The organism is Myxococcus sp. MH1, from assembly GCF_059738865.1.
Genome location: NZ_AP026947.1, coordinates 7,402,380 through 7,512,243 on the forward strand (window position 1 = coordinate 7,402,380; position 109,864 = coordinate 7,512,243).

At 69.8% G+C, this 109,864-nt stretch carries 108 protein-coding genes and 1 tRNA gene (2 of these 109 only partly in view); 48 read left to right on the forward strand and 61 right to left on the reverse strand.

All coding sequences use genetic code 11. From position 1 onward, the window contains the following. The 3 genes from pgm to rpoZ all read left to right on the forward strand — a co-directional run. Positions 1-1,170: the 3' portion of a phosphoglucomutase (alpha-D-glucose-1,6-bisphosphate-dependent) gene (gene pgm, locus AC6JA9_RS28820; protein ID WP_141325497.1), read on the forward strand. 468 nt of this gene lie to the left of the window's left edge; the window shows 1,170 of its 1,638 coding nt (coding positions 469-1,638); its start codon lies beyond the left edge, outside the window; its stop codon occupies positions 1,168-1,170. Further along, the gene (locus tag AC6JA9_RS28825; RefSeq protein WP_141325495.1) at positions 1,167-1,517 is read left to right on the forward strand and encodes a DoxX family protein; all 351 of its coding nucleotides are present in this window, start codon (positions 1,167-1,169) and stop codon (positions 1,515-1,517) included. The genes pgm and AC6JA9_RS28825 overlap by 4 nt, the downstream gene beginning before the upstream one ends. A 120-nt stretch (positions 1,518-1,637) precedes the next feature. Continuing rightward, a complete protein-coding gene (gene rpoZ / locus AC6JA9_RS28830) occupies positions 1,638-1,874 on the forward strand; it encodes a DNA-directed RNA polymerase subunit omega (protein WP_141325494.1) in 237 nt (78 codons plus the stop codon). A gap of 12 nt (positions 1,875-1,886) precedes the next feature. Here rpoZ and AC6JA9_RS28835 read toward each other — a convergent pair whose 3' ends face one another. Genes AC6JA9_RS28835 through AC6JA9_RS28845 form a run of 3 tightly spaced genes read right to left on the reverse strand, consistent with a single transcriptional unit; the run spans position 1,887 to position 3,671 of the window. Beyond that, positions 1,887-2,366: an NUDIX hydrolase gene (locus tag AC6JA9_RS28835; RefSeq protein WP_223745711.1), complete on the reverse strand. Its 480-nt coding sequence runs from the start codon at positions 2,364-2,366 to the stop codon at positions 1,887-1,889. A 45-nt stretch (positions 2,367-2,411) separates the two neighbouring features. Continuing rightward, on the reverse strand, positions 2,412-3,053 hold the full coding sequence (locus AC6JA9_RS28840; RefSeq protein ID WP_046714961.1) for a hypothetical protein: 642 nt from the start codon (positions 3,051-3,053) through the stop codon (positions 2,412-2,414). Positions 3,054-3,071: 18 nt separating this feature from the next. After that, entirely contained in the window at positions 3,072-3,671 is a 600-nt protein-coding gene (locus AC6JA9_RS28845) for a hypothetical protein (protein WP_223745710.1), read from the reverse strand. A gap of 415 nt (positions 3,672-4,086) precedes the next feature. Here AC6JA9_RS28845 and groES point away from each other — a divergent pair, with 415 nt between their 5' ends. The 6 genes from groES (at position 4,087) to AC6JA9_RS28875 (ending at position 10,215) form a co-directional block, all read left to right on the forward strand. Then, the gene (gene groES / locus AC6JA9_RS28850; protein ID WP_013941457.1) at positions 4,087-4,377 is read left to right on the forward strand and encodes a co-chaperone GroES; all 291 of its coding nucleotides are present in this window, start codon (positions 4,087-4,089) and stop codon (positions 4,375-4,377) included. 36 nt (positions 4,378-4,413) lie between these two features. Next, on the forward strand, positions 4,414-6,057 hold the full coding sequence (gene groL, locus AC6JA9_RS28855) for a chaperonin GroEL (protein ID WP_223745709.1): 1,644 nt from the start codon (positions 4,414-4,416) through the stop codon (positions 6,055-6,057). Positions 6,058-6,205: 148 nt separating this feature from the next. Beyond that, a complete protein-coding gene (grxC, locus tag AC6JA9_RS28860) occupies positions 6,206-6,463 on the forward strand; it encodes a glutaredoxin 3 (RefSeq protein WP_141325484.1) in 258 nt (85 codons plus the stop codon). 100 nt (positions 6,464-6,563) lie between these two features. Continuing rightward, positions 6,564-6,980 carry a hypothetical protein gene (locus AC6JA9_RS28865; RefSeq protein WP_497958151.1) on the forward strand — a complete coding sequence of 139 codons (417 nt, stop codon included), beginning with the start codon at positions 6,564-6,566 and terminating at the stop codon, positions 6,978-6,980. Between the two features lie 602 nt (positions 6,981-7,582). After that, the gene (locus tag AC6JA9_RS28870; protein ID WP_046718241.1) at positions 7,583-8,968 is read left to right on the forward strand and encodes an FHA and sigma-54 interaction domain-containing protein; all 1,386 of its coding nucleotides are present in this window, start codon (positions 7,583-7,585) and stop codon (positions 8,966-8,968) included. A 38-nt stretch (positions 8,969-9,006) separates the two neighbouring features. Next, positions 9,007-10,215, forward strand: coding sequence for a hypothetical protein (locus tag AC6JA9_RS28875; RefSeq protein WP_223745706.1), 1,209 nt, complete (start codon positions 9,007-9,009; stop codon positions 10,213-10,215). Between the two features lie 132 nt (positions 10,216-10,347). On the opposite strand, the gene smc is transcribed toward AC6JA9_RS28875, so the two are convergent. Continuing rightward, positions 10,348-13,947: a chromosome segregation protein SMC gene (gene smc / locus AC6JA9_RS28880; protein WP_497958152.1), complete on the reverse strand. Its 3,600-nt coding sequence runs from the start codon at positions 13,945-13,947 to the stop codon at positions 10,348-10,350. Between the two features lie 338 nt (positions 13,948-14,285). On the opposite strand from smc, the gene AC6JA9_RS28885 reads away from it, so the two are divergent. After that, positions 14,286-14,996: a TapB family protein gene (locus AC6JA9_RS28885; protein WP_223745704.1), complete on the forward strand. Its 711-nt coding sequence runs from the start codon at positions 14,286-14,288 to the stop codon at positions 14,994-14,996. A gap of 139 nt (positions 14,997-15,135) precedes the next feature. Here AC6JA9_RS28885 and AC6JA9_RS28890 read toward each other — a convergent pair whose 3' ends face one another. Both AC6JA9_RS28890 and AC6JA9_RS28895 read right to left on the reverse strand, forming a co-directional pair. Next, the gene (locus AC6JA9_RS28890) at positions 15,136-16,560 is read right to left on the reverse strand and encodes a hemolysin family protein (RefSeq protein ID WP_497958153.1); all 1,425 of its coding nucleotides are present in this window, start codon (positions 16,558-16,560) and stop codon (positions 15,136-15,138) included. Positions 16,561-16,563: 3 nt separating this feature from the next. Beyond that, on the reverse strand, positions 16,564-17,379 hold the full coding sequence (locus AC6JA9_RS28895; protein ID WP_223745702.1) for a tetratricopeptide repeat protein: 816 nt from the start codon (positions 17,377-17,379) through the stop codon (positions 16,564-16,566). Between the two features lie 64 nt (positions 17,380-17,443). Between AC6JA9_RS28895 and AC6JA9_RS28900 the strand changes: the two genes are divergently transcribed. Further along, positions 17,444-18,643 carry a CapA family protein gene (locus AC6JA9_RS28900; RefSeq protein ID WP_223784095.1) on the forward strand — a complete coding sequence of 400 codons (1,200 nt, stop codon included), beginning with the start codon at positions 17,444-17,446 and terminating at the stop codon, positions 18,641-18,643. Positions 18,644-18,651: 8 nt separating this feature from the next. Here the strand turns inward: AC6JA9_RS28900 and AC6JA9_RS28905 are convergent, their stop codons facing one another. Then, positions 18,652-18,774: a hypothetical protein gene (locus AC6JA9_RS28905; RefSeq protein ID WP_013941470.1), complete on the reverse strand. Its 123-nt coding sequence runs from the start codon at positions 18,772-18,774 to the stop codon at positions 18,652-18,654. 164 nt (positions 18,775-18,938) lie between these two features. On the opposite strand from AC6JA9_RS28905, the gene prfA reads away from it, so the two are divergent. From prfA to AC6JA9_RS28925, 4 genes are all read left to right on the forward strand, one after another. After that, entirely contained in the window at positions 18,939-20,033 is a 1,095-nt protein-coding gene (gene prfA, locus AC6JA9_RS28910) for a peptide chain release factor 1 (protein ID WP_141329943.1), read from the forward strand. Beyond that, the gene (gene prmC, locus AC6JA9_RS28915) at positions 20,030-20,911 is read left to right on the forward strand and encodes a peptide chain release factor N(5)-glutamine methyltransferase (RefSeq protein ID WP_473567844.1); all 882 of its coding nucleotides are present in this window, start codon (positions 20,030-20,032) and stop codon (positions 20,909-20,911) included. The genes prfA and prmC overlap by 4 nt, the downstream gene beginning before the upstream one ends. 14 nt (positions 20,912-20,925) lie before the next feature. Beyond that, positions 20,926-22,197: a UDP-N-acetylglucosamine 1-carboxyvinyltransferase gene (gene murA / locus AC6JA9_RS28920; protein WP_223745699.1), complete on the forward strand. Its 1,272-nt coding sequence runs from the start codon at positions 20,926-20,928 to the stop codon at positions 22,195-22,197. A 141-nt stretch (positions 22,198-22,338) separates the two neighbouring features. Continuing rightward, a complete protein-coding gene (locus AC6JA9_RS28925; protein ID WP_223745698.1) occupies positions 22,339-22,728 on the forward strand; it encodes a zf-TFIIB domain-containing protein in 390 nt (129 codons plus the stop codon). 22 nt (positions 22,729-22,750) lie between these two features. Here AC6JA9_RS28925 and AC6JA9_RS28930 read toward each other — a convergent pair whose 3' ends face one another. Further along, positions 22,751-23,581 (reverse strand): NADase-type glycan-binding domain-containing protein, encoded by an 831-nt coding sequence (locus AC6JA9_RS28930; RefSeq protein ID WP_497958154.1) that lies wholly within the window; start codon positions 23,579-23,581, stop codon positions 22,751-22,753. A gap of 162 nt (positions 23,582-23,743) precedes the next feature. Between AC6JA9_RS28930 and AC6JA9_RS28935 the strand changes: the two genes are divergently transcribed. Together AC6JA9_RS28935 and AC6JA9_RS28940 are read left to right on the forward strand one after the other, a co-directional pair. Next, positions 23,744-25,753, forward strand: coding sequence for an ABC transporter substrate-binding protein (locus AC6JA9_RS28935; protein ID WP_497958155.1), 2,010 nt, complete (start codon positions 23,744-23,746; stop codon positions 25,751-25,753). Continuing rightward, positions 25,750-26,520, forward strand: coding sequence for a DUF695 domain-containing protein (locus AC6JA9_RS28940; RefSeq protein ID WP_223745695.1), 771 nt, complete (start codon positions 25,750-25,752; stop codon positions 26,518-26,520). The genes AC6JA9_RS28935 and AC6JA9_RS28940 overlap by 4 nt, the downstream gene beginning before the upstream one ends. Before the next feature lie 14 nt (positions 26,521-26,534). Here AC6JA9_RS28940 and AC6JA9_RS28945 read toward each other — a convergent pair whose 3' ends face one another. Continuing rightward, positions 26,535-28,070: a hypothetical protein gene (locus AC6JA9_RS28945; protein ID WP_497958156.1), complete on the reverse strand. Its 1,536-nt coding sequence runs from the start codon at positions 28,068-28,070 to the stop codon at positions 26,535-26,537. Positions 28,071-28,306: 236 nt separating this feature from the next. On the opposite strand from AC6JA9_RS28945, the gene AC6JA9_RS28950 reads away from it, so the two are divergent. Continuing rightward, positions 28,307-28,627, forward strand: coding sequence for a hypothetical protein (locus AC6JA9_RS28950; protein WP_497958157.1), 321 nt, complete (start codon positions 28,307-28,309; stop codon positions 28,625-28,627). 22 nt (positions 28,628-28,649) lie between these two features. Here AC6JA9_RS28950 and AC6JA9_RS28955 read toward each other — a convergent pair whose 3' ends face one another. The 7 genes from AC6JA9_RS28955 to AC6JA9_RS28985 form a co-directional block, all read right to left on the reverse strand. Then, positions 28,650-29,435: an endonuclease/exonuclease/phosphatase family protein gene (locus AC6JA9_RS28955; protein WP_497958158.1), complete on the reverse strand. Its 786-nt coding sequence runs from the start codon at positions 29,433-29,435 to the stop codon at positions 28,650-28,652. A gap of 92 nt (positions 29,436-29,527) precedes the next feature. Then, positions 29,528-30,178, reverse strand: coding sequence for a DUF1826 domain-containing protein (locus AC6JA9_RS28960; protein ID WP_267700251.1), 651 nt, complete (start codon positions 30,176-30,178; stop codon positions 29,528-29,530). Then, the gene (gene zigA, locus AC6JA9_RS28965; RefSeq protein WP_223745690.1) at positions 30,178-31,422 is read right to left on the reverse strand and encodes a zinc metallochaperone GTPase ZigA; all 1,245 of its coding nucleotides are present in this window, start codon (positions 31,420-31,422) and stop codon (positions 30,178-30,180) included. Before zigA ends, AC6JA9_RS28960 begins: the two co-directional genes overlap by 1 nt. Further along, positions 31,419-31,583, reverse strand: coding sequence for a 50S ribosomal protein L33 (gene rpmG, locus AC6JA9_RS28970; RefSeq protein WP_046714983.1), 165 nt, complete (start codon positions 31,581-31,583; stop codon positions 31,419-31,421). The genes zigA and rpmG overlap by 4 nt, the downstream gene beginning before the upstream one ends. 97 nt (positions 31,584-31,680) lie before the next feature. After that, positions 31,681-32,076 (reverse strand): hypothetical protein, encoded by a 396-nt coding sequence (locus AC6JA9_RS28975; RefSeq protein ID WP_223745689.1) that lies wholly within the window; start codon positions 32,074-32,076, stop codon positions 31,681-31,683. 74 nt (positions 32,077-32,150) lie between these two features. Continuing rightward, entirely contained in the window at positions 32,151-33,572 is a 1,422-nt protein-coding gene (locus AC6JA9_RS28980) for a sigma-54-dependent transcriptional regulator (RefSeq protein WP_223745688.1), read from the reverse strand. Then, positions 33,569-35,077 (reverse strand): HAMP domain-containing sensor histidine kinase, encoded by a 1,509-nt coding sequence (locus AC6JA9_RS28985; RefSeq protein WP_497958159.1) that lies wholly within the window; start codon positions 35,075-35,077, stop codon positions 33,569-33,571. The genes AC6JA9_RS28980 and AC6JA9_RS28985 overlap by 4 nt, the downstream gene beginning before the upstream one ends. 233 nt (positions 35,078-35,310) lie before the next feature. Between AC6JA9_RS28985 and AC6JA9_RS28990 the strand changes: the two genes are divergently transcribed. Both AC6JA9_RS28990 and AC6JA9_RS28995 read left to right on the forward strand, forming a co-directional pair. After that, on the forward strand, positions 35,311-37,053 hold the full coding sequence (locus AC6JA9_RS28990) for a SulP family inorganic anion transporter (RefSeq protein WP_497958160.1): 1,743 nt from the start codon (positions 35,311-35,313) through the stop codon (positions 37,051-37,053). 159 nt (positions 37,054-37,212) lie between these two features. Beyond that, positions 37,213-39,957, forward strand: a complete 2,745-nt coding sequence (locus tag AC6JA9_RS28995) for a YncE family protein (protein ID WP_497958161.1) — start codon at positions 37,213-37,215, stop codon at positions 39,955-39,957. A gap of 3 nt (positions 39,958-39,960) precedes the next feature. Here AC6JA9_RS28995 and AC6JA9_RS29000 read toward each other — a convergent pair whose 3' ends face one another. From AC6JA9_RS29000 to AC6JA9_RS29015, 4 genes are all read right to left on the reverse strand, one after another. Next, a complete protein-coding gene (locus tag AC6JA9_RS29000) occupies positions 39,961-41,382 on the reverse strand; it encodes a hypothetical protein (protein WP_497958162.1) in 1,422 nt (473 codons plus the stop codon). Positions 41,383-41,492: 110 nt separating this feature from the next. Further along, positions 41,493-41,882 carry a hypothetical protein gene (locus AC6JA9_RS29005; protein WP_497958163.1) on the reverse strand — a complete coding sequence of 130 codons (390 nt, stop codon included), beginning with the start codon at positions 41,880-41,882 and terminating at the stop codon, positions 41,493-41,495. 51 nt (positions 41,883-41,933) lie between these two features. Next, a complete protein-coding gene (locus AC6JA9_RS29010; RefSeq protein ID WP_223745682.1) occupies positions 41,934-42,467 on the reverse strand; it encodes an SMI1/KNR4 family protein in 534 nt (177 codons plus the stop codon). 603 nt (positions 42,468-43,070) lie between these two features. Continuing rightward, a complete protein-coding gene (locus AC6JA9_RS29015; RefSeq protein ID WP_223784085.1) occupies positions 43,071-43,421 on the reverse strand; it encodes a hypothetical protein in 351 nt (116 codons plus the stop codon). 407 nt (positions 43,422-43,828) lie between these two features. Between AC6JA9_RS29015 and AC6JA9_RS29020 the strand changes: the two genes are divergently transcribed. After that, positions 43,829-44,074: a hypothetical protein gene (locus tag AC6JA9_RS29020; protein WP_223745680.1), complete on the forward strand. Its 246-nt coding sequence runs from the start codon at positions 43,829-43,831 to the stop codon at positions 44,072-44,074. Between the two features lie 299 nt (positions 44,075-44,373). Here AC6JA9_RS29020 and AC6JA9_RS29025 read toward each other — a convergent pair whose 3' ends face one another. Next, complete coding sequence (locus AC6JA9_RS29025; RefSeq protein WP_497958164.1) at positions 44,374-45,081, reverse strand: DUF899 domain-containing protein; 708 nt, start codon at positions 45,079-45,081, stop codon at positions 44,374-44,376. Between the two features lie 113 nt (positions 45,082-45,194). Here AC6JA9_RS29025 and AC6JA9_RS29030 point away from each other — a divergent pair, with 113 nt between their 5' ends. Beyond that, on the forward strand, positions 45,195-46,529 hold the full coding sequence (locus AC6JA9_RS29030) for a helix-turn-helix domain-containing protein (protein ID WP_497958165.1): 1,335 nt from the start codon (positions 45,195-45,197) through the stop codon (positions 46,527-46,529). Between the two features lie 120 nt (positions 46,530-46,649). Further along, positions 46,650-47,318 (forward strand): Vgb family protein, encoded by a 669-nt coding sequence (locus AC6JA9_RS29035; protein WP_497958166.1) that lies wholly within the window; start codon positions 46,650-46,652, stop codon positions 47,316-47,318. A 9-nt stretch (positions 47,319-47,327) separates the two neighbouring features. Here the strand turns inward: AC6JA9_RS29035 and AC6JA9_RS29040 are convergent, their stop codons facing one another. Continuing rightward, positions 47,328-48,203, reverse strand: a complete 876-nt coding sequence (locus AC6JA9_RS29040; protein ID WP_497958167.1) for a hypothetical protein — start codon at positions 48,201-48,203, stop codon at positions 47,328-47,330. Between the two features lie 135 nt (positions 48,204-48,338). On the opposite strand from AC6JA9_RS29040, the gene AC6JA9_RS29045 reads away from it, so the two are divergent. Together AC6JA9_RS29045 and AC6JA9_RS29050 are read left to right on the forward strand one after the other, a co-directional pair. After that, a complete protein-coding gene (locus tag AC6JA9_RS29045; RefSeq protein ID WP_223745675.1) occupies positions 48,339-48,824 on the forward strand; it encodes a hypothetical protein in 486 nt (161 codons plus the stop codon). An 8-nt stretch (positions 48,825-48,832) separates the two neighbouring features. After that, complete coding sequence (locus tag AC6JA9_RS29050) at positions 48,833-49,267, forward strand: hypothetical protein (RefSeq protein ID WP_223745674.1); 435 nt, start codon at positions 48,833-48,835, stop codon at positions 49,265-49,267. Between the two features lie 26 nt (positions 49,268-49,293). Here the strand turns inward: AC6JA9_RS29050 and AC6JA9_RS29055 are convergent, their stop codons facing one another. Together AC6JA9_RS29055 and AC6JA9_RS29060 are read right to left on the reverse strand one after the other, a co-directional pair. Continuing rightward, entirely contained in the window at positions 49,294-50,142 is an 849-nt protein-coding gene (locus AC6JA9_RS29055; RefSeq protein WP_497958168.1) for an MBL fold metallo-hydrolase, read from the reverse strand. Next, positions 50,139-50,492 carry a cupin domain-containing protein gene (locus AC6JA9_RS29060; protein WP_223784079.1) on the reverse strand — a complete coding sequence of 118 codons (354 nt, stop codon included), beginning with the start codon at positions 50,490-50,492 and terminating at the stop codon, positions 50,139-50,141. Before AC6JA9_RS29060 ends, AC6JA9_RS29055 begins: the two co-directional genes overlap by 4 nt. Positions 50,493-50,604: 112 nt before the next feature. On the opposite strand from AC6JA9_RS29060, the gene AC6JA9_RS29065 reads away from it, so the two are divergent. Next, complete coding sequence (locus tag AC6JA9_RS29065; RefSeq protein ID WP_497958169.1) at positions 50,605-51,576, forward strand: LysR substrate-binding domain-containing protein; 972 nt, start codon at positions 50,605-50,607, stop codon at positions 51,574-51,576. Between the two features lies 1 nt (position 51,577). Here the strand turns inward: AC6JA9_RS29065 and AC6JA9_RS29070 are convergent, their stop codons facing one another. Then, positions 51,578-52,474, reverse strand: a complete 897-nt coding sequence (locus AC6JA9_RS29070) for a hypothetical protein (protein ID WP_223784077.1) — start codon at positions 52,472-52,474, stop codon at positions 51,578-51,580. Between the two features lie 215 nt (positions 52,475-52,689). Here AC6JA9_RS29070 and AC6JA9_RS29075 point away from each other — a divergent pair, with 215 nt between their 5' ends. The 3 genes from AC6JA9_RS29075 to AC6JA9_RS29085 all read left to right on the forward strand — a co-directional run bounded on the left by AC6JA9_RS29075 (position 52,690) and on the right by AC6JA9_RS29085 (position 54,264). Next, positions 52,690-53,442: a tetratricopeptide repeat protein gene (locus tag AC6JA9_RS29075; protein WP_408889794.1), complete on the forward strand. Its 753-nt coding sequence runs from the start codon at positions 52,690-52,692 to the stop codon at positions 53,440-53,442. A gap of 276 nt (positions 53,443-53,718) precedes the next feature. Then, positions 53,719-53,958 (forward strand): hypothetical protein, encoded by a 240-nt coding sequence (locus tag AC6JA9_RS29080; RefSeq protein ID WP_052771173.1) that lies wholly within the window; start codon positions 53,719-53,721, stop codon positions 53,956-53,958. Between the two features lie 30 nt (positions 53,959-53,988). Then, positions 53,989-54,264, forward strand: a complete 276-nt coding sequence (locus AC6JA9_RS29085) for a hypothetical protein (RefSeq protein ID WP_267700237.1) — start codon at positions 53,989-53,991, stop codon at positions 54,262-54,264. 59 nt (positions 54,265-54,323) lie between these two features. Here AC6JA9_RS29085 and AC6JA9_RS29090 read toward each other — a convergent pair. Beyond that, positions 54,324-54,396, reverse strand: a tRNA-Gly gene (locus tag AC6JA9_RS29090). Positions 54,397-54,737: 341 nt separating this feature from the next. Between AC6JA9_RS29090 and AC6JA9_RS29095 the strand changes: the two genes are divergently transcribed. Beyond that, on the forward strand, positions 54,738-56,801 hold the full coding sequence (locus tag AC6JA9_RS29095; protein ID WP_497958170.1) for a M36 family metallopeptidase: 2,064 nt from the start codon (positions 54,738-54,740) through the stop codon (positions 56,799-56,801). 97 nt (positions 56,802-56,898) lie between these two features. Here the strand turns inward: AC6JA9_RS29095 and AC6JA9_RS29100 are convergent, their stop codons facing one another. The 3 genes from AC6JA9_RS29100 to AC6JA9_RS29110 form a co-directional block, all read right to left on the reverse strand. Further along, on the reverse strand, positions 56,899-58,323 hold the full coding sequence (locus tag AC6JA9_RS29100) for a hypothetical protein (protein WP_426745687.1): 1,425 nt from the start codon (positions 58,321-58,323) through the stop codon (positions 56,899-56,901). 9 nt (positions 58,324-58,332) lie between these two features. Next, positions 58,333-59,991 carry a hypothetical protein gene (locus AC6JA9_RS29105; protein WP_497958171.1) on the reverse strand — a complete coding sequence of 553 codons (1,659 nt, stop codon included), beginning with the start codon at positions 59,989-59,991 and terminating at the stop codon, positions 58,333-58,335. Positions 59,992-60,154: 163 nt separating this feature from the next. Further along, complete coding sequence (locus AC6JA9_RS29110) at positions 60,155-60,679, reverse strand: hypothetical protein (RefSeq protein ID WP_497958172.1); 525 nt, start codon at positions 60,677-60,679, stop codon at positions 60,155-60,157. Positions 60,680-60,834: 155 nt separating this feature from the next. On the opposite strand from AC6JA9_RS29110, the gene AC6JA9_RS29115 reads away from it, so the two are divergent. Further along, on the forward strand, positions 60,835-61,299 hold the full coding sequence (locus AC6JA9_RS29115; protein ID WP_497958173.1) for a hypothetical protein: 465 nt from the start codon (positions 60,835-60,837) through the stop codon (positions 61,297-61,299). An 86-nt stretch (positions 61,300-61,385) separates the two neighbouring features. Beyond that, the gene (locus AC6JA9_RS29120; RefSeq protein WP_497958174.1) at positions 61,386-62,423 is read left to right on the forward strand and encodes a PA0069 family radical SAM protein; all 1,038 of its coding nucleotides are present in this window, start codon (positions 61,386-61,388) and stop codon (positions 62,421-62,423) included. A gap of 6 nt (positions 62,424-62,429) precedes the next feature. Here the strand turns inward: AC6JA9_RS29120 and AC6JA9_RS29125 are convergent, their stop codons facing one another. The 3 genes from AC6JA9_RS29125 to serC form a co-directional block, all read right to left on the reverse strand. Beyond that, complete coding sequence (locus AC6JA9_RS29125; protein WP_046715010.1) at positions 62,430-62,678, reverse strand: GlsB/YeaQ/YmgE family stress response membrane protein; 249 nt, start codon at positions 62,676-62,678, stop codon at positions 62,430-62,432. Positions 62,679-62,852: 174 nt separating this feature from the next. Beyond that, complete coding sequence (locus tag AC6JA9_RS29130) at positions 62,853-63,428, reverse strand: chalcone isomerase family protein (protein ID WP_141330232.1); 576 nt, start codon at positions 63,426-63,428, stop codon at positions 62,853-62,855. 41 nt (positions 63,429-63,469) lie between these two features. Continuing rightward, positions 63,470-64,558, reverse strand: a complete 1,089-nt coding sequence (gene serC / locus AC6JA9_RS29135) for a 3-phosphoserine/phosphohydroxythreonine transaminase (protein WP_497958175.1) — start codon at positions 64,556-64,558, stop codon at positions 63,470-63,472. 170 nt (positions 64,559-64,728) lie between these two features. On the opposite strand from serC, the gene AC6JA9_RS29140 reads away from it, so the two are divergent. From AC6JA9_RS29140 to AC6JA9_RS29155, 4 genes are read left to right on the forward strand one after another with little or no spacing between them, the layout of a single operon-like run. Beyond that, positions 64,729-65,304, forward strand: coding sequence for an RNA polymerase sigma factor (locus tag AC6JA9_RS29140; protein ID WP_174816707.1), 576 nt, complete (start codon positions 64,729-64,731; stop codon positions 65,302-65,304). 6 nt (positions 65,305-65,310) lie between these two features. Next, a complete protein-coding gene (locus AC6JA9_RS29145; RefSeq protein WP_223784075.1) occupies positions 65,311-66,126 on the forward strand; it encodes a hypothetical protein in 816 nt (271 codons plus the stop codon). Between the two features lie 10 nt (positions 66,127-66,136). Then, the gene (locus tag AC6JA9_RS29150; protein WP_223745660.1) at positions 66,137-67,783 is read left to right on the forward strand and encodes a caspase family protein; all 1,647 of its coding nucleotides are present in this window, start codon (positions 66,137-66,139) and stop codon (positions 67,781-67,783) included. After that, entirely contained in the window at positions 67,783-68,880 is a 1,098-nt protein-coding gene (locus AC6JA9_RS29155; protein ID WP_497958176.1) for a carboxypeptidase-like regulatory domain-containing protein, read from the forward strand. The genes AC6JA9_RS29150 and AC6JA9_RS29155 overlap by 1 nt, the downstream gene beginning before the upstream one ends. 10 nt (positions 68,881-68,890) lie before the next feature. Here AC6JA9_RS29155 and AC6JA9_RS29160 read toward each other — a convergent pair whose 3' ends face one another. From AC6JA9_RS29160 to AC6JA9_RS29175, 4 genes are all read right to left on the reverse strand, one after another. Further along, positions 68,891-69,616, reverse strand: a complete 726-nt coding sequence (locus AC6JA9_RS29160; protein WP_223784073.1) for an HvfC/BufC N-terminal domain-containing protein — start codon at positions 69,614-69,616, stop codon at positions 68,891-68,893. Continuing rightward, a complete protein-coding gene (gene bufB, locus AC6JA9_RS29165) occupies positions 69,613-70,458 on the reverse strand; it encodes an MNIO family bufferin maturase (RefSeq protein ID WP_426736537.1) in 846 nt (281 codons plus the stop codon). Before bufB ends, AC6JA9_RS29160 begins: the two co-directional genes overlap by 4 nt. A 96-nt stretch (positions 70,459-70,554) precedes the next feature. Beyond that, positions 70,555-70,821 (reverse strand): hypothetical protein, encoded by a 267-nt coding sequence (locus AC6JA9_RS29170; RefSeq protein WP_141330247.1) that lies wholly within the window; start codon positions 70,819-70,821, stop codon positions 70,555-70,557. Positions 70,822-70,929: 108 nt separating this feature from the next. Continuing rightward, positions 70,930-72,390, reverse strand: coding sequence for a M61 metallopeptidase family protein (locus tag AC6JA9_RS29175; RefSeq protein WP_497958177.1), 1,461 nt, complete (start codon positions 72,388-72,390; stop codon positions 70,930-70,932). Between the two features lie 352 nt (positions 72,391-72,742). On the opposite strand from AC6JA9_RS29175, the gene AC6JA9_RS29180 reads away from it, so the two are divergent. After that, positions 72,743-73,573 (forward strand): hypothetical protein, encoded by an 831-nt coding sequence (locus AC6JA9_RS29180; protein WP_223784071.1) that lies wholly within the window; start codon positions 72,743-72,745, stop codon positions 73,571-73,573. Further along, a complete protein-coding gene (locus AC6JA9_RS29185) occupies positions 73,570-74,490 on the forward strand; it encodes a type VI immunity family protein (protein ID WP_223784070.1) in 921 nt (306 codons plus the stop codon). Before AC6JA9_RS29180 ends, AC6JA9_RS29185 begins: the two co-directional genes overlap by 4 nt. A gap of 30 nt (positions 74,491-74,520) precedes the next feature. Here the strand turns inward: AC6JA9_RS29185 and AC6JA9_RS29190 are convergent, their stop codons facing one another. Further along, on the reverse strand, positions 74,521-75,123 hold the full coding sequence (locus tag AC6JA9_RS29190) for a TetR/AcrR family transcriptional regulator (RefSeq protein ID WP_408889791.1): 603 nt from the start codon (positions 75,121-75,123) through the stop codon (positions 74,521-74,523). A 7-nt stretch (positions 75,124-75,130) separates the two neighbouring features. Continuing rightward, complete coding sequence (locus AC6JA9_RS29195) at positions 75,131-75,655, reverse strand: PaaI family thioesterase (RefSeq protein WP_255665944.1); 525 nt, start codon at positions 75,653-75,655, stop codon at positions 75,131-75,133. 193 nt (positions 75,656-75,848) lie between these two features. Between AC6JA9_RS29195 and fabF the strand changes: the two genes are divergently transcribed. The 3 genes from fabF to AC6JA9_RS29210 all read left to right on the forward strand — a co-directional run bounded on the left by fabF (position 75,849) and on the right by AC6JA9_RS29210 (position 79,945). Then, entirely contained in the window at positions 75,849-77,093 is a 1,245-nt protein-coding gene (gene fabF / locus AC6JA9_RS29200; protein WP_408889790.1) for a beta-ketoacyl-ACP synthase II, read from the forward strand. Positions 77,094-77,426: 333 nt separating this feature from the next. Then, entirely contained in the window at positions 77,427-79,070 is a 1,644-nt protein-coding gene (locus AC6JA9_RS29205) for a helix-turn-helix domain-containing protein (RefSeq protein ID WP_141325894.1), read from the forward strand. Between the two features lie 2 nt (positions 79,071-79,072). Then, complete coding sequence (locus tag AC6JA9_RS29210; RefSeq protein ID WP_141325893.1) at positions 79,073-79,945, forward strand: tetratricopeptide repeat protein; 873 nt, start codon at positions 79,073-79,075, stop codon at positions 79,943-79,945. A 31-nt stretch (positions 79,946-79,976) separates the two neighbouring features. Here AC6JA9_RS29210 and AC6JA9_RS29215 read toward each other — a convergent pair whose 3' ends face one another. The 3 genes from AC6JA9_RS29215 to AC6JA9_RS29225 form a co-directional block, all read right to left on the reverse strand. Continuing rightward, the gene (locus AC6JA9_RS29215) at positions 79,977-80,423 is read right to left on the reverse strand and encodes a hypothetical protein (RefSeq protein WP_370640311.1); all 447 of its coding nucleotides are present in this window, start codon (positions 80,421-80,423) and stop codon (positions 79,977-79,979) included. Between the two features lie 44 nt (positions 80,424-80,467). Beyond that, the gene (locus tag AC6JA9_RS29220; RefSeq protein ID WP_046715030.1) at positions 80,468-81,250 is read right to left on the reverse strand and encodes a sulfite exporter TauE/SafE family protein; all 783 of its coding nucleotides are present in this window, start codon (positions 81,248-81,250) and stop codon (positions 80,468-80,470) included. Between the two features lie 126 nt (positions 81,251-81,376). Then, positions 81,377-82,270, reverse strand: coding sequence for a zinc dependent phospholipase C family protein (locus tag AC6JA9_RS29225; protein WP_141325890.1), 894 nt, complete (start codon positions 82,268-82,270; stop codon positions 81,377-81,379). Positions 82,271-82,402: 132 nt separating this feature from the next. Here AC6JA9_RS29225 and AC6JA9_RS29230 point away from each other — a divergent pair, with 132 nt between their 5' ends. Then, positions 82,403-83,995: a leucyl aminopeptidase gene (locus tag AC6JA9_RS29230; protein WP_248544504.1), complete on the forward strand. Its 1,593-nt coding sequence runs from the start codon at positions 82,403-82,405 to the stop codon at positions 83,993-83,995. A gap of 135 nt (positions 83,996-84,130) precedes the next feature. Here the strand turns inward: AC6JA9_RS29230 and AC6JA9_RS29235 are convergent, their stop codons facing one another. The 6 genes from AC6JA9_RS29235 to ruvB all read right to left on the reverse strand — a co-directional run bounded on the left by AC6JA9_RS29235 (position 84,131) and on the right by ruvB (position 91,206). Next, entirely contained in the window at positions 84,131-84,766 is a 636-nt protein-coding gene (locus AC6JA9_RS29235; RefSeq protein WP_497958178.1) for a hypothetical protein, read from the reverse strand. 57 nt (positions 84,767-84,823) lie between these two features. Continuing rightward, positions 84,824-86,059 (reverse strand): DUF4388 domain-containing protein, encoded by a 1,236-nt coding sequence (locus tag AC6JA9_RS29240; protein ID WP_223784067.1) that lies wholly within the window; start codon positions 86,057-86,059, stop codon positions 84,824-84,826. Positions 86,060-86,084: 25 nt separating this feature from the next. After that, positions 86,085-87,173, reverse strand: a complete 1,089-nt coding sequence (locus AC6JA9_RS29245) for a thioredoxin domain-containing protein (RefSeq protein WP_420715361.1) — start codon at positions 87,171-87,173, stop codon at positions 86,085-86,087. Positions 87,174-87,235: 62 nt separating this feature from the next. Next, positions 87,236-88,180, reverse strand: a complete 945-nt coding sequence (gene lpxC / locus AC6JA9_RS29250) for a UDP-3-O-acyl-N-acetylglucosamine deacetylase (protein WP_046715035.1) — start codon at positions 88,178-88,180, stop codon at positions 87,236-87,238. Between the two features lie 484 nt (positions 88,181-88,664). Next, positions 88,665-90,161: a hypothetical protein gene (locus AC6JA9_RS29255; protein ID WP_408889787.1), complete on the reverse strand. Its 1,497-nt coding sequence runs from the start codon at positions 90,159-90,161 to the stop codon at positions 88,665-88,667. Between the two features lie 13 nt (positions 90,162-90,174). Beyond that, positions 90,175-91,206, reverse strand: coding sequence for a Holliday junction branch migration DNA helicase RuvB (gene ruvB / locus AC6JA9_RS29260; protein ID WP_408889786.1), 1,032 nt, complete (start codon positions 91,204-91,206; stop codon positions 90,175-90,177). A 296-nt stretch (positions 91,207-91,502) separates the two neighbouring features. Between ruvB and AC6JA9_RS29265 the strand changes: the two genes are divergently transcribed. Beyond that, positions 91,503-92,582: an MBL fold metallo-hydrolase gene (locus AC6JA9_RS29265; protein WP_408889784.1), complete on the forward strand. Its 1,080-nt coding sequence runs from the start codon at positions 91,503-91,505 to the stop codon at positions 92,580-92,582. A 6-nt stretch (positions 92,583-92,588) separates the two neighbouring features. On the opposite strand, the gene AC6JA9_RS29270 is transcribed toward AC6JA9_RS29265, so the two are convergent. The 5 genes from AC6JA9_RS29270 to AC6JA9_RS29290 all read right to left on the reverse strand — a co-directional run bounded on the left by AC6JA9_RS29270 (position 92,589) and on the right by AC6JA9_RS29290 (position 97,456). Beyond that, the gene (locus AC6JA9_RS29270) at positions 92,589-94,052 is read right to left on the reverse strand and encodes an ELWxxDGT repeat protein (RefSeq protein WP_408889783.1); all 1,464 of its coding nucleotides are present in this window, start codon (positions 94,050-94,052) and stop codon (positions 92,589-92,591) included. A gap of 276 nt (positions 94,053-94,328) precedes the next feature. Then, complete coding sequence (gene ruvA, locus AC6JA9_RS29275) at positions 94,329-94,937, reverse strand: Holliday junction branch migration protein RuvA (protein WP_141325881.1); 609 nt, start codon at positions 94,935-94,937, stop codon at positions 94,329-94,331. Beyond that, on the reverse strand, positions 94,934-95,509 hold the full coding sequence (gene ruvC, locus AC6JA9_RS29280; RefSeq protein ID WP_408889782.1) for a crossover junction endodeoxyribonuclease RuvC: 576 nt from the start codon (positions 95,507-95,509) through the stop codon (positions 94,934-94,936). The genes ruvA and ruvC overlap by 4 nt, the downstream gene beginning before the upstream one ends. Positions 95,510-95,532: 23 nt before the next feature. Beyond that, entirely contained in the window at positions 95,533-96,282 is a 750-nt protein-coding gene (locus AC6JA9_RS29285; protein WP_223745638.1) for a YebC/PmpR family DNA-binding transcriptional regulator, read from the reverse strand. Between the two features lie 49 nt (positions 96,283-96,331). Continuing rightward, complete coding sequence (locus tag AC6JA9_RS29290) at positions 96,332-97,456, reverse strand: response regulator (RefSeq protein WP_408889781.1); 1,125 nt, start codon at positions 97,454-97,456, stop codon at positions 96,332-96,334. A gap of 105 nt (positions 97,457-97,561) precedes the next feature. Here AC6JA9_RS29290 and AC6JA9_RS29295 point away from each other — a divergent pair, with 105 nt between their 5' ends. After that, positions 97,562-98,275 carry a hypothetical protein gene (locus AC6JA9_RS29295; protein ID WP_408889780.1) on the forward strand — a complete coding sequence of 238 codons (714 nt, stop codon included), beginning with the start codon at positions 97,562-97,564 and terminating at the stop codon, positions 98,273-98,275. 1 nt (position 98,276) lies between these two features. On the opposite strand, the gene AC6JA9_RS29300 is transcribed toward AC6JA9_RS29295, so the two are convergent. The 3 genes from AC6JA9_RS29300 to mutM form a co-directional block, all read right to left on the reverse strand. Then, positions 98,277-99,650: a sigma-54-dependent transcriptional regulator gene (locus AC6JA9_RS29300; protein ID WP_223745635.1), complete on the reverse strand. Its 1,374-nt coding sequence runs from the start codon at positions 99,648-99,650 to the stop codon at positions 98,277-98,279. A 9-nt stretch (positions 99,651-99,659) separates the two neighbouring features. Next, the gene (locus AC6JA9_RS29305) at positions 99,660-99,902 is read right to left on the reverse strand and encodes a hypothetical protein (RefSeq protein ID WP_046715044.1); all 243 of its coding nucleotides are present in this window, start codon (positions 99,900-99,902) and stop codon (positions 99,660-99,662) included. A gap of 96 nt (positions 99,903-99,998) precedes the next feature. Beyond that, on the reverse strand, positions 99,999-100,853 hold the full coding sequence (gene mutM, locus AC6JA9_RS29310) for a bifunctional DNA-formamidopyrimidine glycosylase/DNA-(apurinic or apyrimidinic site) lyase (protein ID WP_408889779.1): 855 nt from the start codon (positions 100,851-100,853) through the stop codon (positions 99,999-100,001). A gap of 433 nt (positions 100,854-101,286) precedes the next feature. On the opposite strand from mutM, the gene AC6JA9_RS29315 reads away from it, so the two are divergent. Continuing rightward, entirely contained in the window at positions 101,287-101,553 is a 267-nt protein-coding gene (locus AC6JA9_RS29315) for a S41 family peptidase (protein ID WP_223784063.1), read from the forward strand. 66 nt (positions 101,554-101,619) lie between these two features. Here AC6JA9_RS29315 and rtcA read toward each other — a convergent pair whose 3' ends face one another. Beyond that, positions 101,620-102,636, reverse strand: a complete 1,017-nt coding sequence (gene rtcA, locus AC6JA9_RS29320) for an RNA 3'-terminal phosphate cyclase (RefSeq protein ID WP_248544513.1) — start codon at positions 102,634-102,636, stop codon at positions 101,620-101,622. Positions 102,637-102,869: 233 nt separating this feature from the next. Here rtcA and AC6JA9_RS29325 point away from each other — a divergent pair, with 233 nt between their 5' ends. Beyond that, positions 102,870-103,313, forward strand: coding sequence for a hypothetical protein (locus AC6JA9_RS29325; RefSeq protein WP_223745630.1), 444 nt, complete (start codon positions 102,870-102,872; stop codon positions 103,311-103,313). A 132-nt stretch (positions 103,314-103,445) separates the two neighbouring features. Here AC6JA9_RS29325 and AC6JA9_RS29330 read toward each other — a convergent pair whose 3' ends face one another. Next, positions 103,446-104,681 (reverse strand): RtcB family protein, encoded by a 1,236-nt coding sequence (locus tag AC6JA9_RS29330; protein ID WP_497958179.1) that lies wholly within the window; start codon positions 104,679-104,681, stop codon positions 103,446-103,448. Positions 104,682-104,826: 145 nt separating this feature from the next. On the opposite strand from AC6JA9_RS29330, the gene rtcR reads away from it, so the two are divergent. Both rtcR and AC6JA9_RS29340 read left to right on the forward strand, forming a co-directional pair. Further along, positions 104,827-106,449: an RNA repair transcriptional activator RtcR gene (gene rtcR / locus AC6JA9_RS29335; protein WP_497958180.1), complete on the forward strand. Its 1,623-nt coding sequence runs from the start codon at positions 104,827-104,829 to the stop codon at positions 106,447-106,449. A 164-nt stretch (positions 106,450-106,613) separates the two neighbouring features. Beyond that, positions 106,614-107,516 (forward strand): hypothetical protein, encoded by a 903-nt coding sequence (locus AC6JA9_RS29340; protein ID WP_497958181.1) that lies wholly within the window; start codon positions 106,614-106,616, stop codon positions 107,514-107,516. Between the two features lie 9 nt (positions 107,517-107,525). On the opposite strand, the gene AC6JA9_RS29345 is transcribed toward AC6JA9_RS29340, so the two are convergent. The 4 genes from AC6JA9_RS29345 to AC6JA9_RS29360 form a co-directional block, all read right to left on the reverse strand. Continuing rightward, on the reverse strand, positions 107,526-108,863 hold the full coding sequence (locus AC6JA9_RS29345; RefSeq protein ID WP_223745626.1) for a M24 family metallopeptidase: 1,338 nt from the start codon (positions 108,861-108,863) through the stop codon (positions 107,526-107,528). Positions 108,864-109,149: 286 nt separating this feature from the next. Then, complete coding sequence (locus AC6JA9_RS29350; protein WP_223745625.1) at positions 109,150-109,341, reverse strand: hypothetical protein; 192 nt, start codon at positions 109,339-109,341, stop codon at positions 109,150-109,152. A 239-nt stretch (positions 109,342-109,580) separates the two neighbouring features. Continuing rightward, a complete protein-coding gene (locus AC6JA9_RS29355) occupies positions 109,581-109,754 on the reverse strand; it encodes a hypothetical protein (RefSeq protein WP_153882679.1) in 174 nt (57 codons plus the stop codon). A gap of 106 nt (positions 109,755-109,860) precedes the next feature. After that, positions 109,861-109,864, reverse strand: partial view of a CHAT domain-containing protein gene (locus AC6JA9_RS29360; protein WP_497958182.1) — the 3' portion only. It continues 3,008 nt past the right edge of the window; 4 of the gene's 3,012 nt are visible here — the last part of the coding sequence; its start codon lies off the right edge, out of view; the stop codon is at positions 109,861-109,863.

Consider the following 109,864-nt stretch of genomic DNA (forward strand, 5'->3'; position numbering starts at 1 on the left):
CCGCCCAACGGCGGCCCCGCGGACACGAACGTCACCGCGCTCATCGAGCGCCGCGCCAACGCGCTGCTGGGCGAGGACAACCGCGGCGTCCAGCGCACGCCGTACGAGCGGGCGCGCACGGCGCCCACCGTGAAGCCGCACGACTTCATCACGCCGTACGTCGAGGACCTGGGCTCCGTCGTCGACATGGAGGCCATCCAGGGCGCGAAGCTGAAGATTGGCGCGGACCCGCTCGGCGGCTCCAACGTGGCGTACTGGGAGCCCATCGCCACGCGCTACGGGCTGAATCTGACAGTGGTGAACCCCACCGTGGACCCGACGTTCCGGTTCATGCCGGTGGACCACGACGGCAAGATTCGAATGGACTGCTCGTCGCCGTACGCCATGGCCAACCTGGTGAAGCTCAAGGACCAGTATGACCTGGCCTTCGGCAACGACGCGGACTCGGACCGGCACGGCATCGTCACGCGCTCGCTGGGACTGATGAACCCCAACCACTACCTGGCGGTGGCCATCCACTACCTGTTCCAGAACCGCCCCGGCTGGAAGGCCGGCACCGCGGTGGGCAAGACGCTGGTGTCCAGCGGGCTCATCGACCGGGTGGCGCAAAGCCTCCACCGCCGCGTCGTCGAGGTGCCGGTGGGCTTCAAGTGGTTCGTGGACGGGCTGCTCGCGGGCACGCTGGGCTTCGGCGGCGAGGAGAGCGCGGGCGCGTCCTTCCTGCGCCGCGACGGCACGGTGTGGACCACGGACAAGGACGGCATGCTGCTGGACCTGCTCGCGGTGGAGATATTGGCGCGCACCGGCAAGGACCCGGGCGAGCACTACCAGGACCTGGCCGCGCGCTTCGGCACGCCCTACTACGCGCGCATCGACCAGGCGGCCACGCCCGCGCAGAAGGCGGTGCTCAAGAAGCTCTCCCCGGACGCGGTGAAGGCGCAGAGTCTGGCCGGCGAGCCCATCCTCCAGCGCCTCACCCGCGCGCCCGGCAACGACGCGGACATCGGCGGACTCAAGGTCGTGGCCCAGAACGGCTGGTTCGCCGCGCGGCCCTCGGGCACCGAGGACGTGTACAAGATCTACGCGGAGAGCTTCCGCGACGAGGCCCACCTGAACGCCATCCTCGAGGAGGCCCGCGCCATCGTCGCCCAGGCCTTCGCCGGAGCGTGAAGACCGTCCTGATGTACGTGCTGGCCCTCTTCATGGTGGCCGGCGGCATCAACCACTTCGTCCATCCGCGCGCCTACGTGCGGATGATGCCGCCGTACCTGCCCTGGCACGGCCCGCTCGTCTTCTGGAGCGGGGTGGCGGAGGTGCTCTTGGGGGTGGGGCTGCTCATCCCCGCCACCCGGGTGGTGTCCGCCTGGGGGCTCATCGCGCTGTTCATCGCCGTCTTCCCCGCCAACGTCCAGATGGCGCGCGAGCCGGAGCGCTTCCGGAAGATTCCCAAGGCCGCCCTCTGGGCGAGGCTCCCCTTGCAGGGCGTCCTCATCCTCTGGGCCTGGTGGTACACCTGATCCACGAAGCGCCTGTCCGCCCGGCGGCCCGGGGGGTACGTCCTTCCTTGACTCCCCCCGGGGTGCTCTTTAGGTTTCAGTGTTCTCAGGTAGCCCCACCGAAATTCCGAAGGACGTTCCATGGCTCGCGTCACAGTCGAAGACTGCCTCCCCCTCGTCGACAACCGGTTCGCGCTGGTGCTGCTCGGTGCGAAGCGCGCGCGTCAGCTGATGGCCGGCGCCCGCCCCATCATCGAGCAGTCCAAGAACAAGCCCCCCGTGCTGTCGCTGCGCGAGGTGGCCACCGGCCGCGTGAAGTTCGACCGTGACGTGCGCGAGGCGCTGTCCGGCAAGTACACGGCCGACACCGCCAAGTAGTCCGCCGTCCCTCTAGGTTCCCTTCCCCTCGGGCCCCACGGCCGGGGAAGGGGCCTCGGGCAACAGGCCCTGGGCGCGCATCCACCGCACGGCGCGCGCGGCCACGGCCTTCTCGCCCTTGTAGCCGAGCAGGGGCACCAGCTGTCCCACCGGCACCCATCTCACCTCGTCCACCTCCACGCGCGGCCCCGGCAGCGGCCCCAGCGCGCCTTCCTGGTAGCGGAAGAGGAAGAAGTGGACGCGCTTGAAGATGCGCTGACCCCGGAACTGGTAGACGTAGCGGATCTCCCCCAGCGGCGCGATGAGCGCGGCGGTGAGGCCCGTCTCCTCGTGCACCTCGCGGCTCGCCGTCTGCTCCGGCGTCTCGCCCGGGTCCACGTGCCCCTTGGGCAGCGCCCACAGGGGACGGCCATGCGGACGGATGACGACCACCTCCCAGGTGCCGTCACTCTCCCGGATGACAATCCCGCCTGCGGACGCCTCGCGTGGCATGCCCACCTACCCTAACCGATGGCGGCGGGACGTGGGGGCCCGGACTCAGCCTCCGTGGGCGAAGTGGCTCAGCTTCGCCTCCGCCCCCAGCCGGTAGGCGTACCGCAGGTCCGACAGGAGCCGCTCCAGCCGCCGTCCGGCCACGTGCGTCATCATCCGCGAGCAGAACCGCCGGGACAGCCGGTTGGCCTCCTCGTAGCGCCAGCGCTCCTGGGAGGACAGCCTGTCGCGGTAGGACACCCGGTCGAACAGCCGGGTGAGCAGCTCCTGCGCCCAGGCCCCCACGCCCTCGCCCCAGCGGTGCAGGAGGCACACGGCGAACTTGTCCACCTCCGCCTGGGCCTCCAGCTCCAGCAGCGACACCGTGCGCCCGTGCGCCGCGGTGTGGGCCATGTAGAGGAAGTGGCTGACGCCCTCGGCCACCTGGCAGTAGCCGGCCAGGTCCCCGTCCAGCACGTACCCCAGGGGCCCGGCCTCGTAGGGCTTGAGCCGGTCCAGGAGCGCCGGGGACAGGTACAGCGCCAGCTCCAGCGCGTCGTCGGCTTCGTGGACCAGCAGCTCCTCGTCGCTGCGCCCGGTGGCGCCCAGCCGGGCGGCGGCCTCCGTGTCCACCACGAAGGTCTCCGCCCGTGCCTCGCACGTGAAGCCGTAGATGGCCTCCAGGTGGTCCTGAACGCGGCCAATCATGTGGCGACCTCCCTCGCGTCAGTTGGGGAGCTGGCCCTTGGGCGCCGGCATCATCCCCGCATCCACCAGGACCCGCTCCAGCCGGTCGCTGCCCGTGCGCGCCCACGTCTCGTAGACCTTGAGCGCCCCGCTGGGCCCCGCCTGCACCATGCCCCGCGCGGCGATCTCCTCCAGGACCTCCGCCACCGCGCGGAACTTGTCGCGCAGCTCCCGGTACACCCCCGCGAAGCCCGCACGGGGCGACAGGTCCGCCACCTGACCGTACGCGGTGCCGCCCATCTGGATGTAGTAGTCGGGCCCCACCACCCCGCCCTGCAGCGCGCCGGAGAAGAACCCCACGGTGTAGAGCGAGACGTCGCCCAGCCGCCGCAGCGTCTTGATGCGCGCCTCACGCTCCTGCTGGAGGGCCTGGTGGTAGAGCACCGCCAGGGGCTCCCGCGCGCGGCGGCCGTCCTCCTGGCGGTCGAACAGGTTGTCGGTGCTGGCGAACTCCGCCAGCAGGTTCACCAGGTAGAACTCCGTCACCTCTTCCAGCATCACCCGCTGCCGCGAGGTGACCTCGTCCAGGAGCGATTTGAAGAACTCCTTCAACGACAGGGACGCCACCAGTTGACTCATCGACACTCCCTTCCCCCCGCCCGGCCCGCGTGGCCGGCGGGAATAAGGGAACGGTAGCAATCGACCCTCCGCGTCGCAAAAGCGCCCGTCAATGATTCCAGGCACTTGCGCTAGCACTCGTGACGTCCGAGTGCCAATCCGAGCCGTGCGGGCATGCGGGCGGGCTCTACCTGTCACGGACGCAACGGGAGGGAAAAAAGACAGCAATGCCGGGCAGTTGGCAGCTCACGGCCCGAGCGTCCCGCGTCGCTTGACGGGTCATCTTCCCTGGTTATTATCCGCCGCGCCTAGGCGTTAGCACTCGCGAGGTCGGAGTGCTAATGCCGCGGGTCGTCACGGCCCTTTTTCAACCCCCAGCGGCGCCCCAAGCCGCCCGGAGTCCCCGGACGGAGGGCGCCCCATCAAGGAGCAGACCATGAAGATTCGTCCCCTGCAGGATCGGCTCATCGTCAAGCGGGTCGCCGAGGAGAACAAGACCAAGGGCGGCCTCTTCATCCCGGACACGGCGAAGGAGAAGCCCCTCGAGGGCAAGGTCGTCGCGGTCGGCAACGGCAAGGTGCAGGAGGACGGCAAGGTGCGTCCCCTGGACATCAAGGCCGGCGACACCATCCTCTTCAGCAAGTACGCCGGGACCGAGATCAAGCTCGACGGCGAGGAGCACCTCATCCTCCGTGAGGAGGATGTGCTCGGCGTCATCGAGAAGTAATCCCGCCCCCACCCCTTCACTCAAGGAATCCCCATCATGGCGAAGGACCTGCTTTTCGACGTGCGCGCCCGCGAGGCCATCCTCCGTGGCGTCAACATCCTGGCCGACGCGGTCAAGGTGACCCTGGGCCCCAAGGGCCGCAACGTCGTCATCGAGAAGAGCTTCGGCTCGCCCACCATCACCAAGGACGGTGTGACGGTGGCGAAGGAAATCGAACTGGAGAACAAGTTCGAGAACATGGGCGCGCAGATGGTCAAGGAGGTCGCGTCCAAGACCTCCGACGTGGCCGGTGACGGCACCACGACGGCCACCGTGCTGGCGCAGGCCATCTTCCGCGAGGGCGCGAAGCTGGTGGCCGCGGGCCACAACCCGATGGACATCAAGCGCGGCATCGACAAGGCCGTGTCGGTCATCGTGGGCGAGCTGAAGAAGCTGGCCAAGCCGACGAAGGACAAGAAGGAGATCGCCCAGGTCGGCACCATCTCCGCCAACGGCGATGCCACCATCGGCCAGATCATCGCGGACGCGATGGAGAAGGTCGGCAAGGAGGGCGTCATCACGGTGGAGGAGGCCAAGGGCCTGGAGACCACGCTGGACGTGGTCGAGGGCATGCAGTTCGACCGCGGCTACCTCTCCCCGTACTTCGTGACGGACCCGGAGCGGATGGAGGCGGTGCTGAACGACGCGCTCATCCTCATCCACGAGAAGAAGATCTCCTCCATGAAGGACCTGCTCCCCATCCTGGAGCAGGTGGCGCGCGCGGGTAAGCCGCTGCTCATCATCGCCGAGGAGGTCGAGGGTGAGGCGCTGGCCACGCTGGTGGTCAACAAGATCCGCGGCGTGCTGAACGTGTGCGCGGTGAAGGCGCCGGGCTTCGGCGACCGCCGCAAGGCCATCCTCGAGGACATCGCCACCCTGACGGGCGGCCGGATGATCGCCGAGGACCTGGGCATCAAGCTGGACACCCTGGAGCTCAAGGACCTGGGCCGCGCCAAGCGCATCACCGTCGACAAGGACAACACCACCGTCGTCGACGGCGCGGGCAGCGAGCAGGAGATCAACGCGCGCGTGAAGCAGATCCGCGCGCAGATCGAGGAGACCACCAGCGACTACGACCGCGAGAAGCTCCAGGAGCGCCTGGCGAAGCTCGTGGGCGGCGTGGCCGTCATCAACGTCGGCGCGGCCACCGAGACGGAGATGAAGGAGAAGAAGGCCCGCGTGGAGGACGCGCTCAACGCGACCCGCGCGGCCGTCGAGGAGGGCGTGGTTCCCGGCGGCGGCGTGGCCTACATCCGGTGCCTCAAGGCGCTGGAGGGTCAGACGTTCGCCGAGGGCGAGAAGTTCGGCGTGGACATCATCCGCCGCGCCGTCGAGGAGCCCCTGCGCCAGATCGTCGGCAACGGCGGCCTCGAGGGCAGCGTCATCGTCAACAAGGTCAAGGAAGGCACGGGCGCGTTCGGCTTCAACGCCGCGACGGGCGCGTACGAGGACCTGCTGGCCGCGGGCGTCATCGACCCGGCCAAGGTGAGCCGCACGGCGCTGCAGAACTCCGCGTCCGTGGCCTCCCTGATGCTCACCACCGAGGCGATGGTGGCCGAGCGCCCGAAGGAGGAGAAGGACGCTCCCGCTGGCGCCGGTGGCATGGGCGGCATGGGCGGCATGGGCGGCATGGGGATGTGATGCCCCCACCCCGGCTCCGGCCGGGGTGACTGCTGTCGAAGACGGCCTCCGGTTCCTCTTCAGGGAGCCGGGGGCCGTCGTGCTTTCATGCCCCGGGTGGCGCGGGGCAGGCCACGCCCTTAGGTTTGGGAATGAAGGAGGAGACACCGTGAAGCCCGTGAAGATCTACACCACGAACTACTGTGGCTTTTGCGTCCGCGCGAAGGACCTGCTCAAGCGCAAGGGCGTTGACTTCCAGGAGCTGGACGTCACCGGAGACGACGACACGCGAGCCAGGCTCGTGGAGATGAGCGGCGGCCAGCGCACCGTGCCGCAAATCTTCATCGGCGACACGCATGTCGGCGGCTACTCGGACCTGGCCCAGCTCGACAAGGAAGGCAAGCTGGACCCCATGCTGCAAGCCTGACCGGGTGCGAGCAGGCGGGCGGGCGCCCCACCTGGGGCCGCCCACCGCCCCCGTGGCTAGCTTTCCCCCATGGCACACCACCCTTTCTCGGGAGGCGGACATGGCAGGTGAAGAGCGGCAGACGGGGACCCGGGACGCGCACGACAACGTCATCAGCACGCTGTACCACCTGCTCAAGGGCGCCTCGACGGCCGAGCAGTTCATCCGCGACGCCGAGCAGGCGGGCGACCCGGAGCTGGCGCAGTTCTTCCGCGACTGGCAGGACGAGCAGCGCCACCTGGCCGAGCGGGCGAAGAACCTGCTGGGCTCGCGCCTTTCGTCCGTGGAGAAGCCCGCCGCGGAGCCTGGCAAGAAGCGCGCGGCCGGCTCCAGCAAGTCCAGTGCTTCCAGCAAGACGCCGCGAGCCGGCGCTCCCGTGAATGCGGGCGTGAAGTCCGGAGGCAGCGCGTCCGACGACCTCGTCGACGAGCTGTCGAAGGAGTCCTTCCCGGCCAGCGACTCGCCGGCGACGTACTGAAGTGAAGCACGGCCTCGCGTGAGCACTGGATTCGCGCGAGGCGTTCGCATTGGATGCCGGCCGTGAGTTTCAGGAACGGCCCTTCCCTCCCCGGACGATGCGAGTCGGCGCGCCTGCCCATGTGGCGGCGCGCCGGCCGTGCCGTGTCTTCCGGACGGGGCCCTCGGACCCACGACGTCGAGACCTCTCCTCCCGCAGGCCTTTCCGGGCACGCGCTGGACGAGGCCGCGCGCCGTGAGCCCGACGCGTCCTGGCGCGCGACCGGTGGTGAACGTGTCCTGGTGGACACTCACCGCCGACCCCTGACTGGAGCGTCTGTGGCTCCAGGCGCCGCCCCTCGACGCGTCCTCCCGAAGCCCACCCGCGAGGCCGCGCTCGCGCTGCACACGCGCGCGGAACCCTCCCTCGCCCTGAAGCGTCCCCCCTCGACGTTTCCCATTGTCCCGGGCCGCGATGCCCGGGTTTTCCTTCTCGCAGGAGGCGCGCTTACAGCTGCCTTCCGGGAAGAATCTTCCACTCTTGTTGCCCCCGCGAAGTGGGGGCGCGCAGACGGTGCGTCGGGCTTGCCCGCCCGGTCCCCTCGCACCTAAAGAGGACCCATGATGGAACCCAGGCCCGAGGTCACCCAGACCACCCAGACGGACAAGGACGAAGGCCGCACGACGCGCATCCCCATTCACGAGTGGACCGTGGAGGTGGTGTCGGGCCCCGACAAGGGAAAGAAGGTGACCACCCAGGATGGCCTGGTGCGCGTGGGCTCGGACCCCGCGAGCGACCTGGTGCTGACCGACACCACGGTGAGCCGCCGTCATCTGGAGGTGGAGCGCACGCCCCGGGGCCTCTTGCTGCGCGACACCGGCAGCCGCAACGGCACCTTCCTCGACGGCCGGCAGGTGCTCCAGGCGTACCTGGGGCGCGGCGACAAGGTGGAGCTGGGCAAGACGAAGCTCGCGGTGAAGGTGGCCGCCAAGCCCACGGAGGTGGAGCTGGCCGGGGCGGAGTCCTTCGGCGCGCTGGTGGGCACGTCGGAGAAGATGCGCTGGGTCTTCACCGAGCTGCGCCGCGTGGCGCGCGAGGACATGAGCCTGCTCATCGAGGGTGAGACGGGCACGGGCAAGGAGCTGGCGGCCAGGGCGGTGCACCAGCACTCGTCGCGGCGTCACGGCCCCTTCAAGGTCGTCGACTGCAACCTCATCTCCGAGGAGAAGGCGGAGCGCGAGCTGTTCGGCGGCCTGCGCGCGAGCGACCCGGAGGACAAGGAGGCCCGAGGCGTCTTCGAGGCCGCCCGCGGAGGCACGCTCTTCCTGGACGAGGTGGGCGAGCTGCCGCTGCTGGTGCAGGGCAAGCTCTTGCGCGTGCTGGACGCGCGCGAGGTGCCGTCGCTGGACGGGCAGCCGGTGCCGGTGGACGTGCGCGTCATCGCCTCCACGCACCGCAACCTGGAGGAGGACGTGCGCCAGGGCCGCTTCCGCGCGGACCTCTACTTCCGCCTGGCCGTGGCGCGCGTGCGGCTGCCGCCCCTGCGCACGCGCCGGGAGGATTTGCCGTCGCTCGCGCAGGCCCTGTCCCAGACGCTGCGGGCCAGCGTGTCGCTCACGCCCCAGACGCTGGCGCTCTTCGAGGGCTACGACTGGCCGGGCAACGTGCGCGAGCTGCGCAACGTGCTCGAGCGCGGCGCGCTCATGGAGGAGACGGGCAACACCAGCTGGCTGGACTTCCTGGCCCAGCCCTCGCGCCGCCCGGACGGGCAGCCGCCCAGCACGCAGGTGGCCACGCTCGTCACCGGCATGCCGTACCACGAGGCCAAGGACCGGGTGCTGGCCGACTTCGAGCGTTTGTATTTCGCCGAGGTGATGCGCACGGTGGGCTTCGACATGAAGGCCGCCGAGCAGCGCACCGGGTTGTCGATGCAGAGCCTCTACCGCCTGCTCAAGAAGAATGGGCTTCGCCTCAAGGACCTCAAGAACGCCGAGGGCCTGGAGAAGTGAGTGCCCCCTCGCAGTCCTACCCCAGGGAGAACAACCGCATGTTGCGTCGTCTCGTCGTAGCCTCCGTCGTCTTCACCGCCGCTTGCGCCGGTCAGCAGAAGCCCGCAGAGGATGCGGCGGCCAATGGCAATGGCGGCAAGCCCGTGAGCACCGAGGAGCGCGTGCGCATCGGCAACCAGCCCGCCTTCGACGTGGCCAGCTGCTTCCCGCGCGAGCTGGACCTGCCCCCGTCCAACCAGGGCGTGCTCGTGGGCGCCATGCTCACCACCCGTCCGGAGGTGCTCGAGTGTCTGGTGAGCCCCAGCAACCGGGGCCCCGCCGAGAAGACCGTCGTGACGGTGAAGACCACCGTGACGGACACGAGCGCCACGCACGCCATCAGCGGTGACAACCTCACCCCCACCGGCCAGCAGTGCATCCAGGGCGTGGTGGACAAGCTCGTCAAGCCGAAGCTGCTCGCCAAGGGCGCCGCGGCCGTCGAGTCCACCGCGACCTTCGAGCACGACACCGGCAGCAGCGCGTCGGTGAAGTTCGGAGTGAACGACGGCTCGGACTTCTCCGGCGCGGTGCGCCTGGCCCAGCAGGAGTGGTGTGACTGCTACGCGGGCTACAAGGGCGCGACGCCGCCCGTGCTGACGTCGCACGTGACGCTCGTCAAGGGGCAGCCCACGGCCGAGGTGACGTTCGACGCCTCCGGCAGCACCGAGGGTGACCAGCTGGCCGCGTGCCTCAAGACGAAGGTGCTCGCGGTGCCCGCGAAGGTGTCCACCGACAAGCTCACCTACCCGCACCGCTTCGTGCACTTCAACTCCAACGCCACCGAGGCGACGTCCTCGCTGCCCCCGCAGCTGCGCTTCTTCCAGCTGGAGGTCGTGCGCAACCAGCGCGCGGCGGACGCGGCCATCGCGTTCGGCGCCCGCGCCGCGGCGGCCGAGGCCTTCGAGGCCGTGGTGGCCAAGTACCAGAAGACCAAGGACTACAAGCTCTTCGACGAGCTGTCCGGCAAGTGCAACAGCCTGGTCGAGGCCGCGCAGGGCTGGGTGAAGGCGCTGGAGGCCCAGCAGGTCGTGGACCAGGCCTCCGTGGCGCTGGTGCAGGAGCTGAAGACGACCGACGCCGAGGGTTGGACGCCGGTGGAGACGGCCAGCCAGACGGCCCTCACCAACACCCAGAAGGACCTGAGCACCGCCCAGGCCCGCGTCGAGGCGGACCAGAAGGCCTGCCCGAAGAAGAGCTACAAGAAGTAGCCCCAGGCACCGCCTGAAACGCACGAAGGCGCGGGTTCCCGAAAGTCGGGGCCCGCGCCTTCCGTGTTCCTGGCCTGTGTGCCGCCGCCAGCAGGGAGGCCGGGAGGACTCCCCGGCCCCAGACTCGCGCGACTACGCGCTGATCTTGTCGTCGTTGGCCGCGTTGGCCTCGCGAATCTTCACGCTGACCAGCTTGGAGATGCCCGGCTCCTCCATGGTGACGCCGTAGAGGGTGTTGGAGACCTCCATGGTGCGCTTGTTGTGCGTAATGAGGATGAACTGCGACTGGCGGCTCATCTCCTTCACCATGTCGTTGTAGCGGCCCACGTTGCCCTCATCCAGCGGCGCGTCGACCTCGTCCAGGAGGCAGAAGGGCGTGGGCTTGATGAGGAAGATGCCGAAGATGAGGCCCACGGCGGTGAGGGCCTTCTCGCCACCGGAGAGCAGGTTGACGCTCTGGAGCTTCTTGCCCGGCGGCTGCGCGACGATTTCCACGCCCGGCTCGCCGTTGGGCCCGTCATTGGTGAGCACCAGGCTGGCGCGGCCACCGCCGAACAGGCGGGGGAAGATGGCCTGGAACTTCTCGTTCACCACGTCGAAGGTCTGCTTGAAGCGCTCGCGGCTGGTCGCGTCGATGCGCTGGATGGCCTCCTTGAGCTGCCCCATGGAGGCCTGCAGGTCCGTCTTCTGCGCGGTGAGGAAGTCGAAGCGCTTGGAGAGCTCCGCGTGCTCGTCGATGGCGGTGAGGTTGATCTCCCCCATCTTCTCCACCTGGGCGCGCAGATCCTTCAGCTCCGCCTCCGTCTCCGGCGTCAGCGACGGCAGCAGGTGGTAGCGGTGCAGCTCCAGCGCCAGGTCCACCTGGTGGCGCTCGCGGATGCCGGCCGACAGGTGCTCGAGCTCCAGGGCAATCTCGCGCTCGCGCAGCGAAATCTGGGACAGCCCCTGCATCAGCTCCTCCACCCGGCCGCGCAGCTCGCGGAACTGGGAGTCCTGCTCACGCACCTCGCTGGAGGCGAGCAGGTGCGCGGCGCGCCGGGACTCCAGGCCCTCCGCGGCGACGCGGTGCTCCTCCACGCGCTGGGACAGGCCCGCCTCGGTCTCCGTGGTGCGCTTGCCCAGCTCCTCCGTGCGCGCGCCGCCCTCGGCCAGGGTCGCCTGCAGGCGCGCCACGCGCGTCTCCATCTCCCGGCGCTGGGTGACCAGGCTGTCCAGCTCCTTGCGCGCGGACTCGCCGCGCTCGCTGCCGGCGGCCACCTTGATGCGCAGGCCCGTCAGGTCCGCGTTGGCGGCCTCCGCGCGCTGGCGCAGGGACTCCTGCTCGCCGGCGAGCTGCTTGACGCGCTCCTCGCGGGCCTCGCGGTCCGTCTGGCCGTGGGCCACCTCGCCGCGGCTGGCCTCCTCCTCGTGGGCCAGCGCCATGTGGCTCTGCCCCAGCTGCCCGTCCTCCTGCTCCAGGGAGCGCACCCGCTCGCGCACGCGCGCCAGGTCCTCACCCGCCTTGTGCAGGTCCTTCTCCTGGCTGGCGAGGTTCACCTCCTCGGCGTGCTGGTTCTTGGCCAGCCCCTTGAGGACGCCCTCGGTGTGCCCCATCTGCTTCTGGAGCGTGTAGTGCCGGGTCAGGATTTCGTTGTAGCGCTCCTCCACCCGGGCCACCTCGGTGGCCAGCTCCGCGATCTCGCGCTTCTTCTGGAGCGCGCCCACCGCCGCGCCCTCGCGCTCACCGCCGACGATGGTGCCGTCCTGCCGGAACACCTCGCCGTCCTGCGTGACGAGCGTGCGCGCCGGGCCGCCGGCCTCCGAGTACGCGCGCGCCGCCGCCAGGTCCTGGACGATGACGACGTCTCCGAGGAGCAGCCGCACCACGGGCTGCAGCGCCTCCTCGCACGTCACCTCGCCCAGCGCGTGCGCCAGCACGCCCGGGCGCTCGAAGTCCGGCGCCTCCACGGGCGGCAGGGCGTCCAGCGCGGGCACGGGCAGGAAGCTGCCCCGGCCCTCCGCGTGGCCCTTGAGGTACTCCACCAGCTCCACGCCCTTGTCGCGGCTCTCGACGATGACGTGCTGGAGCCGCTCACCCAGGGCGGCCTCCACCGCGCGCTCGTAGCGCGGCGTCACCGTGAGCACGTCCGCCACGAGGCCGAAGATGCCCTGCTCCCGGGCCACCGTGCCCGCGCGCACCATGACGGCGCGCACGCCGCGGTCGAACCCGTCGTAGTTCTTCTGGATGTCCTCCAGCGACGACAGGCGGCTCCGCTTGTCGCTCAGCTCCTCGCGCAGGGCGATGACCTGGATTTCGTTCTCCGTGAAGGCCGCGCGCGTGCGCGACAGGGCGTCCTCCTCCTGCGCCTTGTGCTCGGCCAGCTCCGCGGCCAGGTGCCGGGTGTCCTCCACCCGCCTCGCCACCTCACCACGCGCCGTCTCCAGCTGCGCCTCCTGCTCGCGCAGCGCCGCCAGCTCCGCCTGCAGCTTGGCGCGGCGGCCCTCCAAATCGGTGCGCTGACGGGCCAGGCCCACCAGGTTGCTCTCGTGGTTGGCCAGCCGCGTGGCCACGGCGACCAGGCCCGCGCGCTCCTGCTCGAGCCGCAGGGCCACTTCCGTCTGCAGCTGGGTGACGCGGCGCAGCTCCTCCTGCGCCACCTGCATCGCCACCTCGTCCTCCTTCCACGAGCCGGCGATGCCGGACAGCTCGGCCTCGCGCGCGGCCATGGCCTCGGACATCTCCGCCTGCTTGGCGAGCAGCCCGTCCAGCTCCGTGCGGGCCTGGGCCACGCGGGCCTGCGTCTCCTCCAGGTCGCGCTTGCCGTAGGACAAGTCCTGCGTGTCGCGCTGCAGCGAGCTCTCCAGCGCGTGCACCTCGGCGGCCAGGGCCTGGAGCGCCGCGGCCTCCGCGTCCAGCTCCGCGCGGCGCCGGGCGATGGTCTCCTCCAGCTCCTTCACGCGGTCCAGGCTGTCGCGCTCCTCGGTGCCCAGGTTGGACAGGCGCGACTGGAGGACCTGCTTCTCCGCGAGCAGCTCCAGGTGACGGTGGCTGGCCGCGTGCAGGTCGATGTCCCGCATGCGCGCCTTGAGCTTCTTGTACTTCTCCGCCTTCTTCGCCTGACGCGACAGCGCGTCCAGCCGCTTCTCCAGCTCGCTGGTGATGTCGGTGACGCGCAGGAGGTTGGCCTCGGTGGCCTCCATCTTCCGCTCGGCGGCCTTGCGGCGCGCCTTGTACTTGGTGACGCCCGCGGCCTCCTCCAAGAGGTGCCGGCGGTCCTCCGGCTTGCTGGAGACGATGAGGCCCACGCGGCCCTGCTCGATGATGGAGTAGGCCTTGGTGCCCACGCCCGTGCCCAGGAACAGCTCGGTGATGTCGAGCAGGCGGCACAGCGTCTTGTTGATGAGGTACTCCGAGTCCCCGTTGCGGAACAGGCGCCGCGTGACGGTGATCTCCGAGAAGCCCTGGTACTGGGGCGCGAGCTGGTCCGTGTCGTCCACCAGGAAGGTCAGCGACACCTCCGCCATGGACAGGGGCGGCTTGTTCTCCGAGCCGTTGAAGATGACGTCCTCCATGCCACGGCCACGGAGGTTCTTCGCGCTCTGCTCACCCATCACCCAGCGGATGGCGTCCACGACGTTCGACTTGCCGCAGCCGTTGGGGCCGACGATGCCGGTGACGCCTTCGTCGAACGTGAAGACGCTGCGCTCCATGAAGGACTTGAAGCCAGTGATGTCCAACCGCTTGATACGCATGCCAGCGGGCTCCCGGGAGACGCGCGAGGTACTGAGTGAAAAGTGAGCGCGAGGCCTAGAAATCGGCCTCGGAACGATTTCTCCGAGGACTACCAGCCGCCTCCCAGGCGATCAAGCGTGACCATGCCACGCGTGGCCATACGTTCGGCTGCTTGCCCTTCGGTCGGACAGGAGTCGGCCAGCAGGGTCCTCTCTCGGACTTGCACCCTGGGCGCCCCACCCTACCTTCCCATTGACTTTTCCGGAGGTTGCATACGTTCCAGCCCTTTCTCGCCGTGACGCTCCTCATGGGAGCGTCTCCTACGCCGGAGGTAGCACCCCGGTCTGACACTCAAGCGGTGGAGGCGGTCTCTGCCTGCCCCAACCCGTATTTCCCCCTCGAGGAGGGGCTGACGCTCACCTACCGGGCGGGCAGGTCCTCGCAGATGGTGCTGAGCACGCACGGCGTGACGCCCACGCCCGAGGGCCTCACCGGCAAGGTCGCCGTGAAGCTCAAGGGCCGACAGGGCGAGACGGATGCAACCTGTAGCAGCCTGGGCATGAGCACGGGCCTGGGTGGCCTGGAGGGTACGCTGCTGTCGGCGTCCGGCATGGATGTCCAGGTGGTGAGCTCCGAGGGCGTGGCCGTGCCCGCGCCGTCGAGCATGGTGCTGGGTGGCACCTGGAAGAACAGCCTGTCGGTGAAGCTCCAGCCTCCCGTGGGCAAGACGGGCGGCATCCGCCCCATCATCGCGACGACGTTCGACAAGGAGTCCACGGTGGTGGGCGAGGAGGAGGTCACCGTCGCGGCCGGGACGTTCAAGGCCCTGAAGGTGAAGAACATCGTCACCGCGCGCGCCAGCCGCCCCGGCTCCGAGGGCCGCTCCATGGAGAGCTACATCTGGTTCGCGCCGGGCGTGGGCATCATCAAGTTCGCCACGCCGGAGAGCACGGATCTGGAGCTGCTCAAGGTTGAAAGGCCCCAGCCCGCACAGGCCAAGTCCTCCGGCAAGGAGAAGCGGCCCGTGAAGAAGGCCGCGGCCGACAAGAAGGGCACGTCCGCGCCCTGAGCGCGCAGCCGAGGGACCGGGAACGTCAACGCAGCGCGGCCCGCGTCACGGATGACCGACGCGGGCTGTCGCGCCGAGGAGTCGACGCCCTCGCCACGCGAGGCCGGACCTCCAGGGCGTCACGAGCGGGCGCCGAGGCTCAGGCGGACTCGCCGCCCGAGCCCGAGGAAGCCGTCGGGGGAGGCTCACCCGGGGAGCCGTCCGTCGACGTCGCCGGCGCGGAGCCATCCGCGGGCGTCCTGGGCGCGGCGCGGGACTGGGGCTCCACCACCACGCGCACCACGCGGGGCCCGTCCACCTCCTCCACGAGGATGCGCCACATGTCGAGCCGCAGCGAGTCGCCCTTTTCCGGCACTCGCCCCAGCTTCGACATCAGGAAGCCGGCAATCGTCGTCACCTCGCCCTCTTCGTCCTCGTCCAGGTCGAAGCTGACGTCCAGCCGCTCCTCCAGGTCGTCCAACTGCGCGGTGCCGGGCAGCTCGAAGCGTCCACCGGGCAGCGAACGCACCTCCTCCACCCGCCGGCCCAGCTCCGCCACGTCGCCCACCACCTCCGCGACCACGTCCGCGATGGTGACCAGGCCCGACGTGCCGCCGTGCTCGTCCACCACCAGCGCCGTCTGACGACGCCGGCGCCGGAACTCCGCGAGCAGCTGCTCCAGCGTCGAGTTCTCCGGGATGAACAGCACCGGCCGCTGCACCTGCGCCAGGCTGCGCAGTTCGCCGCGCGACAACAGGAAGAAGAGGTCCTTGGCGTTCACCACGCCCTCGACCTCGTCCAGGTTGCCCCGACACACCGGCAGCCACGTGTGCCCCGCGGCGCGCGCGTCCGCGATGCACTTCTCCAGCGGCTCCTCCACGTCCAGGAACTTCACCTGGTTGCGCGGCACCATCACCTGCCGCGCCGTCTTCTGCGCCATCTCCAGCGCGCGCTCGAGCAGCTCCGCGCGCGCCGTCGTGATCGCCCCCGCCTGCGCGGAGCTGTGGAGGATGACGAGCAGCTCGTCCTCGCTGTGCGCCTCGTGCGCCTCGCCCACCGTCTGCAGCCCCACCACCCGCAGCACCCACGCCGCCAGCCCGTTGAGCAGGACGATGGCCGGGTAGAACAGCAGGTAGAAGGCCCGCATCGGCAGCGCCACCGCGAGCGTCGTCGCCTCCGCGCGCTGGATGGCCAGGCTCTTGGGCGCCAGTTCCCCCAGCACGATGTGCAGGAACGTGATGATGCTGAAGGCGATGACCACCGACGCGGTGTGCGCCACCGTGGGGCTCGCGCCCTCGGGCACCACCCGCGTCAGCACCGGCTCCAACAGCTTCGCGAAGGCGGGCTCACCCAGCCAGCCCAGCCCCAGCGACGCCAGCGTGATTCCGAACTGGGTGGCGGACAGGTACGCGTCCAACTGCTCCACCATCTTCAGCGCCTGCGTGGAGCCCGGCTGGCCCTCGTCCACCAGCGCCTGCAGCCGCGTGGCGCGAATCTTCACGATGGCGAACTCGGTCGCCACGAAGAAGCCGTTGGCGAAGACCAGGAGGATCGCCAGCCCCAGGAACACCCATTCCATGCCCATGGCTCAGAACAAGGCTTCGAAGTCGGTGTCGCCCTTGAGGGCGTCGAACATGGGGTCCGTCGACAACCACCCCATCACCTTCTGCCGGTCCGCCGTGAGCGCCGACTTCAGGTACGTCACCGCGTCCTTCGGTCGCCCCCACAGGGCGTACAGCGCGGACAGGTTGTAGTTGAGCAGCAGGTCCTCGGCGTTGAGCGCCCGGGCCCGCTCGTACGCGCGCTCGGCCTCCGCGTAGAAGCCCTTCTGCGCGTAGCAGATGCCCAAATCCAACTGGGCCTCGAAGTTGTCCGGCTCCAGCCGCACCACGTCCTTGAGCAAGGTAATCGCCGAGCGGTAGTCGCCCTCGTCCATCATCAGCGCCGCCAGCTCGTGCCGGGGGAACGCGTCCTGGGGGTCCAGCTCGATGGCCGCCTGCAGCTCGCGCATCGCCTCCTCGACCCGGCCCTGGTCCGCGTACGTGAGGCCCAGGTTGAGGTGCGCGTCCGGGTACTCGGGGTCCAGCTCGATGGCCTCCTTGTACTCCTCCACCGCCATCTCCCCCGCGTGCGTGGAGAGGAAGCAGGCCAGGTTGTAGTGCGCCGTGGCGCTCTCCGGCTCCAGCTTCAGGGCGGTGAGGTACTCGGTGAGCGCCTCGCGGAAGAGCTTCTTCTCCGCGTAGACGGTGGCCAGGTTGTCGTGGGCGTGCGCGGAGCTGGGGTCCAGCTCGATGGCCTTCTTGAACTCCTTGATGGCCTCGTCCAGCCAACCCCGGTCCGCCAGCTCGATTCCGCGAGTGTTGTGCTCGTCGGAGAGCGCGATGTTGTCCTTTTCCCGGGCCATGAGAGTCGCGGGGCAATCTACGCGCCGCGCAAACACGGGTGCAAGGTAGAGTTTCCCTCCGTCCATGCGCCACGCCGCCCTGCTGCTCCTCCTGTTCTCCGCCTGTCATCCACGCCCCGTCCCGGTGACGGTGGACCCCACCCCTCCCGCCCCGGCCCGACAAACCGAGGACGCCGGGACGCCCGCCGCCCTGGCGCCCCCCTCCCCGCCCGCCGTCCCCCGCCCCATCACCCTCCTGTTCGGCGGGGACGTGACGCTCGGCCACAACCACCAGAAGTTCTTCGACGACGAGCTGGCCAAGGGCCGCTCCCGGGAGGAGCTCTTCGCCTATGGCTTCAAGGAGGTCCGCGCCCTGGGTGACGCGGCGGACCTCTTCGTCATCAACCTGGAGTGCCCCTTCACCGAAGGGGGCGAGAAGCTGCCCAAGAACTTCAACTTCCGGGCCCGTCCGGAGCTGGTGGGCGCGCTCACCGCGGGCGGCGTGGACGTGGTCAGCCTGGCCAACAACCACCTGATGGACTACGGCGCCCAGGGGTTGCTCGACACCCTGGCGACGCTGGAGGCCGCGCGCATCCCCTACTTCGGCGCCGGGCGCACCCTGGCCGAGGCGCGCCGTCCCGCAGTCCTCACCGTGGGCGGCCTGCGGGTGGCGCTGCTGGGCTACTTCTTCCTGGGCGAGCGCAATATCGAGCCGCCGGAGGTCTACGCCACCGACACCACGCCGGGCGTCGCGGGCCACTTCTCCGACGTGGACGTGATGGAGCGGATGCTGCGCGAGGACATCGCCCTGGCGAAGGCCCAGGCGGACGTCGTGCTGCCCTACTTCCACTGGGGCCGCGAGGGCACCCAGGTGCTGGAGCCCTACCAGGTCCGCCTGGCGCACGCCGCCATCGACGCGGGCGCCTCGGGCGTGCTGGGCAGCCACCCCCACGTGCTCCAGGGCATGGAGCTCTTCCAGGGCAGGCCCGTGGTGTACTCGCTGGGCAACTTCGTCTTCGGGGGGAACTGGAACCCGCGCGACAAGCGCAGCGCGTTGTGGAAGGGGACCTTCGGACCGGAGGGCTACCTCAAGAGCGAGGTGCTGCCGCTGCGCACGGACCGCTTCCCGGAGCTCCCCTTCCAGCCGGTGCCCGTGACGGGGCCGGCGGCCGAGGAGGTGCTGCGCCTGGTGGCCGAAAGCTCACGCTCCCTGGGGAAGATGCTCCCCGAGCTGGAGCCGTGGGCCGGGCCGACTCCCTCCCCCGCGACAGGCGGGAGGGAGTAACCGGCGCGTCAGACCTTGTTGTTGGACTGGCCCTTCTTGGCGCGGCTGCGGCGGCGCTTCAGCTGGGCCTTCCGGCCCTTGGCGCGGTTGGCGACCTTCTTCTTGGAACGATTTCCCTTCTGGGCGGGCATGGAAGGACTCCGTGTAGGTGATGTGAGACCGACCGCTCGGGCACGAGGCTCGGCGGTGAGGGCGGCCCTTCTTTCATGCTACCGCCCGAGCGGCCAAGGAATTTCTTGACTCCGTCCTCCCTTGCCAGCAGCCGGACAAAGGGGCAATACCCCCTGGAACGACGATGATTGACAAACTCGAAGACGTCGAGCGCCGGTTCGAGCGCCTCACCGCGGACCTGTCCAACCCGGACGTGCTCGCCGATTCGGCGAGGCTCCAGAAGGTCTCCAAGGAGCGTGCGGGCCTGGAGAAGCTGGTGGAGACGTTCCGGACGTACCGCCAGGTGCTCGCGGACCTCAAGGAGGTCGAAGCCTGGCTCGACGCCGGCAGCGCCGACGAGAAGACCTACGCGCGCGAGGCCCTGCCCGGCCTGAAGGAACAGCGCGACGCGCTCGAGGCCAGCCTCAAGGTGCTGCTCTTGCCCAAGGACCCCAATGACGACAAGAACGTCATCCTGGAGATTCGCGCGGGCGCGGGCGGCGACGAGGCGGCGCTGTTCGCCGAGGAGGTCATGCAGATGTACCTCCGGTACGCGGACACGCGCGGCTGGAAGTCGGACATCATCGACATGAGCCCCGGCAACGCGGGCGGCGTGAAGGACGCCACCGTGACGCTGTCGGGCGACGCCGTCTTCAGCAGCCTCAAGTACGAGTCCGGCGTGCACCGCGTCCAGCGCGTGCCGGCCACCGAGACGCAGGGCCGCATCCACACCTCCACCATCACGGTGGCCGTCATGCCCGAGGCCGAGGAGGTGGACGTGAAGATCAACGAGGCGGACATCGACCGGCAGGCCATGCGCTCCACGGGCTCCGGCGGCCAGAGCGTCAACACCACGGACTCCGCGGTGCGCCTGACGCACCGGCCCACGGGCATCGTGGTGAAGTGCCAGCAGGAGAAGAGCCAGCTGAAGAACTACAACATGGCCCTTCGCATGCTGCGCGCGAAGATCTACGAAATCGAGCAGGAGCGCATCCGCTCCGAGCGCGACTCCACCCGCCGCTCGCAGGTGGGCACGGGCGACCGCAGCGAGAAGATCCGCACGTACAACTTCCCGCAGGACCGGCTGACGGACCACCGCATCGGTCTGACGGTTCACAACCTGCCGGCCGTGATGATGGGCGACATCGAGGACATCATCACCGCCTGCCGGACCTTCTACCAGGCCGAGGCCCTCAAGGCGCAGACGGGCGGCGGTCCGAGGCCACAGCCCGAAGCATGAGCAGCGAGACCTGGACCATCCGCAAGGTCCTCACCTGGACGACGCAGCACTTCGAGAAGCGGCAGGTGGACGCGCCGCGACTCACCGCGGAAATCCTCCTGTCGCACGTGCTGAAGACCGGGCGCGTGCGGCTGTACGTGGACCTGGACCGCCCGCTCTCCAAGGACGAGCTGGCCACCTACAAGGCGCTCATCGCCCGGCGCCTGTCGGGTGAGCCCACGCAGTACCTCACCGGGACGCGCGAGTTCTACAACCGCGCCTACAAGGTGGACGCGCGCGTGCTCATCCCCCGCCCGGAGACGGAGCTCCTGGTGGAGGCCGCCCTGCGCAAGCTGCCCAAGGACGCGCCCGCGCGCGCGCTGGACGTGTGCACGGGCTCCGGCTGCATCGCCATCAGCCTCGCGGCCGAGCGGCCCCTGCTGTCCGTGACGGCCACGGACCTGTCGCCGGACGCGTGCGCGCTGGCGCGCGAGAACGCGGAGGCGCTCAAGGTCTCCGAGCGCGTGACGGTGCTCCAGGGGGACTTGTTCTCCCCGCTGCCCGCCGACGCCCGCTTCCACGTCGTCGTGTCCAACCCGCCCTACATCGCGTCCGACGAGATTGCCGGGCTGTCCGCCGAGGTGCGGCGCGAGCCCCGGCTGGCGCTGGACGGAGGGCCCGACGGGCTGGTCGCCCTCCAGCGCGTGGTCAGCGAGGCCCGGAAGTGGTTGGAGCCTGGCGGACTGCTTGCACTGGAGATGGGGGAGACGCAGGGCCCCGCCGTCCTGGAGCTCCTGCGCGCGGCCGGTTACGAGGACGCGCGCGTGGAGAAGGACCTCGAGCGGCGGGAGCGCATGGCATTTGGGACACAGCCCGCGGTCAGCGGGCCACAGGGCTGAGGGCCGGAAGCAACATGGACAAGATCGTGATGAAGGGCGGCGCGGAGCTGCACGGCGAGGTCGTCGTCTCGGGCGCGAAGAACGCGGCGCTGCCCATCCTCGCCTCCGCGCTCCTGGCGGACGGCACCTCCACCTTCCGCAACGTGCCGGACCTGGCCGACGTCGCCACCATGCTCAAGGTGCTGCGCACCATGGGCTGCGGCGCGGAGCGGCTCACCGCGCGCAAGAAGGACGTCTGCGAGGTGGGCGTCAACGGCCACATCACCCCGGAGGCGCCGTACGACCTGGTCAAGACGATGCGCGCCAGCGTGCTGGTGCTGGGGCCGCTCGTCGCGCGCTTCGGGCGGGCGCGGGTGTCCATGCCGGGCGGGTGCGCCATCGGCGCGCGCCCCATCGACCAGCACCTCAAGGGCCTCAAGGCGCTGGGCGCGGACATCCACCTGACGGAGGGCTACGTGGAGGCCCGCGCCAAGCAGCTCAAGGGCGGCACCGTCAACTTCGACGTCATCACCGTCACCGGCACGGAGAACGTGCTGATGGCGGCCGTGCTGGCCAAGGGCCGCACCATCATGGAGAACTGCGCGCGCGAGCCCGAAATCGAGGAGCTGGCGCGGGTGCTCAACAAGATGGGCGCGCGCATCGAGGGCGCCGGCACCTCCGTCATCACCGTGGAGGGCGTGGAGGGCCTCAAGCCCGTCGAGCACGCCATCCTCCCGGACCGCATCGAGGCGGGCACCCTGCTCGTCGCCGCGGCCATCTCCGGCGGCAACGTCCTGGTGAAGCACGCCGTCCCCGAGCACCTGGACGCCGTCATGGACAAGCTGCGCGAGGCCGGGTGCACCCTCACGGCCGAGGCCGGCGGCATCCGCTGCAAGGCCCCGCGCACCCTGACTTCCGTCAACATCACGACGACCGAGCACCCGGGCTTCCCCACCGACATGCAGGCCCAGCTCATGGCCCTCATGTGTGTGAGCCAGGGGACATCCGTCATCAGCGAAAACATCTTCGAGAACCGCTTCATGCACGTGCCGGAGCTGCACCGTCTGGGCGCGGACATCACCATCCAGGGGCACACCGCGGTGGTGAAGGGCGTCAAGCACCTGAGCGGCGCGCCCGTCATGGCCACGGACCTGCGGGCGAGCGCCTCGCTCATCCTGGCGGGCCTGCGCGCCGAGGGGCGCACGGACGTCAGCCGCGTCTACCACCTGGACCGCGGCTACGAGCGGCTGGAGCGCAAGCTGCGCGCCCTGGGCGCGGACATCCGCCGGGTCAAGGCGAAGGCCTGAGGAGCACGGGGCCTTTCGACCCCCAGACGGCGCGTTGCCAACAGAAGCGGCAACGTGGGTTGCATCCCAAATTTCGCGCGACCTATCATTCTCGGACCACTGGGGACGTGCGTCCCCCATTGCAGGAGAATGAACCGTCCCATGGATTGCCCCAGCTGCAACGTCGAGATGGCCGATCTCGAGGGGGATGACCAGACGTTGCGAAAGTGTGGAGACTGCGGCGGGCTCTGGATCGACGTCGCGGACCTGAACCGGGTCCTGCTCCACAACAACCTCCAAGGGCTGGAGCATCAGGGAGGCAAGGTGGACGCGGAGGCGTTGACCGGCCAGTGCCCCGAGTGCCATGTCGACCTCGTCCGCGTGGACGGCGGCGACCGCCAGCACCCGCTCCACTACGACACCTGCGAGTCCTGCGGTGGCATCTTCCTGGAGTCGGAATTCCAGGACGCCACCGACGTGAAGGTCGCGGAGAAGGAGATCATCGACTTCTTCCGCCGCTTCAGCGCCAAGAAGAAGGTGGCCGCCCTCTAGACGGGCGGCACGCCGGACGGACCTAGGGCTGGCCGCGGAAACCGCGGCCCCACTCCTCGGCCAGGGCCCCCTCGGGCTCCAGGGTGGCGCCCGCATCGTCCGAGCCGCCCTTCTGCAGCCGCAGCGTCACCTTGCCGCGCTTGGGCACCTCCAGCGTGAGTCGGGAACCGGACAGGGCATACGTGCCCGTCACGGCGCTGGGCTCGCCGCCCTCCAGCGGCTCGTGCGCGAAGCGGTACGTCCCGTCCACGTAGAGCGAGAGGAAGCGGTCCGGAGCGCCCTCCAGGCCGCTGAACCACGTGCCCAACAGGGGCGCCAGCCGCGCGTCGTAGCGCAGCCGGGGCGCAAGCCACGTGCCGTTGAGCGCCTTGCCTCCCGAGTAGAAGATGAGGTCGGTGACGCAGACGGGGCCGTCCTCCGCCGTGCCCGGGAAGCGCTCGGAAACCTCCAGCGTGAAGCGGTTGCCCGTCATGGCGGGGCTGATGGGGACGACCTGGAGCCCGCGCTTGTCCTCCACCTTGAGGCTCTTGGACGTGTCCACGGTGGTGAGGGTGAGCTTCTTCGCCCGCGCGTGGGCCTTGTACGCGGCCTTGTCGGTGCCGTCGCCCGTGTAGACGCGCACCTCGTCGATGGTCACCACGTCCTTGAAGCCGATGGTGACGGCGGCGGGCGGCGTCCCCGTGGCGCACCAGGCCGTCGTGTCGCGTCCATCCAACAGGTGCAGGGGCGAGTAGCGCTCCGGCTGGCGCTTGCGCTCCAGGTAGTCGGAGGCCTGGGCGTAGCCCGGCGGGGCGGTGGACGCGGCGGGCGCGGCGCTCGAGAGCAGCAGCAGGGCGAGGGGGAGGCGGCTCATGGCGCCATCTTGGATCGCCCCGCGTCGACGGCTCCAGTCCCTGGCTGGAAGTCTTCGCGGTGAATCCAGCGACAGCGGATCCCCGGCCCGGGGGGATGAAAGCGCCCGCCGCGATGTTGGGGTGCTTGACACTCGGACGCCGCGAGGAAGTGATGCGGCACGATGCGGAGAATGAACGTGACGCGACGCTGGGGGTGGGTCTGTGTGCTGGCCGCGACGCTGGTCGCCTGCAAGGACGACAAGCCGGCCGAGGTGCCCGACGCGGGGCCCGTGGAGACAGGGCCCGCGGCGCTCACGGAGCAGGAGCCCAATGAGCGGCCCGAGCAGGCGCTCGACATCACCCGCGACAGCACGGTGACGGCGGAGCTGACGGCGCAGCCCAACAAGGCCGACGAGGACTGGTACCGGCTGGCGCCCTCCGCGCCCCGGGTGGTGGACGTCACCGTGTCGGGCCTGCCCGGCGGGGACATCACCCTGGAGGTCCATGACCGGGACAGGAACCGCCTGGCCGCCATCAACAGCGAGGGCGACGGCAAGCCGGAGCGCTTCCCCAACCTCTACGTGGAGAAGGAGCGCTGGGTGCGCGTGGCGCCCGCGCGCAAGGGCGTGGGCGGGGCGTACACGTTGACGGTGAAGATGCGCGCGCCCAACGACGGCGAGGAGCACGAGCCGAATGATCGCGCGGTGGACGCGATTCCCCTGCCGCTGGGGCAGACGGTGACGGCGTTCCTGGGCCACGCGGGCGACGAGGACTGGTACCGGGTGGAGCTGCCCGAGGCCGCCGTCCCCACGCCTCCGCCGGGCGAGGGCGTCCCCGCGCCGGACGACGCGCAGGGGGCCACGCCGACGCAGGGCGTCGCGCCCCAGGGAGCCGAGGCGCTCCAGGGCGCCGTGGCGCAGGGCGCGGCCGCCGCGCAGGGTGAGGCGCCCTCCCCCGCTCCGGGTTCGGAGAGCGGCGCGGCCACGGGCACGCCGGAGGAAGGCGCGGCGCCGCTGGACACGCCGCCCGCCCCCTCGGGCACCTTCGCCGGAGGAGAGCCCCCCGCGGCGCCTCGGCCCCAGGGCGCGGCGGTGGCGCAGGCGATGGACGCGGGCGCCGCCGTGCCGCCCGAGCCTCCCTCGGTGGCGTTGAAGATCGAACTGTCCGCGGTGGAGGGCGTGCGGCCGGAGCTCTCCGTGCTGTCGGCGGCCGAGGCGCCGCTGTTCTCGCTGCGAGGCAAGGAGGGCGAGGCGCTGTCGCTGCGCAACATCGGCGTGCGGGCGACGGACCGGGTGGTCTACGTGGTGGTGAAGGGCGGCTGGACGGGGACGGGCAAGGAGGCGCGCCGCACGTTCAACTCGGGCACGCCGTACACGCTCACCGTGACGCAGGAGGAGGCCGGCGCGAACGCGGAGCTGGAGCCCAACGACGAGCTGTACAAGGCGACGCCGCTGACGGCCGGCGGCTACCGCGAGGGCTTCATCTCGCCCAAGGGCGACGTGGACCACTTCGTGCTGCGCACGACGGAGCCGGTGCTGGCGAAGGTGGAGCTGTCGGGCGTGGAGCGGCTGGACCTGGTGCTCTCCATGGTGGAGCCGCCCCAGGGTGACGGTCAGCAGGAGACGGTGCTGCTGCGGGCCAACGACGGCGCGCTGAAGGAGCCCGAGCGCCTGAACAACGTCGCGTGCAGTGGCTCGTGCTGGTTCCGGGTGGAGGGCGCGTCGCGCAAGGTGGAGGGCAAGTGGGTGAAGGACTTCGAGAACGCGGAGCAGCCCTACCGCATCAGCATCACCACGGTGCCGGACAACGGCGGCGAGGAGCGCGAGCCGAACAACAACCTGGAGCGCGCGCAGGAGCTGACGCTCGGCAAGGCGGTGCGCGGCACGGTGTTCCCGGTGAAGGACACGGACTTCTACCGCCTGGACCTGTCGGACCGTCCGGTGCGCACGCCGCTGAAGGCGACGCTGTTGGGCATCCTCAAGGTGGACGTGGGCCTGTACCTGCACCGCGTGCAGCCGGACGGGAAGCTGTCGCTGGTGCAGACGGCGGACCGGGCCAAGGGCGACCAGCCGGAGAGCATCCGCTTCAGCGCGGAGCCCGGCGTCTACATCTTCGAGGTGCGCGACGCGAAGAACCGCGAGGCCAACTTCCAGGACTCGTACCAGCTCACGGTGGAGGAAGGTGAGCAGTGAGCAGCGCGGTGAAGGCCTGGGAGGAGAACTTCGATACGTATCTGATGGAGCTGGAGGACGGCCCCACGTCGTTCCTCCTGGACATGGAGGCGGCGTCCCAGGCGCCTCTTTCGAGCCATCCGCTCCGGCTCACCGTGCGCGTGGCGATGAAGTCGCCCCGGCCGGACGGCCTGCGCTCGCGTGAGGAGTCGGACGCCCTCTTCGCTTTGGAGGACGCGTTCGTCCCGGCGCTCGGGGCGCTGGGGTTCCTCTTCGTGGGCCGCAGCGTGGGGCAGGGCCTCACGGAGGCGTTCTTCTTCGGCCCGCGCGGCGTCTCGCAGTCCGAGGTCCAGCGCGTGGTGACCCCCGTGCAGGGTGACTACACGCTGGAGCTGGAGCTCGAGGAGGACCCGGAGTGGGCCGTGTACTTCGACTGGCTCTATCCGCCGGAGCTCCACCGCCACCTGATGTCGAACCGGAGCCTGCTCGACCTGCTGGCGAAGCAAGGAGACCGGAGTGAAGTGGCGCGCGAGGTGGACCATCTGGCGCACTTCTCCAGCGAGGAGCAGGCGACCCGCGCCGGGGGGCAGCTCGCGAAGAAGGGGTTCAAGGTCTCCGCCCCGCGCGCGCCCGAGCCTCCCGATACGCGGTGGGCCGTGTCCTTCACCCGAGAGGACTCGCTGGCGGAGGGGCGCGCGGACGAGGTGACGGTGGAGATCCTGGAGGTCCTCCAGGCCCACGAGGGTGACTACGACGGCTGGGGCTGCGTGCTGACGACGATGCAGTAGCCCCCGCCCGCGCGTCATTCCATGGCGCCGTGGCGCCGGTACTCGTCGATGCTCGGCGGGTACTCGGTCCAGAACATCAGGGTTCCGCTGTGCTTCATCAGCGTCTCCTGCTTGCCTCGCGCGTCCGCATCGGAGACCGCGAGCGAGACGCCGAGGGAGATATTCGGCTCCGCCGCGCCGAGGAGGTCCGCCAACGGGAGCGTGAGCGTCATCTCGTATCCCCGAGGACGCTTGCGCCAGGTGCCCTGGATGGCGGGAAGGGGGGTGTTCGCCTCTCCCGTCCAGTCACGCGCCTCGACCTTTCCTCCCGCCGCGAGCAGGAGGCCCAGCTTGAGCTCGGAGAACGCTCCAGGCGTGCGCATCCGGTGCACGGTGAACTCCACATGGTCCGAGTGCACACCGGTACCGGTGCCCAGAGGAACAACCCTGTCATCGTGCACCTCCACGTGGAGGGCGAGCGCCCCACCCACGCGCGCCAGCCGCCAGGCGAAAGCCAGGTCCTCCACGTCCCTCCAACCCGCGAGCCCCCAGGTGATATGGGCGGGCGTATAGGCCTGGGCCGTGGGGGCCAACGCGAGCGCGGCCTCCGTGGACTGCGCCGACCGCACGGGGTACGGCCTGATTCCGTCGACCACCGCGCCCACGGTGTCACTGAACACCATGTAGCCCGGCCGGCTGCGGGAGAGCGTCTCCATGTGCTCCATCGAGCCGCGGGCGCCGACAGGTCCCGACAAGGCGTACGCGGTGGATGACACCTGGACCTCGACCCCGTCCTCGTCGAACCCGAGCGACTGGAGGTCGTCCCCCCTCACCAGGAGGCCACAGAAAGGTCCCTTGAGGCCGGCCTCCGCCGGTGGGGAGGCGTCCTCGGTATCGGCCTCGGACGAGGGCTCGACGCCGGAGAGCAGCAGGAAACAGGTCCCGTCCCGACAGGCATGGTCCACGGGATTGAAGCGCAGGTCCTCGCGGCACAGGGCGCGAGCCCGAGCGAGGAGCGCGTCATCCACGGGCAGGGACCTGGGAGGTTTCGGGTCGACTGGCGCCTTCCCACGCCGCGCCGCGGGCTTCGTCCACTTCGGCGTTCGAAGGGGGGCCGCGATGAATCGCGAGCCATCCGGCGCGACCTTCAGGACCTGGCGGGATACGGCGGTCGGGTCCAATGCATTGGCGGGGATGCTGAAGGGCTCATTCCTGCTCGTGGTGACGACCTCGACATGCCCCGCGTCGATGAAGCGCAGGGTGCTCGGGGACCACGCGTCGAGGTCATGTGCCGCCCCCAGGAATCTCCCCTCCCGGTCCGACATGACCATCTGCTGGCTCGTGCAGAGTCCGTAGAAGCAGGGCCCCATGCTCTGGACCACGCGCCAAAGACAGAGGCGACCTTCGCAGGCGATCCGCTTCTGCGTATCCAACCCGTAGTACGCGCCACCTTCGGGCGTCTCGACCAGGACCGCACCCCTGTCGAACCAAGGCTCGGTGGGAGCGGCCAGGGCCGTCGTGCTCCCGAGCCACAGCCCGAGCGCCAGGGCTCGGCCAGGGTGCCGTCGCATCCGAGGCGCCCGGGACGGAGAGGATGCGGCGCGGTGGACTCGGTCGTTCATGGATTCCTCTTCATGCACCATGGGTTTGCAGACGGCATGCCTCGACTTCCGACTGGAGGGACACACGGGCCCACGACATGGCGCGTCGAGAACGCGGCTCCAGGACCACAAGGAGAGGGCCGCCAGCCACGGGGCGCTCCGCCCCTGACTGAAGGCTTCCCAGCAGTTCCTCTACAATCCCTCACATGAGCCAGATTGCCGTGCACATCGAAGACACCCGGACCGGGCAGGTGGAGACACGCCACGTCGACAACCTGGAAGCGCGCTGCTCCCGGGAGACGGGCATCGTCATCGGCTCCGCCACGGACTGTGACATCGTGCTCGCGTCACCCGAGGTCTGCGCACACCATGCCCGGTGGTATCCCGGCGGCTACCACCGCTTCGTCCTGCTCCTCGACGAGGACGCGGTGATCAACAACTCCCGAGGCGACCCGTACCGCGGCGGGGAGACGCTGCGTGTCGACCATCGCCCCTTCCAGATCGGCCCGTTCATCATCAGCATCTAGCGCGGAACGGACTGGCATTGCCTCACGCCCGCCGCAGCGTCGCGACCAGGGGTAGGTGGTCCGAGGGCTCCTGCTCCGAGGGCAGCGGCGTCAGGTCATCGATGACCGGCGGAGCAACGGGGCGGGCGCTCAGGCCCCGTGAGTGGAAGATGAAGTCGATGGCCTTGGCCTCGCCATTCGCGTTGCACGTGGGCGCGTGCTGGCCCTGGAAGGCGTCTTCCAGCCCCGCCTCGGTGAACGCGCGAACCAGCGGCTCGCCGGGGCGCGCATTGAAGTCACCGCAAGCCACCCACAGCGCGCCTGGGTCCGCCTGGACGACCTCCCCGAGCAGCTCCGTGGCCTGCTGCATCCCCTGGTGCAGCGCCACCGGCCTGTCGGGCCGGTCCCATCGCAGGTGCGTACACGCCACGCGCAAGCGGTCCTGCCCCACCGCGAAGTCGACGACCAGCGCCAGGTGCCCCGAGACGCGCCCGTCCTCCAGCACGTCCTTGAAGTAGTGGGCCCGGTGCCCCACGTAGCGCTCCCCGCGATGGAACACCGCGCAACCGTCGGGCTTGCCTTGCTGCTTCAACGCCAGCACACCGGAGTACCCGTGCGAGGACAGGGACCGCTGGAGCGCGTCGAAGGTGGAGGCCTCCACCTCCTGGAGACAGACGATGTCCGCGTCCAGCGACAGGATGCGTCGGGCCAGGGCCTCCTGTCGCCTTCGCGGCTCGAAGAGGTGCGCGGGCGTGTTCGGAAACCACTCCGGTCGGATGTAGGAATCCGCGAGGAGGTTGTACGAGGCCACCCGAACTCCCCACGCCATCGGCAACTCCTTTGACGCCCCCGCCTCGGGCCGGGTGCAGGTGCCCGCCCCTCGGAGGACAGGGCCCGCCCGTTATCGCAGGCCATGCCCTTTCAGTCGACGGCGTCGATGGAGAGCATGATGCGCCGCTGCCCTGACACGAGCGCCGGGGAGCGGTGGACGACACCGTTCCCCGCGTTCCCGGGCCACGACTCTCCCTTCAACAACGCCACGTCGAAGCGCTCCAATCGCTGCACGCGCCCGCCCGCGCGGAGCACCTCGCCCTTCGGCCCCAGCCCCTCTCGCAGCGCGTCCGCGTTCTCCAGCCACTCGGTGGCGGGGCCCGCGTAGGTGCAGAGCAACCGCACGCCGACCCGGTCCACGTGGAAGCGCGGACACATCTCCCGCTCCAACGTGGTGAGCCGCACGCCCAGCCACCGGCACTCGAGGAGGTCCGCGTACACCTGGCAGAGCTGGCGCAGGTCCTCACACCAGGCCTCGCGCTCCTCCACCCCCGACAGCTCCGCGAGTGTCCCTCGGAAGTCCAGGCGTCTTGCATCCACGCGCTCGACGACGTGGAGGGTGTGCCGGGCACAGACAGTCCCCAACCACCGGCTGAGCTCGGAGCCCAGGCCCCGGCGCCACACGCAGAGGTTGAGACCCTCGCGATAGATTTCCGTCAGCTCCGAGGGCTGCCAGACGAGGACGTGCGAGGCGGACCATGACTCGGGAGCGCGTGACTCCCACCGCGAGGCGGGCTCCATCAGGCGCTCCGCTCCTCGGCGGCCGCGTCCTCGTCGCGCACCACCTCCCACGCCGGGAAGGGGTCTTCCAGCGCAGACCATCCGGAAGGGCCCAGCGCGAGCTCCGCGGGCGTCAAGAGACACGCCTCGAGTTGCCCCAGGACCTCCTCGGGGTCCGCATCCCGGGTGATGAAGACCAGCTCCTGACGCCGGTCCCCATACGGCCCCGTCATCTCGCGCTCGAGCTCCGCCTGGGCCTCGGGCTCCTCCGGCCACTCCTCGCGAGGCACCGCGGCCCACCACAGGCCCGCGGGCTCGAAGCTGCACGCGCCACCGGCCTGGGCCCACACGCCCGTGATGTCCATCCGGGTGGCGAGCCAGAAGAACCCCTTGCTGCGCAGCACGCCCTTCCAGCTCCCATGGATGAAGTCCCAGAAGCGCTGGGGATGCAGCGGCACGCGGCCGCGGAAGACGAAGCTGCGGATGCCGTACGTCTCGGACTCCGGCACGTGCTCGCCGCGAAGCTCCTTGAGCCACCCCGGAGCACGACTCGCGCGCTCGAAGTCGAAGCGCCGGGTATCGAGCACCTCCGCGAGCGGCACCCTGCCCCGCTCCGCCAGCACCTGCCGCGCCTCCGGGTTGAGCCTGCGCAGAATCTCGCCCAGTTCCTCCAACTGGGAGGAGGAGACCAGGTCCGTCTTGTTCAGCACCAGCACGTCCGCGAACTCCACCTGCTCCACCAGCAGGTCCACCACCGTCCGCTCATCCTCGTCGGCGATGGCGAGGCCACACTCGGCCAGCCCCTGCGAGCCCTCCCAGTCGCGCAGGAAGTTGAGCGCATCCACCACCGTCACCAGCGTGTCCAGCCTCGCCACGTCGGACAGGCTGCGGCCGGACTCGTCGGCGAAGGTGAAGGTCTCCGCCACCGGCAGCGGCTCGGAGATGCCGGTGGACTCGATGAGCAGGTAGTCGAAGCGCTCCTCACGGGCCAGCCGCCCCACCTCCTCGAGCAGGTCCTCCCGGAGCGTGCAGCAGATGCAGCCGTTGGACAGCTCCACCAGCTTCTCGTCCACCCGGCTGAGCGAGGCGCCGCCCTGCACGAGCCGCGCGTCGATGTTCACCTCGCTCATGTCATTGACGATGACGGCGACGCGCAGACCCTCACGGTTGTTGAGGATGTGATTGAGCAGGGTCGTCTTCCCCGCGCCGAGGAAACCGGAGAGGACGGTGGTGGGAAGGCGGCGCTTCACGGCGGGCTCGCTCATGGCTTGCCCTCCACGAACAGCACATGCTTGCGCACGCGAGGGTCGTACTTCTTGAGCTGGAGCTTGTCCTGCGACTTCCGCTTGTTCTTCGTCGTCGTGTAGAAGTAGCCGGTCTTCGCGGTCGACACGAGATGGACGATGGTCCGATTGCCCTTGGGCATGATGAATCCATTGAGAGAGAGGAATTGAAGGAAACGCGCGCGACGAGGCGCTGGGCGCCATGGCCCAGGCCCGCGACACGAGACGGACTGCGACGGCTCAGCGACCGGGCGGAGAGCCCTTCGGTGCGAGCGCCAGCAACGGAACTCCGGAGCCATTCCCCACGGACTCCTCGAGCGTGAGGAGCGGCCGCGACGACGGGACCGTCAGCAGGAGTCCAGCAGGCAGGAACACCGCCTGACGCGCCTGTGCCCAGGCCAGGGCACACCGCGCATGCGAATCTCCATCCTCCTCGCCATCCGTGAGCGCGACCTCGGCCCCGGGCCCCTGTCGCACGGCGGACGCGAGGAGCCCCGCGTCGTCCAACTCCTCGAACGCCCGATGCTCGGCGCAGTAGCGGTGCGCGTGCTCGTCCGAATGGAGCACCCCCACCAGCGGCAACGTCAGCCACAACACCGCGAGGGTGGCCGCGCAGGCGCGCGCTGGAAGGGACATGGGGCGGAGCATCGGACGCTTACGTAACTCGATTGCAAAAACCAATCAAGCCCGTCGTCCCTCCGTCCCCGGCGCTACTTGAACTCCGCGGGCGACAGGCCGTGCCTTCGCAACAGCTCGTAGAAGTCCGTCCGGTTGCGGCTCGCGGTGCGCGCGGCCGCGGCCACGTTGCCCTTCGAGCGGCGGAGCACCTCGGACAGGTAGCGCCGCTCGAAGCGGTCTCTCGCCTCGCGCAGCGTGGGCAGCTCCCCTTCCGCGCTCAGCCAGTCCTGCTCCTCCTCGCGCACGGCGTCCGCGGGCGCGCGGGAGGACGTCGGCGGGTCGAACATGCGCGCCACGTGCTCGAAGCGGATGTCGTCCTCGGGCGCCAGCAGCACCAGCGCCTCCATGGCGTTCACCAGCTCGCGGACGTTTCCCGGCCACGAGTGCGAGCGCAAGAGGTCCATCACCTCCGGCGCCAGCCGGGGCAGCCGCAGCCCGTTGCGCGCGGCGGCCTGCTCCAGGTGCCGCGTGGCGAGAATCGGGATGTCCTCCAGCCGCTCGCGCAGCGGAGGCATCACGATGGGGAGCACCGCGAGCCGGTAGTAGAGGTCCTCGCGGAAGCGCTTCGCCTCGACCTCCTCACGCAGGTCGCGGTTGGTCGCCGCCACGATGCGCACGTCGGCCTCCTCCTCCACCGTGCTGCCCACCCTCGCGAAGCGCCGCTCCTGGAGCACGCGCAGCAGCTTCACCTGGACCCGGAGCGCCGCCTCGCCAATCTCGTCGAGGAACAACGTCCCGCCGCGCGCCGCGCCGAACAACCCCTCGCGCGTCTGCGTGGCCCCGGTGAAGGCGCCCTTCACGTGGCCGAACAGCTCGCTCTCCAGAAGCTCCGGCGGCAGCGCCCCGCAGTTGACCGCGACGAACGGCCCGCTCGCGCGCCGCGACAGCGCATGGACCTGCCGCGCCGCCAGCTCCTTGCCCGTGCCGGACTCGCCCAGGATGAGCACCGTCGCCTCGGACGGGGCCACCCGCGCGATGCGGTCCCTCACCTCGGCGATGGCGGAGCTGGTGCCCAGCAGTCGCTCGGGCGTGGTGCCCGCGACGATGCGGCGCAGGTCGGCCAGCTCCCGCCGCAAGTCACTGCGCTCCGTCGCGTGCAACAGCTTCTGGACCAGCTCGTGGTCCTGGAAGGGCTTGGTGAGGAAGCCATACGCGCCCCGCTGCATCGCCTCCACGGCCGTCTCGATGGTGCCGTGCGCGGTGAGGATGACGACGGGCAGGTCCGGCGAGCGGGCCCGCATCTGTCCCATCACCTCCAGCCCATCCGCCCCCTCCAGCCGGAGGTCGAGCACGACGGCGTCCACCTCCTCCTGCTCGAGCAGCTCCAGCCCGCGGGCCGCTGTGAGCGCGGTGGTGACCTTCATCCCACGCGCTTCCAGTCTCAACGAGATGAGCTCACACAGCTCCGCGTCGTCGTCCACCACCAACACATGTCCACCGCGGGGGTGCTTCATCCTTCCATCCTCTTGGACATCGCTTCCGTCGCCACCGGGGCGGGTGCTCCCAACCCCAGCGGGAACACCAGCACGAACCGCGCGCCGGGGTTCGCGTTCTCCAGCACCAGCACATCACCGCCCAGCGCCCGCATCATCCGCTGCGCCAGGGGCAACCCCAGGCCCAACCCATCCGCGGCGGCGGCGCCCACCGCGCGGGTGAAGAAGGGCTCGAAGACCCGCGGGCGCACGTCGTCGGGCACGCCGGGGCCTTCATCCCGCACCTCGATCCGCGCCCACGTCCCGGGCTGGCCATCCGGCCCCCGGGGCATGAGCGTGCGGGTGACGTAGACAGTCTGACCGGGCGCGGAGACGCGCACACCATTCGTCATCAGGCTCACCAACGAGCGCTCCACCAGCGCGGCATCCAGCGAGGCCGGAGGCGTCGTGCCCTCGGCCTGGAGCACCAGCTTCGTACCGCGTTCCTCCGCCAGCTCGTTGACCTCCTCGACGGCGCGCGCGATGACGTCATCCAACCGACACCCCTCGTCCCGGCGCACGGCCTTGCCCGCCTGGACCCGGGTCAAATCCAACAGCGCGGTGACCAGCCGGATCTCGCGCTCGCACGCCACCTGCGCCAGCGCCACCACGCGCTGCTGCTGCGCCGTCAAGGGGCCCGCGGTGCCGTCCGCCAACAGACCGATGGCCGTGCGCAGCCGCGCCAGCGGCGTGCGCAGGTCATGAGAGGCGGAGGCGACGAAGGCGTCCTTGAGCTGGTCGAGCTCCGACAGCCGGCCCCGCATGCGGTCCAGGTCCGCCCACAGCGCGCGAATCTCACTGGGCCCGGAGACCGCGGGCAGCGGCGCGAAGTTGCCGTCCCCCACCCGGTGCGCCAGCGCGGACAACTGCCCCAGCGGGCGCGTCACCCCTTGAGCCACCCACCGCGCCACCGCCCACGCCGCCACCACCGCCATGGCCCCCAGGATGAGCCCCACCGCGATGGCGGACGAGCCGATGTCGTGCGCCCGCATCTCGCGCTGACGGATGGCCGAGTGCAGCGCGAGCGTGGTGTTGATCCACGCGTCGGTGAGCTGCTCCGCCAGGTGCAGGCGCTGGTTGCGCAGCGCCGCGTTCTGCAGCCGCTCGCACGTGTCGCCCTGGAGGATGTGGCTCGCGTAGCTCTTGAAGCCCTCGGCCGCGCGCAGGAGCAACGGCTGCGTGGCGGCGCCGTGACGCTTCAGGAGGGCGTCCAGGTGGGTGAGCCGTTGCCCGAGCGTCGCCGCGGCAGCGGGCACCTCCTGGGGACTGTGCTCACAAGCGAACAGGCCCTGACGGGCGGCCACCTCCACGGCCCAGGCGGCCTGATGGACGGCCTCCTCCTTGATGACTCCGCCGAGCTGCTCCTCACGGACCTCCGTGAGCAGGGACGTCATCCGGACGATGGCCACCCCCGAGAAGGCAGCCGCGCCCAGCAGCGCGGCGGTCATGAGTGCGTGGGAGATGAGCAGTCGGTGAGCGAGTCGCATGAGGCCGATTCATACGCATGTGAGGGCGCGCTTGTTCCGGAAGTCTCACTACCGAGCTGACGAGCGTCGCGCAGCAATTTCGAGCGGGTGTTCCCTCGTGAATCTTCCTGTCGGTTCCGACAGACAGGTGTCGGCCGACAGGTGACGACGAAGCGTCGGCCTCGGCCGACAGTTGAATCAGCATTCAGAGGGGAGAGGCCGTCGGCACGGTCCATGTAGATGGCCCGGGCATCATGGTCGAGACTCCTACGCTCAAGACGCCCCGTGGATGGACCGCAGGTCCGAAGCGGTTGTGGACGGACTGGAAGCAGATGGTGTCACGCCGGACGCTCCCGGGTGACGCGAGCGCCGCTCTGACAGTGGCGTGTGTCGCGCTTCCTTTGAATCTGGCGCTGGCGGTGGCCTCGGGGCTACCTCCCGAGGTCGGCCTCATCAGCGGCGCCGTCGCCGGTGTCGTCGCGGCGATGCTCGGCGGAGGCCGGCTCCAGGTGACGGGCCCCGAGGCCGCGCTCGTGCCCACCGTGCTGCTCATCTCCATGAAGCACGGCGTGGCGGGCGTCATCGTGGCCACGCTCGCGTGCGGCGCGCTCCAGGTGGTGCTCGGCCTGTCCCGCGCGGGCAGGCTCGCGCAGTTCATGCCCTCCGAGGTCACCCGTGGCTTCACCGCCGGCATCGGGTTGTTGCTGCTCGACGGTCAGCTTCCCCGGCTGCTCGGCGCGGTGACGGAGGGCACGTCCTCCGCGCGCGCGCTGGTGCTCCCCTCCACGTGGTCCACCTGGTCCGTGCACGGCGCCTCCGTGGTGGTGGGCGTGCTGGTGGTGGCCTGCATGCTCCTCATGCCCAAACTGCACCGCTCCATTCCCGCGGTGCTGGTGGGGCTGGTGGTCGCCACCGCGGCGTCCAGCCTGGGTGTGCTCTCCGAGGGCCTGGCGCGCGTCGGCGCGCTGCCCACGGGCCTGCCCATGCCGGTGATGCCCTCCTTCGCGGGGCTGGACTTCCAGGCGCTCCTGCCGGACATCCTGGCGCTGACGGTGCTGGCGTCGTTGGGCTCGCTCCTGTCCGCGCGGGCGCTGGACCAGCTGCCCGGGCTGGAGAACCACCGGACGGACGGAGACCAGGAGCTGGTGGCGCAGGGCTTCGCCAACGCGACATCGGCGATGTTCGGCGGCATGCCGGTGATGGGCGCCATCGTCCGCTCGTCCGTGTCCGTCCAGGCGGGGGGCCGCACGCGCGCCGCCTCCGTGCTGCACGCGGTGATGCTGCTGGGCGCCTGCATCCTGGCCGGCTCGTTGGTCGCGCTGATTCCGATGGCCGCGCTCGCCGCCATCCTGCTCGTCGTCGCCACGCGGCTGTTGGACTTGCGCGGGCTGCGCGCGCTGATGCGGCAGAACGCGGGCAAGGGGGCGGTGTCCGTTGCGACCGCGCTGCTCATCGCCACGGTGGGCTTCCTGCCGGGCCTGGTCGCGGGCGTGCTGCTGTCACTGGCGTGGGGCTTCTTCTCGCGGCCCAGGGCCCATGTGCGCAGCCTGCTGCTGCGCCCCGATGGCCGCCCGCTCTTCCGCCCGCTCGGCGCCGAGGGGCAGGACGCCTACGCGCGGCCTCCGGTGCAACTGCTGCGCGTGCGCGGCGACCTGGATGTGCGCTCCTGCGCCAACGTGAGCGCGGCGCTGCAGGCTCCGCCCTGGCCGGACTTCCTGGTGCTGGACCTCTCCGAGGTGAAGTTCATGGACGCGGCGGGCCTTCGCACGCTGCGCGAGCTGTCCGATGCGCTGGCCGTCCGCCGGGGCCGGGTGCTGGTGGCGGGCGCGCGCAACGGCGTCGCCAAGATGATGGAGACGGACGGGACGTGGTCGGACACCAGTCCGCACGCGATGATGGCGACGATGGAGGACGTGCTGGAGCACATCAAACAGGAGAGCACCCAGCAGGCCCCCGCGAAGGTGACGAACACCTCGGGGGCACCGCAGCCCACCTGAGCCGCGGCGCCACCTGCCCCATCCAGGTGGCGCCCCCTTCCCCACAGCGCGCGTCAGCGGTTCATGCTAAAGACTCATCCAACTCAGGATAGTCGGCTTTAGCAGTCATCGCTGAATTCTCTACCCACGCGCGAACGAGGGTGTCGCGCGGGAGGCTCCATGCCCTGTGTCCGAGAGGTGCGGCTCTCGTTGTTGCTGTGCGTGGTGCTGGTGGCGGGCGCGGCACGGGCCCAGTCACCGAGCACCTTCGTGAACTGGGAGCACCCCCACGTCCACCCGCTGGAGCTGACGCCGGACGGCACGCGCCTGCTCGCGGTGAACACGGCGGACAACCGGCTCATGGTGTTCTCCGTGACGGGCGGGACGCCGGTGCTCACGGCCTCCATCCCGGTGGGCCTGGACCCCGTGTCCGTGCGCGCCCGGAGCAACACCGAGGCGTGGGTCGTCAACCACGTCTCCGACAGCGTCAGCATCGTGGACCTCACCACGCTCAACGTCAGGGCCACCCTTCCCACGGATGACGAGCCCGCGGACGTCATCTTCGCGGGCTCACCGCAGCGCGCGTTCATCTCCTGCTCGCAGGTGAACCGCGTGCTGGTGCTGGACCCGACCAATCCCCTCGCCACGCCCACGCGGCTCGCGCTGCAAGGTGAAGAGCCTCGCGCGCTCGCCACCAACGCGGCGGGCACCCACGTCTACGTCGCCTTCTTCGAGTCCGGCAACCGCAGCACGGTGCTCGGCGGTGGCAATGCGATGGGCGGCGGCGGCTTCCCACCCAACGTGGTGAGCAGCGGGCTGGGCCCCTACGGCGGCGTCAACCCGCCCCCCAACGCCGGCAATGCGTTCAACCCGCCCAGGCGCAGCGGCACGCCCGCGCCTCCTCCCGTGGCGCTCATCGTGAAGAAGAACGCCAGCGGCCAGTGGATGGACGACAACAGCCGTGACTGGACGAGCGTCGTCTCGGGAAGCAACGCGTCCGCGTCCGGACGTCGCCCGGGCTGGGATCTGCCGGACCGGGACGTGGCCATCATCAACGCGTCCACGCTGGCCGTCACGTACGCCAGCGGGGCGATGAACCTGAACATGGCGCTGGCGGTCCACCCGGGCGGCCACGTCGTCGTGGTGGGCACGGACGCGGTGAACGAGGTCCGCTTCGAGCCCAACCTCAAGGGCCGCTTCCTGCGCGTGCTCGCCGCCGCGTTCGACCCGACCAATCCCTCCGTCGTCTCCCGCTTCGACCTCAATCCGCACCTGACGTACACCACGGGCACGGTGCCCCTGGCGACGCGGCGGCTCGCGCTGGGAGACCCGCGAGGGCTCGCCTGGAACACGGACGGCAGCCGCGTCTACATCACCGGCATGGGCTCCAACAACGTCGCCGTCATGGACGACGCGGGCGGAAGAATCACCCAGGTGACGGTGGGCGAGGGCCCCACGGGCGTGGTGCTCTCCGGGACGCGGCTCTACGTGCTCAACAAGTTCGCCGCGAGCATCTCCCTGGTGGACACCACCTCGAACACCGAGGTCGCGCGGGTGCCGTTCTTCGACCCCTCCCCCGGCGCCATCAAGGTCGGCCGCAGGCACCTGTATGACACGCACACGGGCTCGGGCCTGGGACACGTGTCGTGCGCGTCATGCCACATCGACGGCCGGCTCGACCGGCTCGCGTGGGATTTGGGAGACCCCGCCGGCGAGATGAAGGCCGTCACCGGGCAGAACCTGGGCATGGGCATCCCCGGGCTCACGTCGAACTTCCAGCCGTGGCACGCGATGAAGGGCCCGATGACGACGCAGACGCTCCAGGACCTCATCGGCAAGGAGCCTTTACACTGGCGCGGAGACCGCGCGGGCATCGAGGAGTTCAACGGCGCCTTCACCAGCCTCCAGGGAGACGACACCCAGCTCACCGTCATCGAGATGCAGCAGTTCGAGGACTTCCTCGCGACGCTCACCTTCCCGCCCAATCCCTTCCGGAACCTCGACAACTCGCTGCCCACGAGCCTGCCTTTGCCCGGGCACTTCACCACGGGGCGCTTCGGCGCCGCGGGACAGCCGCTGCCCAACGGGAACGCGGTCAACGGTCTGCGCATCTACCGGCCGCCGCGCCTGCTGGACTCGGGCGTCTTCGCCTGCTCGACGTGCCACACCCTGCCCACGGGCCTGGGCGCGGACGTGCGCTGGAACGGGAGCCAGTTCCTGCCCGTCAACGCGGGCCCCAACGGCGAGCGTCACACGGGGCTCGTCTCCGTGGATGGCTTCACCAACGTGACGATGAAGATTTCACAACTGCGAAACCTCTACGAGAAGGTGGGTATGGAGTTCACCCAGACGTCGAACCTGGCGGGCTTCGGCTTCTCGCATGACGGCAGCGTGGACTCGATTGCCCGCTTCATCACCGAGCCGGTGTTCACGCTCCAGAGCGACCAGGAGGTCGCGGACATGGTGGCGTTCATGCTCGCGTTCTCGGGATCGGACCTGCCCAAGGGCACCACGACGACGGTCGCGGAGCCGCCCGGGCCGGACAGCAAGGACACCCACGCGGCGGTGGGCAGGCAGGTGACGCTGACCACGGCGAGCCCCACGCCCGCGCAAACCGGCACCCTGGCCTCGTTCCAGGCCCTCGCCGACAGCGGCAAGGTGGGGCTGGTGGCGAAGGGCAACCAGGGCGGCATCGCGCGCGGCGCGACCTATGTGGGCGGGGGTCTGTTCCAGGCCGACCGCGCGGCGGAGACCGTCACCGCCGCGCAGCTCCAGACGATGGCGCTGCCCGGCAACGAGCTGACCTTCACGGTGGTGCCCAAGGGCTCGGAGGTGCGCATCGGCATCGACCGGGACCTGGACGGCGTCTTCGACCGCGATGAGCTGGACCGGGGGACCCGGCCCGATGACCCGCTGAGCCGATAGCGCTCACAGGGACTCGGCCGCCACTCCCGGAGGACACGAGAACGACGCCGGCACGGACCAGAGCTGCTCCAGGCCGGTGTCATCCGTGGCGGGGAAGAACACGCGGCCGCCCGCGCGCACGAAGGGCTCGGGCCCCAGTCCGAGCACCACCGGGACGGTGACCTTCGCGAGCTGTCCCGTCGTCGCCGTCGTGCCTCGCGTGAACCAGGGCCTGTTGGCCGTGCCGTCCGGCGAGCCGGTGAAGAGGACGGCCCCCGTCCCCGTGGCGAACACGGGGGAATAGGACGTGTCATTGCGGTGCAGCGAGCGGAAGAGCTCGCGAGTCCCCGTCGCCGTGCCGTTCGTCACCCAGAGCCGCACGTCGTCGGGCACGGGGCTCAGGCCGTTGAGGCCGACCGAGAAGTAGAGCGAGTCACCGGAGGCCGCGGTCCGCAGCACCGCGGGGAGCTGGTCGGGATTGTCGCGCGGCAAGGTGGTGACGAGTGTCCTGCCACCGCCCCCCAGGGAGAGGCTGTAGAGCCGCGCCGACTGGGCCACGTACACCTTCGAGCCCAGCCCGCCCACCAGACGGACGCGTTGACCGAACGTGTCCAATCGCAGCGTGCCCGCGGCCGTGCCATTCGTCTTCCAGACCTCGTCGTTCGGCCCGTCCCGGAGCACGAACAAGCCCTGGTCCCCTGCCCGCCCCACCTGCTGGATGCTCACGGTTCCCGCATCCAACTGCTTGAGGGACATGGTCCCCGCCTGGGTGCCATCCGTGCGCCACAGCGTCGTGGCGCCGCCCTGCGAGCGGAAGAACAACAGCGCATCTCCGACGCGCAGGGTCTGGTCGAAGTAGAGCCCGAGGACACCGGGGAGGTTCGCGAGCAGCACCGTCCCCGCGCTCGTCCCATCCGAGCTCCACAGCGCCGGACCTCCCGAGGCGCCCAGGTGGAAGAAGACCAGTCGGCCATGGAGGGCCGTCACGGCGCGCAGCGCGGGGCCGTTGACGTCCGGCGTGAAGGCCTTGATGAAGCGGGTTCCAGCCGACGTCCCGTCACTGGTCCAGAGGTGGACCATTCCCGTCGCCGAGTCGGCGAGCTGGAAGAAGAGCGTGTTGCCCACCGCCGCCGGAGTGCCCTCGGCGAAGACGCCCGCGGGGAAGCTCCGCACCTGCACGGTGCCGGCCTCGGTGCCATCACTGCGCCACAATCCCGTGCCACCTCCCGGCGCGGCGAGCGTGAAGTAGAGCATCCCCTGGACGTCGGTGAGTCCTTCCAGGTGGGTGTTGACGGATGCTCCCGGAGGATTGACCACCCGCGTCCTCGACGCGACGCCTGGCGGACAGGCCTGGGCCGTCACCGCATGGGATTCCATCGCGAGGCCCCCGCAGCCCGAGGCCAGCAAAGCCAACCACACCAGGGCACCACCATTCCTGACACGCATGACCGCTCCTTCCAAACGCAGCGGCGGAAGGTAGGGAGCGAGAGGGTGCCCCTCAAGTGGGCACGAAAGCGCGAGACCACGTCGCGGTGGGATTCCGAGCAGTCAGTCCCTCAGGACGAGGTGCCCCAGCGGTCGCGGTACGTCCGCCAGAGTTCGCCGCCAATGCTCTCGCGCTGAACGGGGACATCGGGCGAGGAGGAGAATCCGCCGCGGGCATCGAGCCTGCTGAGCACGTGGATGATGATGCCCCGCATGTCGCCGTCCTCGAGGGGAAACACACCGCCACCGTAGGACGCGAGGTCGGCCCGCGGGTCATGGAGGAGCTGCCGCAAGCCCAGGAGCAGCCAGGGCAAGTCTCCCGAGGCCTGTGCCCCGTGGCCTATGGTCTCGATGTCGCTGTCGAGTTCACCGAGGTCTTCCGGCACTTCGTTGTGGTCGACGAAGCAGGTCAGGATGACCTGGCCCAGGTGGTAGCGAAGCATGGCGGTGCAGACCTTCATGGGCCCCCCCAGGGCGCGGCGGGGAGCCCCGCCCGCGCCGGGTACCGAGGACTACGCCTCCGCGTAGGTCTCGATGAAGTCGTCGATGACCTTGACGATGTGGGTCGAGAAGTCGCGGAAGTCATCTTCGCCGTCGGAGAGGCTGAAGGCCTCGTCATGGCTGTAGGCGACGACGGCCAGCTCGCCTTCCGGGGAGCGGGCGCGCGGGTTGAAGCACCAGAAGTTCTCCACCGAGTCGTCATCGCGGCGCTGGAAGAACAGGGCCTGGTTGATGGCCTCCGCGACCTCGGCGTCCTCGCCATCCACGGCGTCCGACGGGTCCGGCGCGGCGGCGCGCAGCAGTCCCGGCTCCTCCATCCCGATGAGCTCCTGCCCGCCGTACACCACCTTGAAGGTGCCGAGCGTGGTGATGAAGCGCACGTAGCTGGGGGGCAGCTTCAGCTTGTACTTCGCCTCCAGACCCGCCACCGCCGCGGCGTCCACCGGCGCGGCGAACTCCACGGACATGCCCTCCTTCGTCTCCACGAAGGACTTCAGCCGCTCCACCGCCTGCGTCACCGCGCTCTCATTCGACTGCGTCGACATGCTTGCTCCGACCACGAGCCAGGAAGATGCCTGGTGCGCGGACGCTAGCCGTCGCCTCCAGCCATGTCGTGCGGAGTAAAGCCACCCGCAGCTCGCCGACTCGACGCTCCGCCACCCACTCCATTGGAGTTCAAGAATCGACGGGGTACTCGCCTCGCAGCTCGGTCCACCGGGCATCGGAGAGACCCCAGGGGCCACAGCTGAGCCGCCGCAATCGTGGGAAGTGGTCTCGATGACGCAGGGGAACCCTCGTCCGAGAGAGCAGCACCTGTCAGCTCGAACACCTCCAGTTGGGGGCGTGCCACAGGTGGACCAGCTCACGGCACTGCGCATCGCCGAACACGCGGCTGCGCAGTTCGAGTTGACGCAAGGCGGGTAGCCCCTCGACCGCGAGGAGCAGCGCCAGGTCTTCTGGGAGCCACGCGACGAAGGCGAAGGGTGTCCGTCTCAGGGGAGATGGCCGCCAGGTCGTCGGGAGCGAACGTCACGCACGGGAGTGTACGGTGCCACGCGAGCAGGGCCCAGCACGCCCGTGTCCAAGAAGAAGGCCGGAGACGGAAGGCAGCACACCCGAGGTCCCCGGCCGGGGGTGGAACTCAGCCGTCAGTTACACGCATCGCTGCACTGCGCGAGCTGACAGCCGTAGCTGGCCGCCTTCGCATCGGCGTCCTGGCGCGCGAACCGGCACGCTTTCTTGCAGCCCCCAAGGAACGTGGTGGCGCCGAAGCCGACGACGTTGCAGGTGCCGCCGCTCGCGGTGAAGCCCGAGCAGGTCGTCTTGCAGTTGCGCGCGAACGCCTCGACGGGTCTGTCCTCGGACGAGACCTCCTCCGAGGGTGGGGGTTGCGACGTCTCATCCACAGGGACTTCGGGGGCCTCCGTCCCGGGGCCGCAGCCCACGAAACCAGAACCCAGCACGGCGAGGATGGCCAGCCAAACGACAGGTTGCTTCATGACAGCTCCTTCAAGCCATCCTGGGGCACAAGGTTCCAGGAGGCGATGGGCTGTCTAGACATCCTCGCGCAACCCGTCAACGCGCCCGATGTCCGATGTGTTTGTCATTGATGCGCATTTGTGAGAGCCCGAGAGGACGAGTGTCCGCGGGGTGCGGGGCGGGGCGTGGTCCCTCCCGACGGCTGCGCATCGCTCCAATCGAACACGGCGGTGGCGGTGTCCCAACAAAGAGGCCAGACACGCATCGCCGCCATGAAGAGACTCGGACTGCGGAAGATGACGGAGTTCAGATGAGTCGCAGGTGTGCGCGGAGCCCCTCCTTGTGCGCACCCATGAGCGATTGCGCCAGGCGCTAGTCCTATCTGTTGGAAACTGACAGAGTCAGCGCCTCCGGAAAGGAGCCGTACATGTCATTCAAGTGGATGCGATTCCTGGTAGCGCCGATTGCCGCATCGACCTTGTGGGCGCCTCCCTCGCTGGCGAACACCTGCGAGGAGGAATACGCCTACTGCTATTACCTGGCCTCACTCGAGTCGGACGAACGCGCTCGCGACGCGAAGCAGAACGACTGCGACCTCGAGTACTGGATCTGCACCTCGCAGGCCCTGGGGGACGAGGCGCCCCCTGCGGAATCCACCACGAGCGCTGAGTAGCGCCCGGGCCGCCCCGCGCCGCGGAATCGACTGCGGTCCTCGGCAGACCTCCGCCCTGGACCGTCTATCTGCGCCGCCGCAGACGCCGCGCGATGAGCAATCCCAATGAGACCGCCGCCACGCAGATGCCCGCGGGGCGCACCATGGTCCCGATTCCGCCCGCGACGCTCGCCGTGACACCGAGCAATGACAGCCAGGTGGCAATGCACAGAGGGCACTTCGGGAGAAGCGCGGCCAGCAGGCCCAGGACCAGGGACACGGCCGGCACGCGCCGCGCTGTCGGGCCCTGGGACATTTGCTCAGCGTCCATACTGGTCCCGCAAGCGGACCCAGCTCATGGAGAAGGACAGCCCATCCTCGTCGCGCCCCTTCGGCGAGATGTCGAGCAACTGATAGGCGGCGTTGGCGACCTCGATGCCTCGTCCATACGTGCCGTAGGTGTGGAACACGTCGCCACGCGCATCCTTCGCGAAGACGCTGAACCCCGGCATCTCCGTGTTGGACTCCCCCAGCGGTCCGTAATTGTAGACGGCCTCGCCGCTCGCCAGCGTCTCCGGACGGAAGGACACGTTGAAGTCGAAGTTGAAGCGGCTTGCCTGGGACGACACCCATGAGAAGGTCCACCCCATCCGTCGCTGGAATGCCTGGAGCTTGGGCAGCGGCGCACGGGAGACCGCGGTGAAGCGGACATCGCGTTGAGCCAGGTGCTCGACGGCGCCGTTGAAGGAGTCCGCCCAGAAGGAGCAGCTCTTGCAACCGACCTCCCACTCCGGAGCGAACATGAAGTGATAGACGACGAGCTGGCTGTGGCCCTCGAAGAGCTGCGACAGCGTCTTGGCCCCATCCGGGGTGTCGAGCGTGTAGGGCTCCGTCACGCGCAGCCAGGGCAGCGCGCGACGCTCGGCGCTCAGCTCGTCGTGCATCCGGGTCAGCGCCTTCTCCTTCGCCAGCAGCGCCTTGCGCGCGGACAGCCACTCACTCCTCGACTCCGTCAGTTTCTGGGACATGGGTTTCCTCCAGGGATTGGATGCACCCAGACGTAACGGTCCGAGCCCGTGGGTCGGGAGTAACAAAGACGACGGGCTTCCCATCGACGAGGGAGCGACGGAGGATGCGCCGCATGGATGCGCTCGTCAGCGTGGCGGCCCGGGCCCTTCGCGAGGGAGATCCGCTGGGGGCTCTCCAGCGCGTGGCGCTGCGCGAGGACGCGCCGGCGTTGGCCCTGAGGGGCATCGCGATGGCGCAGTTGGGTGAGTTCGCCCAGGCGGCGGCGCTGCTGAAGCGGGCGGCGCGTGCGTATGGCTCCGGGGATACGCTCGCCCGAGCGCGCTGCGACGTCGCGCGGGCGGAGGTGGCGCTCGCGACCCGGGAGCTCGAGGGCATCGACCTCGCGCTCGATGGAGCCGTCCGCGTCTTCACACGCCACGGCGATGTGGAGAACGCGCGCTACACACGGCTTCTGCGGGCGCGACATGCCCTCTTGCTGGGACGCATCGAGGAGGCGGAGGGAGCACTGTTCGCACTCGCACGGGAGGAAACGCCCGCGAAGCCCTCTACGGCCAAGGTGGCACAGGCCCCGCTCGCACGGGAGGAAACGCCCGCGAAGCCCGCTACGGCCAAGGTGACACAGGCCCCGCTCGTACCAGGGGGAACGCCCGCGATGCCGTCCACGCTCGCGTGGCTCCTGGCCTTCGAGGTGGCCGTGCGGAGGGGAACGCCTCGCACCGCGCGCGCCGCCCTGGAGCGCGCCCGCATCGCCGCGCGGCGCGCCCGCATCCCCGCGCTCGTCGCGGAGGTGGAACAAGCAGCAGGCGCCCTGGACCTCCCCGCCGCGCGGGTCGTCTCGCGAGGCGAGGCCCGCCCCGTCGTGCTCGACGAGGTCGAAGCCCTCCTCGAATCGGAGCACCTGGTCGTCGACGCGTGCCGTCGGGTGCTCCGCGCGGGCCCGCGGGTCGTGACCTTGTCCACGCGTCCCATCCTGTTCTCGCTGCTGCGGGTGCTGGCCGAGGCCTGGCCTCAAGACGCCGCGCGCGAGGAGCTCGTTCAACAGGTGTTCGGAGCGCGGAGGATGAACGCCTCGCATCGCGCGCGGTTGCGCGTCGAGCTGGGCAGGCTGCGCGCCCAGGTGCGCGAGGTGGCGGGAATCCAGGCCACGCCCCGAGGCTTCGTCCTGGAGCCTCGAGGCGCGGTCGAGGTCCGTGTCCTGGCGCCCCCCGTCGAGGGCGCGGGCGGCGCCGTCCTGGCTTTGCTCGCGGATGGGGAGCACTGGTCGACCTCCGCGCTCGCACTCGCGCTCGGCGCGAGCCAGCGCACGGTGCAGCGCGTGCTCACCACCCTGGAAGCGGCCGGGCAGGTCCGCGTGTTGGGACGAGGCCGGGCGAGGCGCTGGGTGGCACCTCCGCTCAGCGGGTTCACGACGACATTGTTACTCCCCGCCTTGTCCCTGCCGGGCTAAGTAGGTCGCCAAATGTTCCTGAGCGAATCCGAGGCGGAGCGGGAACGGGCAAGGTCCCTGCATTTGTCTCGGAACTTGTGGCGACCTACTTAGAGCGGACCGAAGGGGATGGAGCGGGCCATGGACAAGCATCGGGACGAAGTCGAGGAGACGCAGCCGGCGGAGGTCCTCCGCGAATACGGCCCCTTCGACGGCGCGGCGCGCATCCATGGCGTCACGTATGACGGCGCGCGGGTCTGGTTCGCGGGAGACGAGGGACTCCGGGCCTTCGACCCCACGAGCGGCGAGCCCATGCGCACGCTCGCGGTGGCCTGTGACGCGGGGACCGCCTTCGATGGGCGACACCTCTACCAGCTCGGCGGTGGCGTCATCCGGAAGGTGGACCCGGAGACGGGACAGGTGCTGAAGACGATTCCCGCGCCCGGCAAGGGCGATGACTCGGGGCTCACCTGGGCCGAGGGCTCGCTCTGGGTGGGCGAGTACCACGCCCGGAGAATCCATCGCATCGACCCCGAGACGGGTGCCATCCTGCGCACGCTCGAATCCAACCGCTTCGTCACCGGCGTCACCTGGGCCCAGGACGAGCTGTGGCACGGCACGCTGGAGGATGGCGCGAGCGACCTCCGGCGACTCGACCCCGTGGATGGACGCGTGCTCGTCAGGCTCACGCTGCCCGAGGGTGTGAGCGTCACCGGGCTGGAGTCCGACGGCGGTGACGTGCTCTACGCCGGTGGCGGCACGAGCGGCAAGGTGCGCGCCGTACGGCGGCCCCGACGCTCGCGCCGCTGAGCCGCCGGCTCAGAACTCCAGCCCGTAGGCCGCGGCCACCTGCCGTGCGAAGGCCAGCACGTCGGCCGGCGCGTTCTCGTCCAACGTGACGCGCTCCAGCCCCCTCGCCACGGGGAAGGAGACCGACAGCGTCTGGGCATCGTGGGCGAAGCCCGGCGGCATTGGAAACGCCTGGATGGGCGCAAGCCGACTCGCGGCGATGAGCAAGGTCGTGAGCCGATGGACGTCGGCGCCGGACTGCTCGCCTTCGAGGGTGGAGCGGCGCAGGAAGCGGCCGTCCCGGAAGACGGTGAGCGAGAAGCTCCGCGTGTTGGGGAGGCCGGGCGACTTCGACAGCTCGAGGACGTGGTCCTCCGCGGAGCGCGCGGGCGCTGCCTCCGGATGCGCGAGCCACGGGAGCCCTTCGTGCAGCCGCAACTGGACCAGCGGGGAGAAGCGGCGGAAGTCCTCGAACCGACCTTCGACGACGTCCGTGCGCGCCCCTGACGCCCAGCCCGACAGCGACTCGATGCGGTAGAAGACCTCATCGACGTACCACCGCGCATCGCCGCGTCTCACGACGAGCAGGTCGGTGTACGGGGATTGGGGCTCGACGAGCGTGCGGAACTGGCGGCGCTCCTCGGCCGGGTGGCGCAGACAACCTTCCAGGTTCGACGGGAACAGCGCTCGCTGAGCGCTCCCTGCGTGGGCCTCCTGCTCCTCCAGGAACGCGCCCAGCGTGGTGTCGGGCTTCGTCTCTCCGAAGTACGGGAGGAAGGTGAGCTTCAAGGACAGCGGGTCGACGCCCTGGGGCGCAACCAGCTCGCACCGCTCGATGACGGGGCGGGCATCCCCGCGATGGACCTCGCGATAGCGTTCGAAACGGAGTGTCGGAGCGGCGGTCACGGATGCACCTTTCCTGGAGTCCTCGGGAGGGTGCTTTCCACCCGCCTGGCCTCATGAATACCCACTCCTCGAATCTCGCGCGTCGAGCCAGACTGGTCCAGCACGACGCTCGTCCATCTGCGCAGGAGGAACCCGATGCATCGCTCCACGACCTCGCGAGTCCCGCTCCCGATGACCCTGCTGTTGGTGCTCGGGGTGTTGCTGGGCGGGATGCCCGCCTGGGCGGGTGACATGCCGGCGAAGCCGCTGAAGAAGCCCGCCGATCGGCACTCCATCCGCAAGGTCACCCAGAAGTCCTACGTCCGTGAAGACAACAGCGTCGTGGAGTCCCGGGTGAACATCCACCGGGACGTGCAGGACATCAACGAAGGCAAGGCCAAGAAGGGCAACGAGTCCGGGGTCCAGACATGGACCATCAACCGGCGGACCTATGGCAGCCACGATGGCACCCTGTACCCCATGCGCGGCGATGGCATCCACGAGCTGAACCGTGGGGCGTTCAAGGCGCTGGGCATCTACAACGAGATGAAGGACACGCCCCGCGCCAAGGAGGTCCTGGACAAAATGAAGGTCCCCGAAGCTGATAGGAAGGCCGCGCTCAAGGCCTTCAAGGCCGGGTAGGAGGAAACATGGCCGACAGACTTCCATTGGGGTTCCTCGTCCGCGCCGCGATGAGCGACGAGCGGCTCTTCGACGGCATCGCTCGGGCGCTCGGCATCCAGGTCGGAGAGGTGTCGCTGTTCGACGTCGACCGGCCGGGGAATGAGATGGTCCTCGTGACGACCACGTCGCGGCCGGCGGGGTTCCGCACGGACGTGAGCCTGTACGTCGACGCGTCTCGCGTCCGCGGCGGAGAGGCGCTCACCTCGCAGGAGCTGGCCGCGAGGGTGGCCGTGCTGCTCGGGGAGGAGGTCCTCGTGTCTCCCCCCTCGGGCGACCCCGCCATCGCCGTCACCTGGTACCTGGTGACGCCGGATGGCCAGCGCTTCCGGGGCACCGAGGTCCACCTCGGGGATGAAGAGGACTCCATCGACATCGACCGCGCCTCGCTCCGCCCGGTGTAGCGCGAGCGGCGCGAGGCCCGGCGGTCTCAGGTCCTGGGTCGCCAGGTCAGCCACTCGCCAGGACGCGCCAGCTCCACGTCCACCTTCCGCGCACGGGCGGCGGCGAGGAGCTGCAATTCCGCATCGGGCACCTCCCGATAGTCCTCGGAGGGCGCGACGCCGTAGTGGATGGGCACGAGGAGCTTCGCGCCCAACACCTTCGCCGCGGCCACCGCCTGCTCCGGTGTCAGGACGCCGTGCACGTCGCTGACGGGCTTGCGCCACCCGAAGCGTGCGCCGTTGATGGGCAGGAAGGCCGCATCGAAGGGCCCGAGCTGCCGGCCGATGCTCCACCAGGAGCCATGCCACAGCGTGTCTCCGCAGTGGATGATGCGACGCCCTCCCCCGGAGACGACCCACGACACCTGCGGGTCTCCGTAGCCGTCCACCGCAGGAACGGCCGTCACGGTGAACTCATTGAGCAGGACGGGCTCGTGGAGCGGCGCGGGCCGCACCCGGAAGCCCGACGCAGCGGCCGTCGCCGCCATGTCCGGCCCACACACCAGCGTCCCCGTGTCCCCCAACGCCTGTCGCACCGCCTGTCGGTCGAAGTGGTCGGGGTGACGATGCGTCACCAGGACGTAGCGGTTGCCCTCCCCCACCTCCATCGGGACCAGCGGGTCCTTCAGCGCCGCGCCCCACACGGAGGGGTCGCTCAACGGGTCCAGGAAGAGCGTGTCCTTCCCCAGTCGCAACCGCACTCCGGCCCACGCCAGACGCTGGGCGCGAAGCGACTCGGTCTCCACGGGCTTCGCCGCCCGACCCAGGCCAGGAGGAAACAGGACCGCTCCCGCCGAGAGCGAGAGCGCCGCGCGCAAGAAGCCTCGGCGGCTCATCGCGCCTCCGGAGCACGCACGGGGTTGATGCCGAAGAGACGCACCCCCGTCTCCGTCCTCGGCTGATGACGGCTCGCCGGTGGGAAGAACAGGTACGAGCCCGGGCCCAGGCGCTGCTCTCCCTCAATGAGCTCACCGCTCAGCACGAAGACCTCCTCCCCCGTGTCATGGACGTCCACGAAGGGCCACTGACTCCCCGGGGCCATGTCCACGACCCAGACCCTCACGTCACGGGTGCTCGGCAAGTCCCTCCGCAGGCAGCCGGGCCCCACGATGACGGGTTCGACGTCGTCAATCATCACGGGGACGAAGGGGCCCTGCACTCTCGGGAAGCTGTCTGTTCGCGGCATCCATCCGCTCCTCTGGCTGTGGTGCACCCACGTTAAGGAGCACCACGAGCTGAGCGCAGCGAAACGATTTCTCCAAGATGCTGAACCGTTTTCATGTGAAGCTGCCCCGGCCATGCTCGAGCTTCGTCACTTCAAGTTGGTTGCCGCGGTCGCCGACACGGGAAGTCTGGCCGCCGCGAGCCGGCAGCTCCACCTCACGTCCTCGGCCCTGAGCCACCAGCTCCGCGACGCCGAGGAGCGCCTGGGCGTGCAGCTCTTCCAGCGTCGCCAGCGACGGCTGCTGCTGACTGGCGCGGGCGAGAAGCTGCTCCTCTCCGCGCGGCGGGTCCTGAGTGAAGTCGCCCAGGCGGAGGCCGTGTGCCGCGCGCATCCCCAGGATGACCTCTTGAGGCTCAGCACGGGCTGCTACACCGTGTATGGCTGGCTGCCGCCCATCCTCGGGCAGTGGCAGGCCGAGCACCCTCGCGTCGAGCTGAGAATCGTCCTGGAGGCCACGCGTCAGCCGCTCGGAGCGCTGCTCGATGGGCAGCTGGACCTCGCCCTGACTCCCGACGCCCCGAAGCAGGCACGGCTCGCACGAACGCCCCTCTTCGAGGACGAGCTCATGCTGGTGGTCCCCGAGGCGCACGCCTTCGCGCAGCGTGCACATGTCACGGCGCAGGACCTGGTGCGCGAACACCTGCTCACCTACACCGCGCCCCGGGAACAGCTCGATGTCTTCACGCGGGTGCTGTGGCCCGCGGGGCTGGAGCCGCAACGTGTCTCCCCCGTGCCCCTCACCGAGGCGCTGATCGAGCTGGTGCGCGGCGGCATCGGTGTCACGGCGCTACCCGAGTGGATGCTGCCGACGCAACGCCAGGGATTGCGGACCGTCCGACTCACCCCTCGGGGAGTCCGACGCCGCTGGAGCGCCGTCACCCGCGCCTCACGCCAGCGCTCCGCACCACTGGCGCGATTCATCGAGCTGCTCGGTGAGCGATTCTCCGAGGGTACGCCCGGACCGCCGCGACGAGCCACGGCGCGCCCAGGTGTAGCGCGCCGCGTGCGCAGGCGGGGCGCCACACCCGGCCACCCCACCTCTTGAATCAGTTGCGGACGATGATGTAGCTGAGCGGCCCCATCTGCCAGCTTCCGTCGCCGTTATGAAACCGGTACTTGAATGCACCGAACGGCCGCCACTGGTTGGTGTTCGCGACCTCCACGGCGCTATCGAAGCCCAGCAGGGCATTATCACCCTCACTGCCCGGCTCCTCGTGGCCCACGCTCGAGGGAATCACGAGCGTCGACCAGTCACTCACGGAGGTATTGCCCTGCACCGTGAAGTTCTGGCCATGCGTGGTGGAGCCAACGAAGCTCTCGTCGCGCAGGACCAGCAGATAGCTCGCCTGTCCCGAGTGTACGAGCGACAGGCCCTGGTTGGAGTAGCGGAACTTGAAGGTGGATTGGATCTGCCAGGTGGAGCTGTTGACGACGGAGTAGGACGCCGAGAACCGCAGCAGCGAATTGTCGAACTCGGCGCCGGTCTCCTCCAGCCCGGCCGACGCGGGGCTGACGATGATGTTCCAGTCAGCCATGGACGTGCCCGCTGGCACGGCAATGCTCTCACCATTCGTGAGCGTACCGCCGACGCTCACACTCTTGCGGACCAGCAGATAATCGACGCTGCCGGAATACCAGGTGCCATTCCCACTGCTGTTTCGATACTTGAAACGGGCGGAGACCGACCACGCGGTGCTGTTGAGTGGAGGAGCCGATACCTCGAAGCGAAGGAGGGCATTGTCACCCTCGGAGCCGAGCTCCTGGAAACCCATTCCCCTCGGGACGAGCAGGACGTTCCAATCGCTGACGCTCGTCCCCGTTGGGGCAGCAATGGCCTGGCCATGAGACGCAGTGCCCGCAACGGCATTGGCAGCCATCGCAGCGGAGGGAATGATGAGGGAGAGGACTGCGAGGAGAACAAGACGCACACCGACATGGAACATGAGGAGCTCGCTGAGTGTGAGACTGGGACTGATCTTTCATTGACTCAGAGTGAAGACCAGCCGCTCGAAGCGTACCATCGAAATCTCGCTGCGCCACCTGGAACTGGCCGTCGGTCCGACGGCACCGCGGCTCATTCCAGCCCACACGGAATGTGCTAGAAGCCGTGAGCGTGATACCCATCTCCCTGTGCAAACCCACCCGAGGTTCGCTGCTCATGATGCTCTGTCTGGGCATCAGCCAGCCCGTGCTCGCCAAGGCCCCGGAGGCCAATGCCCAGGGCTTCGCGGCGTATGGCAAGGGCGACTACAAGAAAGCCCACGCCCTCTTCGAGAAGGCGCTGAAGCAGGACCCGTCCAACGCCTATGCGCGGCTCAACCGGGCGAGGACGACCACCCTGCTCAACCAGGGCCAGGAGGACGCCGACGACTTCGACTCCTGCGCCTACGAGCGCAATTGGATCTACCTGGCGCTGGGCGACCTGTCGAAGGCGGTGGAGCTGGACGCCAAGGCCATCCTGCCGAAGATCGACGAGGACACCCAGGGACTCAAGGCCCTCAAGGCGCGTGATGAATACAAGAAGTGGCGTCAGGCCATCTCGGTGCTGGTGGAGGAGAAGGGCATCCGGGAGAAGATCCTGGGCACCACGTCCGACTGGTGGTTCCTCCGGCCGGGGCAGCTGCCGAAGAGCATCACCCTCGCGGCGGACAAGCGCGTCGTGGAGACGCTCCAGGACATGACGGAGCAGCCCGCGGGCCGTTGGCGGCCCTTGAGCGGTGGCGTGGAGATCACGGCCGGCAAGGAGCCCGCGCGCCCCTGGAAGCTGCAGGTCGGTAAGTATCCGTTCGACCAGGGCAGGAGCTTCTTCTTCGAGGTGCAGCTCGTGCCGGGTGAAGGGCCGCAGCCCGCGGAGTATGGCTGGAGCACGGGGCCGCTGAGCCTTGGCCCCTTGAGCGGTGACTGCCTGTAACGTCCGCCGTCCAACGGTGTGTCATTGCAGTCGCACGAGACAAAGCTGTTCTCGGCGGCGTGAGCCTTGCGACATCCGCACTCGGCGTGTGCTGGGTTTGAAGGCGTCAGACGCGGCTGGTAGAGGCTCCGTACACCCGCCGCTTTGGCGGGTCTGACACGGAGAGCCTGGATGAACACCCTTGGACGTCTTGCCGCGATGTGCGGCCTGTTGGCGCTGGTTGGTTGCGGTCCGGAAGCACCCGTTGCGGAGACCTCGGAAGAGACTGTCACCAGCATGGCGGGTGGCCGCGTGCCGCCTCCCATCTGCCCGGAGGTGATGCCTCCGCTGTGCGAGGACGGCGACCTCTACCCCATCTACTCGGGCACGTGCCTCATCGGCTTCGAGTGTGTTCCCCGCGCCGCCAAGGCCAACTGTCCCCAGATCGTCTACCCGGGCCCCGGCTTCTGCGAGTTCGGCACGATCACCCCGGTGTACTCGGGCGGCTGCCTCGTCCGGTACACCTGCACGATGTAACCCCCCACCACACCCCGAACGGAGAGACACATGCGCGCAGGAATCATGGCGGGACTGCTGGCGATGGGATTGATGACGGGCTGCGGCGGAGTCGAGGACGACGTCAGCGTCGAATCCGAGACGGAGGCGCAGGCCATTCCGTGTCGTGACATCACGGGACGCGACTACGTCATCACGTACTACGCGGAGGCCGCGAAGCTCACCAAGGTCGGCGAGCTCCAGTGCGGCTGCAGCGTGCCCGAGCGGGTGCTGACCGGCACCCAGACCGTCCACTACGAGAAGGTCTACGGCTGCATCGCGATGTAGCCCTTGGAAACAAGAAGGCCGGTAGTCCCGAGTCTCCTCGAGGACTACCGGCCTTCAAGAGCGGCGGAAGGGATTCGAACCCTCGACCCCGAGCTTGGGAAGCTCGTGCTCTACCAACTGAGCTACCACCGCGAGCGACCCGGCCGGTGTACCGCAGCCCCCCGGGAGCGTCAAGGACGTTGGCGACTGCTCCCTTCCCTCCCGCGCCGCCTGAACAGCGCCAAATTGCTGGGGAAGTTGCCACCCCGACACGCGCCACCAACACCTCCCAAGGTCCTCCCGCACCCACGGACGCACGCCCGTCCGCGCCGCATCCGTCACCCGACGCGCGGCGGCGCCAATACCACATCTACAATTTAAGCGTATTTTTCACGTATTTCCGTTGATTTGCATTAAACCAGAAATGCGTGTTTCCTCATACTGCCAGTCCCGCCCCGCACGGGGCGACTTCACCCGCAGCGCAGGAGCACGACATGTCCGTAGGTGCATACCGAAGGCGGCTGTTCCAGGCGGTGGTCTTCACGGCGACCCTCTCCGGGTCCACGGCGCTCGCAGTGGCGCCGGAGCACGCACATGGTGGCGAGCGTCACTTCGACGCGCGCACCAGCTACAACGCGCAGGCGCGCTTCGGCTTCTCGACGACGCAGAAGGCGCACGTCGAGTCCCTGCGCCGCAGCATCCCGGACCTGATGGTCGAGACGGACGAGTCCACGGGCCTGGTGCGCTCGCTGGTCAACCCCGTGGGCGCGCTGACGGGCCCCAGCAGCGGTGACCCGATGTCCATCGCGTTGGACTTCGTCCAGAAGCACCACGAGGCGCTCGGGCTGAGCCTCAGCGACGTGTCCACGTTCGAAGTCACGGACCGCGTCTATTCCGAGGTCAGCGGGGCCACGCACCTGTATCTGCGCCAGACCTTCAAGGGCCTGCCCGTCTACAACGCGCAGCTCCAGGTCAACGTCGCCAAGGACGGCAGCGTGCTGGGCGTGCACAGCGACTTCCTGCCCTCCATCGAGAAGGCGCTCGCGGGCACCGAGCCGCGCATCAACGCGGGTCAGGCCGTGGCGGGGCTCGCCCGGCACCTGGGCGTGGAGCTGGCGGCCCAGCCCCGCGCGCTGCAGGCCGAGGCGGGCGTGCAGCGCCGCACGGGCGTCGAGGTGGACGGCCTGTCGCGCGAGCCCATCAACGCGCAGCTGGCCATCCTCCCCATGCGCCGCGGCGAGGCGCGCCTGGTGTGGCACTTCCAGGTGTCCACGCTGGACTCGCAGCACGACTACGACGTGACGGTGGACGCCAACACGGGCGAGGTGCTCACGCGCTTCGACTGGGTGGCCGCGGATTCGTACAAGGTCTACCCCGTGCCCGTGGAGAGCCCCAACCACACCTCGCCGCTGCCGCCCTCCGATGGCCGCGTCACGGTGACCAACCCCGCCAACGCCGTCGCCTCGCCCTACGGCTGGCATGACACCAACGGCGTCGCTGGCGCGGAGTACACCATCCCGCGCGGCAACAACGTCCACGCCTACGAGGACCGCGACGCCAACAACGCGGCGCCCGCCTCCCAGCCGGACTGCGGCGCGGCCATCAACTGCGTCTTCACCATCAACCTGACCGGCGCGCCCTCCACGTACATCCCGGCGGCCGTCACCAACCTGTTCTACTGGAACAACATCATCCACGACGTGCAGTACCAGTACGGCTTCAACGAAGTGGCCGGCAACTTCCAGCAGAACAACTACGGCCGCGGCGGCGCGGGCAACGACTACGTCCGGGCCGAGGCGCAGGACGGCAGCGGCACCAACAACGCCAACTTCTCCACGCCCGCGGACGGCTCGCCCCCGCGCATGCAGATGTACATCTGGACGGCGCCCACCCCGGACAAGGACGGCGACCTCGACAGCGGCATCATCGTGCACGAGTACGGCCACGGCATCTCCAACCGCCTGGTCGGCGGTCCGAGCAACGTGTCCTGCCTCTCCAACCGTCAGCAGCCGGGCGAGGGCATCAGCGACTTCCTCTCGCTCTTCTACACGGCGCGCACGGGTGACACGGCGAACAAGATTCGCGGCGTGGGCACCTACGCGCTGAACCAGGCGACCACGGGCAACGGCATCCGCACCCAGCCGTACACGCTCGACTCCACGCGCAACACGTGGACGTACGCCAGCATCAACGGCATGGCCGTGCCGCACGGCGTGGGCTCCGTGTTCACCCAGGGCATGTGGGAGGCCTACTGGGCGCTCGTCAACCACTGGGGCTTCGACGCGAACCTCTACAACGCCCAGGGCAACGCGGGTAACCAGCGCATGATGCTGTACTTCACCGAGGGCCTGAAGCGCACGCCCTGCAGCCCGACGTTCACCCAGGTGCGCGACGGCATCATCAGCGCCGCCACCACCCTGCACAACGGCGAGGACGTGTGCCGCCTGTGGACGGCCTTCGCCGCCTTCGGCCTGGGCAGCAACGCCGTCTCCGGTGGCTCGGCCAGCACCACGCCGACCAACGGCTTCCAGGTGCCGTCCACCTGCGCGGCGCTCTGAGTCGACATGACGGGTAGCGGGGCACTCGCTCCGCGTCCCTCGTGAGTGACACACCGGACCGGGGGGCTTCTGTCGAGGCCTCCCGGTTCGTGTTTTCTCAGCGCAGGCCGCGCGTCAGCTCGTCGCGGCTGAAGTCCCGGGAGAGGTTGCTCGGCTCCAGGAACTCGGCGAGCTCGATGATGATGGGCAGGAGCGTCTGGATGCGGTCCTTGAGCCGGGCGCGCACGTGCTCCTTGAACCCCTGGTTCTCCATCCGCGCCAGCGCACGCACCTCCTCCGGGACACGGCCCACCAGGTCGTCCAGCGGCCTCAGCCCCTGGTCGACGGCCCGGTCCACCTCGCTCTGGAGTCGGCCCGGCAGTGCCTTGAGCGTGCTGGCCGCGCCCCTGCGGGTGACCTCCTCCAGGTGCTTGCTGAAGAGATAGGACTCCGCGAGCTGCTCGATGGTCTCGCTGCCCAGCGACTGGATGAAGATGCCCTTGAACCTGTCGCGGAACTTGCCGTCGAGCTCCTCGGTGAGCTTCCAGTCGGTGTCGAGCGCCGCGCAGACCTTGTCCTTGAAGCCCGAGGCCTCGCCACGCTGCGCGGAGGTGGCGACGCGGGAGGCCCAGTCGGAGAGGTACCCCTTGGCCTGGTCGAGCAGGACGCGCGCTTTGCCCAGGTCGTTCTTGTCGTAGTACGTGAGCACCTCCGCCCGCGTGGAGTTGAAGAGCAACAGGACGCTGCCCTTCTCCGCCTGCACCAGGCTCTGGTAGGTCGCCACCAGCGCGCGGTAGTGGCCCTTCTGCGTCTGGTAGACGTCCGAGCCGCCCTGCACGGCGTCGAGCAGATCCCGGTCGATGCCGTCGGGGATGTCGATGTCGAACAGCGAGGTGATGAACTTCGCCAGGTCGATGCCCTTGCCGCCCAGGTGCTTGTCATCGAGCTGACGGGCCTTGTCGAGCGACTTCGACGTGGCGCGCGCGACGCCCTCGGAGAGGCGCTTGACGGCGCCGGGGGCCAGGTCGTCGACGATCTTCTGCGCCATCTGCGCGACCTGCTGCACCACCTGCCGCTGGTCGTTCTCGAACGCGACGTCCTTGGACAGGAGGAAGGTCCACTTGTCCCACAGCTCCCCGAGCATCTTGTTGAGCACGTCCTGATGCACGAGCAGGTCGTCGTGCAGCTGGGGCGTCTGGACCTTGGCGAGCGAGTCGAAGAAGGCCATCTCGTGCTCGAGGGCCTGGTACCAGAAGAGCTGGAGGGGCGGCGTCAGCAGGTGGTCCTTGGCGGCATCACCGAAGGCCCGGCTGATCTCCGCCCGGGCCGTGGCGCAGCGGTCCTGCCACTTGCGCCAGGTGCCCAGGTTGCCGGCGCTGGCGCGCTCGCTCGCGTCGAGCAGGGCCGACAGGGCGTCCTCCGCCGCGCGCCCCGCCCGCTTGAGGCCTTCCGCCAAGGCGCGCTTCACCGTGTCCGGAGCGCCCTCGGCGGCACGGGTCATCTGGTCCTGCAGCTCGGCGACTCGGCTCGAATACCCACCCATGGGTGCTCCTCACAGACTCTGCTGGCTGGTGATGCGCCAGGGGCCGCCAGCGCGGCGCTGCAGCTCCCAGCGCCGGTGCACCTCGACCGAATTGAACGTGCGCGTCTGGCCCTCGAAGAGGCCGACGTGGTCGACCTCCAGCTCCACCTGCTCGATGCGCGGCAGGCCCGGGGCCTCGTCGCCGCGGATGACGGTGCGCGCGTCGCCACACCAGTGCACCCGCGCGTCGAGCACCTTGTCGAGCAGCAGGCGCCGCGAGCGCACCCACTCGCTGTCGCGGCCGTTCCAGGTGTAGACCGGGTAGTAGATGGGCCGCTGTTCGTCCGGCACGGCGCGCCAGTCGGCGAAGAGGCCGTTCCAGGTCTCCTGGTCGCCGCGCTTCACGGCGGCAATCATCGCCTCCAGCACCGCGCGCGGGCTCGCGTCGTCGGACAGGGGCCCCGAGGTCTCCTGTCTCAGCGACTCCTCGCCGGCGAAGAGGGGCCCACCCTCGCGCGTGTCGGTGACGTCGACGCAGACCGCGCCGCCGATGAGGGCCGCGACGGGCTCCACCTCCAGCCCCGCGGCGGTGCGCCCCGAGCCGGCGAGCAGACGCGGATCCGGCAGGATGCGACCGAGCAGGGCGATGTCGACCCGAAGCGAGGGAGAGACGAGCCGCTGATAGCGATGCATGGCGGCGAAGACCCGGGCCATGGCCGGGGTGTTGACGGGACAGAAGACCCACGCCCCCGACTGGTTCCAGGCCAGATAGGCATTGCCCATGTCGACAATCCAGTCGCGCTGGCTCACCTGCGGCAGCGCGACCAGCTTGCCCGTCACCACCGAGCGGTCGCCGCGGAAGGGGTCGACGACGGGGAACGCGCCGAGGGTCTCCGCGGCGCGCGACTCCAGCAGGGCCTTCCAGGCCGCGGTGGCCCGCATGCCGATGGCCCTGACCTGCTCCTCGCCCCGGCTGCGGAAGTCGAGGGCGCCCTCGGGGAGCGAGACGAGGTCGCCGTCGAGACAGTCCCGCACCCGCTCCCAGTCGTCGCGCATCGCCGTCGCCAGGGGACCGGGGAAGTGCTCGACCAGGTAGTCCACGCGCGCCTTGTGCACCAGGTGGTTGGCGAGCTCCATCCGCGTCCCGCGCGCGGTGCGCCAGATGCCGAAGGTCCCGTCGAGGAGGCGCTCCCATTCGGAGACACGCTTGTCGACCCAGCCCGACCAGGACTCGTCGAAGCCGTCTCGGCCCAGCTGCTCGGGCCCACCCGGCCCGAGGATTCGCTTCGTCGTCTTGCCGATGCTCCAGAGCCGCTCATGGCGCAGCGTGCCGCTGAGCTCGAGCGTCTCCCAGCCGTCCCCTGGCGCGCGCCTGCGCAGGACTCGCAAGCGGACCAGGTCCCCTTCCTTGCGCCCCTGCCGCGCCCAGGTCTGGCTCTCGGCGTGCTGGCCCAGCAGATACGGGCCGGTGCGCTGCCGGGTGGGCATGTCCGGGGGCGTGACGATGGGCTCGCCGTCGACCGCGACGATGCGGTCTCCCACGCGCAGGCCCGAGCCCCGAAACCCGCTGTCCCAGGCAATCCACCCCACCCCGAGGTGGGGCATCGCGCCATCCAGGCGCGTGTCGGTCTTCAGACCGCTGCGGAGGTTGTCGTGAAGGTACTCCCGCTCGGCACCACGTTCGCTCAACACGAAGACGTCCCCCCTCTCCTGCCGGCAGCCCCGAGTGGCCGCCTCGGGGACAGGGTCTACCTCGGGGGCCCCTTTTCGAGAAGGTCCCCCGCGGTGACCCACCACGTCAGGCGAGGGTTTCCTTCATGAGGTCCCGTGGCGCGGACAGGGACGAGCGGCGTCAGTTCTTGACGACCGTGGTGATGGTCAGCGGCGTCGCGTTGCCCACGAAGGTGCCGGCGGTGGTGGTGCACGGCATGGGCACCTGCGAGAAGTCCGCGGCGTAGTAGCCGTAGGTGGAGCCGTTGCCCTTCTCGTAGAACTCGTGCCCGTCCGGGAGGACCACCTTCCAGACGTAGTTGATGCTCGTGTACTGCGTGGACGAGCGCGACCGGATGACCCCCGTCACGGTGGTGCCCCAGTGCCAAGGCGCCACGGCGGGCACCTCCACGGTCTGCGGCGCCGGAGCCCAGTCGAACGTGCTCGACGGACCGGAGCTGCCGCCCCAGCCGTAGATGAGGAACACGCGGGTGCCCCAGGGCAAATCGTCGTTGCGGTACGTCAGGGTGATTTCCGCCTGCGAGGTGCTGAAGTAGCCACACGTGTTGAGCACCGTGCGCGCCTGCGCCCACTGCGAGCCCGCGAGCGCCGAGGTGGAGGTGAGCAACAGGGAGAGTACGAGCGCGTGGCGCGAGAACCGGGACATGCGGAGACTCCAGGAGTGGGTTGACAGCGTCGCCCCTCTACCAGAGCCGTGGATTCTGAGGGAGTCCTGAGACAACCGCCATCGTCGAGACACGCGGTGGTGTGTTCGAATGTCCGTCCGACACGAGCTGTGTGGCTCGTCGAGCCCGTCCGCGCATGCCCCGCGAGCCGCCCATCGTCCTGCCCGTCCTGCTGCCTCTGCTCCGGCACGCGAACCCGTGGGCGCTGCTGCTGGTGAAGGAGGAGGGCTATCCGCTCTCCACCGCCGCCCTGCTCTCCGAGCGCTACGCCTTGAAGAGCAACGAGAAGCCCTTCGTGAAGGCGCTGCTGGAGCGCAAGCGCAACCTCTGGGTCTTCCGCTGTGACCAGCGCCGCTTCGCGGGGGACTTCGTCGTCGTGGACATGGCGGAGCCGCGCCCCGCCCGACGACAGGTGGTGGTGCTGGACCTGAAGATGGGCGCGCCGCTCGTGCTCGGCGGAGGCGGCGCCGGGGTGCAGCTCGCCCATGCCCGGGACGCGGTGGAGGGCGTCGCGGCACGCCAGGACGTCATCCCTCCCGGCCCCCCGTACACCCTGGCCACGGGCGACAAGGACGTCATGCTCGCCCATCTGGGCGCATGAAGCCGAAGCCGTGTTGGAATGACAGACATCCCGACCTGAAAGACATGGGACTTGACTGAACGGAGTTTCAGTCCCACTCTGGGACGGTGAAAGCCCGCCCCGTCGACAATCCGCCCAACCCCTGGGCGAGCACCGCGGTGGAGTACGTGGACGAGATTCCTCCCGCGAAGCTGGAGGTCTGGGAGGACCACAGCCGCCAGGTCCTCTCCCACAACGACAGCCCGGACGTGGGCTTCGACTGGAGCGTCAATCCCTACCGGGGCTGTCTGCACGCGTGCGCCTACTGCTACGCGCGCCCCACCCACCAGTACCTCGACTTCGGCGCCGGCACCGACTTCGAGACGAAGCTCGTGATGAAGCCGCGCGCGGCGGAGCTGCTCCGCGACGCCTTCGAGCGCCCCTCCTGGAAGGGGGAGACCGTCGTCTTCAGCGGCGTCACCGACTGCTACCAGCCGCTCGAGGCCTCCATGCGGCTGACGCGCGCGTGCCTGGAGGTCTGCGCCGAGTACAAGAACCCCGTCGGCATCGTCACCAAGGGCGTGCTCATCGAGCGCGACCTCGACGTGCTCCAGCGCCTGTCCCGCGACGCGCGGCTGTGGGTCAGCATCAGCCTGCCCTTCCACCACGCGGACATCGCCCGCGCCATGGAGCCCTACGCGGCCTCGCCCCAGCGGCGGCTGCTCGCCATCCGCCGCCTCGCGGACGCGGGCATCGACGTGGCCATCTCCTTCGCGCCCATCATCCCCGGCCTCAACGACGAGGACATCCACCGCGTCCTCACCGCCGCGAAGGAGGCTGGCGCCCGCCGCGCCCACTACACCCTGGTGCGCCTGCCCGGGCCCGTGAAGGAGGTCTTCGAGGAGCGGCTGCGCGCCAGGCTCCCCCTGCGCGCCGAGCGCGTGCTCCACCGCATCCGGGAGACGCGCGGCGGGGAGCTCAGCGACTCCCGCTTCAAGCACCGCATGCGAGGCGAGGGGCTCTACGCCCAGACCATCCACCGCCTCTTCGAGACGACGGCGCGCAGGGTGGGCCTGCGCACCTCGTACATCACCGAGCCGGCACCGGACACCTTCCAGCGCCCGCCGCGAAAGCCACCGCCCTCGCCCCAGCTCAGCCTCTTCTGAGCGCGCCTATTTGCGTATCGCCTGGACGATGCTGATGAGGATGACCGCCCCCACCGTGGCCACCGCCAACGAGTAGAGGTTGAACCCCGTCACGCCGCGCCCGCCCAACAGGCTGAACAGGAAGCCGCCAATCATCGAGCCGACGATGCCCGTCGCGATGTTGGCGAAGATTCCCATCCTCGCGTTCGTTCCCTTGATGATGCTCGCGATCCACCCCGCGAGCCCTCCCAGCACCAGCCACGAGCAGATTCCCATGTCATCCTCCTGACCGGCGGGTTGCTATCAGACCCGGCGTCGCCGTGCACCCGGGCCCACACAGGCCACTACGGCCCACGTGCCCACGTATTTCAAGGCCCCACGCCCCCTCACGAAAACGCCCCACGCCTCCCGAGGGAGACATGGGGCGCGTGTACGACACGAAGGCGCGGCTCAGTCCTTGCCGAGCATGCCGTCCTTCAGGCCGCCGTCCACCGGCGACTTGCCCAGCCACACGGAGAACAGCGCGTCGGCGAAGTCCTTGCCCTCCACCGAGATGGGCTCCGTCACCTTGGTGCTCCGCACGCTCGTGCCGGAACCCGGGACGTAGGTGAGGATGATCTCCTCGCCCTTCTTCACGTCCGGAATGGCGTTGGCGAAGGTGTTCAGCCGCTCCTGGAGCGCGGGCAGCTTGTCGCCCGCGTTCTTCTTGAAGCCCTCCACGATGGCGTCGGTGATGCTCTTCTTGTCCAGGTCTCGCAGCATGTACATGCGCACGCGCTTGGTCTCGTCCGCGGACAGGAGCGCGGCGGCGTCCTGGCTCGGGGTCTCCACGTACAGGCCCACCGCGTAGACCTTGAAGACCATCTTCTTGCGCAGGCCCACGCCGTTGAGCTTCAGCTCCTTGCCCTCGACCTTGGCGGTTCCGGGGAACTTCACCCCGGCGACCTCCTGGGCCTCTCCCGGAGCGGCGGAAGCAGGCAGGGCGAACAGCAGGCAGAGCGCGACGGCGGACAGGGTGGCTTTCATGAATCCCTCCAAGTGGGTTGTTTCACGTGCTCCGACGCACACTAGCCACGCGTCTTCACGAAATGCTCCATGAAGGTGACGAGGGTGCGCACATTCTCCACAGTCACCGCGTTGTACGTGGAAACCCGGATTCCTCCAGCGGTCCGGTGGCCCTTGAGCCCCACCATTCCATGCCGCTTCGCGTCAGCGACGAAGGCCGCGTCCAGCTCCGGCGTGGGCAGGTGGAACACGACGTTCATCACTGAACGCGACGCGCGCTCCACGGGGGCCCGGTAGAAGCCCGCGTGCGTGTCCAGCGCGCCGTAGAGCAGGTCCGCCTTCTGGCGGTTCCACGCTTCAATCTGGCCCAGCCCGCCCACGTCCTTCATCCACGCGAGCACGTTGCGCACCAGGTAGATGGCCAGCGTGGGGGGCGTGTTGTAGAGCGAGTTGTTCTCCGCGTGGACGGCGTACCGGAAGATCTTCGGGATGTCCTTGCGGCCCTTCGCGATGAAGTCCTTCTGGGCCACCACCAGCGTGACGCCGGAGGGCCCCAGGTTCTTCTGCGCGCCCGCGTAGACCAGCCCGAAGCGCGACAGGTCCATCTTCTTCCACAGGAAGTCGGAGCTCATGTCCGCCACCAGCGGCACCGGCCCGGTGTCCGGCATCGTGTGCCACTGGGTGCCGTAGATGGTGTTGTTGGTGGTGACGTGGACGTACGCGGCCTTCGCGTCCAGGGACAGCTCGTCCTGGCGTGGCACGCGGGTGTAGTGCTTGTCGGGCTGCACCGTCGTCGCCGCGACGCGGGGCTTGCCGTAGTACTTCGCCTCGTCGAGCGCCTTCTCGCTCCACACGCCCGTCATGAGGTAGTCCGCGCTCGTGTCGGGGGTGAGGAAGTTCATCGGCACCTGGGCGAACTGCTGCGACGCGCCGCCGGTGAGGAAGAGGACCTGGTGCGTGGACGGCAGGCCCGTCAGCTCCGACAGCAGGGCGATGGCCTCGTCGTGGACGGCCTCGTACTCCTTGCCGCGGTGGCTGTGCTCCATGACGGACATGCCGGAGCCCTGGAAGTCGAGCAGCTCGTCCCGGGCGCGCTCCAGGGCGGGAAGGGGCAGGCCGGCGGGACCGGGGTTGAAGTTGATGACGCGCATGGCGGACAGGGCTCCTCTTCGAAATGGAACGGCGGGGCCCATTCTTCCTCCCGACGCCCCCCCGGGAGCCAGTAGGAAGCGGTCCGCCCTCGTCCGCCTCCTCCAGGAGCGGCCCCGGGGACGGGAAATGCAGCGTGGCCACCGGGCCGTCCCGGGGGTCTGGAGGTCAGGTGGGTTCCACGGAGGGACTGGCGGAGTGGGTACGGCGCGCGGCGAGTGGGGAGACTTCCGCCTTCAGTGAGCTGTATCGGCGCACCCGCCCCCTCGTGGCGAGGTTGGTGGCGGGGTTCGCCCCGCTGGACTCGGACGAGGTGGAGGACGTCATCCAGGAGTCCTTCGTCCGGGCGTTCCGGGCGCTGCCCCGGCTGAAGGAGCCGGGGGCCTTCGAGGCCTGGCTGTTGTCCATCGCTCGCAACCGGGCGCGCACCCGGCTGGAGCGAAAGGCCCACCTCAGGAGGTTGGAGGACGACATCGCGGACCCGGAGCCGGAGGCGGTGCCGCCCGTGCCGGAGTCCCTGCAGCTCGAGCGCGACATCGAGGTGGTCCGTCAGCTCATCGCCGAGCTGCCCGAGGGCGAGGAGAAGCGGACAGTGCAGCTCTTCTATATCGAAGGGGAGCTGTCCGCGCGTGAGATTGCGGAGCAGATGGGCGTGGGCAAAAGCGCCGTGACGATGAGACTCGAGCGCTTCCGGGGCCGTATCAAGAGAGAGCTGCTGCGGCGAGTGCTCGCCGGTCGGTGGGAGTGAGAGGTCATGAGACACCTGGATGACGAGGCGCTCGGCGCCCTTGCCCGTCGTGAGCCGGACGCGGTGACGTACTTCCGCGAGCACCTGGCCACCGCGTGTGAGGCGTGTGAGGGCTACCTCGCCACCCACTCCGGCCCTGACGTCCTGGACGGGCGGGTGGACGCGGTGCTCCTGGCCCTGGCGCCTCCGCGCCCCCAGGCCCCCCTGGACGAGGTGGGCCTGGCGAGGGTGAAGAAGCAGCTTCGCGCACCGCCCCGGTGGGACGCGCGGCGCTGGGGCGTGGTGGCGGGCGCGGTGGCCGCGGCGCTCGTCGCGGTGGTGGTGGTGCCCCGGGTGCGCCAGTCGGGCGCCGGGGTGGAGGTGGGCACAGACTCGCTGGCGCCGGGCGTGAAGGGCCAGGTGGGGAAGATTGCCCTGGAGCTGGCGGTGGTGGCGCGCGGCGCGGACGGGAGCCTCAGGCGGTTGGACCCGGACACCCAGGTGGCCCCGGGCGACGTGCTGCTCCTGCGCTACCACGCCACCGAAGCGGGCACGGGCCTGCTCTTCCAGCAGCGGGCCGAGCAGGAGCCGGAGCTGTTGGGCACCTTCGTGCTGGAGGCGGGGACCCATGACCTGCGCGACCCCCAGGGCCTGTCGGGCGTCAGCCTGGAGGGGGAATCGGGGCCGGTGACGTTGTGGTTGGCCGCCACCCCCTCGGGCCTGGAGCCCTCGCCCGACGAGGTGAGGCGGGTCCTGGTGGGAGGAGGTGAGCGATGGGAACAAGGCACGCTCGCCGTGACGAGGTTCGACGTGCGCGTGGGAAGCGGCGAGAATCCGCGCTGACCGAGTCACCGTGAGGCCCCTGCTCTCCATCCTGCTGGCGGCGCTGATGGCGTGCGCGACTCCTTCGTCCCTGGGGACGGAGAAGGGCGGCCTCGTGCCGCTGCGGCTCGACGAAGAGGCGCTCTCCAGCGCCTACACGCCCCGGCGGATGGCGCTGCTCGTGGGCATCTCCGAGTTCGACGACCCCCATTGGCGGGGGCTGCGTTACCCATCGAAGGACGCCAAGGACCTGGCCGCGGCGATGCTGGACCCGACGAAGGGCCGCTTCGACCAGGTGCGCGTGCTCACGCGGCCGGAGGAGACGACACGCGCGGCCATCCTCGCCGCGCTCAGGCAGCTCCGGAAGGAGGCGCACCGCCCGGATGACGTGGTGGTGGTCTACTTCTCCGCGCACGGCACGCTGGCGCGCGACGCCACCGGGGAGCTGCGCCGCTTCCTGGTGACGCGGGACGCGTCCTACCGCGCCATCGCGCAGACGGCGCTGTCCATGGACGCGCTGAAGGCGGAGTTCGACGCGCTCTCCAGCCGGCGGCGGCTGCTGGTGCTGGCCTCGTGTCACAGCGGCAACGGCAAGTCGCTGTTGCCCAAGGAGTTGGAGAAGGAGCTGTCGGGCATCAAGTCCGGCTTCTACGCGCGGCCGCTGGAGGAGTCCTCGCGGGCGTCCATGGTGTTCGCCGCCTGTGACTGGGGCGAGACGGCGCGCGAGGACGAGGGCCTGCAGAACGACATCTACACGCACTTCCTCGTCGAGGGGCTGGGCGGCGGCGCTGACCGCAACGCGGACGGAGCCGTCACCGCGACGGAGGCGCACGACTACGCGCGCCGGCGCACGTTCGCCTTCACGGAAGGACGGCAGCGGCCGTCGGCGGAAATCCTGGAGGTGGGCGCGGATCCGGTGGTGCTGTCGGGCAGCATCTCCCGCACGGGCCGGCCGGAGCTGTTCTCCTACAACCCGCGCCTGGATGGCTTCACGCTCAAGGTGGACGGGGAGCCGCGCACGGAGCTGCCGGGCGGCGCGGCGGTGGTGCCGGGCAAGCGCACGGTGGAGCTGACCAAGGGTGACGCGGTGCTGGTGCGCCGCGAGGTGGAGGTGGGTGACGGGGAGCGGCTGCCCCTGGAGCAGCTGTTGTCGGAGGCCTTCCCCCGGCGCTCGCTGTCGCTGCTGGGCGGCATGTTCACCTTCGCGGACGCGAGAAGCCGCGGGGAGCTGTTGCCCATGGCGCCGGAGGTGGCGGTGTCGTTGCGGCTGGAGGACCGTCCGCTGCGCGACTTCGGGCTCTTGTTCGATGTCAGCTTCAGCACGGGCCGCCGCTCGCTGCGGCTCCTGCCGGAGGACACGGTCCCCTTCCGCTACACGACGTTCTCCGCCGGCGTGGCGCTCCCCTACCTGTGGCGCTGGGAGCGGCTGACGCTCTTCGCCGGCCCGCGTGTGGCCACCTTGTACCTGGGGCGGTCTTTCGATGTGGAGACGTACGCCGCCGGGCAGAGTTTCTTCACGGTCAGCCCCGGCGTGGTCGGAGGCGTGGTGCTGAGGGTGGGAGAGCGCCTGGAGTTGGTGGGACAGGCGCAGCTCATGCTGACGTACGTGGTGTTGGACGGGAAGGGACAGGCCGTGGGCTTCACCGGCGGCTGGGCCGGTGTGGGGTACCGCTTTTGATGCGCTCGAAACTGCACATCGCGTTGGGAGTCCTCCTGGCCCTGGGCGCGGGAGCGTGCGGCAACCTGGAGAACGCGCCCCTGCGGCTGGGCACCATCGAAGGGGCGCTGTCGGAGTACGACCCGGCGCACGCCCTGGTGTCGGTGGTGGGCGCGCCACAGCTGCGCTCGACGGTGGATGACCAGGGACGCTTCAAGCTGGAGAAGGTCCCCTCCGGGGACGTGGAGCTGTTCGTCGTCGCCACGCGGGAGAAGGCGACGCGGGTGAAGGTGAAGGTCTCCGCCGGCAAGGCGCTCGAGGTCGAGCGCGTCGAGCCGAAGGCCGCGGGCTTCCTGGAGCTGCGCGCGCGGTCCACCCAGGGCGAGCGGGTGGCGGGCGTGGAGGTGACGGTGCTGGGCACGCACCTGGACCAACTGCAACTGGATGGCAAGGGGCGCGTGCAGGTGGGCCCCCTGCCGGACGGGTGCTACGAGCTGTCCATCGTCGGCATGGGGTTTCCGGAGGTGCGCTCCTCGGCGTGCGTCGGCTCGGGAGAGAAGAAGGAGCTGCGCGTCCAGTTGCAGCCCCGCGCGGACCTGGTGAACCGGTGCGCCGCGACGGGCTGCGAGGACGGCCTGGTGTGCGGCCCGGGTGGCCACTGCGTGGAGTGCGTGGAGGACGACCAGTGCGGCGCGGGCATGTCGTGCAAGGGCTTCCGCTGCAACGCGAACGGCCCCCAGTGCGGCGCGTGCGTGAATGGCCGCAGCTGTGATGACGGCTCCGCGTGCATGCTGCTCGTCGGCGGCGGGCCGACGTGCGTGAAGTCCTGCACGGAGACGGTGGACGAGGACGACCTCGCCGCGAGCCGCTGCGAGGCGGGCTTCACCTGCCAGGCGGGCAGCTGCCTGCCGGACACGCAGCGCTTCCTGAGCTGCAGCGCGCTCCTGCAGTTCGGCGCGGAGTGCATGGACGACGAGCGCTGCCAGGGGCTGGGCATGGCCTCGGGCCTGTGCGTGGAGCGCCAGTGCACCGTGCCGTGCGTCGAGGACCTGGACTGCCCGGGCGCCTCGCGCTGCGAGGACACCCTGGACGGTCGCGTGTGCTCGGTCCGCGACTGAGGGCCCTGAGTCACCCGCCCGGCGTGAGCACGAGCCCGTCGCGGGAGAGCCGGGCCACCGCGCCGAGGACGTCGGACTCGGGCATCCCGGTGGCCGCCGTCACGTCCGATGCGGACAGGCCCTCCACCGCCATCTTCAGCACGAGCAGCGTGGGCGGCGTGGCCTCCTGGTAGTACGTCACCAGGTCCACGGGGTGGCGCCACAGGAGCGCCAGCTCCTCGCCGCGCTCGGGCGCCCCACCCTCCCCCCGACTCCGCACGTGCGCGCAGAGGCGGAAGGTGTGCTCCAGCACGGCCAGGGTGGGGTTCGGCGTCAGCGTCTCCACGCGGGCCGGCGACGGCGCCTGGGACGAGAACACCGCGAAGTCCGTCCACTCGAAGCGCGCCAGCTCGGCGGAGTAAGCCGGCAGGCCGTGGGACACGAGCGAGTCCGCGATGAACGCGGGGAAGCCCTCGCCCAGCCGGTTCACCTCGTGGTGCCGCGCGGGGCGCGTCAGCGTGTAGCCCTCCACGAGCGAGGTCCATGCCTCCGGCCCCACCGCGCGGCGCAGGAGCGGATAGAGCTTCTCCACCGCGCCTCGCACGTGGCCTCGCACGAAGTCGCCGTAGAGGGACACGCGCCGGGCGGGCGCGTCCCACCCCGGGTGCCTGGCGTAGAGCTGCTCCAGTGAGGCCGTGCCCGGCTTCGCGAGGTAGGCACCCATGCCGTCGAAGAAGTGCTTGAGCTCGGGCTTCATCGTCGCTCCGTGTCGCCGAGCACGGCGCGCGCCTGGTCCGCTTCGTCCAGCACGGCCGTCATCGACGGGATGTCCTGGTCCCACTCGATGAGCGTCGACACGGGGCCGGTGCGCTCGAGCACGTAGCGATACAGCGACCACACGTCGTCGCAGACGCGGTCTCCGTGCGTGTCGATGATGACGTCGGGGTAGCGCGTGTGGCCGGCGAGGTGCACCTGCACCACGCGCTCGAGCGGCAGCGCGTCCACGAAGGCGCGCGCGTCGTAGCCGTGGTTGAGCGCGTTGACGTAGACGTTGTTCACGTCCAGGAGGAGGCCGCAGTCCGCCTGCTCCACCACGTGCCGCAGGAAGTCCGCTTCGCCCAGCGTGCCCCCGGGCATGTTCGCGTAGTAGCTCGGGTTCTCCAGCAGGAAGGGGCGGCCCACGCGGGCCATCACCTCGCGCACGCGCGGCACGACGTGCTCCACCGCGGCCTCACTGAAGGGCAGCGGCAACAGGTCGTGCAGGTACACGCCGCCCAGGCGCGAGTAGCACAGGTGGTCGGAGAAGAACGGCGCGTCCACGCGCTCGACCAGCGCGGCCAGGGCCGTGACGTAGTCGACGTCGAGCGCGTCCGGCCCGCCGATGTCCAGGCCCACGCCGTGCGGCAACACGGGCCAGCGCTCCACGCACGCGTCCAGCGCGCGCTGGGGACGACCGCCGAGCGACAGGAAGTTCTCCGGGATGATCTCCACCCAGTCGAGCGTGCGCTCCGTGCGCGGCAGCTCCTCGTAGAAGCTCCGTCGCAGGCCGATGCCCGCGCCCAGGGGCTTCAGTCCGTGTCTTCGCGCGTACGTCGCCACCACGGCGGGGGACCTCCTACGGGGTTGATGCGAAACCGGGCGGTGGGAGCGGATGTTCCCACCGCCCGGAGGGGGCCTGGATGCGGCCCGTGACGACTACTTCTTGCCGCAGCCGCCCGCGCCGCAGGCGTGCTCGGTGCCCTTCTCCGGCGTCGCGGCGGGGGCGGCGCCCTCGGTCTTCTGCGCGCCGCAGCCCGCCTCGGCGCCCTTGTCGCCTTCGGCCTTCTGCGCGCCACAGCTGCCCTCGGCGCCCTTCTCCGCGGCGGCCGGCTGGGCCTCGGCGGACTTGGTGGAGGCACAGCCGGTGGCGAGGGAGGCCAGGGACAGGGTGCCGACAATCGCCGCAAGAGCCTTCGCGTTCATGGGGTTGCTTCCTTTCGGTACTGCGTTGAGGGGGGTTACTGCTCGAGCGCGCGAGTCATCTGGAAGCGCGATGAGCGCCAGCGTCGTTCTGGACATGGCGGACCTCATCTACGGATGTCGATGAATCGCGGATGCATCCGATACGCAACTTCCCGCACGTGGGTTACACCCACCCGTTTCCAGTGCCTCGCGCAGCGCGCTGTCACGGGCCGGCACCAGCTGGATGCCCTCAGCGCCGGTCGTCACGCCCAGCGCTTGTAGCAAACCTTCCTGCTCCACAAAAGCAGGCCGCTCGAGGTGGCGGGCGAGCAGCGCATCGAACAGCGGCTGCCCCGCGACCTCGTCCACCGCCATGCCGAAGGCCCCGAAGGTGGACGTGCTCCCCCGCGCCGCGAGCCCCTCCAACACATCCTCCAGGTGACGTCGGTTTCCAGTGACACGGCGGATTTCCACATCGAGATGCAGGGCGAAGAGCGCGCCGGTCCAATAGGTGCCTGGGGAGAAGTCGCTGTCGGCGACGACCTCCTTCATGGTGCGGGCTTTCGCCACGTCCCGGCCGCGCGCGAAGCCGTCCACCAGCTCGCCCCAGGCGCGCTGGGCGCTTTGTCTTCCCGAGCGGACCTGCGCCATCTCCGTGAGGTAGGTGGCGAGCCCCTCCGACAACCACGGCACGCGCGGGAGGATGGCGGGATGCGCGAGGTGGAGCATCTCGTGGAGCGCGACCCAGTCGCGCTCGAACGAGGCTTCGGTGGCGTCCTGTCCCACGAGCAGCGAGATGCTGGGTGGAGAGCTCCACAGCACCATGCCGAAGAGGCCGGGGCCCTCGCGCCCGGGGACGGGGATGACCCGCACGGTGACGCGGGGATAGGGGAAGGCGCGGCGCACGGTGAGCACTTCGTCGGCGGTCCGCTTCAGCCAGTGACACACGCGCGCGTCGTCGAGGTGGGTGAAGTGGCCGAGCACCGCCACGTCCAGCACCGCGTCTTGAAGGACCACCTGACACCGTCGTCCGCCGAAGGCGTGGAACCCCGAGTCGACGAGGTCCTCGGCGCGCAGGTGGTACAGGCCCGTGTCATCCGGTTGCCAGGGCAACAGGGCATCAATGCCTTCGACGACGAGCTCCACGCGCAGGTCGGGTGGCGCCAGGTTGGGGCGGATGAGGTACGTGCGCCCCGTGAGGTGCCACGTGTCCTCCTCGGTGCTCCCCGAGAAGAAGTCCCAGCCGTGTCCACGACGGCGGGGTTCGAGTGCATAGCGGTAGCGCAGGAAGCGGATGTCGCGGGGCAGTTGCACCAGGCCGTCGCGGACCGGGACTTCGAGGCGCTCGCCGTCCTCGCGGTATGCGCTGACGGAGTCCACGCCGCCGGGGCGGGTGAAGCGGAAGGTGCGCGGTGCGCCTCGGACGAGGACGACCTCCACGTCGAGCGCGGGCGTGGGTTCGCGGACGTAGGTGAGGTTGTAGCGCAGCGCCGCCGGATCCTTCGCCGCGCGCGAGCGGACACCGCCGAGGCAGGACAGCGCCACGAGGCAGAGCAGCGGGAGCATCGAACGGATGCGCGCGGGGGACATCACGGACACAACCCTAGCCTGGAGCGAAGCGTGCGCGGGAGCGGCCGTCGGCGCTTCCGTGCGAGCGTGTGGGAAGGGCCCTCCGCGCGCCGAGGACGCGATCGGTGCCGAGCGACCTGGGACAGTGGGTCCTTCGGGCCGAGACGCGCCAGTCCGTGGGAGGGCCACACTCCGAGCCCCTCAAGAGCCTGCGCGGGAACATCCCATGGCTCGATGCGTGTCTCCCCGAGGCCCCCTTGGCGCACGATGGACTCGGAGCGTTGGAGGCCGCGCGGGCCTCTCCGTTGGACACGAGCCCCGCCCCATGACTGCGCCGTATCGGACTCACAGGGCGACGGGTAGATTCCGCGCCGTGCATTCCGACTTCATGCGCCTGATGCCACATCATCCCCGGAAGCCCACGCCATGGTGCCTTTCCCTGGTCCTGCTGACAGCGTGCGCGAGCAACCCGAGTCGATCCGGGCATGTCGACCTACGTCTCGACACAGAAACCGCTGCGAGGCTTCGCCATGCGGCTGCGGTGTCGCGTAGCGCGACTGGCGCTGCGGCGACCCAGGAAACGGCCTCGCAACTCATCAAACTCGCTCCAGTTCTGCTTGTCGTGCTGAAGGATGACAATGCAGTGGATGAGCTTGAAGAGCATCTCGTGGATTGCGCCATCCAGGCGGAGCGCCAGGTGAACAATGAGTTCTTCGGCGGGCGCTCCCCGACCCGAAGAGAGTGCGGTGAGGAAGTGGAGAGAGATGGCTGCGGTGACGTTGTCACCCGCGCCATGGCCCTTGGGAAGCGCAAGCACCTGCTGGCGCTCCAATGTGCTCGCGAGGTGCTGGAGCGAGCCTGGACGGCGCCTTTCAGCATCGAGCAACGCTATCGTTACTATCCTCATGCAGACCTCCTGGAGACCATCAGCCGAAGCGAAGAGGCTCGACTTCTCGCAGAGGGCTGCACGCGTGATTTGTGGCGCACCATCAAGCCGGATGTGGTCCTGCACTCCGATTCCAACCTGTTGAGCTCAATCCTCATCCTGGACTTCAAGTTCCCCTGCCCCGATTCGAATGAGGCCCGGTGGACTCTCTATGGGGAGAAGAGCGCCTACCAGGGCTCGAACCAGGGACGAGTCTACAGAGAGGCCCTGAAAGGAGAGGCAGTCATGATTTCGCCTCGATGGGGAATCACACAATGAGCGATTCGCTTCCAGTCATCCGACTGATGAACAAGCACGGAGACCTGGTGGCCCGTGATGGACTCGCGCTCTGCTTCTTCATGCGTCACTCACACCGGGATGTGGCCGACCGCGTCTGGTCCTGCCTGGAGAAGTACCGGCGTGCCATCCCTCCCCTGGCACTGGGGTGGTATGGAGCGGACGATGGAGACATGCTCCCCTTGGATGAAGCAGGGTGGACGCACATCCGTCAGCAAATTGTCGAACGTGCCTGGGGGGGCGAGTGGCTCGTTGATCTGTCCGAGTTGCCCGGCGGGGCCAGCGACTACCACTTCGGATACGACGGTCGAAAGCTCGATGACCCCATCTTCTCACGCGACGACAGGGCAACGAGTGGGCTCTGCTTCTTGTTCCCCACCGAGTACCTCATGACACATAGCCCGGAGCATTTCCGCACCCTGGCCCTCGAGATTGCTCGTGAGCTTCCGTTCAGCTTTGGTTACGCCAGCCCCGCGCTCATCTCCTCATCAGGGGCCTGGTTCTCCCTCCGGAAGCAGGTCCAAGAGGTGCTCCAACGTTACCTAGGCCTGGACCTCCCACGTCTGGGAGACACCAGTCGGAACATCGGTACGCGCGCACGAGGCGCTTACTGGCTCACGTTTCTGGGACAGCCGTTGCTCAGTCAGCTTGGAGGTCGCGAGATTGTGGAGCAACAGCTCGACTTGCCAGGTGTCTCTGTCCAAGCCGTGGACGAGGAGCGAATTCTGGTCACCTTGGGAGAGTGGCCCGAAGCCATCGACACCGAAAATCACGCCATCCCGCTGCCCTATCGGGAGATGACGCGGGTCCTCGAACCCTTCCTGCATGAGGAAGAGGTCACCGGGCTGCCGTGGGATCCCATCACCTTGCGTCTTCGGAGCCACCGACTCCGCCGATGATGCTCAGGGGTGGGCACAGCTCACTCGACGTCAGTCGCTCTGCTTCTTCTCCGGAGCCCCCGCGCCCGCGAGCAGGAAGGCGCGCGCCGCCTCCAGGATTTCATCCGACAGCGGCGTCGCCTTCGTCGCCCGCGCGAGCGTCATCGCCCCGAACAGGAGCGCCACCGTCGCCAGCGCGCGCTGCCTCCCGGTGACACCCTCCCCACTTGCGACCCGGGCCCCCAGCTCCGCCGCGAGCGTCTCCACGCCCCGCCCCAGCGCCTCCTGCGCCTCGGGCGTGCCCCGCGTCACGTCCGACAACACGGAGGGCAGGATGCAGCCCTCCTCCATGTCGTCACGGTTGTGGCGGTTCAGGTACCGCCTCACGAAGTGACTCAGGAACTCCGCGCCGCGCAGCTCCTCCAGCCCTCCCAACCAGCGCGAGTGCTGATCCTGGAAGAACGCCCGCACCGACTCCGCGAGCAGCGAGTCCTTCGAGGCGAAGTGCGCATAGAAGCCGCCCACCGTCAGCCCGGCCGCGCGCATGACGCGCTCCACGCTCGCGCCCGCGAACCCCTCCTTCCGGAAGAGCGACTCCGCCGCCGCCAGGATTCTCTCGCGCGTGGCCTGCTTGTGCTCGGGTGCGTAGCGCATCGCCGCCCTACTCCCGGCCACCCGGGCCCGCGGGCCTGAACACCATGCACGTCGTCGTCCCGTGCGCGTACAGCTTCCCGCTCGCGTCCGTCAGCTTCGCCTGCGCCGTCGCCACCCGCCCTCCCACGTGAATCACCTCCCCCGTGCACGTCAGCTTCCCCGTGTCCTGCGAGATGGCCCGCACCATGTTCACGTGCAGCTCCAACGTCGTGTAGCCCGCCCCCACCGGCAACGTGCTGTGCACCGCGCACCCCAGCGCCGAGTCCAACAACGTGGCCGCCAATCCCCCGTGCACCGTCCCGATCGGGTTGTAGTGGTACTCCCCCGGCTCCACCTCGAACACCGCCCGCCCCTCCGACACCTCCACCGGCGCGAAGCCCATCAGCGACGCAATCGGCGCCCCCGGCACCTCCCCCCGGACGATGGCGCGCAGGTACTCCAGCCCCGACATCGTCTTCGCCGCCGCCACCCCCTCCCGGTAGTCCCGCCAGGTCACCGTCCGGGTCCGCGCGTCGCTCTCCGCCTCGCTCATGGCCTCTCCCTCGATGAAATGATGGCCGTCATCGTCCCAGAACCGGACATCCACACGTTCCTCGACAATGAGGCTTGCCAGATGGAATGATACCCATAATACAAAGGGGCATCGAGCGCACGTCGCGAAGAAGGAGGGCCCACGGACGGCCGGACCGTGTGTTCTCCTGGCGTGCCATGCAAGGGAGCGGCGGATGCAGAAGCGGCGCGTGGTGGTGACGGGACTGGGGCTCATCAGCCCCTGTGGGACGGGCGTGGAGAAGAGCTGGGAGGCGCTGGTGCGCGGCCAGAGCGGCGTGGGCCCCATTACCCTCTTCGACGCGAGCGCGCTCGACTGCCGCATCGCCGGCGAGGTGAAGGACTTCAAGGTCGAGGACCACATCGAGCGGCGCGAGGCCCGACGCATGGACCGCTTCGCCCACTTCGCCGTGGTGGCCTCCGACATGGCCCTGGAGGACTCGGGCCTGAAGGTCACCCCCGAGAACGCCGAGCGCATCGCCACCATCATCGGCTCGGGCATCGGTGGAATCGGAAGCCTGGAGGAGACGTTCCGCCGCGCGCTGGAGAAGGGGCCGGACCGCATCAGCCCCTTCTTCGTCCTGCAGATGATCATCAACATGGCCCCCGGCTATGTGAGCCTGCGCCATGGCCTCAAGGGCCCCTCCTGGGCGCCCAACTCCGCGTGCTCCACCAGCGCCCACGCCATCGGCGAGGCGATGCGCGGCATCCAGCGCGGCGAATTCGACGTGGCGGTGGCCGGAGGCGCCGAGGCCCCCATCTCCCTGCTCGGCGTCGGAGGCTTCGCCGCCATGCAGGCCTTGTCCCTGCGCAACGACGCGCCCCATGCCGCCAGTCGCCCCTTCGACGCGGACCGCGACGGCTTCGTGCTCGCCGAGGGCTCCGGCATGCTCGTCCTCGAGGAGCTGGAGCATGCACGCGCCCGCGGCGCCCGCATCCACGCGGAGCTCACCGGCTACGGCGCCAGCGCCGACGCGCACCACGTCACCGCGCCCGCCCCCGAGCACGAGGGCGCCCAACGCAGCATGCGCGCGGCCCTGAAGGACGCCGCCTTGCGCCCCGCCGACATCGGCTACATCAACGCGCACGGCACCTCCACGGACGTGGGCGACCTCATGGAGGTCCAGGGCATCCACCACGTCTTCGGCGACGCCGCGCGCTCCGTCGCCGTCTCCTCCACCAAGTCGATGACCGGCCACATGAACGGCGCGGCGGGCGCCGCGGAGGCCGTCATCAGCATCCTCGCCCTCACCCGGGGCCTGCTGCCGCCCACCATCAACCTGGAGCGGTTGGATCCACGCATCGACCTGGACTGCGTGCCCAACACCGCCCGGCCCGCCCAGGTCGACGCCGTCATGAGCAACTCCTTCGGCTTCGGCGGCACCAACGTGTCGCTCATCTTCCGAAGGCTGATCCCCTGAGCCCTGTCCCGCATCACCCCTGTAAACCGCGAAAACTCGTTTACCAACGCATGCGAACCGCATGCCGCATCGCGGCGGTAAACACTTGACAAGGTGCGTCGAGCACCGCCCGGAACGCACATCCGCGCGAGAACAAAGTGCAACGATTACATGTGGTTGCACATGCTCGACAGGTATCGGACAGGTGGCAGTTGGCTGTTCCGTCGCCGGCCGCACAGGGGGAGCGCGGTCGAAAAACGCTGATTGCAAATCGGTAAATCGATTTGCAAAGTGGTTGAAAGGGTCCGTGAGGCGCGAGGGCCAGGCGCGCCCTGTGGTGGACCCGACTCAGCCATGAACGACAACGCACTGAACGCCAACGTGGGCCTGAAGCTCCGGGGTCTGCGGCTCGCCCGCAACATCAAGCAGGCGGACGCGGCGAAGGACCTGGGGGTCTCCCCCGCCTACTTGAACCTCATCGAGAAGGGCAAGCGCGTGATGCCCTTCCCGCTGCTCTGGAAGGCCCTTCGCTACTTCGACCAGGACCCCGAGCAGTTCATGTCCACGCTGGGCGAGGGCCGGGTGGACGAGGCGCTCGCGAAGCTGCTCGACGAGCCGCTGCTCAAGAGCCTGGACATCGACCCGGAGTCGCTCCAGTCGCTGTCGGCCGAGCCGAAGCTCGCCGGCACCGTGGCCGCGCTCTTCAACCTCTACAAGAACACGCGCACGCAGCTGGAGAACGTGCTCGCGCAGCTCAACGTGGAGGAGCGCACGCGGACCCAAGGCAGCAGCGCCGGCAACGGCACGGTGCCCGGCGTGCGCTTCGACTACTCGCCCTTCGACGAGGTGAGTGACTTCCTGGAGACGCACCGCAACTACTTCCCCGAAATCGAGGAGCAGGCGGAGGCCCTGCGGCGCGACGTGAGCCTGGAGCGCCAGCTCACCAGCGGGCAGCTGATGCAGCTGTTGGAGAAGCGCTTCGGCTACCGCGTGCTCATCGACGCTTCGCCCAGCGGCTCGTCCGTGGTGCGGCGGCTGGACCCGGAGGAGCAGACGCTCACGCTGTCACCGGACCTCACCGAGCAGCCGCTGAAGTTTCAAATCGCGGCGTCCATCGGCCTGCTCATGCTGGACAAGGAGAAGCTGGTCGAGCGCATCCTCGGCGCGGGGCGCACCCGGCACGGCGAGACGACGCGGCTCATCAAGGTGAACCTGGCCAACTACTTCGCCGGCGCGCTGATGCTGCCGTACGGGGACTTCTTCAAGGAGGTGCAGCGCACGCGCTACGACGTGGAGCTGCTGTCGAGCATCTTCGGCTCCACCTACGAGACGGTGGCCCACCGGCTGTGCAACCTGTCGGACCCGAAGCGCCCGGGCATCCCGTTCCACTTCCTGCGCTCGGACATCGCCGGCAACATCTCCAAGCGCTACAGCGGCACCGGCATCCGCTTCGCCAGCGGCGGCGGCAGCTGCGGCAAGTGGGCCGTGCACCTGGCGTTCCTCAACCCGTCCCAGCTCACCCGGCAGTATTCGATGATGCCGGACGGCACCACGTACTTCTGCTTCGCCAAGGTGCAGCTGCAGCCGACGGAGGGCTCCATCGTCAAGGGCACCGCCTACTCCATCGGCCTGGGCACCCACGCGGAGAACGCGAAGTACCTGGCGTACGGTCTGCCCACCAATGACTTGCGCAAGGATGCCATCCCCTCCGGCATCTCCTGCCGCTTCTGCGAGCGCACCGACTGCAACCAGCGCGCGGCGGCCAGCTACCGCTTCGCCTTCGCGTTCGACGAGTACACGAAGAAGGACTGCTTCTTCTCCCCGCTGCTGGGCTACGAGCAGGCCGACAAGGTGGAGAAGGAGCGCCACGTCGGGGGTGCCCACGGCGCCACTGGAAATGGCGGCGGCGCTCAGCCAGGCGTCAATGGCGCTGACGGGAGCGAGAAGCACGATTCGTTGGACAAGGCGGCCCGGCGCCGCAAGGGTGGCGACGCGTGAGCATGCACCCGCCCGAAGACACCGAACGCGCCCATCTGCTGGAGGCGCTCCAGAAGCAGAAGAACCAGCTGGCCACCCTGCGCATCACCGGCACGCCCACCACCGTGGGCCAGGGCCTGGTGAGCCTGGCGGAGCTGCACGGCCTGCTCGAGGACCACGCCGCCAGCCGCCAGTGCTACGAGGAGGCGCTCGGGATGTTCCAGGAGGCCGGCTACAAGCCGGGCCTGGCCCAGGCGTACTTCGGCATGGGCGTGGCCAAGGCGAACTTCGAGGACCACCGCGGCGCGCTGGAGCTCATCGCCAAGGCCGCGATGCTCTTCAACGAGACCAAGGACCGCGAGGGCGAGGCGATGTGCCGCGCCTGCGTCGGCGAGTCCCTGCGCGCGCTGGGCCAGCCCGAGGCCGCCGAGGAGAAGTACCAGGAGGCGCTCATCCTCTACCGCCAGACGCGCAACACCGGGCGCACCGCGCGGCTGCTGCTCGACATCGGCGACATCCGCATGGAGAAGGCCGAGTACGAGCCGGCCCGGAAGCGCTTCCTCGAGGCGATTCCCCTGCTGGAGCAGGGCGACGACCCCGAGGCGCTCGCGCTGGGCCACCTGCTGCTCGGCGAGTCCGAGGGCCTGCTGGGCAACCACGAGGGCGCGCGCTCGCACCTCTTGCGCGCGGTGGAGCTGTACCAGGAGCTGCACGACCACGTGCACGAGGCGCGCGCCCGGTGGGACCTGGGCCTGTCCTGCTACTACACCCAGGACCTGCCCGCGGCCCGGGAGCAGCTGGAGGCCGTGCTGCCGCTCTACGAGGAGCAGGGGCGCATGGACGAGGTCGCCAAGGTGCGCAACATCCTCGCCCACTTCGCCGCCCGGGGCGCCTGAAGCGCCCCACCGCCTCACGGGGTGCCGTGCGTCACGCCTGGATGCCGGCCCCCACCGCCAGGGCCAACAGGCCCAGCACTCCCGCGGCGATGACGGCGTAGCGCCACTCTCCGCGCAGGCCCAGGAGCGTGCCCGCCACGCCCAGCCGCGCCACCGGCGTCACCAGCAGCAGCGACGCCGCCGCCTTGCGAAGCTGGTCGATGGCCACGTGCGTGCTCTCCGAGCCCGGCAGCGCCTCCAGCCCCAGCGACAGCACGAACATGCCGCCGCTGAGCACCGCGCCCACGCGCAGCACGCGGGCAATCCACCGGTCTCCGGCCAGCGCCCTGTCGCGCACGCGCGGGGTGCTCGGCGCGGGTGCCTCCAGGGTGCTCGCGGTGACGGGCTCCGACTCCAGCTCCGGCGCCGTCTCCGCCGCGGCCGGAGCGGACGTCGCCGCCACCGCGTTGTGCGTCAGCCTCGCAGGCTCCGCCATCACCGCGGAGACCGTTGGAGGTTCTTCTCCGTCCGGGTCCTCACCCCTCACTCCCAGATGCTCGGCCACAGTCCCGCCCCTCCCTTCCACAACATCTGCCCCGCCACCGTCAGCAGCACCAGCGCGAACAGCCGCTTGAGCACCGCCGTGGGGACCTTCGGCATCAGCCGGCTGCCCACATAGGCGCCGGCCAGCACGCCCACCACCAGCGGCGACACCAGCGCCAGCTTGAGGTGCCCGCGCAGCGCGTACGCGGCCACGCTCGCCGCGCCCGTCACGCCAATCATCAGGTTGCTCGTGGCGCTGGCCACCTTGAAGGGCACGTGCATGCCGTAGCTCATCAGCGGCACCTTCAGCGGCCCTCCGCCGACCCCCAGCAGCGCGGACAGGCCACCGGCCACGAACGAGCCGGAGATGCCCAGCGGATAGTTCGTCGGCTGGTAGTCGTCCAGCGTCGCCGGCTCGCGTCGGGGCGAGCGCAGCAGAATCATCTGCAGCGCCACGTAGAGCGTGAACAGGCCGAACACCACCGCCACCATCGCCGGCGCGATGAGCGCCGCGACGAGGCCCCCCGCGATGGCGCCCAGCACCGTGGCCAGCTCCAGCGTCAGCCCCAGCCGGATGTCACTCAGGTGGTTGTCCACATAGCCGGCGGCGGCCGCGCACGAGTTGGCCACCACGCACATGAGGCTCGCCGGCACCGCCTCCTCCAGCGGCAGCCCGAAGCCCAGCACCAGCGCGGGCACGAGCACGATGCCGCCCCCGATGCCGAGCATCGCTCCCAACGCCCCCGCGAGCCCGCCCACCACCATGAGGAGAAGTACCGTCATTCCTCCACGAGGATAGGAGCGGTGAGCCGCCTCGCACAGCGGCATTCCCCGACGGCAGGCAGGCTCGGCAGGACGGTTGCTCTGCGCGCGAAACGCCCTGGCACCGCAGGGCGTGGGGCGGGTGCGTCAAGCCGCTCGAACCCCCAGCGTTCCCTCGGGGAAGGCCTCCAGGAAGCGCGCCCGCGTCCGAGGCGTGAAGGTGCCCCTGGCCATGTAGCCGTGCAACCTCCGAAGGACTCCACGCGCCGACTCCAGCGCACCTTCGACCTCCTGGGCGAAGTCGAAGGTGTCGTTGCGATACAGCTCCTGGAAGGACAGGCGGGCGAAGGCGGGCAGCGCGCGCGTGCGGCCCACGGGGCTGGAGAGGAAGAGTCCGGAGACGTACAGCCCGCGCACCCAGCCATCCACGTCCGCCTTGGAGGGCGCCTGCCCCACGCGCTCCTGCGAGGACAGGCGCACCAGTTCGTAGATGCCCCGGCCGATGCCGCGCCACGGGAAGCCCGGGCTCTTCACCACCTGACACTTCTCGCGCAGCCGGGGCGTGCCGAGCAGGTCCACGCCGTGCAGCTCGCGCAGGTAGAAGAGCGTCTGCGCCCACTCGATGTCGCGGTGCGCCGCCAGCGCCCGCTCGCCCCGTCGGCGGTGCTTCACCACGAGCTGGTCGACGATGGGGTGCAGCCGGCGGTCCATGCACAGGTGCGTGAAGTAGCCGGACAGCAGGGCCAGTCCCGGCTCGGTGCCCACCAGCGCGCCCGTGGCGACGAGCTCCGCCATCTTCAGGCCGAAGCCCACCGGCGCGCGCTCGTGGTACAGCCGCGAGAACAGCGGCATCTCGCGCTCGGGCAGGAAGGCGGCGAGCCCGCCTCGGACGCCCTCGCACAGGGGCAGGTCCGGCAGCGCGGCGCCGAAGCGCGCGTAGGGCAGGTCCTCCGAGAGCGCACGCACCCACTCCGGAGGCAGCTCTCCGGGGTTGGCGGCCAACCGTTCGATGGCGGTCAGATGCATCAGCAAGGTGGGCATTGCCTGACTGCTACCCAGCCCCCCGCGGCAATGCAACGCTCGAATGAAATCCAACGCTTTGCGTGCAACAGGGCGGGCGTTACAGTCCGCGGCCTTTCGTCTTCCCTCATCCGTTCAGGAGTCCATCGGCCCATGAATTTCTCCTTCGTCTCCGGCGACGCCTCCCTTGCGAATGGCGAGCTGCTCGTCATTCCGCTCTTCGAGGGTGAGCTGGGTGAGGGTGCCCCGGCGGGTCTCGTCGCGGCGGACAGCGCGCTGGAGGGCCGCCTGCGCGGCGCCGCCACCCAGGAGGGCTTCAAGGCGAAGGCGGACCAGTCCCTGGTGATGCACACGCTCGGCCGCACCCCGGCGGGCCGGGTGCTGCTGTTGGGCCTGGGCAGCCGCGCGCGCTTCCACCCGGAGGTGCTGCGGCTGGCCGCCGGACGCGCGGCGAAGACGGCCCAGCGGCTGAAGGTGGCCTCGCTCGTGGTGGCGCTCCCCGTCACGGACGCGCAGGCGGACGCGGTGCGCGCGGTGGTGGAGGGGCTGGAGCTGGGCGCGTACAAGTTCGACAAGTACAAGTCCTCCGCGCGCGAGGAGAAGGGCGCGAAGAAGCCCGTCAAGGTGTCCCTGGTGCTGCCCGAGGGCGTGGAGAAGTCGCGTGACCTCGAGGACGCGCTCGCGCTGGGCAAGCGCGTGGCCGAGGCGGCCAACTGGGCGCGCGACCTGGTGAACGAGCCGCCCAACGCGGTGACGCCCACGGTGCTGGCCGAGGCGGCGCGCAAGTCCGCCAAGGAGCACGGGCTGAAGATCACCATCGGCGGTCAGCGCGAGATCGAGAAGCTGCGGATGGGCATGTTCCTGGGCGTCACGGCCGGGAGCACCGAGGAGCCGCGGCTCATCCACGTGGAGTACACGCCGAAGAACGCGCGCGACGCGAAGCGGCCTCCGCTGGCGCTGGTGGGCAAGGCGATCACCTTCGACTCGGGCGGCCTGTCGCTCAAGCCCACCGAGGGCATGGTGGACATGAAGACGGACATGGCGGGCTCGGCCGCGGTGCTGGGCGCCATGCAGGTCATCGCGCAGCTCAAGCCGCCCTTCCCCGTGCATGCCTTCATCGGCGCGTGCGAGAACATGCCGGCCGGCAACGCGTACAAGCCCGGTGACATCCTCACGTCGCGGCTGGGCAAGACGGTGGAGATCACCAACACGGACGCCGAGGGCCGGCTGGTGCTGGGCGACATGCTGACGTGGGCGTGCGAGCACAAGCCGTCCGCCGTCATCGACCTGGCCACGCTCACGGGCGCGTGCATCGTCGCGCTGGGCAACTACATCGTCGGCGCCTTCGGCGACGACGACGACACCGTCAACCAGGTGCTCCAGTCCGCGCGCACCGCGGGCGAGGAGATGTGGCGCCTGCCGGTGAGCGAGCTGCAGAAGGACGCGCTGCGCTCCGAGGTCGCCGACATGAAGAACTCCGGCGAGCGCTGGGGCGGCTCCATCAACGCCGCGCTGTTCCTCAAGGAGTTCGTCGGCGACACGCCGTGGGTGCACCTGGACATCGCGGGGCCGTCCAACAGCCCCAAGGAGCGCGGCTACCTCTCCAAGGGCGGCACCGGCGTGGGCGTGCGCACCCTGGTCGAGTGGGTGCGGCTGCGCGCGCAGACGCAGGGCGAAGAGGTGGCCGAGGCCCCCGCGAAGCCCGCTCGCCAGGCGCGCGGCGCGAAGAAGTCCACGCGCGGCTGACGCCTCCTGTCGGCGGTGTCCGCGAGCCCCACGCCTTCGTGGAGTTCGTGGCAGCGGCGCTTGCGCGTACCCCTCAGGCGCGCGGCGCCGCTTGAGGCTCGGGCGCGCCGGGCTGCCTCCAGCAACGGAGGAAGCTCAGGGACGCGCGGCCTGGGGCACGGTGCCGGGGAGCGGCTTCTTGCGCTCCGGCAGCGGCCGGATGCCCTGGATGAGGGCATCCACGTTCTGGATGTCACCGGCGGGCGCCAGCGCGGGCCAGGTGGCCAGCATCATCAGCACGCGGCCCTCCTGTCCCTCGCGCACGGCGACGCGGCCGTGCACGCCCTCCCCCACCTGGAAGTCGAAGCCCACCGCCTTGTCCGACAGCGCGAGCGGCACCGGGTCCGTGGTGGTGAAGCCCGGCTGCTGACGCAGGCCCTCCGCGAGCCGCTCGGCGAACTGGGTGGGTGACACCACCTCCGGCGCCACCTGCAGCACCACCTGCGCGTTGGAGGGCGGGTGGCGCAGGACGACGGGAATCGCCAATCCCTCCGGCGTGCGCTCGTTCGTCACCACCAGGTGCCACTCGTCGCTGGGGCGGATGATTTCGAACCCCAGCTCCTCGTCGACGTAGGGCCCGGACACCGACGCCGTCTGAGCCGCCACCGGGGGACCGGAGCCGCCCGTGCCCGGCTCCGTCGCCGCCGCGTCGGCCTTCACGGCCTGGCGCGAGCCACTGCACGCCGTGCCCAACAACAGGAAACCCCACGCCAGCTTCCGCAGAACACCCATGACACGCATCCCCCGACCACCAACGCCGTGGTCGCGAACGTGGCCATGTGGCGCCTGCTAGGCCAGCCCTCCCTGGAGGGTGCGGTAGGTGTTGGACAGCCGCTCCGCCACGTCCGGAGGCAGCACGTTGCGCGCGGTGAACAGCGCATAGGACACGATGGCGTCCAGCGCCTCCAGCGTCAGCGCCCGCGCCACGGCCTCACCACCGGACGCAAGGTTCGCCCGCAGCCGCGTCACGTCCACCCGCCCGTCCGGCCCGAGCACCACACCGGAGAACGCGTCCTCCAGCCCCGAGGGCGGCGCGTCGAGGAAGCCGCGCATCAAGTCCACGTCCTGCCCCGCGTCGCGCAGCGCGCGGTGGATGAGCGACAACAGCAGGTTGTAGCGCTCCTCCGCGGACAACAGCTCCCAGGCCATGCCCTCCACCGCGGGCGCCGGGGGCACGGCAGGCGCCGCGGGCTTCACCTGGAGGTGGCCCCCACGCACGCACTCCTCCAGCCACGTGAAGAACGTGTGCGCGCCGCTCTCGCGCACCAACCGCAGCTCGCCCACCGTCGTGCCGGAGCCCATCCGCTGGAAGAAGCGCTCCTCACCCGCGCGCGCGCCAGCAGGGCCCACCTCCACGCGCGTGTCGTCCGGGTAGCGGCGCCTGAGCCGCGACAGCTCCTCCGAGCGCTTGATGCCGGTGAGCACCAGGTCCCGCGTGCGCTCCGGCAGCTTCACCACGTCCGCCATGGGCGCGGGCCCCTCGACGAACAGGAAGCTGCCCTCCGTCAGCTCGAAGAGGCTCAGCACCACCTCGCGCACCACGTACGTCATGGCGCTGTAGAGGTTCGCCTCGGAGACCATGCCCTCGGACGTGAGCACCTGGCCGATGCGCCGCGACGGCGTCACGCGCGAGAGCGCCTGCGTGAGCTGCGCCTGCGTCACCAGCCCCAGCCGCACCAGCACCGCGCCCAGCCGCTCCCAGCGCTCCGTGGACGTGGCGAACACCACCTGCCCGTCCCGGAAGGACACCGTCCTGCGAACGGCGCCGTGCTGCACGGCCAACAGGCCGCTGCGGATGCCCGTCAGGACGTGGGCGAAGACCTCCTCCACGGACAACGTCCCGAGCGTGCCGGCCAGGAAGCCGGCGAAGCCCGAGGGCTCATGGAGGAGCACCATCCCCTCCGGCCCGTGGAACCAGGCCGAGAGGGGACGGGAGGAGGACAGGCCCTGGGAGAGCGACTTCTCCAGGTCGAGGGAAGCCGCCTCGCCGCCGAGCCGGGGCGTGGCCTTGGGTTTCTGGGCCACCGCCCGTGTCCTCCGTGCGTCGGGATTACTTCTGCGCCGTCGGCTTCAGCTCGGCGTCGATGATGCTCTTGAACTCCTCGAACGGCTGCGCGCCGGAGAGCATGACGCCGTTGATGAAGAACGCCGGCGTGCCGCTGACGCCGACCTTCTGCGCGTCCGCCATGTCCGTCTTCACGATGGTGGCCTTCTCACCGGAGTCCAGGCACTTGTCGAACTTGGCCTGGTCCAGCTGCAGCTCGCCCGCGTACTTCTTGAGGTTCTCCACCTGCAGGGCGCTCTGGCTGGCGAACAGCTTGTCGTGCATCTCCCAGAACTTGTTCTGGTCCGCCGCGCACAGCGACGCCTCGGCGGCCTTCTGCGCCTCCTTGTGGAAGTCGAGCGGGAACTGGCGGAACACCAGCTTCACCTTGCCGTCGTACTCCTTGAAGACCTGGTCCACGGCGGCGTTGGCGCGGCTGCAGAACGGGCACTGGAAGTCGCTGAACTCGACGATGGTGACGGGCGCGTTGTCCGGACCCTTCGACGGGCCGGTGGCGGCCACCTGCTTGCGCTCGGCCGGCGGGCGCGGCGGCTCGGGCAGGGTGATCTGCACGTTGGCGTTCTTGCGCAGCTCCGCGAACAGGGCCTGGGCGCGCTCCTGCTTGGGCTGCTGGGTGAGGAAGTCGACGATCTGCGGCTTCATCTGCTCGAACGTCGAGCCGGGGGGCAGCTGGCCCTTGGCGCCGTCGAAGACCTCCTTGATCTTCTCCTCGGTGGGCGCCTGGACCTTGTCGTCGATCTCCGCCTTGAGGAACTGGTCCTGGGAGATGCCGCGCTTCTTGGCCTCCGCGTCGACCAGCTTCTCGGTCACCATGCCCTCGAGGCCGCGCTTGCGCAGCTGGAACTTCTGCTTCTCGAGGTTGGCCAGGGGCTCCGAGACGCGCTCGTTGAGCTCCTTGTAGGTGATCTTCTGTCCGTCGCCGAACGTGGCGACCACGGTGTCCGGGGTGGGCTCACCCGGAGTGGCCGCGGCGGCGGCGGGAGCCTGCGCGGTGGCCGGCGCCTTCTCCTTGTTGCAACCGGCGGTGAACGAAGCCGCCAGCAGCGCGGCGAGGATGACGGGGGTTGGACGCATGGGCATAAGCCCGCGACTTAGTCGAGGCAGCCCCGACCTGCAAGGAAATGCAAGACGCCCTTTCAGGCGACGAGCGGCTCCAGCTCCAGCGCGCCAGCAAGCCCGGGCAGGCCCAGCTCCAGGCCCTCCACGTCGCGGCGACGCGCCGGGACAATCTCATAGCAGCTCGGGTCCGACAGGACCTTGCGCACCAGCTTGTGATTGAGCGCGTGCCCCGTCTTGTAGGCCGTCAGGTGGCCAATGACAGGCCTGCCGAACAGAGACACATCACCGATGGCGTCCAGGATCTTGTGACGCACGAACTCGTCGGTGAAGCGCAGGCCCTCGGGGTTGAGGATGGAGACCTCGTCCACGACGATGGCGTTGTCCAGCGAGCCGCCGCGCGCCAGGCCCAGGCTCTTGAGCTTCTCCACGTCGCGCAGGAAGCAGAACGTGCGCGCGCGGGAAATCTCGCGCGAGAAGTCCCGGTCGCTGAAGTCCAGGTCGAACGCCTGGCCCTGGATGACGGGGTGCTCGAAGTCGATGGTGCAGCTGATGCGGAAGTGGCGCGACGGGGTGAGCGAGGCCTGCTTGTCGCCGTCCACCACCGACACCGGCTTCTTGATGACCAGCAGCTCCTTGGGCGCGTCCAGCTCGCGGACGCCGGCCTCCTGGATGAGGGCCGCGAACGGGGCGGCGCTGCCGTCCATGATGGGGACCTCTGGGCCGTCCAGTTCCACCCGGGCGTTGTCGATGCCCATGCCGGCCATGGCCGACATCAGGTGCTCCACCGTGGCCACCTTGGCGCCGTCGCGGCCCAGCGTCGTCGCCAGCACCGTGTCCACCACGTACTCCGCCAGGGCGGGGATGCTCACCGGCCGGGGCAGGTCCGTACGCACGAAGACGATGCCGTGCCCCGCGGGGGCCGGACGCAGCGTGAGCGTCACCTTCGCGCCCGAGTGGAGCCCGATGCCCTGGAGGCTGGCGGTCTTCGAGAGGGTGCGCTGGTTGTAGGAAGACGGGGGCATGTCGGTGTCGCCTCGTGGCTGCTCGTGCTGCGGGACTTCCGAACGGTCATCTGGCCAGATGGCGCCGGAATCGTTCAACAGTGGTCTGACGCGACGCGCAGATTCAGCAAGTGGCATGCCACGACCGCGTGACATCCCGGAGGCCTCCGAGGGGCCCTTGAGTGGCTCGAACCCGTTGGAATGGCTGGTCTTTTTCTGACATCGCGGTGGGTGCCCCTCGTGGCCAGACACCCGCCCCCCGTTGGAGGCCCGGTGAAATCGCCCGAAACCGTGACATTGGTGTCCGGGATTCCATCACCGCCTCCGCCGCCGCCCATCACCGTGACGCGCTTCGTAACGAAGCGTGTCTTCCATGCAACACGGGGGCGTCCATAGCGCAAGGAACTGGCTGGAAGCAAACACGCCCCGTATGAGCACCCGTCGTGGGGGCTTGCGTCATACGGTGCGCGTGGGCGTGGGTCCTCGCAACCCCGTCCTGAGCGGCTCAGCGGGGTGCGGGGGCCACGAAGCGGTCCCTCAGGGCCTCGGCCTCCTGGCGGTCGAAGCCCCTGCCCTGCAGGAGGGTGCGGCGGCTGACAGCGTGGAAGGTGGACTCGAGCGTCTGGCTGAAGCGGCGCAGGTCCTCGGCGAGGCGGGAGCGGATGCCGGGGCCCTCGGGCGGCCAGGGCAGCTCCACCAGCAGCGCGGTGAAGCGGTCGAAGGCGTCGTAGTCCGCGTAGCGCAAGAGCTGGTAGCCGCCATCGTGGAAGTAGCCCAGGAAGCTCTTGAGCGCGTCCAGGGCGCGCTCGGCGGCGGGGACGTCGTCGGCGCGCAGGTGTCCCTCGGCGGCGCGGCACAGCTGGGCGTAGACCCACAGGTCCTTGCGCAGCCGCAGCGCGGCGTCCTGGGGGCTCACCAGGTGGTCGAAGACGCCGTCCGTCAGGCCGCCGTTGGGCGCGAGCGACTCCACCAGCGCGACGACCTGCGTGCGCAGGAGCGTGGTGAAGGCGGCGGCGGCGCGCTGGGGCGCGTCCGGCTCCCGGTCCACGTGGGCGAGCACCTCCCGGCCGATGCGCTCGGCCTCCTTGGCCAGGTCCCGCGCGGCCCTCAGCGCGGCGGCCTGGAGCCCCTTGGAGCCCGCCCTGGGGGACAGCTCCGCGTGCATCCACGTGGCCAGGGCGTGCGTCTCGCTGCGCACCAGGGCCAGCAGCACCCGGACGCGGCGCGGCACGGGCGGCGTGGCCTCCGCGTCCACGTAGGACAGGTAGTGCAACAGCCGGAACAGGCCCAGGAAGGCGGTGGCGAAGGCCGTCCGCGGCTCCTCTGACATCTGTGACAGGGTGTCCAGGATGCGCACGGAGCGCAGCCGGTCGTACTCGACGCGGAACTCCAGCGGGCGGAAGGGCCGGAAGTAGCGGTTGAGGACGATCTCCTTCAGCGCGAGCTTGCCCAGGTCCTGGAACAGGTTGAGCCGCGCGGTGGGCAGCTGGAGCAGGTGGTCCAGGAGGTTTCGGAGCGCGTCCAGGTCCTCTCGCAGCACGAAGAGGCTCTCCGGGGCGGTCTGCTGGTCCAGCTCCTCCTCGATGAGCGCGCGGCGCACCCGGTCGTCGGCCAGCTGGGTCTCCACGTACTTGCGGAAGACCATCTTCTGGTCGCTGTCGGGGTCCTGCAGGTGGCGGGCGACGCGGATGGCGCGGTCCATGGCGTCGCGCACGTCCACCAGCTCCTCGTGGAAGTCGCGGGTGACGAGCGGCCGGTCCTTGGCGTCCACCACGGCGGTGAGGTTGAGGTAGCGCTCCACCGCGCGCAGCAGCATCTCGAACTCGAAGAGCAGCTCCTCGCGGCCATCCACCGGCACGCCGCGCAGCCAGCGCTCGCGCTCGGCGAGGAAGCCCGCGCGCGACGTCTGCGAGGCCCGCATCAGGTCCGCGTAGAAGTCACGCGCGACGCGGAGGGTGGTGGGTCCGGAGGCGGGAGACGCGGGAGAGGTGGCCTGGCTCATGGCTCGCGGGAGGTCAGAAGAGGCTGCCCTGGGGCGTGGGCGGTGGCTGCTTCTTGAAATACTGGTAGGTGCGGTGCGTGGCCATCCGGCCCCGGGGCGTGCGTTGGAGGAAGCCCTCCTGCATGAGGAAGGGCTCGTACACGTCCTCAATCGTATCGCGTTGTTCGCCCACGCTGGCGGCGATGGTCTCCACGCCCACCGGGCCCCCACCGAACTTGTCCAGGATGGTGAGGAGAATCTTCCGGTCCATGGAGTCCAAACCACTGGCGTCCACGCCCAGCCGGTCCAGGGACTTCTTGGCCAGCTCCAGGGAGATGCGACCGTTGCCCTCCACCTCCGCGAAGTCGCGCAGCCGGCGCAGGAGCCGGTTGACGATGCGGGGCGTGCCGCGCGAGCGCGTGGCCACCTCGCGCGCGGCGTCCCTGTCCAGGGGGATGCCGAGGATGCGCGCGGAGCGGTGGAGGATGAGCTCCAGCGCCTGGGCGTCGTAGTACTCCAGGCGCTCCTGAATCTGGAACCGGTCACGCAAGGGCGACGTGAGCAGGCCCGTGCGCGTGGTGGCGCCGATGAGCGTGAAGGGCGGCAAGTCGATCTTCATCGCCCGGGCGGCCGGCCCCGTGTCGATGGTGATGTCCAGCCGGAAGTCCTCCATCGCCGGGTAGAGGTACTCCTCCACGGCGGCGTTGAGGCGGTGGATTTCATCGATGAAGAGGACGTCGCGCGCGTCCAGGTTGGTGAGCAGACCGGCCAGATCCCCCTTGCGCTCCAGCGCCGGGCCGCTGGTGACGTGGATGCCCACGCCCAGCTCGTTGGCGATGATGTGCGCCAGCGACGTCTTGCCCAGGCCCGGGGGCCCGGAGAACAGGCAGTGGTCCAGCGCGTCGCCCCGGCTCCTGGCCGCCTGCACGTAGACCTTGAGCTTCTCGACGACGGAGCCCTGCCCCACGTACTCGTCGAACGAGCGCGGACGCAGGGAGGCCTCGAGCCGGACGTCCTCCGGGAGGACCTCTTCGGAGAGAGTGTCGGACTTCCTCGCCATGACCATGTGACCCTATACAGGAAGGCCGCGCGTGTCGCCCACATCCTCGGAGCAAGCCCCCCGGGACGCCCCGGAGACCAGCCGACCGGCGAGCGGGAGCCCGCCCCGGACGCCCGTCGACGCACGGGCGCCCTCTGCTCGCGGTGAGGCCGCCCGGCAGGCGCGCCTGTGGACTGGCGGACGCTCGTGAGAAACACGTCCCAGGCGACTTGGCGGGACGGCCCGGGGGCGCGAGAACATGCCCTCGCGAATCACCTTTCCGGTCGCCAAGGTCATCGACCTCTCGCAGTCACGGTGAGCCCATGAGCCAGAGCCCCGCGTTCCGTCCCCTGCCCTTCCTCGCCGAGGCCCACGCCGAGACGCTGCCCGGCCCGCGCCTCCAGAAGCTGCGCCGCGCGGCGCTCCAGGCCCGCGAGCGCTTCGTCCAGGAGGGCCCGGTGGCGGCGGTGGCCACGTGCGAGCTCGTCACCTTCCCCTACCCGTCGCTGTTCGCCTTCAGCGGCGCGGCCAGTTCGCCGGCGCCCTACGTGATGATGACCCACCGCATGCAGGTGGTGCAGTTCGTGGACGCGAACGACGAGCGGCGCACGCTCCTGTTCAACCCCTCCGACTACGAGCGGGGACAGGCGGCGCCCTTCTACCGCTCGCTGCGGGAGCGCTACGGCGCGTTCGTCTCCGACAAGGTCATGTCCACCCAGCACGGCACGGTGCAGAGCCACCTGGCCTCGCTGGGGCTGACGCCCGGGGACGTGGACTTCCTCGCCTTCGACCACCTGCACATCCAGGATTTGCGCGGGTGGCTGGGCGGTGACGGCCTGTCCGCGTACTTCCCGCGCGCGAAGCTGCTGGTGCAGCGCGCGGAGTGGGAGATGGTGAAGGACCTGCACCCCATGCAGTCGGTGTGGTTCGTCCCCGGCGGCGCGGACATCCCCGAGGAGCGCGTGGTGCTGCTGGACGGGCACACGTGGCTGGGCACGGGCGCGGCCATCCTGAGCACGCCGGGCCACACGCGCGGCAACATGTCCCTGGCGGTGGCCACCTCGCGCGAGGTGTTCGTCACCAGCGAGAACGGCGTGGCCACGGAGAGCTACACGCCGCTGCTCTCCGCCATCCCCGGGGTGCGCCGCTTCGCCGAGCACATGGGCTGGGAGGTGGTGCTCAACGGCAACAGCCGCGAGGACTCCCTGCTGCAATACTCCTCCATGGTGGTGGAGAAGCTCTTCGCCGGGCCCTCCGCGGTGGAGGGCGCCTTCGTGAACTTCCATCCGTCCTCGCTGCTGACGTCCCACCTGCTGGCGCCGGGGCTGTCGCCCACCATCGTCCTGCCCGCGCCCAACTTCGGCGACGTGCGGCCCACGCCCGCGAGCCGCCGCGCCGCCTGAGGGACCTCAGCAGCCCTTCCCACCCCGGGGGCCCGCGCACGACCACGCGCCGTGGAGCGGCAACACCCAGAGCGCCTCGCCCACGGCGGCCTCGTTGGCGAGGAAGAACACGTCGCGGCCCGAGCGCACGAACGAGCGGGGGTTCGACGACGACGCACCGGGGGCGATGTCCGTCATCCGGCGCGTGTTCCACAGCCAGCCGTCGCTCTTCCACGCCTCGCGGCCATGCGCGGCGGTGGTCGCCGAGAAGAACAGCCAGCCGTCCTGCGCCACCAGCTGCCGCGGCTCGCTGCCCTCCGGTCCCCACTGGAGGTCCCAGACCATCCACGTGCCCAGGGCCGTGCCGTCGCTGCGCCACAGCTCGCGCCCGCGCCAGCCGTCCTCCGCCGCGAAGTACAGCACGCCGTCCATGGCGACCAGGTCCGAGGGCAGCGAGCCCTTCGGCCCCGGCCAGATATCCCGCACCATGCGGGTTCCCTGCGTCGTGCCGTCGCTGCGCCACAGCTCGCCGCCGTGCCGCGTGTCGCCCAACTCGCCATAGTTGCCGTCCGAGCCCGCATGGAAGAACACCTGGTCCCCCAGCGCGGTCAGCTCCGAGGGCGCCCCGCCGCTGAAGTCGCGCACCTTCGTCGCGACGGCCTGACGCCCCGCCACCACCCACAGCTCCACGAGGCCCTCTCCCGTGTCGCGCACGAAGAAGAGCCGACGCTCCACCGCCGTCAGCGAGTCGAACACGCCCACGGCCGAGCGGAACACCTCGCGCGTCTCGCCGCTCGGCTCGACCACCCAGAGCACCGCGGCCTCGGCGTCGTAGGAGACCAGCGCGAGCCGCTCACCCCAGGCCGTCAGCTGCAACACGTCACTGCCGGGGATGAACGCGTGCACCCGCCGAGTGCCGGACGCGGTGCCGTCCGTGCGCCACAGCTCCTGGCCATTTCCCGGCGCCTCCGCGAGGAAGTAGACGTGAGTGCCCACGCGGGTGAGCGCGCGCGGCGCCGAGCCCCGCTCGCCCGGCCACACGTCCAGCACCCGCACCGTGCCCGCCTCCGTGCCGTCCGTGCGCCACAGCTCCGGCCCCTGCAGCCCGTCATCCGCCGCGAAGAGCACCCAGCGCCCCAGCGCCGTCAGGTAGCGCGGCACCGAGCCCTGCGCTCCCGCCCGGATGTCCTTCACCAGGCCCGCGCAGCCGCCGCGGCCCGGGCTGCTCCACAGCTCGCGGCCCTGCTCCTGCGAGTCCGCGCTGAAGAACAGCCGGTCCACGCCGCGCACCAGCCACTCCGGCTTCGTGCCCGAGGGCATCACCCGCTCCGACGTGCAGGCCCGGCCCGCCGTCGCCACCTCGGCCCGCGCGGACTCCACCGCCGCCTCGCCCTCCGCGTCGAGGCCGTCGACTGCGGGACCACACCCCACCGCGAGGAGCCCTCCCCAGAGAACGGACACGAGCACCGGGATGCCACGCCATGCCTTCATGTGAGCAACTCCTTGTCCTGGGTGAGGCCGCGCCCCCACCGCTGTGGCTGGAAAGTGTCACCAGTGGCGGAACTCGCTACTCACCGAGGGAACCGGGAGGCTCAGGGTGTCCGCCATGCTGCGACGTAGGCCAACAGGTGCCACGCGGAGGACACCGGGCCCGTCGGACCTCGGACCGTTTCGATTTCTTAGAGGAGAAACGGTTGTGCGGGCTGTCCAGGGAGGTCTTGAATTGGCCTCCCGGCTACACCCGGGGACGAGGCTGTCCGGAAGGCATCAGCCCCCTGCCCGGAGGGACTTGAGGGCTTCGCGGAACAGGTCCTGGAAGGAAGCGTCGGCGCCCAGCCGGCTGGTGGCGAGCTCCGCGGCCTTCTCCGCCTGCGGGGGCTTGTAGCCCAGGTTGAGCAGGGCGGAGACCAGGTCGGACTGGGTGGCGCTGGCAGGTGCGGGGGCGGTGCCCCGGGAGACCGCCTCCAGGTGGACGTTCTTCATCTTGTCCTTGAGCTCCAGCACCAGCCGCTCGGCGGTCTTCTTCCCGACGCCGTGGATCTTCGCCAGCCGGGCCACCTCGCCGCGGGACAGGGCCGCCACCAGCTCCGGCACCTCCATGCCGGACAGCACGCCCAGCGCCATGCGGGGGCCCACGCGGGAGACGCCGTTGAGCAGCAGGAAGACGTCCTCCTCGGCCTTGGAGAGGAAGCCGAACAGCTCGAAGGCGTCCTCGCGCACCACGGTGCGGATGCGCACCTCCACCGGCTGGCCTTCCGGGGGCAGCTTGCCCAGCGACAGGGTGGAGAGGTTCACCCGGTAGCCCACGCCCTGCACGTCGATGACGGCGTCCTCGGCGTCCTTCTCCAGCACCACTCCCCGCAACCGAGCAATCATCCCGCCTCCGGACGCCGATAGGACGGCGCCAGCCTGTCCGCGAGCAGCGCCGCGGCGCCCTTGCGCTTCTTCGTGGTCGGGCCCGCCGTGGGAATGGCGGACCGGCCGTGATTGAGGTGGCACAGGGCCACGGCCAGGGCGTCGCTCGCGTCCGCGCGCCCCAGGTCCACCGCCTGCAGCCCCAGCAACGTCTTCACCATGCGCGACACGGCGTCCTTGCCGTCCGCGCCGCCGGCGCCCACCGACTTCTTCACCTTCGCGGGCGGGTACTCGAAGACGGGCAGCGCCACCTGGGCCGCCGCCAGCAGCGCCACGCCGCGCGCGTGTCCCAGCACCAGCGCGCTGCGCGCGTTGCGGAAGGTGAACACCCCCTCCACTGCCACCGCCGCCGGACGGAAGTGCGCCAGCTGGGCGCTGAGCGCCGCGTGCAGCTCCTTCAGGCGGAAGGACAGGGGCGCGCTCTCGTCGACCTTGATGACGCCGTGGCCCACGTGCACCAGGCGGCCCCGCTTCTCTTCCACCACGCCGTAGCCCATGAAGCGGCTGCCGGGGTCCACACCGAGGACGCGCACCGTTGACTCCGTTCCACCCGCCGCTACTGCGACAAGGACTCCATCAGGGACTCCTCGATCTCGAAGTTCGCGTGCACGTTCTGCACGTCGTCGTTCTCGTCGAGCGCGTCCATCAGCTTGAGCATCTTCCTGGCGTTGTCGCCGTCGAGCTGGAGCGTATTCTGCGGCAGATACACCCACTTCTGCTCGCCCAGCGGAAGGCCCCCGGATTCCAGGGCCGTGGCCACCGTGTGCAGGTCCGCCGGCGCACAGCGCACCTCGAAGCCTTCCGCGCCCTGGGGCACCACGTCCTCGGCGCCCGCCTCCAGCGCCTTCTCCAGCACCGTGTCCTCGGAGGGGCCCGGCTTGACGGTGACGACGCCCTTCTTCTGGAACATCCAGGCCACCGCGCCCTCGGCGCCCAGGTTGCCGCCGTGACGGCCGAACGCGGAGCGCACGTCCGCGGAGGTGCGGTTGCGGTTGTCGGTGACGCACTCGACGAGCACGGCCGCGCCGCCGGGGCCGTAGCCCTCGTACATCACCTCTTCGTAGCTCTCCCCTTCCAGTTCACCGGTGCCCTTCTTGATGGCGCGCTCGATGGTGTCCTTGGGGATGTTGGCGTCGCGGGCCAGGCCCAGCGCCACGCGCAGGCGCGCGTTGCCAGCGGGGTCTCCTCCTCCGAGCCTCGCGGAGACGGTGATCTCCTTGATGACCTTCGAATAGAGCTTGCCCTTGGTCGCGCCCATCGCGGCCTTCTGGCGCTTGATCTTCGACCACCGATTGTGACCGGACATGGAAGGTGTCGCCTCGTGGCGGCCTTGTCTCCCAGCCCGGGGCGCGGAGTCAAACCCCTCGTCGGTCCGCGTCCGGTTCCGTCACGCTGGCCCCGGGCTCCACCGAGGGCAGGGGCTCGAAGAAGCCGGGCACGTCGCCCGAGCCCGCCCCGCGCTCGCGCTCCTCCATGAGGCAGGCGGGGACGAGCACGCCCAGCGCGAACAGCCGCGTGGCCGCCTCGTACGTCACCACCTCCGGGAAGTCGCACTCGAGCAGCACGGCGCGCACCGTGCGTCGTCCATCGAACAGCCTCACCAGCACGCCCACGTCCTCGGGCAGCGTGGAGAGCTCCCGCGCGAGCCGCGCGAAGTCCACCGTGAGCCGCGACGCCAGCGGCAGGCCGCGCGCCCTGAGCGCCTCGAAGCGCTCCAGCGCCGGCAATACCGTCTCGCACAGATAGGCCCGGTCCATGGTGAACGAGCCCTTGTGCAGCTCCGGCCCCAGCGCCACCGCGTAGTCGCCGTGGGCGAAGCCCAGCATCCTCCGGAACGCGAGGCTGCCGCGCACGCCGTGGAACATGGCGTCCACCACCAGCCCGTGCCGGAACGAGAACCAGCCCTCGCCCTCCGCCAGCACCACCCGCCCGGAGCGCACGCCCGACAGCAGCGCCCGCGTCACCTTCGTCAGCGGCAGCCGCGCGGTGTGGGACTCGAAGGTGGACTCGCCCGTGGCCCGCTCCGACTTGAGCCTCGCCAGCGCCACCACGTCCTCCACGTCCACCGGCCGCGCCAGGTAGTCGTCCGCGCCCACGCCAGCGGCCAGGTCCCGGTGGAACTCCTCCTCGCGCCGGGCCAGCAGCAACACCGGCACGCGAGAGGTGCGCGCGTCCGCGCGGAGCTGTCCGCACAGGCTGAAGCCGTCACCGTCCGGCAACTCCACCTCGGCGATGACCAGCCGCGGCAACGGCTCCTCCGAGGCCAGCGCCTCCAGCGCGCCGCGCACGTCGCCCACCAGCAGCGCCTCGAAGCCCGCCTCCACCAGGGCCACCGCCAGCGCCGACTGCGCGGGCGCGTCCGAGTCCACCAGCAGCACCCGCGCCCGGCTCCGCCCTCCGCGACGGCGCGAGCCCACCTCCGAGGGCACCGGGTCCTCGGAAGAGCTCGACAGGGGGAGATGAGGAAGCGCGGCAGCCATGGATAACGAATTATTCCAGCGAAGTTCGACAACTTCGCAACCTGGACACAAGTCCTCGGAATCGTTGGGTTTCCGTCACCTCCCTGGCGCGGTAGGGTGCGCGGCATGACGCGCTCGAGCCCTCGCTCCGTCCTGGTGTCCACACTGCTCCTGGCCTCCGCCGCCTTTGCCCAGCAGGGCGCCCCCGGGCAACCGGGGGAGGCGGGTTCGGTCAGCGTGGAGCAGACGGCGATGGAGTCCGCGGAGGACCGGCTGGGCGCGGTGATTGCGCCGGTGACGCTGCCAGCCGGGGTGACGGCGGTGTACGGCTACGCGGGCGCGCCGGAGCTGGGCGTGGGCTTCCGCCAGGGCCTGTCGTTGCTGGAGCTGGAGGCGCGGGCGCGCTTCAACTGGTTCCAGCTGTCCGCGGCGCTGGAGCTGGTGGGCCGGGTGAAGGTGATGGACAACGGCACGGTGTCCATGGCGCCCACGCTGGGGCTGGGCGTGGTGTTCAACTCCGGCTCCACGTACATGGACGACCAGAACTTCTCGGGTGTGCTCTTGCGCCTGTCGCCCGGGCTGGTGGTGGGCTGGCGGGTGGCGGAGACGGTGACCCTCCTGGGCCTGGTCGACGTGCCCGTGGACGTGGGCCTCTCCAAGTCCGAGTCGCGGCGCGCGCAGGTGCTCGGCGGCGGAGGCGTGGAGGTGTACCTGGGCAACGACGTGTCCATCCTGCTCGCGGGGCAGCTGGGCCTGGAGACGTTCCGCGAGCGCGTGGGCCTCTCCGACACGCGGCTGGGCTGGGGCGTGAAGGCGGGCCTGGGGGCGCGCCTGTTCTGACTCACGTCAGGCCGTAGCGCTCCAGCTTCTTGAGCAGCCCCTGCCGCGACAGGCCGAGCGCCTCCGCGGTGTGTGTGCGGTTGTTGTGACAGCGCTCCAGCGCGCTCTCGATTTCACGGCGCTCCAGCGCCTCCACCTTCGCGGCCAGGGTGGTGCCGCCCGACGTGCTCGCGCGTGGCCGCTCGCTGCCGGTGAAGGACAGGTCCTCGGGCTGGAGCTCGCGACGCTCTCCGGCCAGCACGGACGCGCGCTGCATCTCGTGGCGCAGCTCGCGCAGGTTGCCGGGCCACGCGTGCGCGGCGAGCGCCTCCGCGGCGGCGTCCGAGAGCAGCCGCGCCCGGCCATCCGGACACAGGTGCGCGCACTGGTTGAGGAAGTGCTTGGCGAGCAACGGCAGGTCGGTGGCGCGCTCGCGCAGCGGCGGCAGGCGGACCTCCACGCCCTTGACGCGCCAGTAGAGGTCCTCGCGGAAGGTGCCCTCCTGGAGCATGCGGCCCAGGTCACGGTGCGTGGCCGTGACGAGGCGCACGTCCACGTGGACGGGGCGGTCCGCGCCCACCGGCAGGAGGTCTCCGGTCTCCAGCGCGCGCAGCACCTTGACCTGGAGCGAGGGCGTCATGTCCCCGAGCTCATCGAGGAACAGCGTGCCGCCGTCCGCCTCCGCGAAGAGTCCGCGGTGGTCTTTCGTGGCGCCGGTGAAGCTGCCCTTCACGTGGCCGAAGAGCGCGCTCTCCAGCAGCGTCTCCGGCAGCGCGCCGCAGTTGACCGGGATGAAGGGCCCCGCGTGGCGGCGGCTCTTGAGATGCACGGTGCGCGCGAGCAGCTCCTTGCCCGTGCCGTTCTCGCCCGTGACGAGGACGGGCAAATCACTGGCGGCCACGCGCTCGGCCAGCGACACGGCGGCGAGGAACGCGGCGCTCTGCCCCACCATCGCCGCGTCCGCCGAGGCGCGCTCCAGGGACGTGCGCAGCGTCTCCACGCGCCGCTCCAGCGTCACGCGGGCGAGCGCGCGCTGCACGACGACGAGCAGCACGTCCGGGTCCACCGGCTTGGTGAGGAAGTCATGCGCGCCCAGGCGGATGGCCTCGAGCGAGTGGCGGGTGTCGCCCGCGCCGGAGACGACGATGACCTTGGCGCCGGGCCGCGCATCGAGCAGCGCCGCCAGTCCCTCCAGGCCCGCGGAGACGCTGCCATCCGGCGGCAGCATCAAGTCCAGCAGGACCAGGGGGAAGTCGCGCGCGTCGAAGGCGGCGCGGGCGGAGGGACGGTCGCCGGCCTCCACCACTTCGTAGCCCGCGTCACGCAGCAGGCGGCCGTAGACCTTGCGGAAGGCGGCGTCGTCGTCGACGAGCAGCAGCGGCTGGGCGGGGGCCATGATGAGTGCTCAGTCCGGCAGCGGCGCCTGGCGCGGGGTGCCCAAGAGTTCCAGGGTCCTCAGGGCCACCTGGATGAGCGTCTGGGCGCAGGGCTCGCAGCCGCCGCCACAGCAGCGGGGCCAGCGGCCCTCCGGGTTGCGCAGCAGCGGGCGCACACAGGATTGGTAGTAGCTGGGAAAGCCCAGCTCCTCACTGGCGCGGGCCAGCGCGGAGTCGAGCTCGGACGGTGCGGGCGCGGGGACGTCGGACACAGCCACTTCATAACAGCGTGGCGGCGGGAAGCGCAGCGGGGGCGTGCCGGGGACAAGCCCTGCTGCCATGCACGAGAAGCCCGGGCGATGGGCGCCCTACCAGAGGACGCCCTGGGTCGGCCCCGTGGCGGTGCCCTCCTCGGGCTGACAGCGGGGACACCAGTGCGTGTTCCTCCCGCCGACGCGCTCGTGGGTGATGGGGGTGGCGCAGCTCGGACAGGGGGCGCCGGTGCGCTCGAAGACGTTGCGCCGATGCTTCGCCTGGCCCTTCACGCCGAACAGGTCCCGCTGCGTGCCTCGCAGCGCGAGCCCCTCCTCGAGCACGGTCCGCATCGCCTGGTGCAGCCGTGACACCTGGTCGCGAGACAGCGAGGTCACCAGACGCCGTGGGTCGAGTCCCGCGCGCCACAGGCTCTCGTCCGCGTCGCGGTTGCCCAGCCCGGCGATGATGCGCTGGTTGAGCAGCACCGTCTTGAGCGGGCTCCTGCGTCGACCGAGACGGCGCGCGAGCAACTCGGGCGTGAAGGCCGGGTCGAGGACCTCCGGCCCCAGCTCCTCGAGCTTCAGCCTCGCGGACAGCTCCGCCGTGGGCCCCACCGCCACGCGCGCGTAGCCCAGCGTGTCAGTGAGGTGGAGCGCCTCGCCGTCCTCCAACGTCAGGACGACGAGCGTCTCGGAGGGGCGCTCGGCGCCGCCTGGCCGCAATGACAGCTCGCCCCAGAGCATGAAGTGGAGGGCGAGCGTCTGTCCGTCATCGAGCCCCAACAGGATGAACTTGGCCCGTCGCCGCGCGTCGACGATTCGCCGGCCCCGGAGCGCCGTGACGAAGTCCTCCGGAGAGGGGAAGCGGACCGCCGCGGGCGCGAGCACCTCGACGTCGGCGATCCGCCGGCCGAGAACCGCTTGCCGCAGGTCTCGTGTGATGATTTCGACTTCGGGGACCTCGGCCATCCCGTCTCACGACCTCCGTCCTCCTTACTGTCGTGCGAGGAAGGCGCTGCGCCAGTCACATGACGATGGGCGGAGCCCGCTCGCCCGGGTCCCCGCCAGACGAAGCAGGGTCGGCGCGAGTGCTCGCCGCCCGCCGCCCACGACACGGAATCGAAGGCTCCTCGAGGAAGTCGCTCCCGTTTTCGAGCGCACCCTGCCGGTGACCTTCGGATGAACGAACGCGCCGGGAACGCGCTATCGAACCGCGGGCCCGAGGCCTTCGGAATCCAGTACGGAACACCTCCCGGGTTCAGGTCGTCGGCCGACGAGATGATTCGGAAATAGTTGTCGCGTGAAGCGCCGCCCCTGGCGGGAGATATCGCGACGCGTGGGGCTGCGTTACTCGCGCGACCTGATGAGCCATTCCGGCCGGGTCTCGGAGGTCTTCCAAGACATGTCGTTCATGATGACCGGCGCCCGGCGCGTGACGGTGATTGGCCGGCGCAGCGCGGGGACGAACGGCAACGTCACCCGACTGCTGCTGCCCGGGCAGATGGCCGTCAGCTTCACCGGCATGGGGATTCTCTTCCCCGACCAGTCCCGCTTCCACGGCGTGGGCATCGTCCCTCACATCGAGGTCGCGCCCACCCTCCAGGACATCGCCCACGGGACCGACCCGGAGCTGCTGCGCGCCATCCAGTTCCTGCACACCGGCCAGTGACGACGGCGCGGTGAACGCCGAGGGCTCCAGGTGCCACGAAGGCCTGGAGCCCCAGCGGCGCGCGCATCAGCCGCGGACCACCACGTCGCGGACGTCGCGGTCCACCTCGCCCACGTCCACCTTCACATCCAGGAAGTGCGCCATCGTCTCCAACTGCGTCAGCGCGTGTCCATCCAGGGGCAGCGTGCGGAACTCCCCGCCCCGCGCGAGCGCGCACAAGAGCAGCAACTGGTCACACAGGTGCTCGCCCACGGGCACCTCCGCGTTCAGGTAGCGCTTCACCTCGGCGGCCACCTCCTCCGCCACCGTCTCCGCGCGCTTGCCTCGCTCCCCGAAGCCCGTGAAGACCTCCGTCACGTGCTCGCTCTCCACCTCCACCACGAGCGCGTTGCCGGGCCCCTGTCCGCGCTTCAACTCCTCCGGACGGAGCTGGTCGGGACGCAGCTCCAGGAGCGAGCCCACCGTCTCCAGCTCGCGCTTCGCCACGTCGAAGGGAATCATCGACACCACCGCCTTCGCCTCGCGGCGCAGCACCCGCCCACGCGACATCAGCGAGAGCGGCTTCAATGCCTGGGGCCGCACGTCCACGCGGAACTTCCCGCCGCCCGCCGGGAAGAAGCCGGGCCGGTCCAGCGTCGCCGCCACGTCGGCGCCCATGCGCCGCAACAGCGGCAGGTAGGCCCGCGCCAGGAAGTCGAACGGCGGCGCCGCCGGGTTGTGCGTCCCGCCCTCGAGCATCAGCGTGGACGGCGCCTTCGCGGCCAGCAGCGCGGGCAACACCGTCTGCAACACCAGCGTCGCGCTGCCCGCCGTGCCCACCGCGAAGTGGTAGTTGCCCGCGGCCAGGGCGCGCGGATGGAACGTGAGCTCTCGCGAGCCCAGCTCCGCGCCGGACACCTCCGCCGCGCCCACCGCCTCGGCCGCCTTCACCGCCGTCAGGTGCTGTCGCAACAGGCCCGGCTTCGCGCGGCCCGCGCGGATGTTCGTCATCGTGAACGGCGTCCCCGTCACCAGCGACAACGCCAGCGACGTGCGCAGCACCTGGCCGCCGCCCTCTCCCTTGGAACCATCGATGCGCAGCATGTCTCGTCTCTCCCGTCTTCCCACGCCTCACGGCCCCACCCGCGCAATCTGACATGCGCGAGCACGCCCCGCACCCTGGCCCGCTATCGGCCACGCGCGGTGTCAGTCAACACCCGAAGCATCCACAACCCAGCGCTCCTCCAGAAAAGCCACCGAGCGGCTCCGCCAGGCCTTACACGAGCTGCGCTTCCGAGGCGCTCACTCCGGAAGCGTGTCTTGCATTGGAGGCAGTCGTGGTCTCTCGCAGTCTCATTGCTCGCAATCTGATGGTCCCCCTCGCGGCGCTGCTCATGGTCCTCACGTCCGCGTGCGGCCCGGACACCCTGGAGGCTCCCGCCCAGGAGACGCAGTCCGCTCCGCCCGAGGACTCGGCGCTCGAGGTGACGTCCCAGGAGCAGTCGCAGTGCCAGTTCTACAACTACTACTGGGACGAGGGCCGCAACCCCGGCGGCCCCAACCGGTGCACCAACAGCTGCCAATGTGACGGCATGCGCACCTGCAGTTCCTCCGGCTGGTGCCAGGGCACCGCGCGCCCCGCCGTGAGCTGCACCAGCCCCAGCTATTACTGGAACGAGGCCTGGAACCCGGGCGGCTCCAACCGCTGCTGGAGCGCGTGTCAGTGCGACGGCATGCGCACGTGCAGCTCCTCAGGCTGGTGTCAGGGCCGCTCGCGCTGAAGCGCCCTGCCCTGAAATAGCGGCGCCCGCTCCCCCACTCTGGCGGCCTTTCGGCCTCTTGGGGGGAGCGGGCGCCTCGATGTCGTCATCCCGGCATGGTCACCTCGCGTGCAGGAGTCGGGGTGGTACCGCCTACCCCTTCACGCAGACGACCTGCTTGAGCGTGTGGACCACGTCGACCAGGTCCGACTGCGCCGCCATCACCGCGTCGATGGGCTTGTACGCCGCCGGCGTCTCGTCAATCACCTCGGCGTCCTTCCGGCACTCGACGCCCGCGGTCGCCTTCGCGTGGTCCTCCAGCGTGAAGCGCTTCTTCGCCGCCTCACGCGACATCACCCGGCCCGCGCCGTGGCTGCAGGAGTGGAAGCTGTCCGCGTTCCCCTTCCCGCGGACGATGAACGAGCGCGCCCCCATGCTGCCGGGGATGATGCCGAGGTCACCCTCGCGCGCCCGCACCGCGCCCTTGCGCGTCACGAAGCAGTTCTTCCCGAAGTGGTGCTCACGCGCCACGTAGTTGTGGTGGCAGTTCACCGCCGCGTCGGACAGCTCGAACGGAGGCAGCTCACCGCTCAGCCGCAGGGCCTCGATTGCGCCACGCAGCATCAGCTCGCGGTTGGTCGCCGCGTAGTCCTGCGCCCAGCTCACCGCGAAGACGTAGTCATCGAAGTGCTCGGAGCCCTCGGGCAGGTACGCCAGGTCCGCGTCGGGCAGGTGGATGAACCAGCGGCGCATGTCCTCCTTCGCCAGCTCGATGAAGTGGCTTCCGATGCGGTTACCCACGCCGCGCGAACCGGAGTGCAACATCAGCCACACGGCATCCGACTCGTCCAGGCACAGCTCGATGAAGTGGTTTCCCGTGCCGAGCGTACCCAGGTGTCCCAGGTCCGGCCCACGGCCGATGCGAGGGTGCTTGGCGACGATGCGGTCATACCCCTCCATCAGACGCGCCCACTCCTTCTGGTGGGAGGCCGGAGCCACGCGCCACGCGCCGACGTCGTTACGGCCGCCGTTGTCCGAGCGGCCATGCGGCACCGCCCGCTCGATGGCCGAGCGCACCCCACGCAGCGAGTCGGGGAGCTGATCCGCGCGCATCGTCGTGCGCACCGCGATCATTCCGCACCCGATGTCCACCCCCACCGCAGCCGGCACCACCGCGCCCACCGTCGGGACCACGCTGCCGACCGTCGCGCCGAACCCACGGTGCACGTCCGGCATCGCGGCGATCCACTTGTGGATGAAGGGCAGGCCACGGAGGTTTCGGAGCTGCTTCTTGGCCTCGTCCTCGAACGGCACGCCCACGGTCCACGACTTGATGGGGCGACCCGCCTCGTCCGACAGCACCTCGTAGTTCACCTTGTTGCGCTCCATGGCCTTCACCTTTCGGTCGTTCGCCCTGGGCTCTGTTTCCCGGGCACGCAGGGACCTAGAGCAGCCGGCGTGCCAGGCCCGCTCCAGAGGGGAGCGCCCGGTGGGCCCTGGCGTGGCGTATCTGTTCGGATAAAGTCCTATCCTGATGGCGAAGAAGCGCGCACGACAGACGGTGGTCCTGGGCATGCTCGGGACGACGCTCGACACGGGGCAGGGCCCGAACCGGTGGATGAAGTGGCGGCCCACGGTGGCGCTGTGCCAACAGGAGGACCTGGTGGTGCACCGGCTGGAGCTGTTGCACCCGCCGGCGGCCACACAGATTGCGGCGACGGTGGTGGCGGACATCCGACAGGTGTCGCCGGAGACCACGGTGCGCACCACGCTGCTGGACATCCGCAACCCGTGGGACCTGGAGGAGACGTACGGCGCGCTGCTCGACTACGTGCGCGGGTACAGCTTCAACCCCGAGGAGGAGGACTACCTCGTCCACATCACCACGGGCACGCACATCGCGCAGATCTCGATGTTCCTGTTGGTGGAGAGCCGGCTGATTCCGGGGCGGCTGGTGCAGCTGTCGCCGGACCCTCGCGACAAGGCGGGCGCGGGGACGAACACGCTCATCGACCTGGACCTGTCGCGCTACGACACGCTGGCGGCGCGCTTCCAGCGTGAGCAGCGCGAGGGCTTGTCGTACCTCAAGGCGGGCATCGACACGCGCAACGCGGCGTTCAACCACATCATCGAGCGCATCGAACAGGTGGCGAGCCACTCGCGCGCGCCGCTGCTCATCACCGGTCCCACGGGCGCGGGCAAGTCGCAGCTCGCGCGCCGCGTCTACACGCTGAAGAAGTCTCGCGGCACGGTGAGCGGACCGTTCGTGGACCTCAACTGCGCCACGCTGCGCGGTGACGGCGCCATGTCCGCGCTCTTCGGACATGTGAAGGGCTCGTTCACCGGCGCGCTGCAGGACCGGCCTGGACTCTTGCGGCAGGCGAACGGCGGCGTGCTGTTCCTCGATGAGATTGGAGAGCTGGGCGCGGACGAGCAGGCCATGCTGCTGCGCGCGCTGGAGGACAAGCGGTTCCTGCCGGTGGGCTCGGACAAGGAGGTGGAGAGCGACTTCCAGCTCATCGCCGGCACCAACCGGGACTTGCAGACCGAGGTGGAGCGCGGGCGCTTCCGCGAGGACCTGCTCGCGCGCATCAACCTGTGGACCTTCCGACTGCCCGCGCTGCGTGAGCGCCCCGAGGACATCCCGCCGAACCTGCTCTACGAGCTGGACCGGGCATCGGAGGCGATGGGCGCGCGCATCACGCTGAACAAGGAGGCCCAGGAGCGCTTCCTGCGCTTCGCCACCTCTCCTGATGCGCGCTGGTCGGGCAACTTCCGGGACCTCAACGCCGCGGTGCTGCGCATGGCCACGCTCGCGCCCGGGGGGCGCATCACCCGCGAGGTCGTGGACGAGGAACTGGAGCGCCTGCGCGCGCAGTGGCGGACAGGCAGTACCCGCTCGGGCCCTGTGTCATCCATGAGCGGCGAGGACCGGGTCGCGGAGGTGCTCGGTGAAGAGCTCGCCGCGGAGCTGGACCGGTTCGACCGCGTGCAGCTCGCGGACGTGTTGGGCGTGTGCCAGGGAAGCCGCTCGCTCTCGGAGGCCGGGCGCGTGCTGTTCGCTCAGTCCCGTGCTCGCAAGTCGAGCGTCAACGACGCGGACCGACTGAAGAAGTACCTGGCGCGCTTCGGCCTGACCTGGGCCGATGTGAGCTGACTCGACGCGGCGGGTGGCCCTCGGGGGTTTCCACGACCGTTGGAGTCGACCCGCCGGAAAAAAGCACGGGCCACGCAAAGGACGGTGACGGAGCGCGTCTTCATCGGTGTTGAAGGCAATGGGGGGCCGTGAGCCGGACGGACCTTCGACGCGAAAGCACCGCCATGTCCACGCCGCAGCTCCACCTCGACTCCTGTCGCCGGACAGGCACGTGGCTCATCGCCATCGTCCTCCTCCTGCTGGGGCGGAGCGCGGAAGCGCAGGTGCGGGAGCCGGACCACTTCCTCGCCACGTCCGTCACCCTCTCCTCCGCGCCTCGGCTGCGGCAGGTCTCCACCCGGCATGCCTCGCCCATGCTCGCCGCCGGCTTCCGGCTCTCCGAGCACTCGCAGCTCCGGCTCGACTGGGGACTGCCCTACACCTCGGTGGACCCCGCCGGCGCCATCGAGGGACGCAGGAGCCACCTGGGCTCCTCCAACCTGCTCGTCGGCCTGCACAACGTCCGCGCCTTCGTCGATGACACCGTCTTCGTGCGCATGGGCGTGGGCGTCGCCGTGCCCCTGGCCCGCCATCAGGACGCCGACGAGCTCGACGCGCGCAGGCCGGAGACACAAGACGCCAACTACACCACCGCCGCCGCGGTGCGCGGGCTCGCGGACCCGTGGCTGTGGGCGCTCGACACCACCTCCGTCGTGCTGCCCATGGCCGTGGGCCTGGACCTGCCTGGCTTCCAGCTCCGCGCGGACGTGGCACTGGGAATGCTCATCCCCGTCTCCCGCACGGCGAGGGACACGCACTTCGTCGCGCAGGCCAGCCTGGAGGCCGCGCTCGGGCTCGGCATGCTGGAGCCCGGCGCGCGGGTGCAGGTCGTCACGCCCCACCTCACCGAGGCGACCTGGGACAAAGAGGACTCCCGTGTCTCGCTGGAGCCCTTCGTCCGGGTCCGCCTGGGGCCCGCCTTCGCCCGCGCGGGCGTACGCATCGACCTGGGCGCCCCCCGGGCCCACCCCGCGCCCAGCGCATCACGGATGTGGGCGCTGGGCCTGGGGCTCGGCGTCGGCTTCTGACAGGGCCCGCTACTTGATGAGGTAGAAGGCCTCCTGCCGGGGCACGAAGAACTTCCAGCCCTCCTGCGTGAGATAGGCCGGGTCCTCCTCCATCACCGCGACCTTCTGCCCGTCCCACTCCGGCACCGGCGTGGACGTGTTGAGCTCGATGGCGATGTACGAGCCCTCGCGCAGCAGCTTCGGCGCCTCCTTGCGCGTCGCCGAGCGGAAGTCGATGGACGCGCCCAGCGCGTGGCCCTGGTTGCCCAGCGGATGGCTGTAGACCTGCGCCGTGATGCCCAGCTCGTCCATCCTCGCCATCGTCGCGTCATACACATCCGCCGACGAGCGCCCCGGCCGGGACGCCTCCAGCATCAACACATCCTGGAGCGTGTTCGTGTTCGCCAGCGCCTGCTTCAAGCCCTGGGGCGCGTCCGTCTCCCCCTCGCGCAGCACATAGGCCATCTTCTGCCAGTCGGTATGCAGCCCCAGGTAGCTGATGCCGAAGTCCACGTGGATGAGGTCCCCACGCTCGATGACGACCTCCTCCTTCGTCACCGCGAGGAAGCCGCGCGACTTGGAGTTCACCCCGCCCTTGCGCTGCACGCGCATGTCCGGCTGGAACCACGTGCTCACGCCCAGCGCCCACAGCCTGTCGTAGAGCCACCGGCGGATGTCCCCCACCGTCGTCTTCCCCGGCACCACCACCTTCGACGAGAAGGCCTCCTTCACCACCTCGTCCGTCAGCTCCACCAGCCCCTGGTAGTGCTCCCACTCCTCGGGCAGCCGCGAGTCCAGGTACTCCTCGATGAGCGGCGCCGCGCTCACGAAGCGCGCCTCCGCCTTCGGCCCGAGCGCCTCCAGAATCCACGCATACCCGTCCCGCGTCAGGCTGCGCGTCACGCCCCGCTTGCCGTCGATGCCCAGCGCAATCGCCTTCGGCTGGTGGCGCGCGTCCAGCTCCGCCAGGAACTCCGGCCCGGACTTGCCCTCCTCGGGCGTCTCGAAGAACTGGAGCACCGCCTCCTCCGCGTAGCCCGTCAGCGCCACGCGCCGCAGCCCCTCGGCCCCCGCGTCCACGAAGACGAAGACGTCACGGTTGCCGGCGTACGGGCGCGGCGGCGCCACGTACTGCGTCAGCGGGTCGTCATGGAACTCCTCGTTGACGACAATCCACATGCCCACGCCATGGCGGCGCATCATCTCCAGCAACATGTCGTGGCGCTTCCGCAGCCAGCCCTCCCGCAGCGCAATCTGCTGGGACATGGGCAACAGCCGGGGCTTCTCGTCCCGGGCTTGGGCACACCGGGACGTCGAACACGCGGACAACAACAGGAGCGGCAGGGCCGCCCACTTCAGCAGGGTCATTGGGGACTCCGAGTCGAGCAGGAGCCACACCCTATCGCCCAGACGGCACTCACCGAAGTCCCCCACCTCCGGAGCCCTTGGAGACTCCGGAGGCGGAGGACCTGGGGCGCGGACTGCCCCTTCCTCCACCACGCACCACGCAGGCCCTCCCGGATGACGCCCCCCCACGACCTGGAGTCATTCGCGTCGTCTCCCCCACCTTCACGACGCCATCCGTCAGAGGCGACGGTCGTCCCCCGACGCCGCCTGCCCGTGTGAAGCGCTCCCAAACCCTCGCGCCAAAATCTCAGTAGCTGGCGATCTGGAAATCCAGGTCGTCGTCCAGCAGGAGCTCCGCGTCACGCGCCTCCCGCTGCGGCTCATCCTCTTCAGAAGAAGCGCCCCCCCGGCACCGCCCCCCGCCCAGCTCCCGTCCCTCACCCTCCGCCAACGCCCCCCAGCTCCCGCCGCCCGCGCCCCGCTCCTCCGGCGCCCACATCCCGTGAGACTCCCCTTGGCCCCTCGCGTCACATCGGAACATCACTCCCCCCTGTCGCGATGCAGTCGATGCAGCTCCACTCCCCGCCGCCGCCGTCTTCCATCTGAAATACGCGGCGAGCCCTTTTTCTTGAGTGTTTCGCGGTGAAATAAAACGGGCGCTCCTCCTCACGAGAAACGCCCGCAAAACATGCAACTCACCGGAAAATCGGGAGAGTCATGTCACCCCTGAGACGTGTTTCACCGCTCCGGATTGACAGCGGGGCTGGCGGGAGGCTGCGGGACGGAGGGCCTGGCGGAGAGGGCCTCGGGGGCCTCCTCCGTGGGGGCGCGCAGGCCCCGGTCCCGCTCCGGCGGTGGATCTGGAATCTCGTGGGCGATGAGGCCCGGCATCCTCGAGTTCGAATTCCTCATGTGAGGCTCCCCCTGGGTTCGACGGTTCAAGGTCGACGCGCCGCGACGTGTGGCGGAGCGTCAACACCAGAACGTGGCGGGTCGGAATCCTTGAGGAGCGGACACTTCAC

What these genes read in the sequence shown, in the direction of transcription:
- rtcR (WP_497958180.1), top strand. Translation starts at nt 104,827, where the DNA reads ATGGCGAAGAAGCGCGCACGACAGACGGTGGTCCTGGGCATGCTCGGG.
- AC6JA9_RS29125 (WP_046715010.1), bottom strand. Translation starts at nt 62,678, where the DNA reads ATGGGAATCTGCTCGTGGCTGGTGCTGGGAGGGCTCGCGGGGTGGATC.
- groES (WP_013941457.1), top strand. Translation starts at nt 4,087, where the DNA reads ATGAAGATTCGTCCCCTGCAGGATCGGCTCATCGTCAAGCGGGTCGCC.
- AC6JA9_RS28930 (WP_497958154.1), bottom strand. Translation starts at nt 23,581, where the DNA reads ATGAGCCGCCTCCCCCTCGCCCTGCTGCTGCTCTCGAGCGCCGCGCCC.
- AC6JA9_RS29155 (WP_497958176.1), top strand. Translation starts at nt 67,783, where the DNA reads ATGCGCTCGAAACTGCACATCGCGTTGGGAGTCCTCCTGGCCCTGGGC.
- AC6JA9_RS28865 (WP_497958151.1), top strand. Translation starts at nt 6,564, where the DNA reads ATGGCAGGTGAAGAGCGGCAGACGGGGACCCGGGACGCGCACGACAAC.
- AC6JA9_RS28835 (WP_223745711.1), bottom strand. Translation starts at nt 2,366, where the DNA reads ATGCCACGCGAGGCGTCCGCAGGCGGGATTGTCATCCGGGAGAGTGAC.
- AC6JA9_RS29265 (WP_408889784.1), top strand. Translation starts at nt 91,503, where the DNA reads ATGAGCCAGAGCCCCGCGTTCCGTCCCCTGCCCTTCCTCGCCGAGGCC.
- AC6JA9_RS29190 (WP_408889791.1), bottom strand. Translation starts at nt 75,123, where the DNA reads ATGCGCTACGCACCCGAGCACAAGCAGGCCACGCGCGAGAGAATCCTG.
- AC6JA9_RS29205 (WP_141325894.1), top strand. Translation starts at nt 77,427, where the DNA reads ATGAACGACAACGCACTGAACGCCAACGTGGGCCTGAAGCTCCGGGGT.
- AC6JA9_RS29225 (WP_141325890.1), bottom strand. Translation starts at nt 82,270, where the DNA reads ATGCCCACCTTGCTGATGCATCTGACCGCCATCGAACGGTTGGCCGCC.
- ruvB (WP_408889786.1), bottom strand. Translation starts at nt 91,206, where the DNA reads ATGGTCATGGCGAGGAAGTCCGACACTCTCTCCGAAGAGGTCCTCCCG.
- AC6JA9_RS29170 (WP_141330247.1), bottom strand. Translation starts at nt 70,821, where the DNA reads ATGAACGCGAAGGCTCTTGCGGCGATTGTCGGCACCCTGTCCCTGGCC.
- AC6JA9_RS29175 (WP_497958177.1), bottom strand. Translation starts at nt 72,390, where the DNA reads ATGTCCCCCGCGCGCATCCGTTCGATGCTCCCGCTGCTCTGCCTCGTG.
- AC6JA9_RS28955 (WP_497958158.1), bottom strand. Translation starts at nt 29,435, where the DNA reads ATGGCGTGGGGAGTTCGGGTGGCCTCGTACAACCTCCTCGCGGATTCC.
- prfA (WP_141329943.1), top strand. Translation starts at nt 18,939, where the DNA reads ATGATTGACAAACTCGAAGACGTCGAGCGCCGGTTCGAGCGCCTCACC.
- AC6JA9_RS29115 (WP_497958173.1), top strand. Translation starts at nt 60,835, where the DNA reads ATGCCCCGCGAGCCGCCCATCGTCCTGCCCGTCCTGCTGCCTCTGCTC.
- AC6JA9_RS29300 (WP_223745635.1), bottom strand. Translation starts at nt 99,650, where the DNA reads ATGGCCCCCGCCCAGCCGCTGCTGCTCGTCGACGACGACGCCGCCTTC.
- AC6JA9_RS29290 (WP_408889781.1), bottom strand. Translation starts at nt 97,456, where the DNA reads ATGGCTGCCGCGCTTCCTCATCTCCCCCTGTCGAGCTCTTCCGAGGAC.
- AC6JA9_RS29220 (WP_046715030.1), bottom strand. Translation starts at nt 81,250, where the DNA reads ATGACGGTACTTCTCCTCATGGTGGTGGGCGGGCTCGCGGGGGCGTTG.
- AC6JA9_RS28985 (WP_497958159.1), bottom strand. Translation starts at nt 35,077, where the DNA reads ATGCGACTCGCTCACCGACTGCTCATCTCCCACGCACTCATGACCGCC.
- AC6JA9_RS29085 (WP_267700237.1), top strand. Translation starts at nt 53,989, where the DNA reads ATGCGCGCAGGAATCATGGCGGGACTGCTGGCGATGGGATTGATGACG.
- AC6JA9_RS28900 (WP_223784095.1), top strand. Translation starts at nt 17,444, where the DNA reads ATGCGCCACGCCGCCCTGCTGCTCCTCCTGTTCTCCGCCTGTCATCCA.
- AC6JA9_RS29015 (WP_223784085.1), bottom strand. Translation starts at nt 43,421, where the DNA reads ATGAAGCAACCTGTCGTTTGGCTGGCCATCCTCGCCGTGCTGGGTTCT.
- AC6JA9_RS29035 (WP_497958166.1), top strand. Translation starts at nt 46,650, where the DNA reads ATGGACAAGCATCGGGACGAAGTCGAGGAGACGCAGCCGGCGGAGGTC.
- AC6JA9_RS29160 (WP_223784073.1), bottom strand. Translation starts at nt 69,616, where the DNA reads ATGAAGCCCGAGCTCAAGCACTTCTTCGACGGCATGGGTGCCTACCTC.
- AC6JA9_RS29005 (WP_497958163.1), bottom strand. Translation starts at nt 41,882, where the DNA reads ATGAAGGTCTGCACCGCCATGCTTCGCTACCACCTGGGCCAGGTCATC.
- AC6JA9_RS29025 (WP_497958164.1), bottom strand. Translation starts at nt 45,081, where the DNA reads ATGTCCCAGAAACTGACGGAGTCGAGGAGTGAGTGGCTGTCCGCGCGC.
- prmC (WP_473567844.1), top strand. Translation starts at nt 20,030, where the DNA reads ATGAGCAGCGAGACCTGGACCATCCGCAAGGTCCTCACCTGGACGACG.
- AC6JA9_RS29255 (WP_408889787.1), bottom strand. Translation starts at nt 90,161, where the DNA reads ATGAGCCAGGCCACCTCTCCCGCGTCTCCCGCCTCCGGACCCACCACC.
- AC6JA9_RS28960 (WP_267700251.1), bottom strand. Translation starts at nt 30,178, where the DNA reads ATGGAGCCCGCCTCGCGGTGGGAGTCACGCGCTCCCGAGTCATGGTCC.
- AC6JA9_RS28895 (WP_223745702.1), bottom strand. Translation starts at nt 17,379, where the DNA reads ATGGCCCGGGAAAAGGACAACATCGCGCTCTCCGACGAGCACAACACT.
- AC6JA9_RS28925 (WP_223745698.1), top strand. Translation starts at nt 22,339, where the DNA reads ATGGATTGCCCCAGCTGCAACGTCGAGATGGCCGATCTCGAGGGGGAT.
- AC6JA9_RS29070 (WP_223784077.1), bottom strand. Translation starts at nt 52,474, where the DNA reads ATGTTCCATGTCGGTGTGCGTCTTGTTCTCCTCGCAGTCCTCTCCCTC.
- AC6JA9_RS29100 (WP_426745687.1), bottom strand. Translation starts at nt 58,323, where the DNA reads ATGGGTGGGTATTCGAGCCGAGTCGCCGAGCTGCAGGACCAGATGACC.
- AC6JA9_RS29065 (WP_497958169.1), top strand. Translation starts at nt 50,605, where the DNA reads ATGCTCGAGCTTCGTCACTTCAAGTTGGTTGCCGCGGTCGCCGACACG.
- AC6JA9_RS29045 (WP_223745675.1), top strand. Translation starts at nt 48,339, where the DNA reads ATGCATCGCTCCACGACCTCGCGAGTCCCGCTCCCGATGACCCTGCTG.
- rpoZ (WP_141325494.1), top strand. Translation starts at nt 1,638, where the DNA reads ATGGCTCGCGTCACAGTCGAAGACTGCCTCCCCCTCGTCGACAACCGG.
- groL (WP_223745709.1), top strand. Translation starts at nt 4,414, where the DNA reads ATGGCGAAGGACCTGCTTTTCGACGTGCGCGCCCGCGAGGCCATCCTC.
- AC6JA9_RS29315 (WP_223784063.1), top strand. Translation starts at nt 101,287, where the DNA reads ATGTCGTTCATGATGACCGGCGCCCGGCGCGTGACGGTGATTGGCCGG.
- murA (WP_223745699.1), top strand. Translation starts at nt 20,926, where the DNA reads ATGGACAAGATCGTGATGAAGGGCGGCGCGGAGCTGCACGGCGAGGTC.
- AC6JA9_RS29350 (WP_223745625.1), bottom strand. Translation starts at nt 109,341, where the DNA reads ATGTGGGCGCCGGAGGAGCGGGGCGCGGGCGGCGGGAGCTGGGGGGCG.
- AC6JA9_RS29020 (WP_223745680.1), top strand. Translation starts at nt 43,829, where the DNA reads ATGTCATTCAAGTGGATGCGATTCCTGGTAGCGCCGATTGCCGCATCG.
- AC6JA9_RS29355 (WP_153882679.1), bottom strand. Translation starts at nt 109,754, where the DNA reads ATGAGGAATTCGAACTCGAGGATGCCGGGCCTCATCGCCCACGAGATT.
- AC6JA9_RS29000 (WP_497958162.1), bottom strand. Translation starts at nt 41,382, where the DNA reads ATGCGTGTCAGGAATGGTGGTGCCCTGGTGTGGTTGGCTTTGCTGGCC.
- AC6JA9_RS28990 (WP_497958160.1), top strand. Translation starts at nt 35,311, where the DNA reads ATGGTCGAGACTCCTACGCTCAAGACGCCCCGTGGATGGACCGCAGGT.
- AC6JA9_RS29110 (WP_497958172.1), bottom strand. Translation starts at nt 60,679, where the DNA reads ATGTCCCGGTTCTCGCGCCACGCGCTCGTACTCTCCCTGTTGCTCACC.
- AC6JA9_RS29210 (WP_141325893.1), top strand. Translation starts at nt 79,073, where the DNA reads ATGCACCCGCCCGAAGACACCGAACGCGCCCATCTGCTGGAGGCGCTC.
- AC6JA9_RS29010 (WP_223745682.1), bottom strand. Translation starts at nt 42,467, where the DNA reads ATGTCGACGCAGTCGAATGAGAGCGCGGTGACGCAGGCGGTGGAGCGG.
- AC6JA9_RS29080 (WP_052771173.1), top strand. Translation starts at nt 53,719, where the DNA reads ATGGCGGGTGGCCGCGTGCCGCCTCCCATCTGCCCGGAGGTGATGCCT.
- AC6JA9_RS29030 (WP_497958165.1), top strand. Translation starts at nt 45,195, where the DNA reads ATGGATGCGCTCGTCAGCGTGGCGGCCCGGGCCCTTCGCGAGGGAGAT.
- AC6JA9_RS29095 (WP_497958170.1), top strand. Translation starts at nt 54,738, where the DNA reads ATGTCCGTAGGTGCATACCGAAGGCGGCTGTTCCAGGCGGTGGTCTTC.
- AC6JA9_RS29345 (WP_223745626.1), bottom strand. Translation starts at nt 108,863, where the DNA reads ATGACCCTGCTGAAGTGGGCGGCCCTGCCGCTCCTGTTGTTGTCCGCG.
- AC6JA9_RS29340 (WP_497958181.1), top strand. Translation starts at nt 106,614, where the DNA reads ATGTCCACGCCGCAGCTCCACCTCGACTCCTGTCGCCGGACAGGCACG.
- zigA (WP_223745690.1), bottom strand. Translation starts at nt 31,422, where the DNA reads ATGAGCGAGCCCGCCGTGAAGCGCCGCCTTCCCACCACCGTCCTCTCC.
- AC6JA9_RS29330 (WP_497958179.1), bottom strand. Translation starts at nt 104,681, where the DNA reads ATGGAGCGCAACAAGGTGAACTACGAGGTGCTGTCGGACGAGGCGGGT.
- AC6JA9_RS29055 (WP_497958168.1), bottom strand. Translation starts at nt 50,142, where the DNA reads ATGAGCCGCCGAGGCTTCTTGCGCGCGGCGCTCTCGCTCTCGGCGGGA.
- AC6JA9_RS29270 (WP_408889783.1), bottom strand. Translation starts at nt 94,052, where the DNA reads ATGAAGGCATGGCGTGGCATCCCGGTGCTCGTGTCCGTTCTCTGGGGA.
- AC6JA9_RS28945 (WP_497958156.1), bottom strand. Translation starts at nt 28,070, where the DNA reads ATGCGACGGCACCCTGGCCGAGCCCTGGCGCTCGGGCTGTGGCTCGGG.
- AC6JA9_RS28870 (WP_046718241.1), top strand. Translation starts at nt 7,583, where the DNA reads ATGGAACCCAGGCCCGAGGTCACCCAGACCACCCAGACGGACAAGGAC.
- AC6JA9_RS28840 (WP_046714961.1), bottom strand. Translation starts at nt 3,053, where the DNA reads ATGATTGGCCGCGTTCAGGACCACCTGGAGGCCATCTACGGCTTCACG.
- fabF (WP_408889790.1), top strand. Translation starts at nt 75,849, where the DNA reads ATGCAGAAGCGGCGCGTGGTGGTGACGGGACTGGGGCTCATCAGCCCC.
- rpmG (WP_046714983.1), bottom strand. Translation starts at nt 31,583, where the DNA reads ATGCCCAAGGGCAATCGGACCATCGTCCATCTCGTGTCGACCGCGAAG.
- serC (WP_497958175.1), bottom strand. Translation starts at nt 64,558, where the DNA reads ATGCGCGTCATCAACTTCAACCCCGGTCCCGCCGGCCTGCCCCTTCCC.
- AC6JA9_RS29245 (WP_420715361.1), bottom strand. Translation starts at nt 87,173, where the DNA reads ATGCGTCCAACCCCCGTCATCCTCGCCGCGCTGCTGGCGGCTTCGTTC.
- AC6JA9_RS29235 (WP_497958178.1), bottom strand. Translation starts at nt 84,766, where the DNA reads ATGGGTGTTCTGCGGAAGCTGGCGTGGGGTTTCCTGTTGTTGGGCACG.
- AC6JA9_RS29230 (WP_248544504.1), top strand. Translation starts at nt 82,403, where the DNA reads ATGAATTTCTCCTTCGTCTCCGGCGACGCCTCCCTTGCGAATGGCGAG.
- AC6JA9_RS29185 (WP_223784070.1), top strand. Translation starts at nt 73,570, where the DNA reads ATGAGCGATTCGCTTCCAGTCATCCGACTGATGAACAAGCACGGAGAC.
- AC6JA9_RS28905 (WP_013941470.1), bottom strand. Translation starts at nt 18,774, where the DNA reads ATGCCCGCCCAGAAGGGAAATCGTTCCAAGAAGAAGGTCGCCAACCGC.
- AC6JA9_RS28845 (WP_223745710.1), bottom strand. Translation starts at nt 3,671, where the DNA reads ATGAGTCAACTGGTGGCGTCCCTGTCGTTGAAGGAGTTCTTCAAATCG.
- AC6JA9_RS28950 (WP_497958157.1), top strand. Translation starts at nt 28,307, where the DNA reads ATGAGCCAGATTGCCGTGCACATCGAAGACACCCGGACCGGGCAGGTG.
- AC6JA9_RS28935 (WP_497958155.1), top strand. Translation starts at nt 23,744, where the DNA reads ATGCGGAGAATGAACGTGACGCGACGCTGGGGGTGGGTCTGTGTGCTG.
- AC6JA9_RS28890 (WP_497958153.1), bottom strand. Translation starts at nt 16,560, where the DNA reads ATGGGCATGGAATGGGTGTTCCTGGGGCTGGCGATCCTCCTGGTCTTC.
- AC6JA9_RS28995 (WP_497958161.1), top strand. Translation starts at nt 37,213, where the DNA reads ATGCCCTGTGTCCGAGAGGTGCGGCTCTCGTTGTTGCTGTGCGTGGTG.
- AC6JA9_RS29130 (WP_141330232.1), bottom strand. Translation starts at nt 63,428, where the DNA reads ATGAAAGCCACCCTGTCCGCCGTCGCGCTCTGCCTGCTGTTCGCCCTG.
- AC6JA9_RS29295 (WP_408889780.1), top strand. Translation starts at nt 97,562, where the DNA reads ATGACGCGCTCGAGCCCTCGCTCCGTCCTGGTGTCCACACTGCTCCTG.
- AC6JA9_RS29285 (WP_223745638.1), bottom strand. Translation starts at nt 96,282, where the DNA reads ATGTCCGGTCACAATCGGTGGTCGAAGATCAAGCGCCAGAAGGCCGCG.
- smc (WP_497958152.1), bottom strand. Translation starts at nt 13,947, where the DNA reads ATGCGTATCAAGCGGTTGGACATCACTGGCTTCAAGTCCTTCATGGAG.
- mutM (WP_408889779.1), bottom strand. Translation starts at nt 100,853, where the DNA reads ATGGCCGAGGTCCCCGAAGTCGAAATCATCACACGAGACCTGCGGCAA.
- AC6JA9_RS29195 (WP_255665944.1), bottom strand. Translation starts at nt 75,655, where the DNA reads ATGAGCGAGGCGGAGAGCGACGCGCGGACCCGGACGGTGACCTGGCGG.
- AC6JA9_RS28980 (WP_223745688.1), bottom strand. Translation starts at nt 33,572, where the DNA reads ATGAAGCACCCCCGCGGTGGACATGTGTTGGTGGTGGACGACGACGCG.
- AC6JA9_RS28875 (WP_223745706.1), top strand. Translation starts at nt 9,007, where the DNA reads ATGTTGCGTCGTCTCGTCGTAGCCTCCGTCGTCTTCACCGCCGCTTGC.
- rtcA (WP_248544513.1), bottom strand. Translation starts at nt 102,636, where the DNA reads ATGCTGCGCATCGATGGTTCCAAGGGAGAGGGCGGCGGCCAGGTGCTG.
- ruvA (WP_141325881.1), bottom strand. Translation starts at nt 94,937, where the DNA reads ATGATTGCTCGGTTGCGGGGAGTGGTGCTGGAGAAGGACGCCGAGGAC.
- lpxC (WP_046715035.1), bottom strand. Translation starts at nt 88,180, where the DNA reads ATGCCCCCGTCTTCCTACAACCAGCGCACCCTCTCGAAGACCGCCAGC.
- AC6JA9_RS28975 (WP_223745689.1), bottom strand. Translation starts at nt 32,076, where the DNA reads ATGTCCCTTCCAGCGCGCGCCTGCGCGGCCACCCTCGCGGTGTTGTGG.
- AC6JA9_RS29050 (WP_223745674.1), top strand. Translation starts at nt 48,833, where the DNA reads ATGGCCGACAGACTTCCATTGGGGTTCCTCGTCCGCGCCGCGATGAGC.
- AC6JA9_RS29060 (WP_223784079.1), bottom strand. Translation starts at nt 50,492, where the DNA reads ATGCCGCGAACAGACAGCTTCCCGAGAGTGCAGGGCCCCTTCGTCCCC.
- AC6JA9_RS29075 (WP_408889794.1), top strand. Translation starts at nt 52,690, where the DNA reads ATGATGCTCTGTCTGGGCATCAGCCAGCCCGTGCTCGCCAAGGCCCCG.
- AC6JA9_RS29145 (WP_223784075.1), top strand. Translation starts at nt 65,311, where the DNA reads ATGAGACACCTGGATGACGAGGCGCTCGGCGCCCTTGCCCGTCGTGAG.